Genomic DNA, 115,343 nt, shown 5'->3' on the forward strand with positions numbered 1-115,343 from the left:
CTGGTCTACGAGAGACAGTTTTTGGGCGCGGGGGCTGCCAACTGCGCGGGCGTGGGAGTTTTGGGTGTTTTAACTTTTGATCGTCGTCCCGGCTTTCGCCGGGACGACGAAGAGGTCTAACCGCCGAGCGCGCCTTGGGTGTTGACGTAGAGTGCATAGATCGACTGGCTCGCCGCCATGAACAGGCGGTTGCGCTTCAGTCCGCCGAAGCAGAGGTTGGCGCAGCGCTCCGGCAGCGCGATGCGGCCGATCATGACGCCGTCGGGTGCGAACACGACGACGCCGTCGAGCTCGGGATCGCCCATGCCCCAGCCGCACCACAGATTGCCGTCGATGTCGCAGCGCATGCCGTCGGGCGTGCCGCGGCCGGCGTCGATGAACACGCGCTTGTTCGAGATCGTCCTGCCGTCGGCTGCGACGTCATAGGCGAGGATCTTGCGGTTCGGCTCGCCGCGCGATTCCACGACGTAGAGGGTCTTCTCGTCCGGCGAGAAGCACAGCCCGTTCGGGCCGAGCACGCCCTCGGCGACGATGCTGGCCTTGCCGGTCTCGGGATCGAGCCGGTAGACGTTGGGCTCGATCTCCGGATCGGCCTTGTAGCCCTCGTAATTGCCGAGCAGGCCGAAGATCGGATCGGTGAACCAGATCGCGCCGTCGGATTTCACCACGACGTCGTTCGGCGAATTCAGCCGCTTGCCGCCGAAGGAATCGATCAGCACCGTAATCGATCCGTCATACTCGGTACGCACCACGCGGCGGCCGCCATGCTCGCAGGTGACCAGCCGGCCCTGGCGGTCGCGGGTGTTGCCGTTGGCGAAGTTCGACGGCTTGCGGAAGATGCTGACCGCGCCGGTCTCTTCCTCCCATTTGAGGATGCGTTGGTTCGGGATGTCGCTGCACAACAGGTAGCGGCCGTCGCCGAACCACACCGGACCTTCGGCCCAGCGCAGGCCGGTCGCGATGCGCTCAATGGCAGAGAGCTTCAGCCAGTATTTCTCGAAGCGCGGATCGAGCGCGTGAATCGCGGGATCGGGATAACAGGTCGCGGGACGCCAGCCGGCGGAATGAACATCGGACATTTGCTGTTCTCGTTGTTGTGTTTCGATGGTGTTTCCTTGAGCGCATGGTTTGCTATCATTGTCGGCCTGCGACCGCAATTCGGCCCAATGATTCCCGTGGGCAAACAGGAAAGACGAGGGACGGCATGCCACGCATATTGATGACCGGCGCATCGGGTGGAATCGGAACGAGCCTGCGCAAGCTGCTGCCGCCGATCTATCCGGATCTCTTGCTGAGCGACATCAAGAAGCCCTCCGATCTCGGCAGCAATGAAAAGTTCAAGGCGGCCGATCTCGCCGACCTCGCAGAGGTCGAGGCGATCTGCGAGGGCGTCGACGGCATCCTGCATTTCGGCGGCTATTCGGTCGAGGGGGCCTGGGATGCGATCCTGCAGGCCAACATCATCGGCTGCTACAATCTGTTCGAGGCGGCGCGCAAGAAGGGCGTCAAGCGCGTGATCTTCGCCTCATCCAATCACGCGGTCGGCTTCTACCCGCGCCACCACCGTATCAGCACCGATGTCACCGCGCGGCCGGACAGCCGTTATGGGGTGAGCAAGGTGTTCGGCGAGGGTGTCGGCGCGCTCTATGCCGACAAGCACGGCATCAAGGTGACCTGCATCCGGATCGGCAATTTCGGTGCGGCGCCGCTCGATCACCGCAGGCTCTCGATCTGGCTCAAGCCCGAGGATCTGGTGCAGCTTTGCCGGATCGGGCTCGAACATCCTGACATTCATTTCGAGGTGCTGTACGGCGCGTCGTACAACGAGCGCTCGTGGTGGGACAATCATCGTGCCTATGATCTCGGCTATCGTCCGACCGGCCGCGGCGAAGACTTCCGCGAGCATGCGATGGCCGAGCAGGCCAAGCTGCCGCCCGATCCGGTCGGCGACTTTTACCAGGGCGGGGCGTTCTGCAGCATGGAGTTCGACGGCGACAGGACGAGGGTGATCGACTGGAAGAAGTGATCAGTCGTCACACTGCGGGAGCTGCTTCACGGCCTCCGTGTGCTGGCGCTGCGGCTCATTCGAGCCTTGTGCGGATGCCTTGGGTGCGCTTCCGGGCCCGTCATAGGTCTTTGAAAAATGCGCGAGCGGGAAGTTGAGGCTAATCTTCTGCCCGGTCAGGTTCTTCGCTTCCACCACGATCGTTTGCGCGTGCTTCAGCCGCTCGATCAGCTCGCCATTGGCCTCCAGCGTGCCGCCGCAGCCGAGCGTGTAGCAGTGCGTCCTGGCGACCTGCATCGGTTCGTCCTGATCGATGCGGAGGCTGATCGTGCCTTCCAGCATGGTCCGCGTTCCGACATTGGCGGTGAGCAGCGCGTGCGTGCTGGTCTGTGGCGAGATGCTGATGGTGCCGCCCGACGGCGCGCACTGGCCGCGGGCCGCCGCAGCGACGAAGCAACTCGCCTCGGTCAGGCAGGTCTTGGCCCATGGCTCATAGGTCAGCTCGGTCGCACGCGGATCGGCCGCGTCGGCAATTCCGCCAAGCGCAAGCTGCACGGCGATCGATCCCATCAACAAAGCCACGTAACGCATCGCCGTCTCCTTCACGAGGAGGCCGCGTATCGTGCTATTGCGGCTTTTTGTCGTTGGAGATGCGGACGAGATAGTCCGCCTTGCTGTACTGCATGTGATCGACGCAGAGCTGCGCCAGCGCCCAGCTGTCGCGGCCTTTCAAGAGCTCGATCATCAATTCGTGCTGGCGGCGCGACAAGGCGAGGCCCTCGCTGTCGGCGAGATTCTTGGCGCGCATCGGCAGCGTCAGGTTCATGTAGTCCTGCAGTGAGCGCACCAGATAGGGGTTGCCGCAGGCGGAGAACAGCGCGAGGTGGAACGCATCGTTGGTTTCGTGGATGCCGCGCATGTCCTGCGCGTCGGCCTTGACGCAGTAATGCCGTTGCAGCTCGCTCAATTGCTCGACCAGGCTGTCCGGCGCGGGCAGCGCGATCATCAGCGCGGCCTGGCGCGTCAGCATCTCGCGCACCTCGTAGATCTGCCGCACTTCCTCCGCCGAATAGAACCGCACCGTGGCGCCGACATTCTTCTCGCGCAGCACGATGCCCTGGCGTTCGAGCTGGAACAGCGCCTGGCGGACGAAATGCCGGCTCGCGCCGTAGCGCTGCATCAGGGTATCCTCGACCAGCCGCAAACCGGGCGCGAAGCGGCCGAAGATGATGTCCTCCTCCAGCCGGCGGATCACTTCCGCCTGTTCCTCCTCGCGCGAGGGGGTTTGGAGTTCGGGCAAGGTGGGCTCGGCTGTCATGCGCTCTCGGCTTCGGGTCGATGCCGGAGGTCAGCATGACGCCATGGCTATTGTCAATAATGGGGGCGATTTTGCCGCAGACCAGCCGCGCTCCTGCGCCAGATTATCTCATATTGACAATAATTCATGTCGCTCCTTAAGTGCGGCCGAACAACCACGGGAAGAGAAGAAAATGGCCGACGGACTTCGCAAGGGACTGACCAGCTATGGTGACGCCGGCTTCTCGCTGTTCCTGCGCAAGGCCTTCATCAAGGCGATGGGCTATTCGGATGACGCGCTCAATCGCCCGATCGTCGGCATCACCAACACCTACAGCGACTACAATCCCTGCCACGGCAACGTCCCGCAGATCATCGAAGCGGTGAAGCGCGGCGTGATGCTGTCGGGCGCGATGCCGTTCGTGTTCCCGACTATCTCGATCGCCGAGAGTTTTGCGCATCCGACCTCGATGTACCTGCGCAATCTGATGGCGATGGATACCGAGGAGATGATCCGCGCCCAGCCGATGGATGCGGTGATCGTGATCGGCGGCTGCGACAAGACCCTGCCGGCACAACTCATGGCCGCCATCAGCGCCGATCTGCCGACGGTGGTGATTCCGGTCGGCCCGATGGTGGTCGGCCATCACAAGGGCGAGGTGCTCGGCGCCTGCACCGACTGTCGCCGGCTGTGGGGCAAGTATCGCGCCGGCGAGATCGATGATGTCGAGATCGAGGCGGTGAACGGCCGCCTCGCGCCGTCGGTCGGCACCTGCATGGTGATGGGCACGGCTTCCACGATGGCCTGCATCACCGAGGCGCTCGGCCTGTCGCTGCCGATGAGCGCGACGATCCCGGCGCCGCATGCCGAACGCTTCCGCTCCGCGGAGGCCAGCGGCCGTGTCGCCGCCGAAATGGCGAAGACCAAGGGACCGAAGCCGAGCGAGATCCTGACGCCGTCGTCGTTCCGCAACGCCCAGGTCGTCCTGCAGGCGATCGGCGGCTCGACCAACGGGCTCATTCATCTGACCGCCATCGCGAACCGCTCGCCGCACAAGATCGACCTCGAGGCGTTCGACAAGCTCGGCCGCGAGGTGCCCGTTCTGGTCGATCTCAAGCCGTCGGGCGAACATTACATGGAGCATTTCCATCATGCCGGCGGCGTGCCGAAGCTGATGGCGCAGCTCGGCGACCTCATCGACCTCGATGCCAGGACCATGACTGGCCAGACGTTGCGTGAGGTCGTCGCCAACGCAGAGGATGTGCCGGGACAGGACGCGATCCGCTCCAAGGCCAACCCGATCAAGGCCGAAGGCGCGATGGCGATCCTGCACGGCAATCTCGCGCCGCGCGGTGCCGTCATCAAGCAGTCGGCGGCGAGCCCAAAGCTCCTGCAGCACACCGGGCGTGCCGTGGTGTTCGAGTCGGTCGAGGACATGACCCTGCGGGTCGACGACCCCGCGCTCGACGTGACCGCCGACGACGTGCTGGTGCTGCGCAACGCCGGCCCCAAGGGCGCCCCGGGCATGCCGGAGGCGGGCTACCTGCCGATCCCGAAGAAGCTCGCGCGCACCGGCGTCAAGGACATGGTCCGCATCTCCGATGCGCGGATGAGCGGCACGGCCTTCGGCACCATCGTGCTGCACATCACGCCGGAGTCCGCCGTCGGCGGTCCGCTCGGTCTGGTGCGCAACGGCGACATGATCCGGCTCGATGTTGCCAAGCGCAGCATCGATCTCCTCGTCGACGAGGCCGAATTGCAGAAGCGTCGCGCCGCGCTGGTCCCGGCCGGCACGCCTGATTGGGCCAGGCGCGGTTACGCGCATCTTTTCAACGAGACGATCCTGCAGGCAGACGAGGGCTGCGATTTCGACTTCATGCGCGCCAAGGGGAAGTAGCGCGCGTCGTTCGGCGAAACTGCCGAATTGTCGATAATTTCTGCGATGCGGTGCACGATAGCGCCCGCGCTCGTCTAATTCCCTCTGTTTTATTGACAATCCCGCGGGACTGATGGGATGATCGCGTCAATCAAAAACAGGGGGAACGTCGCGATGGGCTATTCAGCCAGGATCGTCGGGATCGCCATGGCCGTGGCAGCGTTGCTGCTGCCGGCGCGCGCCGGCGCGCAGGAGGCCAAGCACTTCCGCTTCGCCTATGACCAGCCGCGCAACACCGGCTATTCGGTCGCCGGCGATCTGTTCGCCGAGAAGCTCAAGGAATTGAGCAAGGGCACGATGATCGTCGACCAATATCCCGGTGCGCAGCTCGGCCAGGAGCCGCAGCTGCTGCAGCTGGTGAAATCAGGCGATATCGAGTTCGCGATCGTCTCCTCCGCCAACACGGCGACGATCTCGCCGCAGGCCGGCGTGATGTCGCTGCACTTCCTGTTCCGCAACGACGCCCATGTGATCAAGGCGCTGGCGGACTCGCAGGTGTTCGACGCCATCAGGACGATGATCGACGAGACCACGCAGGGCCTGCATGTGATCGGCACCGGCTCGCAGGGCGTGCGCCACATCTACAGCAAGAAGGAAATCCACAACGTCGGCGACCTCAAGGGCGTGAAGGTCCGGGTCCAGGCGACCGCGACCGAGGACACCATGTTCCCGGCCTATGGCGCACAGACGGTGCACATGCCGTTCGGCAGCGTCTACACCTCGCTGCAGACCGGCGTGGTCGACGCCGCCGAGAACAGCATCAACGTCTATCTCGTCAACAAGCACTACGAGGTCGCGCCGGTGCTGTCGATCACCGAGCACGAGGCCAACAACGCGCTGCTGTTCGTCTCCGACAAGCTCTGGCAGAGCCTCTCCGCCGAACAGAAGCAATGGGTGCAGGCCGCCGCCAACGAGGTCAGCGCCAAGGAGCCGCAGAAGGCCTTCGAGCTGGAGCGGAATGCGCTGACCAAGCTGAAGTCGTTCGGCGTCAAGGTGGTCGAGGACGTCGACAAGAAGAGTTTTACCGCGATCGCCGATCCCTATCTTGATAAGCTCGCCAAGGAGCTCGGCCCGCACGCAGAGAAGATCAAGAACCTGATCCGCGCGATTAACTAGACGCCCGGGTCGACGCGGAGCGCGAGCCATGGCCATCGCCGACAGGCTGGTGCTGCAACGCCAGCGGCACCTGAAATGGCGGGCGCTGGATCGGCTCGAGCTGATCCTGATGATGCTGTGCGGCCTGTTGTGCTTCGGCTTCTCGCTGTCGGTCACCGCCGACATCGTCACCCGCACCATCGGTCATCCCTGGCTGTGGCTGCAGGAGGTGACCTCGACGCTGTTCATCTACGCAATCTTCATTGGCGCCGCGGTCGCGACCAGGCGCAACGATCATCTCTATCTCACCGCGCTCTCGGAGGCGATGCACGGCAGGTCGCGGCTGGTCGTCGAGATCGTCATCCGCCTGGTGGTGCTGGGCGTCGCGTTTTGCCTGGTCTGGTACGGCTATCAAAACTATCTTCGTGGCTTCGGCAGTTTCCGGCTGCCGTCCGGCACGCCGATCGCGTCGCTTTATGCGGTGATTCCGCTGTCTGGCATCTTGATAGGCTTGTTCACGGTCGAGCAGCTCGTCAATGGAATCCGCAACGGCTTTGAGCATCCGGAGCCGCCGGACGAGGATCTTGCGATTCCTGCGATCAATACCAGTGCCACCACGGGAGTGCAGCCGTGAGCGCACCGGTCGTGCTGGTGCTGATGTCGTCCTGCTTCCTGTTCTTTGGCTATCTCGGCGTGCCCGTGCCGTTCTCGCTGATGGCAGGCGTGTTCATCGGCGCGGCGCTGTCGGATGTGTCGCTCGCCGCGATCATCCAGAAGATCTTTGACGGCGTCGATTCCGAGGCGCTGCTGGCGATCCCGTTCTTCCTGCTGGTCGGCGAGCTCATGGGCTCGGCGAATGTCGTGGTCCGCATTGCCAACCTGTCGGTCTCGCTGGTCGGGCACATCAGGGGCGGGCTGTCGCAGGTCGTCGTCGTGTTCAGCATGTTCTTCTCGGAAATGTCGGGCTCGACCACCGCCGATGTCGCTGTCATGAGCCGGGCGCTCGGCGGGCCGATGCGGCGGGAGGGCTACGAGCCGGCCTTCATCGCCGCGATCATCGCCTCGGCCTCGACCATCGCGGCGTTGGTGCCGCCGAGCATTACCGCCGTGGTCTACGGCGCGGTCGGCAATGTCTCGATCGCCGGCCTGTTCATGGCGGGTGTGGTGCCCGGGCTGATGATCGGTTTCGGGCTGATGATCTATTGCTATTTCTTCGGGCCGTCAGGCCTGCGCAAGCCGCGCACGCCGCTGCGCCAGATCGCGTTCGCCGCCGGCGATGCCGCGCTGCCGCTGATGATCCCGGTGATCCTGCTCGGCGGCATCCTGACCGGCTGGTTCACCCCGACCGAGGCCGGCGTGGTCGCGGTCGCCTACATCATTATCGTCGTGATCCCCGCGCTGAACCGCGGGCACCTGAAGAAGATTCCGTATGACTTCTGCCTGGCCGGTCTGATCTTCTCGCTGCCGCTGATCACGATCGGCGCGGCGAACGCGTTCGGCTGGATGCTGGCCTATCTGCGCGGCGCCATCTACATCGCCGACTGGATCACCTCGATCGCCGGCAACGACCCGCATCTCATCATGCTGTTGATGGTGCTGCTGTTCACCGTGGTCGGTGACTTCATCGAGCCGGTGCCGACCATCATCATCTTCATGCCGCTGGTGAACGCGCTGACCCAGGCCGGCGACATCAACGGCGTGCACATGGGCGTCGTGCTGATCGCGACACTGGCCTTCGGCCTGATCACGCCGCCCTATGGGCTGGTGCTGCTGATGGCCTCGAAATTCGTCGGCATCAGCTTTGCAAAAGCGCTGCGGGCGGCGCTGCCGATCTACGTCGTGTTCCTGGTCACGATCTGCTTCACGATCTATTTTCCGAAGGTCGTGCTATGGCTGCCCAAGCAGGTGATCCCGGAATCGGTCGGCTGCTTCAAGGCGCCCGGCGGCACCGGATACATCTGCCCGAATTAGGCGTGTGCTCATCAGTCCACTACGCATGCGACAAGCGATGACCGCTCCACCCCTGAAAGCGGACATCATGGCGTCGAAGGGCGAGAGCGGCTCTGGGCCAACATGAGAAATAGTCCGCCGCGCGGTTGGATTAACGAGATATCTTTGTACCAACCGCCGGTCTGGACCAATTCGTCGTCACCTCATTCAATTCCGCATCGGTTCTCGAAAGAAAGGGTCGCGACTGATGGCGTTTACATTGCAGCGGCACCGTTTATTTGCAAACTTCCACGTTTGACGTGAGGCCGGAATTCCCAGTTCGGACCGCTTCAAGGTGACAGCCCGGTTTGACTGGCCGACACCCTCCCGACGAACTACATATCATTTGCCCTGTCGGCTGAGGTTTCGATTTCGCCTCTGCATTCGGCTTTGCACTCTGGGCATAGGCGCTTTCAACCAACCCACCCAATGCCGTTGATAGTAAAACTGCAACCAACGTAGCGCGCACACTAAAATTCGACATGCCCCGCCCTCTTTTGCTCATATGGATCAAAATATTAATTTCTCGCGCGCACCCCGGCTAATGCTGTGAGGCGCTTGCCAATACACAAATCGTAACACTGCTTGTCACTCAGTGTCACTAGCGTCAAAGTCCGCTGCGGGCCAAAAAGCGCCACTCGACTTCCTCGCAAGGTGCATGGAGCAGCAGCGGAGACTTTGCATGCGGCACGAAAATGCTGAGCCCGACAGCCTCAGGCACGCTTAAACCTTCAAACGAAGACCAGCTCTGGTCGATGGTCGCCCTTGGGCCGCAAGCGCGCATCCCGCCTTCCCGATCCTGGTCCGAAGGCGGACAGTCTGCATACACGCCTTGGGAAGGCCGTCGCGCGCCTACTTCGACTTGCTGGTGAACTTCTTCACCGCGACGCGGAAATCCTCGGTATGCATCGACGTGATGATCTTGTGTTCCTCGGCGTCGAGCTGCTGCTTGGTCGGTGTGGTGGCGGCCTGATAGACCAGTGACTTGGTCCCCGCGATCGCGGCGGGCGGATTTTTCGCCAGGCGCTCGGCGAGCTGTCGGGTGGCCGCCTTCAGCTCGGCCGCGGGGACGGTCTTGACGACCAGTCCCCATTCATAGGCCTGCTGCGCGCTGAAGCCATCCTCGGCAAGGAAGATCTGCAGCGCGCGACGGGTCCCGACGGTACCGACGATGCCGACCGTGCTGCCGCCATCGGGCGACACGCCAATCTTGGCATAGGCGGGCGTGAAGCGGGCATCCTCCGCGGCGATACACAGGTCGGTCACGAAGGCGAGGCCCATGCCGGCGCCGGCCGCCGATCCGTGCACGCTGGACAGCACGATCTTCGGCATCCGCCGAACCGTCTCGATGAAGGCGTGGTAGTGGTGCAGCATCTCGCCTACCACGGGCGCGACGTTGTTGGCTTCGGTCGCAGCACCGATGGTTTGCAGGTCGCCGCCAGCGCAGAAGGCGCGGCCTTCGCCCTCGATGACCAGCACGCGGACGTTCTTGTTAGCTTCGACCTCGATGCCGAGCTGCTCGAGCTTCTTGGCGATCGTCATGTCGATCGCATTGAACGCGGCCGGCCGGTTCAGCGTGATGGTCGCGATGGCGCCGTCGATGCGGAGCAAAGCGGGGTCGTTGGCGGAGGCGGGTGCTGGCATTTTGAAGACCTTGGGCTTGTTATTTCCGGCCATTTAAGGCCTTGGCGGGAGCCGTGGCAATCCGCCAGGGGCCAGGAGGCGGCTTGCGGGTGCCCAGATTTGCCGGAGACCCCCTTGCATCAGCGCGAGCCATGAGGCCAAATGGCGCGCGCCTTCGGTACGCAGACACGAGCGCTGTGGTGACGGGGCACGCAAGCTAACATCGACAAGAGGAAACGGCATGGGTCACTCCTGCTCGCGCGTATTTGGGTTGTTCCGATGACAGGCTCGGTCATCATCGTCGGCGCCGGACATGCCGGCTTCCAGCTCGCAGCGTCGCTGCGCCAGGCCGGTTTCGCCGAGCGCATCGCCCTACTCAATGACGAAGGCCATTTGCCGTACCAGCGGCCGCCTTTGTCGAAGGCCTATCTGAAGGGGACTGGCGGGCCCGAGACCCTGATGTTCCGGCCCGACAAGTTCTACCAGGACAATAAGATCGAGCTGATCACCGATCACGCCCATGCGGTCGACCGCAATGCGCGGAAGGTGACGCTCGCCTCCGGCACCTCGCTCGACTACGGCCATCTGGTGTTCGCGACCGGCGCGCGGAACCGGCTGCTCGATATTCCCAACGCAAAGCTCGACGCCGTCCGCTACCTGCGCATCCTCGACGAGAGCCAGGCGCTGCGCGATCTGATCGCACCCGGCATGCGCGTCGTCGTGATCGGCGCGGGCTTCATCGGGCTCGAATTCGCGGCCACCGCGCGGGCCAAGGGCCTCGAGGTCGACGTGGTCGAGCTCGCCTCGCGCGTGATGGCGCGCGCGGTGACCGCGGAGATCTCCGAGTTCTCGCAGTCGCGGCACGGCGCGGCCGGCATCCGGATCCACCTGGGAGTCCAGGTCACGGCGATCGAGGCCGATGGCGCCAAGGTCACCGGTGTCAGCCTGAGCAACGGCACCCATATCCCGGCCGATCTCGTCGTGGTCGGCGTCGGCGTGCTGCCGAATGTCGAGCTTGCGGCGGAGGCCGGGCTGCCGGTCGCATCCGGCATCATCGTCGACGAGCATCTTTCGACCGCTGATCCGAATATCTCCGCGATCGGCGATTGCGCGCTCTACACCAGCAAGCGCTTCGGCGGGTCGCTGCGGCTGGAGTCGGTGCAGAACGCGACCGACCATGCGCGCTGCGTGGCGGCACGGCTGACCGGCAAGACCGAGGTCTATGATGGCCTGCCGTGGTTCTGGAGCGACCAGGGCCCCGACAAGCTGCAGATGGCGGGTCTCACCACCGGCTATGACCGCGTCGTGGTGCGCGGCGACCGCGCGCAGGGGGCATTCTCGGCGTTCTGTTATCGCGGTGAAAGGCTGCTCGGCATCGAGTCGGTCAATCGCGCCGGCGATCACATGTTCGGTCGCCGGCTGCTCGGCGCGGGTGGTTCGATCACACCGGAGCAGGCGGCGGACACGGGGTTCGATTTGAAGAGTGCGCTGGCGCAAATGTAAGCGTCGTCCCGGCGAAGGCCGGGACCCATACTCCGCGGCCGTCATTGGTGTAGATGAACGCAGTCACTGTGCGCGTGCCTGTTTCCACGGCCGGTGGTTATGGGTCCCGGCCTTCGCCGGGACGACTCGGGGAGAGAATAGCGGCCACCTCATCCGCCGTCGGCATCGACGGCGCGGCCCCCATCCGCTGCACGCAAATCGAGGCGGCAATGTTGGCGTAGGCCAGCGCGTCACCGAGCTGCTTGCCGATGGCGAGCTGCGAGGCGAGGGCGCCGACGAAGCAATCGCCGGCGCCTGTGGTGTCGACAGCCTTGACCTCGCGTCCCGGCACGAGCAGCGGTTGGTCCTCGGCCAGCGCGAGCACGCCGCGCTTGCCGAGTGTGACGCAGACGGTCTTGCCGCGCCCCAGGGTCCGTGCCGCCTCGGCGAAGCGCGAGGGGTCATCGCTGTCGCGCAGCTCCGCTCCCGTCATCAGGCCAAGCTCGGTCTCATTGAGGATCAGGACATCGACGAGATCGAGCAGCGCCTTGTCGGCCTGTTTCGCCGGCGCCGGATTGAGGATCGTGGTGGCGCCGGCGGCGCGGGCGCGGCTGAAGAATGCGGCGATCGTCGGCAGCGGGATCTCGAACTGGCTGACCGCGACGTCACCCTTCGCAAGCTCGGGTGCTGCGACATCATCGGCATCGACCAGCCCGTTGGCGCCCGGCACGACGACGATCGTGTTGTCGGCATTGGCGAGCGTGATGATCGCCGTGCCCGAATGCGTGCCGCCGGTGTCCTTGACGAAGCTGAGATCGACGCCTTGCGCGGCAAGGAAGGTTCGCAGCTCTTTGCCGAACGCATCGGTGCCGAGCCGGCCGACCAGCGTGGTCGGCACGCCCTGCTTGGCCGATGCCACCGCCTGGTTGGCGCCCTTGCCGCCGGGAAAATACAGCACGGCCTCGCCGGCGACGGTCTCGCCGATCCGTGGATGGCGCTCGGCGGTCGCCACCACGTCCATATTGATGCTGCCGGCGACGAAGACGCGCCCCATGCCCAATCCCACTCCTTCCTGTCAGACCGCGGCGCCGAACTCCTGCTTGACCGCCGCGATGTCGGCGAGCGTCGGCAGGCCGGCTTCGTTGCCGAGCTTCTGGATCTTGAAGGTCGACGCGGCGCGCGCGAACTCGAAATGCTCATGCCAGGTTTTGCCGGGACTGGCGAGATAGGAATAGATGTAGGCGCCGTGGAAGACGTCGCCGGCGCCGTTGGTGTCGATCACGCGCTTGCGCGAAATCGGGAGCGCCGGCAGCGTTTGCACCGTGCCCGCCTCGTCATACCAGAGCAGGCCGCGCTCACCCATGGTGATGCCGCCGACCCGGCAGCCGCGGCTCTTGAGATAGTCGAGCATCTGCTCCGGCGTCTTGTCCATCTGCTCGCACAGCCGTTCGGCGACGATGGCGACGTCGATGAATGCGAGCAGCTCGTGGGTGTTGGTGCGCAGGCCACCGCCGTCGAGCGAGGTCAGGATACCGTCCTCACGGCACAGCTTCGCATAATGGATCGCGGCATCCGGCTGGTGGCCGTCGATGTGCAGCGCGCGGCAACCCTTGATGTTCAGCAGCGGAAAGGGATGGATGTGCTGGTCGTCGCGGCAGCGGACGATGGCGCGCTTGCCGTCGTTGGGCATGATGAAGGACAGCGAGGAGGAGTTCACCTTGCGGGGATGGAACGAGATGCCGTACCTGTCGGCCATGTCCCAGAACATCCGTCCCAGCCAGTCATTGGCCATGGTGGCGATCAGGTCCGGCTCGACGCCGAGCTTGGCGCAGCAGAACGCCGCGGTCACCGCGTTGCCGCCGAACGATACTGCATAGGCGTCCGCAACGTGCTTTTCGTCGCCGACAGGCATGTGATCCGTGATGAAGGTGACGTCGATATAGGTCTGTCCAATGAAGAGAGCCTGCATTCGCTTCCCGTGATCGCTTGGTGTGGTCCCGGCCGACGATCAGCCTAGCACCGCTGATCGGCCGATATCGCTGAAATTATTCGCAACCCTGCTTGGTTTACAGGTAGAGATGATGGATGTGCCGGGCCGTTCTGGTATGCGGCATAACGGCCGGTGGCAGGCCGCGGTTCCGGGATTCGTAAGGAGAAGCACAATGACGGCAGATTCGAGGAGGCCAAAGCCATGATTACCGGTCTCGATCATGTCGTCGTCCTGACCGGCGACATTGCCGCCGCCAGCGCCGCCTACGAGACGCTGTTCGCGCGGGCGCCGGCCTGGCGCAACAGCGGGGACGGCGCCGACCGCGTGCTGTTCACGCTCGACAACACGACGCTGGAATTGATGGCGCCGCATGGCGATGACGATGCCGCCCAGCGCGTCCGCAGCGCGCTCGTCACGCAAGGCGAGGGGCTTGCGAGCCTCTGCTTCCGCACCAGCGATATCGCGAGGACGCACCGCAGGCTCGATCGGCTGACGCTGAAGCCCGAGCCCGTCGCCGAGGTCGAGAGCCGCGATGAGATCAGCGGCGCCACGCTGTCGTGGAAGCGGACGCGCGCGGCGAGCGATGCGACACGGGGTGTGCGCATGTTCTTCCTGGAGCGAGACCAGGAGCGACCGCTATCGGTGCGCACCACGCCGGCATCGATCACCGCGATGGACCATGTGGTGGTCTCGACCGCCGACCCGGAGCGAGCGGCCGCACTCTATGGCGCGCGGCTCGGGCTCGACATGGCGCTCGACCGGTCGCATCCCGAGTGGGGCCGGCTGATGTTCTTCCGCTGCGGTGACCTCGTGGTCGAGGTCACGCACCGGCCAGCCAAGGAAAGCAGCAAGGCGGAGACGGATGCGCCGGACCGGCTGCGCGGCATCTGCTGGCGCGTCGCCGACATTGATGCCACCCGCGCGCGGCTGGTTGCCGCCGGTGTCGACGTCTCGGAGATTCGCACCGGCCGCAAGCCCGGCACGCGCGTGATGACGGTGCGCAACGGCACATGCGGCGTGCCGACACTTCTGGTGCAGCCCTCACAGGGAAAGCCAGACTAGGCCGCGCTCCATCCGCGCGTCGTCCCGACAGCGTGCACCCCGGGGCAAATGAGTCTTATTCGTCGTTCCGGGGCTCGCGAAGCGAGAGCCCGGAATCCATTCGTCACCGGTACATGCGGGTCGATGGATTCCGGGTTCGTGCGGAGCCCGTCATCGGGCGCGTATTCGCGCGACCCGGTGGCACGCCCTCAGGTGCGCAATTGCGCACCGGGGAATGACGAAAGCCGCAGCTGCGAGAAATATTCCCGCATGGCCGCCACGACAACATTCGTTCTCAAACGTCGCGCGTCATGCTACATTCATCAATTCAGCATCACGGGCGATCGATTTGGCGAAGGCAAAGCGGATACAGAGATGGCAGCGCGACCCCCAGGGGATGCGGCTGCGGATTCTCGAGGCGGCCAAGCAGGAATTCGCCGCCCATGGCCTCGCCGGCGCGCGGGTCGACCGCATTGCGGCCAATGCCGATGCCAACAAGCGCATGCTGTACTACCATGTCGGCAACAAGGAGGATCTCTATCTCGAGGTGCTGGAAGGCGCCTACGAGAAGATCCGCGCCGAGGAGCGCACGCTCGATCTCGAGCATCTCGACCCGCCCGAGGCGATCGGGCGCCTGATCGACTTCACCTGGAACTACTTCCTCCGCAACCCCGAATTCCTGGCGTTGCTGAACACGGAAAACCTCGCCAAGGCAAAGCACCTGAAGCGCTCGACCAAGGTCAAGTCGATGCACTCGCCCTTTGTCGAGATGATCCGCACCGTGGTGACGCGCGGGGTCGAGAGCGGCGACTTCCGCGACGCGGTCGATCCGGTGCAGCTCTATATTTCGATCGCCGGGCTGGCGTTCTTCTATCTCTCCAACAGCGCCACGCTGAGCGTGATCTTCGGTCGCGACCTGCTCAAGAAGGACGCCCGCGACGAGCGGCTCGAGCACATGACCGCGCTGGTGCTGGCGGCGCTGACCGGCAAGTCCACCGCAGCGTTTGGCAGCGCGATGCCGCCGCTGCGCGCCGCGGAACACCGGGTGGTGTGAAGGCGCGCAACTCGTTCGCGCTCATTTTGCCCAGCATCTCGGCCCGTAGCCCGGATGAAGCGAAGCGCAATCCGGGGAGCTGCATCCGCGGATAATGCGGTCCCGGATTTCGCTGCGCTTCATCCGGGCTACGGACCATCAAAAATCTCGCCTGACGAAAGTCGCGTGCCTAGGCGCGATTTTGCCGCTTGCGAGGGGCTGGACAGTATTTATCCAACGGGTTAATTTCTGCACGAACAACAGAGACTGCAAGGGAGCGTGGCGTGGCGGAGGCAAAGAGCCCTTCGGGCGTATCGAAGGTGCTGAATGCGGCGTGGGTGCGTCCGTTCCTGTTCCTGGTGGTCATCGTGGCGGCCTGGGATCTCGCGATCCGCCTGTTCCACATCCCGGCCTATCAGATCCCGTCGCCCGGCGACGTCGTCGCGGTGCTGTGGAGCGACTGGCCGGAGTTGCTGCGGCAGTCCTGGCCGACCACTTATGCGACGATCTGCGGCTTCCTGCTCTCGGCGCTGTTCGGCATTCCCACAGCGATGCTGATCGCGGGCTCGAGGACGGTCGAGAGCTACGTCTATCCGCTGCTGGTGTTCTCCCAATCAGTGCCGAAGATCGCGATCGCGCCGCTGTTCGTGGTGTGGTTCGGCTTCGGCATCATCCCGAAGGTGATTTCCGCATTCCTGCTCGGCTTCTTCCCCGTCGTGGTCTCGGCCGTGCAGGGCTTCAAGTCGGTCGATCCCGACATGGTTGACCTCGCGCGCGCGATGCAGGGCAGCCGCTTCAAGGTGTTCTGCGCGGTCAACCTGCCGCACGCGATGCCCGCGATCTTCTCCGGCCTGAAGGTCTCTGTGACGCTTGCCGTGGTCGGTGCGGTGGTCGGCGAATTCGTCGGCTCCAATTCCGGCATCGGCTACGTGATGCAGCGCTCGATCGGCACCTTCGACCTGCCGACGATGTTCGCGGCGCTGGTGATCCTGGCGCTGCTCGGCGTCATCCTGTTCTGGATCGTCGACCGCATCGAGCGGCTGGTGATCCCCTGGCACGTCAGCCAGCGCGACGACATCATCTTCGCTTCCTAGGATTTGTGCACAGAAACAACAGCAAGCGTCATTGCGAGGAGCGATAGCGACGAAGCAATCCATTTCTCCACTTGCTGCACGATGGATTGCTTCGCTTCGCTCGCAATGACGAAAAAGAACAACGGGAGGATTATCTGATGCGATTGCTCACTGCTGTGATTGCCGCACTGGCCTGGACCGCGCTTGCGGTCGCGCCGGCGTCCGCGGCCGACAAGGTCGTGCTGATGCTGAACTGGTACGTCTATGGCGAGCACGCGCCGTTCTATTACGGCAAGGCCAAGGGCATCTATGCCGCTGAGGGCATCGACCTCGAGATCCAGGAAGGCCGTGGCTCGGCCGCGACCACGCAGGCGGTGGCGGCCAAGACCGCCGATTTCGGCTATGTCGACGTGCCCACGATGATGCGCGCGGCGGTGAAGGGGGCGCCGGTGATCGCCACCGGTGTGCTGCTGCAGACCAGCCCGATGTCGGCGATGGGCCTGGTCGACAAGAACATCAGGAAGCCGGAGGACATCAAGGGCAAGACGGTCGCGATCACGCCGGCGGATTCGATGACGCAGATCTGGCCGCTGTTCCTGAAGAAGACCGGCCTCAAGGAAAGCGACTTCAATACCGTCGCCGGCGACGGCCAGACCAAGCTCAATGCCGTCATAAACGGCCAGGCCGATCTGCTGCTCGGCTACGTCATGGACCAGTCGATGAAGATCAAGGACGCCACCGGCAAGGACGTCTATCCGATCAAGTTCGCCGACTATGGCATCAACATGGTGTCGTCGGGCATCATCGCCAACTCCGACTATGTGAAGGCCAATGCCGACCTGGTCCGCCGCTTCATGTCGGCGACCACCAAGGCGGTGGAAGCCGCGGAGAAGGAGCCGAAGGCGGCCGCGCAGTCGATCCTCGACGCCAACCCGAAGGGCGGCAAGATCGATACGCTGACGCAGGGTTTTGAGCTGACGATCCCGCTCTATCGCACGCCGGAGACCAAGGCCAAGCGGCCATTCCAGGTCACCGACCAGAACATGACCGAGTCGGTCAATCTGATGGTCGAATATGGCGGCCTCGACGCCAAAGCGAAGGCCAATCCGAAGGCGTTCTACACCAACGACTATCTGCCGAAGGGTGACTCGTAAGCCATGAAATCGGCAATCAAGAGCGCTGCCGAGCAGCCCGCCGCGCATCTGCGTCTGATCTCGGACCGCGCGGCCGGCGCTGCGCCGGGCATCAAGCTGTCGGGCGTATCGAAGACCTACCGGTCGCGCGACGGCGACGTGCCGTCGCTGCGGCCGCTCGACTTCACCATCAATGATGGCGAGTTCTTTGTCGTGGTCGGGCCCTCCGGCTGCGGCAAGTCCACGCTGCTGAAGATGATCTCGGGCCTGCTGCCGCCGACGACGGGCGAGGTGCTGGTCGACGGCGAGCCGGTGACCAAGCCGCACGGCAATGTCGGCATCGTGTTCCAGAACGCGCTGCTGCTGCCGTGGCGCAACATCCTCTCCAACGTGATGCTGCCGATCGACATGAAGCAGCTGCCGCGGGACAAATATCTCGCCCGCGCCAAGGCGCTGCTGAAGCTGGTTGGGCTCGAGGGTTTCGAGAAGAAGCTGCCCTGGCAGCTGTCCGGCGGCATGCAGCAGCGCGCCTCGATCTGCCGCGCGCTGGTGCATGATCCCAAGATCATGCTGATGGACGAGCCGTTCGGCGCGCTCGATGCCATGACGCGTGAGCGGATGAATGTCGAGCTGATGCGGATCCAGCGCGAGACCGGCAAGACGGTTCTGTTGATCACGCACTCGATCCCGGAAGCCGTATTCCTCGCCGACCGCGTTCTCGTGATGACCGAGCGGCCCGGCGCGATCGCCGCGATCTACGACGTGCCGATGCCGCGGCCGCGCTCGCTCGAGACGATGTCCGATCCCGTCTTCACCGAGCTGGTGCAGCGGATTCGGAAGCATTTCTTCACGCAGGGATCGCTGGACTAACACCCGGGCCTCCAATGTCGCTTCGCCTCAAAGTCAACGATATCGCCTTCTTCGAGCGGCCGCTGGCATTCACCCGGCCGTTCCGCTTTGGCGCGGTGACGATCACCGCGTCGACGCAGCTGTTCGTGCGGGTCGAGATCGAGGTGGAGGGCAAGGGCCGCGCGACCGGCGCCAGCGCCGAAATGCTGGCGCCGAAATGGTTCGACAAGCGGCCGCATTTGACGGAGGTACAGTCGCTCGACGGCCTTCGCCGCTCGCTCGCGATTGCGCGCGAGCTCTATCTGGCGAACCGGGATTTTGAGACCGCGTTCGGCCTGCACGCTTCATGTATCGGTCCGCAGGTCGCGGCCTGCGCTGCAGAGGATATTCCACCGCTCGCCGCCAGCTTTGGCCCGGCCGAGATCGACAAGGCGATCCTCGATGGATTGCTGCGCGTGGTGGGTGTCAACTTCTTCGATGGCATGACCGGTAATATCGCTGATATCGACGCGCGGCTAACGCCGGATATCGATGACGCGGCCATCGCGCAGTTCCTGTCGACGCGCAAGCGGATCGACCGTGTGGCCGTCAGGCATACGGTCGGGATGGACGACACGGTTGAAGGAGAGGGCGGCGTCGCCGACGCAGGCGAGAATGCCGGTGCGCGCTATTTCAAGCTCAAGCTGAACGGCGATCCCGCCCATGACGCGGCGCGGCTGGCACAGATAGGCCGCGAGCTTGCAAGGCTGCCTTACGCTACCAAGGTCACGCTCGACGCCAACGAGCAGTATGCCGACCTTGCCGCACTGAACGCACTGGTCGATCGGCTCGACCACGACGCGGCGCTGCGGCCGATCGCGGCAAACCTGCTCTACATCGAGCAACCGATGCCGCGCGACATCACAAAGGCTTCGCCGCTCGGGGCACTGGCCGCGCGCAGCTTCATCATCGACGAGGCCGACGATAGCTACGATGCGTTCCCGCAGGCGCGGACGCTCGGCTATCGCGGCATTTCTTCGAAGTCGTGCAAGGGCATCTACAAATCGGTCATCAATGCCACGCGCGCGGCGGCGTGGAGTGCGGATGGCGATCGGTACTTCATCAGCGGCGAGGACCTGACCTGTCAGGCCGGGCTCGGCGTGCAGCAGGATCTCGCGCTCGGGGCGCTGATCGGCGTCACCCATGCCGAACGCAACGGCCACCATTACGTCGACGGCTTTGCCGACACCCCAGCCGATGAGGCCGACGCCTTTCTCGCCGCGCATCCCGATCTCTACACGCGCGCCGGCGGCAAGGTCCGCCTTGCGATCCATGACGGCGATCTGCTGACGGGATCGATCGCCGCCGCACCGGGCTTTGCCAGTTCGATCCATCCGGACTGGTCCACCATGCAGCCGCTGAAGCGGCCCACACCACGCGTTTCGCAGGAGCAGACAGTATGACGACCAAGCGCCTCGGCCTGATCATGAACGGCATTACGGGCCGGATGGGTCTCAACCAGCATCTGATCCGCTCGATCGTTGCGATCCGCGAGCAGGGCGGCGTGCAGCTCGCGAACGGCGACCGCATCATGCCCGATCCGATCCTGGTCGGCCGCGACGCGGAGAAGGTCGCTAGCCTGGCCAAGCGCTACGGCATCGAGCGCCACACCACCGATCTCGATCGCGCGCTGGCCGACAAGAATGACACCGTGTTCTTCGATGCCGCGACAACGCAGGCGCGGCCCTCGCTGCTGACCAAGGCGATCAATGCCGGCAAGCATGTCTATTGCGAGAAGCCGATCGCGACCAATCTCGAGGAAGCCGTTGCGGTCGTGAAGCTCGCCAATGCCAAGGGCCTCAAGCACGGCACGGTGCAGGACAAGCTGTTTCTGCCGGGCCTGAAGAAGCTCGCCTTCCTGCGCGACTCCGGCTTCTTCGGCCGCATGCTCTCGGTGCGCGGCGAATTCGGCTACTGGGTGTTCGAGGGCGGCTGGCAGGAGGCGCAGCGGCCGTCCTGGAACTACCGCGCCGAGGACGGCGGCGGCATCATTTTGGATATGGTCTGCCACTGGCGTTACGTGCTCGACAATCTGTTCGGCGAAGTCGAAAGCGTGGTCTGCATCGGGACGACCGATATCCCCGAGCGCTATGACGAAAAGGGCAAGCAGTACCAGGCGACCGCCGACGATTCCGCCTACGCCACCTTCAAGCTGAAGGGCGGCGTGATCGCACACATCAACATGAGCTGGGTGACGCGGGTCTACCGCGACGATCTCGTTACCTTCCAGGTCGACGGCACCCATGGCTCGGCGGTGGCGGGCCTGACCGACTGTGTGATCCAGGCACGCCAGGCGACACCGCGGCCGGTGTGGAATCCGGACGAGAAGCGGCTGCACGACTTCTATGCCGACTGGCAAAAGCTCCCCGAGAACGTCCTCTACGACAACGGCTTCAAGGAGCAGTGGGAGATGTTCATCCGCCACGTCTGCGAGGACGCGCCCTACAAATACACCTTGCTCGAAGGCGCCAAGGGCGTGCAGCTCGCCGAATGCGCGCTGAAGAGCTGGAAGGAGCGGCGCTGGATCGACGTCGCGCCGATATCAGTCTGAGAGAGGACTTTGTCATGAACAAGCCGATCTTGCCGATGTCATCGTTGTCGCTGAAGCTGCCGACGGCTGGCTGCGGCCTCGAGACCTATCGCCTGGCGGCGTCGCGGACTTTTCCGGCGAAACTTGAGGGCACGCTGAACCGCGTCGCGTTCTCGGCCGCCCATGTGGTGGCGGATCCGCGCGCCGACGTCGATCCGTGGCTGACGGCCGCGATCGACTGGGACAAGACGATCGCGTTCCGCGAGCACGTCTGGGACCTCGGCCTTGGCGTGGCCGAGGCGATGGACACCGCGCAGCGCGGCATGGGCCTCGACTGGGCGACCTCGCTCGAACTGATCCAGCGCTCGGTGAAGGCGGCGAAGGCCAGGGGCAACGCGCTGGTGTTCTCGGGCGCCGGCACCGATCATCTTGCGGCGGAAGACGCGAAGTCGATCGATGACGTGATCCGCGCCTATGAGGAGCAGATCGCGGCTGTGGAGAAGGCCGGCGGGCGGATCATCCTGATGGCCTCGCGCGCGCTGGCAAAGCTCGGCAGGAATGCGGACGATTACGCGAAGGTCTATGACTCCGTGTTGTCGCAGGTCCGTGAGCCCGTGATCATCCACTGGCTCGGCGACATGTTCGATCCGGCTCTGTCAGGCTACTGGGGCACGGCCGATCTCGACAAGGCGATGGACATTGCGGTTGCGATCATCAACGCCAACGCCGTCAAGGTCGATGGCGTCAAGGTCTCGCTGCTCGACAAGCAGCGCGAGATCGACATGCGGCGCCGGCTCGATCCGCGCGTGAAAATGTACACCGGCGACGACTTCAACTATGCGGAACTGATCGCCGGCGACGACAAGGGCTTCTCCCACGCGCTGCTCGGCATCTTCGACGCGATTGCCCCCGCCGCGTCCTACGCGCTGTCGCGGCTGGCCGCCGGCGACGAGGTCGGCTTCCATGACGTGCTGGGACCAACCGTGCCGCTGTCGCGCCACATCTTCAAGGCGCCCACCCGCTTCTACAAGACCGGCATCGTGTTTATGGCTTATCTCAATGGCCACCAGGATCACTTCACGATGGTCGGCGGGCAGGAGAGCGCGCGCTCGACCCTGCATCTGGCCGAACTGTTCCGGTTCGCCGACCAAGCGGGGCTGCTCGCCAATCCGGAGCTAGCTACGCGCCGAATGGCGGCGATCATGGCCACGCGAGGCGTCGACGGCTGATGCGTGATTTTTCCAACGACCACCGCTGGCTGTCGCTGAACACCGCCACCGTCCGCAAGCAGGGCGATCTCCTCGCCATCATCGAGGCCTGCGCGCGTCACGGCATCCGCGCCATCGATCCCTGGCGCGACCAGGTCGCTAGCGTCGGCCTCGACCGCGCCGTGCGTGCGGTGAAAGATGCCGGGCTCGATCTCTCGGGCTATTGCCGCGGCGGCATGTTCACGGCTGACAGCGCGCATCGCAGCGAGGCGCGCGACGACAATCGCCGCGCGGTCGACGAGGCGGCGGCGCTCGGCGCGTCCTGCATCGTGCTCGTCGCCGGCGGCCTGCCGCAATATTCGCGGCCGGGCAGCGCGGCGTCCAAGGACATCGCGGCGGCTCGGTCGCAGGTGCATGACGGCATCGCCGAGATGCTGGACTATGCAAGACAGGCCAAATTGCCACTCGCGATCGAGCCGCTGCATCCGGCCTATGCCGCCGACCGTGCCTGCGTGAACACCACAAAACATGCGCTCGACATCTGCGACGCGCTCGATCCCGGCCGCACCGGCGCGATCGGCGTCGCGCTCGACGTCTATCACATCTGGTGGGATCCCGAACTCGAGAGCCAGATTGCGCGCGCCGGCAAGGACCGGCTGCTCGCGTTCCACGTCTGCGACTGGCTGGTGCCGACCAGGGATATCCTCAATGATCGCGGCATGATGGGCGACGGCGTCATCGACATCAAATCGGTGCGCGCGATGGTCGAGGCGCAGGGCTTTGCCGGTTATTCGGAGATCGAGATCTTCTCGAATGACTGGTGGAGCCGGCCGTTGGACGAGGTGTTGCGGACTTGCATCGAACGGCATCGGACGGTGGTCTGACCCAACGACCGGTTCGGTGGACAAGGCGAAGCGTGCCCGTTATTCCGAATGCTGTGGGTGTGAACGGCACTTGGGGCCGTTGATCTCCGCGGTCCGGACCTTCGGAGCACGACATGCGTTTGAGCGATTGCCACAATTTCCATGACTTCCGCGAGCTGGCGAAGCGACGGCTTCCGGGGCCGATCTTCGACTATATCGACGGCGGGGCGGACGATGAGGCGACGCTTCGGCAGAACACCGCGAGCTTCGAGCGTTGCGATCTGGTGCCCAATGTCCTGCGCGGCGTGGAGAACGTGGATCTCTCGGTCACCGTGATGGGCCAGAAGCTGGCGACGCCGTTCTATTGTTCGCCGACCGCGCTGCAGCGCCTGTTTCACCATCAGGGCGAACGGGCCGTCGCCGCCGCCGCGGCGAAATACGGGACGATGTTCGGCGTGTCCTCGCTCGGGACCGTGAGCCTTGAGGAATTGCGCAAGGCCTACGCTACGCCGCAGGTCTATCAGTTCTATTTCCACCGGGATCGCGGCCTGAACACAGCGATGATGCAGCGCGCCAAGCAGGCTGGCGTCAACGTGATGATGTTGACTGTCGACAGCATCACCGGCGGCAACCGCGAGCGCGACCTGCGGACCGGGTTTTCTATTCCGTTCAGGCTTACCCTCGGCGGCATGCTGCAATTCGCCATCAAGCCTGCGTGGGCCATCAACTACGTCACCCATGAGAGCTTCAAGCTGCCCCAACTCGACGAGCATGTCGATATGAGCGGCGGCGCGATGTCGATCGGGCGCTATTTCACGGAGATGCTCGATCCCGCCATGACATGGGACGACGTCGCGCAAATGGTCCGGCAGTGGAATGGCCAGTTTTGCCTGAAGGGCGTCATGTCGGTCGATGATGCCAAGCGTGCGGTTGAGATCGGCTGCACCGGCATCATCCTGTCCAATCATGGCGGCCGGCAGCTCGACGGCTCGCGGGCGGCGTTCGATCAGCTGGCCGAGATCGTCGATGCCGTGGGCGACCGGATCGATGTGATGATGGACGGCGGCATCAAGCGCGGCAGCCATGTCCTGAAGGCGCTGTCGCTGGGCGCCAAGGCCGTCGGCCTCGGACGCTTCTATCTCTATCCGCTGGCGTCGGCTGGCCAGGCCGGAGTCGAGCGGGCGCTTGGTCTGCTGCAGGCGGAGCTAGTCCGGGACATGCGGCTGATGGGGTGCTCCTCGATCAGCCAGCTCTCCCGCGCAAACTTGCGGTTCAGATAGCCGCGCGGCCGACCAGCTGAACTATCCCGCCGTCACGAAAGGTCCTGTGTCAGCGCGGTGCCGATCTGTTCCAGCGCCCAATCGACCTGATCGGGCGTAATCACCAGCGGCGGGGCGATCCGGATGGTGTGGTCGTGGGTGTCCTTGGCAAGGATGCCTTTCTCCCGCAGCAGCTCGCAATAGCGGCGGGCGGGACCGGCCTCGGGGTGAAGCTCGACCGCGAGCATCAGCCCGCGTCCACGGACCTCGCGAACGGTGTTGGCGCGAATGCTGCGCAAGCCGCCGAGCAAGCGTGCGCCTTCGATGGCCGCGTTCTCGATCATGCCTTCGTCGACCAGCGCGCGCAGCGCCGCGCGTGCCACCGCGCAGGCGAGCGGATTGCCGCCGAAGGTGGAGCCGTGCTGACCAGGCTTTAGCGTGCCGAGGACCTCGTTGTTGGAAAGCACCGCCGAGACCGGATAGAAGCCGCCGGACAGCGCCTTGCCGAGCAGCGTCACGTCGGCCTCGATGCCCTCGTGCTGCTCCGCCAGCAGCTTGCCGGTGCGGCCGAGCCCGGTCTGGATCTCGTCGAGGACCAGCATGATGTTGTTACGGGTGCAGAGCGCGCGGACTTCAGCGAAATAGCCTGCAGGTGGAATGATGACCCCGGCCTCGCCCTGGATCGGCTCGACCAGGAAGGCAACGGTGTTGGGCGTGATCGCGTCCTGCAGCGCCCTGGCGTCGCCGAACGGAATGATCCTGAAGCCTGGCGCGAACGGCCCGAAATGCGCCCTTGTGTCCGGGTCGGTGCTGAAGCCGACGATCGCTAGCGTGCGCCCGTGGAAATTGTCGGCGCAGACGATGATCTCGGCCTCGCCGTCCGGCACGCCCTTGACCTCGTAGCCCCATTTGCGCACCGACTTGATTGCGCTCTCCACCGCCTCCGCGCCGCTGTTCATCGGCAGCACCTTGTGCGAGCCGGTCAGCTCGGCGAGTTCCTCGTAGAACGGGGCGAGCTGATCGTTGTGGAAGGCCCGCGAGGTCAGCGTCAGCCGGCCGGCCTGCTCCACCATGGCGGCGAGGATTTTTGGATGGCAATGGCCCTGATTGACCGCGGAATAGGCGGACAGGCAATCGAGGTAGCGATTGCCATCGGTATCCCAAACCCAGACGCCTTCGCCGCGTGACAGCACCACGCCAAGCGGCGCGTAGTTCTGGGCGCCAAACTGCGCTTCCCTTGCAATGAAATCGGTGACTGGCGGACGCATGTCTCGTCACTCCAGCTGCGCGGCGGCACCAACGGTGCCTTCCTGCACATTATCACTGATTTGGGTATCGGCCCGCGCGGCTTAAAGGATTGCTGTGGACCAAATTTGGTCCATTCTGGTGGCGCTGCGCTACGAATCCTGATCGCGGTGCGCGATCTCGAGGGTGACGAGCCTGGCGAGCAGTGTCGCCGGATAGAGCTGGCCGAAGACCGCCTCGACATTGCAGAGGCTGCGCGCAATCGGATGCAGCGGCGCGACGTCGCCATAGCCCGTCGTCGTGAGCGTGGCGAAGGAGAAATAGATCAGCTGGCTTGCCAGCGACGGACGGTCCTCGACCTTCATGCCGGCAAACGCATCCGGCACCAGCGTGCCGATGAAGGTGTAGAGCGCCGCGAAGATCACCGCCACCGTGAGATAGAGCAGGACCGCACCGATCACCCGGTGATAGGTGACGCGTCCCGGCGCGAAGGTCGCGCGCGCCACCGTTACCGCCATCGTGATGCCGACCAAGAGCCAGGAGCCGGCGAACAGATTGAGGTCGAGGATCGAGGGCGAGCGTAGCCGCAGGATCGCGCCGGTCACGATCATCGCGAGCGCGACCAGCATGGTGACGACGGCGATTGCGCTGCCCGACATTACGAACACGCCGCCGACCAGGAAGACGGCGAGCAACAGCTCGAACACCTGGAACTCGAACAGGCCGAGTGCCTGCAACGGCGCCACCACGAACATCATGATCACGAGCAGCACGGTCAGCACCGTCAGCAGCGAATCGCCCCAGCGCTCGCGCAGTTGCTCCGTCGTCATCGGATCACGCGCCGCGCCGGCATGGCACGCTGAGGAATCCGCGGAAGCGCACCCGGCCGCCGCGCACCGGCTCGCCGTCGAGCACATAGTTCGGGAAGCGCGCCAGGAATCGCGAAATCGCGATGGCGCCTTCGAGGCGCGCCAGCGCCATGCCGGCGCATTGATGCGCGCCGGTCCCGAAGGCGAGGTGGCGGTTCGGCGTGCGTGCGACGTCGAAGCCTTCGGGGTTGGGGAACTGCGCGGGATCGCGGTTGGCGGCGCCGATGCACAGCGTGACCAGCGTGCCGGGGGGCATCTTGATGCCGCCGAGCTCGGTCTCCTCCACGATCATCCGGTTGCCGAGCTGGTTCGAGCTCTCGTAGCGCAGCATCTCCTCGACCGCGGTCTTGATCAGGTCGGGCTGTGCGAGCAGCCGCTGCTTCTCGTCGGGATATTGGCTGAGCGTCACCAGCCCGTTGCCGATCAGGTTGGTCGTGGTCTCGTGGCCGGCGTTGAGCAGGAAGATGCAGTTGTGCAGCAATTCCTTCGCGGTCAGCCGCTCGCCATTGTCCTCACCCTGGATCAATCGCGTCAGCACATCGCGCTCGGGATTGCCCGGCTTGGCGCGGCGGCGTTCGACCAGGGTTTCGAGATAGGCGAGGAAGTCCTTCACTGCGTCGTTGCCGCGGTCGAATGCGTCCTGGGCGATCACCGGCTCCAGCGCACCCAAAATCGCCAGCGACCAGTCGCGCAGCGGCTCGCGCTCGTCGTGCGGCACGTCGAGCAAATTGCCGATCACCTCGACGGGGATTGCAGACGCGAAGTCGCCGATCAGCTCGAAGCGGTCTTTCGTGGCGATGCGGTCGAGCAGGCTATCGACCAGCGCGATCAGGTACGGCTCCATGCCGGCGATCGCCCGCGGCGACAATGCGCCCATGATCAATCGCCGCACGCGGGTATGCGCCGGCGGATCGTTGAAGACGAGGCTGGTCGTATGGTGCTCGTAGAGCAGCGAGTTGCCGTATTTCGGCAAGAACTCCTTCTTCTTGTCGGAGGAGAACGTCTTGGTGTTCTTGTAGGCGGCGATGAGGTCGTCGTAGCGGGTGAGAAAATAGCAGCCGTTCGGCAGCCGCTTGACCGGCGCGTGCTCGCGCAGCGCGCGATAGGTCGGGTAGGGGTTCGCGTAGAAGTCAGCCGTCAGCTTTTCCAGGTCGAAGCCGTCAGCCAGCTCTCGCGCGTGCCCGTTCATGGCGGATATCCAACCCACATTAGTTTCATTTGCAACTATCGTATGCCGCGGGCGACGGCCGCGCAACAGAATTTGCGTACCGGAAATAGCGCCACGCACGGCGCGCGATGCGAGTAAATCGCAGAGCCATATGCGGTTTTGCGCTTTGATGAAGCGCGCGCGCCCCTCTACAGTCGCGGCCAAACAACAGAGACCGGAAACGCCGATGCATGCCCGAGCCGACACCGCGGCCTCCTGGCCCGAGGAGATCTTTTCGATTCTGCAGCGCTTCGAGGTGCGTCAGGTGCCCTACGTGCCGGACGCCGGGCATTCAGAGCTGATCGAGCGCGTGCTGGGATCGTCCTCGATGCGCGGCATTGCGCTGACCACCGAGGAGGAAGGCGTGGCGCTGCTCGCAGGCGCCTGGGCCGGCGGCCAGCGCGGCGTGCTGCTGATGCAATCGAGCGGGGTCGGCAACTGCATCAACATGCTGTCTCTCGTGCAGATCTTCCGCTTGCCGTTCCTCACGCTGGTGACGATGCGCGGCGAATGGGGCGAGTTCAATCCCTGGCAGGTGCCGATGGGCTCGAACACGCAAGGGATTCTCGAATTGTCGGGGATCAAGGTGCTGCGTGCCTCGCGTCCCGACGAGGTGCGCGAAGTCGTCGAGGCCGGCGCGGCGCAGGCCTACAACGCCTGCACGCCAACCGCCGTCCTGCTGTCGCAGCGCCTGATCGGGGCAAAGGTCTTCACCAAATGAGCAAAGCCAATCTCCTCGACCGCCGCGCCGTCGTTTCCGAACTGCTGAGGGATCGCAAGGGCGCCTTCGCGATCGGCGGCCTCGGCGCTTCCACCTATGACATCTCCGCCGCCGGCGACCACGACCGCAACTTCTATCTCTGGGGCGGCATGGGCGGCGCGGTGATGATCGGGCTCGGCCTCGCGTTGGCCCAGCCGACGCTGCCGGTTGTCGTGATCACCGGCGATGGCGAGATGCTGATGGGCATGGGCAGCCTCGCGACAGTCGCGCTACAGCAGCCGAAAAACCTCTCGATCATCGTGCTCGACAACGAGGCCTATGGCGAGACCGGTGGCCAGACCAGCCATACCGGCGGGTCCGCCGACCTCGTAGGTGTTGCCAAGGCCTGCGGAATCGGAGATAGCCGCTCGATTAGCACGATGGCTGAGGTCGAAGCTTTTGCTTCGTCTTTGCAAGACGTTACGGCGGGGCCACGGTTCGCCAGCGCGAAGATCGACGGGGCCAATCTGGAACGCGTGCTGTCAAGCCGCGACGGCACCTACATCGTCAACCGCATCAGAGGGTCGATCGGACACACTCCGATATAAAGTGACTTTCGCGGTGCAATAGAACCTTGACTTTTGGTAAAGTGAGTGATTACTCACGACCCAAATGTCTACCTTACGCATGACGAGTGACTTGCGGCGTCAGTTGATCCTGAGCGCCGCCAAGCGGTGTTTCGCCCGCAACGGCTTTGCCGGCACCACGACAAAGAGCGTGGCGGCCGCGGCTGCCATTTCGGAAGGGCTGCTGTTCAAGCACTTCCCGTCGAAGGCGGCGCTGTACGCCGAAATCCTTGCCGAAGAGTGCGAGGCGGATCCCGATCTCGCGCATCTGCTCGGCCAGGAGCCCTCCACCGCGACGCTGGTCGAACTGGTGCAGGGCATGGTCGGCCACTTCATGCAGCTGCGCGACGCGCCGGACCAGGAAGAGGCGCAACGGATGCGGCTGATGGTGACGAGCCATCTCGACGACGGCGAGTTTGCGCGCCTGCTCTACGACAAGGTCGGCAAGCTGATCGGCCCGACCTTCGCTGCCTCGCTCGAGAGCGCGATCGCCGCCGGCGAGGCGACGCGGATCGGCAACGAGCCGCTCAACCTGTTCTGGTTTGCGCACCATACCGTGCTTATGGGCGCGCTGACGCAGCTGCCTGCGACACCTTGTCTCCCCTATGGGGATGCCGCCGCGGCCGAGCAACAGCTTTGCCAGTTCATTCTTCGCGGCATCGGACTTACCGAAGCCGCAATTTCAACTCATTTGGGCCGCCAGCCGTCGCCGAGCGCAGGACCGTCGGTAACTGCAGAAAGTGCATGACATGAATATTCAGACCGAAAGCCACATCTCGGGGCAACCGCTCAAGGAAAAGCAAGTCAAGCGCCCCGTCCGTCTGGTGCGCTGGTTCATCATCGTGGGACTGTTGCTGGCGCTGCTGGTCGGCGCGCTGGTCGGCTTCAACGCCTTCCGCAGCCACATGATCGCGCAGTTCTTCGCCAACAATAAGCCACCGCCGTCGAACGTCTCGATCGCCGAAGCGAAGACCGAGGTGATTCCGAACCTGCTGACCGCCGTCGGCGATCTCGTCGCCGTGCACCAGGTCAATGTCACGACCGACGTGCCGGGCCGCATCACCGAGATCCATTTCACCGCCGGTAGCCATGTGAAGGCGGGCACGCCGCTGGTGCAGCTATTCGACGCGCCGGAGCAGGGCGACCTCGCCAGCTTCAAGGCGCAGGCGACCGTGGGCGAGCAGCAGCTCGACCGCGCCAAGCAGCTCGCGTCGCGCCAGTTCGGGCCGCAGTCGACCGTCGATACGGCGCAGGCGACCTACGACCAGGCCAAGGCGGGCATCGCCAAGACCGAAGCGCTGATCTCGCAGAAGCTGGTCCGCGCGCCGTTCGAAGGTGATCTCGGCGTTCGCCAGGTCGAAGTCGGCCAGTATCTGACGGCCGGCACGCAGATCGTGTCGCTGACTGATCTCTCCGTGCTGTACGCCAACCTGACCGTGACCGAGAAGCAGAGCTCGCAGATCAAGGTCGGCCAGGCCGTGCGGGTCGCGGTCGATGCCTATCCGGGCCGCACCTTCGAGGGCAAGATCACCACCATCGAGCCGCAGATCGCAACCGAGACCCGCAACATCCGGGTGCAGGCGACGATCCAGAATCCGGAAAGCATCCTCAAGCCCGGCATGTTCGCGACCACCACGATCGTGCTGCCCGAGAAGCCGCCGGTCGTGACCATTCCCGAAACCGCGGTCGACTACACGCTGTACGGCGACTCCGTGTTCCTGATTACCGAGAAGAAGGGTGAGGACGGCAAGACCAGCCTGACCGCGGACCGCACCTTCGTGAAGACGGGCAACCGCGTCGAAGGCCGCGTCCAAATCCTCAAGGGCCTGAAGGCCGGGGACAGGGTCGTGGCCGTCGGCCAGATCAAGCTGCAATCGGGCATGGCTGTTGCGATCTCGAACGATCCGCAGCCGCCGGTTCCGGCCGAGCCGCCGCGCTACTAATCCCGACCATAAAACCCGGAGGGCCGGTTGGCCCTCCGCCACATGTTGCCGCAACCGGCAGACAACACGAATCGAGTTGGCGATGGCCTTCACTGATATTTTCATCAAGCGCCCGGTGCTGTCGGTCGTCGTCAGCCTGCTGATCCTCTTGATCGGCTTGCGCGCGGCGATGGTGCTGCCGATCCGGCAATATCCGAACCTGTCGAATACCGTCGTGACGATCACGACGTCGTATCCCGGCGCGTCGCCCGAGCTGATCAACGGCTTCATCACCACGCCGATCGAGCAGGCCGTCGCGTCGGCTGAAGGCGTCGACTACATGACGTCGAACTCGGTGCTCGGCACCTCGACGATCCAGGTCTACGTCAAGCTCAATCACGATCCGAACCAGGCGCTGACCGAAGTGCTCGCCAAGGTCAATTCGGTCAAATATCTGATCCCGAAGGAAGCCTTCGATCCGGTCGTGAGCAAGGCGACCGGCGACACCATCGCCGTGATGTATCTCGGCTTCTCCAGCGAAGAGCTGACCGGATCGGCGATCTCGGACTATCTGACCCGCGTCGTGCAGCCGGTGCTCTCGACCGTCGACGGCGTCGCGTCGGCCGACATTCTGGGCGGCCAGACCTTTGCGATGCGGGTCTGGCTCGATCCGAACCGGATGGCCGGACGCGGCGTGTCACCCAACGACGTTGCAGCTGCGATCGCCGCCAACAACTTCCAGGCGGCCGCCGGCCAGACCAAGGGCTTCTTCATCGTCTCCAACGTCTCGGCCAATACCGACCTTCAGAACATCGATCAGTTCAAGCGAATGATCGTGAAGGCAAAGGATGGCGGCTTCGTGCGCATCGAGGACATCGCCACGGTCGAGCTCGCGGCGCAGTCGACCGACGCCAGCGTCGCCTTCAACGGCGAGCATGCGATCTTCATCGGCATCAAGGCGACGCCGCAGGGCAACCCGCTCACCCTGGTGAAGGGTGTGCGCGCGCTGTTCCCGGACCTCGAGCGCAACCTGCCGCCGTCGATGAAGATGAAAGTGGCCTACGACTCCACCAAGTTCATCCAATCGTCGATCGACGAGGTCGAGAAGACGCTGACTGAAGCGGTCCTGATCGTCGTCGTCGTCATCTTCCTGTTCCTGGCCTCGCTGCGCTCGGTGATCATCCCCGTCGTCACCATTCCGCTGTCGCTGATCGGCGTTTGCATCCTGATGCTGGCCGCGGGCTTCAGCTTCAATCTGCTGACGCTGCTGGCGATGGTGCTGGCGATCGGTCTCGTGGTCGACGACGCCATCGTGGTGGTGGAGAACATCCATCGACATCTCGAGGAGGGCCTGCCACCAGTGCAGGCATCGCTGAAAGGTGCGCGCGAGATCGTCGGCCCGGTCGTCTCGATGACGATCACGCTCGCGGCGGTGTATGCGCCAATCGGCTTCCTCGGCGGCGTCACCGGCACGCTGTTTCGCGAATTCGCCTTCACGCTGGCCGGCTCGGTGATCGTGTCGGGCGTGATCGCGCTGACGCTGTCGCCGATGATGTGCTCGGTGTTCCTCAAGAGCGCGGAAGAGGGGCGCTTCGCCAAGCTGGTCAATCGCGTGTTCGGCGCGCTGACGCGCGCTTATGGCCGCCAGCTCGATCGTTCGCTCGACTACCGCCCGATCACGGCGCTGTTCGCCGTGACCATCCTCGGCCTGGTCGGCTTCCTCTATATGCACATCCAGAAGGAGCTGGCGCCGCAGGAAGACCAGGGCATCGTGTTCGCGGTGACCAAGGCGCCGAAATACGCCAACATCGACTACATCGATTTCTACGGCGACAAGATGGACAAGGAGTTCCAGAAGTTTCCCGAGACCGACCTGCGGTTCATCCTGAACGGCATCACCGGTCCGCAGGGCGGCTTCGCCGGCATGCTGCTCAAGCCGTGGGATGAGCGCAAGCGCTCGGCCCAGACGCTGCAGCCGCTGGTGCAGGCCGAGCTGTCGAAGATCGAAGGCGTCAGCGCGTTCGCGTTCAGCCTGCCGCCGTTGCCCGGCGGACCCGGCGGTCTGCCGGTGCAGATGGTGATCTCTTCGACGGCCGGATTCCAGCAGGTGTTCGACCAGATGAGCAAGCTGAAGGATGCGGCGCGCAAGAGCGGCCTGTTCATCGTCACCGACAGCGACCTCGACTTCAACCAGCCGGTGGTCCGCGTGAAGGTCGATCGCTCCAAGGCGAGCGACCTCGGCATCACCATGCAGTCGATCGGCGGCGCGCTGGCGACGCTGCTCGGCGGCAATTACGTCAACCGCTTCAACCTGGAAGGACGCTCCTATCAGGTGATCCCACAGGTGCCGCGCGCCAGCCGGCTCGCGCCGGAATCGTTCGACAACTACTACGTCCCGACCGCGACCGGGCAGCTGGTGCGGCTGTCGACCGTGGTGACGGTCGAGACCGGCGTCGATCCGAACGCGCTGACCCACTACAACCAGCTCAACTCGTCGACCTTCCAGGCGGTGCCGATGCCCGGCGTCTCGATGGGGCAGGCGGTGGAGTTCCTGCAGGGTGAAGCCAAGAAGCTGCCGTCCGGCTTCAGCTACGACTTCCTGGCCGACTCCCGGCAATACGTCCATGAAGGCAACCAGCTGCTGGTGACCTTCGCGTTCGCCATCATCATCATCTTCCTGGTGCTGGCGGCGCAGTTCGAGAGCCTGCGCGATCCGTTCGTGATCATGATCTCCGTGCCGATGGCGATCGTCGGCGCCTTGATCCCGCTGTTCTTCGGCGTCGCCACCATGAACATCTACACCCAGGTGGGCCTGCTGACGCTGGTCGGACTGATCACAAAGCACGGCATCCTGATGGTGGAGTTCGCCAACGAACTGCAGCTCAAGGAGGGACTGGACCGTCGCTCGGCGATCGAAATGGCGGCCCGGATTCGTCTGCGTCCGATCCTGATGACGACGGCGGCCATGGTCACCGGCCTGCTGCCGCTGCTCACCGCCTCGGGCGCCGGCGCCGCCAGCCGCTTCTCGATCGGGCTCGTCGTCGTCACCGGCATGACGATAGGCACGCTGTTCACGCTGTTCGTGCTGCCGATGGTCTACACGGTGATTGCGACCGACCACCAGGCCGCGGCTCGGTCCGACCGCGCCAAGCAGATCGCCGACTACGAGCTTGAAGGCGGTGGCGGCGCACTGAAACCGACCTGAGCCCTCCAAGCTCATGCTCGCGGAGAAGGCGGCACTGGCGAAAGCCACTGCCGCCTTTTCTTTGTCCCGTGATAGCCTCGTTGACGGCAGCGCTAACCGCGACGGCGCTGCGCTCCCTCTCCCGCTTGCGGGGGAGGGGTGGGGTGGGGGCTCTCTCCACGAGTCGCATCGTGGAGAGAGCCCCCGCCCGCCACGCTGCGCATGGCGGCCTCCCCCGCAAGCGGGAGAGGTGAAGCGGACAAGATCTGGAGGAAACAGGCATGGCGAGCGAATTTGCGGCGGGCAATTACCGGTTCATTCCGGCCGTGTTCCAATATTCAAGCGGTGCGCAGGCGAACGCCGGCTATGAGATCGAGCGGGTGCGCTTCGATCGCCTGGTGCCGCTGGCGGAAGGTTTTGCGCGCATTGCGGCCTACATCAAGGACGCCGGCCGGCCGCTGACCGCGTTCTGCGCCTGCGAACTGCGGTCGCCGGCCGCTTTCACCGAAGACGGCTTCCGCGCTTTCAACCAGCATTACGTCAAGACGCTCGCCGAATGGGGCCTGTTCGACGGCACCATCAATCCGGTGGCGCGCAGCAATGTCTGTCCCGAGATCGATCCGCCGGCCGAGCCGTCGTTCTACGCCTTCTCGTTCACGCGGCCGAGCACGACCACGTCGCCATCCTTCATGATCGCGGGCGGCGCCGAGGCGCGCAGTGGTACTGCCAGCTATCCCGACCGCATCGTTTGCTACCGCGATCTCAGCCCCGGCGCGTGGCGGGAGAAGGTCCGCTTCACCGCCGGCGAGATGGAGCGCCGTCTCGCGGAGTTCAGCTTCGGCTGGCAGGAGACGACCGCGGTGCAGGCCTACACCGTGCACGACATCCATCCCGTGGTCGTCGACGAGCTGGTCCGCCGCGGCGCCACGCGCTCGGGCCTGACCTGGCACTTCTGCCGCCCGCCGGTGGTCGATCTCGAATACGAGATGGATTGCCGAAGGGTGCTGAGGGAAGTGGTGATTTAGCTTCCGCCGTCATTGCGAGGAGTGCACGCGACGCGAGAATGCAAAGCTGTATCCCATCCACAGCCGTCATCGCCCGGCTCGACCGGGCGATCCAGTACGCCGCGGCCCATCGGTTCAATCACCGCCGTCTCTGGAATACTGGATCACCCGCATGCGCGGGTGATGACACCGAGCTAGCTGTTTGACAGTTGAATCGGACGACCAATACTTACCGCGCCTTCGGATCGAGCGCGTCGCGCAGGCCGTCGCCGACCAGGTTGAACGACAGCACGACCAGGAAGATCGCAAGCCCCGGCCAGATCGCCATCCATGGCGCGCTGGTCAGGAAGCGTTGCGCGGCGTTGAGCATACTGCCCCAGGACGGCGCCGGCGGCTGCTGGCCGAGGCCGAGGAAAGAGAGTGCGGCCTCGGCGATGATCGCGGCGGCGATCGAGAGCGTCGCCTGCACCAGCAGCGCCGGCAGGATGTTGGGCAGGATGTGGACCAGCGCGATGCGCCAGCGCGGATTGCCCATGGCGCGCGCCGCCTCGACATAATCCTCGACCTTGACGCTCATCACCTGGCCGCGGGTCAGGCGGATGAAGATCGGGGTCGCCGAGACGCCGATCGCGATCATCGCGTTGCCGAGGCTCGGCCCGAGAAAGGCCGCGAGCGCGATCGCCAGGATCAGGAACGGGCAGGCCAGCATCGCGTCGGTGATGCGGCTGATCAGCGCGTCGATGAAGCCGCCGCGATAGCCGGCGAGCAGCCCGAGCGGCACGCCGATCGCAAGCGCGATGCCGACCGAGATCACGCCGGCAAGCAGTGAGGCGCGGGCGCCGTACACGACGCGGGCGAGCACGTCGCGGCCGAGTTCATCGGTGCCGAACCAGTGCTGCATCGACGGCGCCTTGCGCACCAGCGACCAGCTCGTCGCGATCGGGTCATACGGCACGATCAGCGGTGCGAAGACGGCGAGCAGAACAAAGAGCGCGATCACGACGAGGCCGAGCACGGCACCCTTGCGCCGGATCAGCCGCCGCCAGGCGCGCCGTGCCGGGCTTTCCAGCGTCTCGGCGGCGGCAAGCGAAGCTGATGTGCTGAGTGCAGCGTCGGTCATCCGATCAGCCTCTGAGCCGCGGGTTGACCAGGATGTAGGCGATGTCGGCGATCAGGTTGAGCATGATGTAGATCGTCGCCGTCGTCAGCACCACGCCCTGCACGACGGCATAGTCGCGGTTGAACACGGCATCGACGATCAGCTTGCCAAAGCCCGGGATCGAGAAAATCTGCTCGGTGAGAACCGCACCCGACAGCAGCGTGCCGAGCTCGAGCGCCCCGAGCGTGATGATCGGCGTCAGCGCGTTGCGCATCGCATGCTTGAGGATCACCGTGCGCTCGGACAGGCCCTTGGCGCGCGCGGTGCGGACATAGTCGCTCTCGAGCACCTGCAGCATGGCGCTTCTTGTGTGCCGCATCAGGATCGCCGCGATCGCGTTGCCGAGCACGAAGGCCGGCATGATGGTGGCGGCAAGGCTGGCCCGCCAGTTCTCGGTCAGCGGCACATAGCCGGAGGCCGGCAGCCAGCCGAGTTCAATGGAGAACAGGAAGATCAGCATGATGCCGAGCCAGAAGTTCGGCGTCGAGATGCCCCATAGCGCGAACAAATTGGCGCCGTAATCCCAGGCGGTGCCCTTCTTCACCGCCGAGACGATGCCGGCGGGAATCCCGATCAGGAAGGCGATCACGATCGCCATCGCCGCAAGCTGCAGCGTCACCGGCAGCTTCTGCGCGATCAGCTCCAGCACCGGCATCTTGTTGCGCAGGGACTCGCCGAAATCGCCCGACAGCACGCCCTTGATCCAGTAGACATATTGCACCGGGATCGGTTGATCGAGATGGTATTGCGCGCGGATCTGCGCGATCACCGCCGGGTCGCGCTCCTCGCCGGCCATCACCAGCGCCGGATCGCCCGGAAGCAAATGCTGCAGCGAGAAGATCAGCACGGAGACGAAGAACAGCGTCGGGACGATCTGGACCAGCCGCTTGGCGAGGAAGTTCAGCATGGCGGTGCTCGTGTCCCGGACGTCGGCGCGGTCATTTCAGCTTCAGCCCGACCACGCGCACCAGGCCATCGGGCATCTGCTTGTAGCCGTCGAGCTTGGTGGTGTGCGCGATGATGATGCGGCGATGATAGATATAGAGGATGGCCTCGTCCTCGAGCTCGAGCTTTGTCAGTTTGGCGTAAATCGCCTTGCGCTGCGCCATGTCGGTGGCGAGGCGGGCATCGTCGAGCGCCTTGTCGGCCTCGGGATTGGCCCAGGCGCTGTAGTTTTGCGGCGCGTCCTTGTGCAGGAAGACATAGGAGTTACCGTCCGGATCGATGCGGCCGCTCCAGGCCAGCATATAAGCCTGGTATTCGCCTGACTCGGCCTGCTTCAGCGAGGTCGCGAATTCGGTGACCCGGATCTTCATGTCGAAGCCGGCTTCCGCGGCCATCGATTGGACGACCTGCGCGGTGGCCTCGGTCTCCGGGCCCTTCGGCACCATGAAATCGACGCTGACCGGCGGCGTGACGCCGGCCTCCTTCAACAGCGCCTTGGCCTTCGCGACATCGCGCGGACGGATCGGAAAGTCCTTCTGGTAGTACGGATGGTCCGGGCTCAGCCACTGGTTTCCGGGCTTGAACTCGCCGTTGAATACGACCTGGTTGATCGCCTCGCGGTCGATCGCAAGATCCAGCGCCTGCCGGACCTTGGCGGATTGGCTCAAGGGGCCCTTGGCCTTGTCCTTGCCGATGTTGAGCGTGATGCCCTGATAGCCGAGCTCGATCGCGCTCGACACCTTCAGGCGCGAATCCGCGCGCACGTCCTTGAGGTCGGTCGCCAGCACGCGCTCGATCAGGTCGAGCCCGCCCGATTTCAGATTGGCGAGCCGCACGGTGGAATCGACGATCGGCAGGTAGACGATGCGATCGATGAAGACGTTGTCCTTGTTCCAGTAGTCGGCGAATTTCTCCAGCACGATGCGGTCCTGCTGCACGCGCTCGACGAATTTAAAGGGGCCGGCGCAGACCGGATGCAGGCCGAACTTGTCGCCGGCAGCCTTGGCGGCCTTGGGCGACACCATCATGCCGGCGCGGTCGGTGAGCTGCGCGATCAGGGGCGAGAACGGTGTCTTGAGCACCAGCTTGATGGTCAGGGGATCGACGACGTCGATGTGATCGATGCTGGCAAGCTCCGGCTTGCGGAACGAGCCGGGTAGGGTCAGATGCCGCTCCAGCGAGAATTTGGCAGCCTCGGCATCGAGCGGCTCGCCGTCCTGGAACTTGACGCCGGGCCGGAGCTTGATCGTGACCTCCTTGCCGTCGGCGGAGGTCTCCTGCGACAGCGCGAGCTGCGGCACGATGTTGAGTTTCTCGTCGATGTCGAACAGCTTGTCGCAGAGCGCGGCGAACACGATGCGGCCGACATAGGTCCGCGCCATGGTCGGATCGAGCACGTCGGGGTCCTCGGCAAGCCCGATCCGCAGCGTGGTCTGGGCCTCGGCCTGGATTTGGGCGCTTGCCGCCAGCGACAGCAGCAGGGTGGCGGCAGCGGCCGCCAAACGAAACATCCTCATCGCGCAACTCCCCATGTCATGCCTGCGGCGCCGTCCCGAAATGACCAACCCCGCTGCGCCCGGTCCCTTCCGTGCCGCCGCTGAAGGCCGCGACCAGTTTTTCGAGTACCGGCGAGAAGCCGCCATCGGAGGGAACGATGTTCGCTGCAGCCGGCAGTTCTGCCGTGCGGTGACAGGCCGTGGCGTGGCCCGTGCCGTCCGCCAGCAATTGTGGACTCTCGCTGCGGCAGCGCGCGATCACATAGGGACAGCGGGTATGGAAACGGCAGCCGGAGGGTAGATTGAGCGCGCTCGGCAGCTCGCCCTCCAGCACGATGCGGCTGCGCCTGGCGCGCGGCTTCGGCACCGGGATCGCCGACAGCAATGCGCGGCTGTAGGGATGGCGCGGAGCGGCGAACAGTGCCTGCGCCTCCGCCGTCTCGACGATGGTGCCGAGATTCATCACGGCGACACGGTCGGCGATGTGTTTGACGACGGCGAGATCGTGCGAGACGAAGATGTAGGCGAGCTTCAGGCGATCCTGCAGGTCGCGCAGCAAATTCAGGATCTGGGAGCGGATCGAGACATCGAGCGCCGACACCGGCTCGTCGCAGATGATCAGCTTCGGCTCGACCGCGAGCGCGCGGGCAATCGCGATGCGCTGGCGCTGGCCGCCGGAGAACTCATGGGGATAGCGGCGCGCGAAGCGCGGCTCGAGCCCGACCAGGCGCAACAGCTCCTCGACCCGCGCGCGGCGGTCCGCGGCCGGGACGAGATTGTGCAGCGCCAGCGGCTCGGTCAGGATCTGGCTCACCGTCATGCGCGGGTTGAGCGAAGCGTAGGGGTCCTGGAAGATCAGCTGCGCGTCGCGGCGGAACGCGCGCAATTGCTCGGCATTGAGCGCGCCGAGGTCGCGGCCCTCGAAATGAATACGTCCGGCGTCCGGCTCGATCAGCCGCAGCACCAGGCGGCTAACGGTTGATTTGCCGCAGCCGGATTCGCCGACCAGCGCCAGCGTCTTGCCGGCCTCGACCGTGAAGCTGACGCCGTCGACCGCCTTCACATAGGCGGTCGGCCGGCCGAACACCGAGCGCTCGGCGACGAAATGCTTCACCAGCCCTTCGACCTCGAGCAGCGCAGTCATTGGCGTGGCATCCGGCTGTCGTGTCCCGGGCGCAGTGCAACGCGAAGTGTTGCACTGCTGAACCGGGACCCATGTCGGCCATCGGATGCAGCGGGCCCCGGTTCAGCGGTGGACCACTGCGCTGCGCTTGTGCTGCACCGCGCCCGGGGCACGAGAAGGGTGAGTGTGGCGACGGTCATGACACGAGCCGCTCCAGGGGCGCGCGGATGCAGCGCGAGGCGTGGGTTGCGCTCAGCAGCGCGAGCGGCGGCGGCGACCGGGTGCAGGCATCTTCCACGAACGGACAGCGCGCGGCAAAGCGGCAGCCCGCAGGCGGGTTCGCCATGTTCGGCACCATGCCCTCGATGGTGGCGAGATGGCTGGTGCGGCGGTCGAGCCGCGGGATCGAGCCGAGCAGGCCGACCGTGTAGGGATGCTGCGGATTGGCAAACAGCTCGTCGACCGGTGCGCGCTCGACGATCTCGCCGGCATACATCACCGCGACCTCGTCGCAGACCTCGGCGACGACGCCGAGATCGTGGGTGATCAGGATGATAGCCGCTCCGCTCGCGGCCTTCAGCTCACGCATCAAATCCAGGATCTGCGCCTGCAGCGTGACGTCGAGCGCGGTGGTCGGCTCGTCGGCGATCAAAAGCTGCGGATCGCAGGCCAGCGCCATCGCGATCATCACGCGCTGGCGCATGCCGCCGGAGAGCTTGTGCGGATATTCGTCGATGCGTTTCTCGGGCGAGGGAATATGCACGCGGCGCAGCAGCTCGATGGTCCGCTCGCGTGCCGCGCGCCGGGAGCCGCCGCGGTGGCGCAAGATCGTCTCGGTGATCTGGTCGCCGATCGTGAAGCTCGGGTTGAGCGAGGTCATCGGCTCCTGAAAGATCATCGCGAGGCGATTGCCGCGCAGGTCGCGCAGGGTCGCGTCCGGCACGTCGAGCAGGTCGAAGCCGTCGAAGCGGATCGCGCCGGAAACCGCAGCGGACTGCTTCGGCAACAGCCCCATGATCGCGAGCGAGGTGACGCTCTTGCCGCAGCCGGATTCGCCGACCAGGCCGAGCGTGGCGCCGTTGGCAACCGAAAGGTCGACGCTGTCGACGGCATGCGTCGTGCGGCCGTCGTCGCCGTGGAAGGTGACGCGCAGGCCCTCGATCTCGATCAGCGGGCCGGCGGTCATTCGCGGCTCTTGGCTGCCGCTGCGATGCCGGCCTCGATCATGGCGCGGTCGCTGGTTCCGGCCGGATTGTCGCGGGTCGGCATGAAGGTCCGGAACGGCACCCAGTGCTCGCGGCTGACCGCTTCCAGCCGTTCCAGCTCGCGCAAGGGATCGGCGTGGTCGTCGACCCGCAGGTCGAGCAACGGCCATTGCTCGGTGCCGTGGATCAGGAGGGCCGCCGATTGCTTGCCGCGCTTGTCGCCGCCGGCCGCCTCGCCGGCGAACATCGCCTTGATCAGCCGCTCCGCGAACGGCAGCTTCTCGTTCGCGGCATAGACGCGCGCGGTCTCGTCGAGCACGGCAGGCCCGGCCAGCATGTTGCCGGCAATCGAGAAGCCGTCGCCGGCGATATGGCCGAACCAGTCGATGCAATCCTTGCCGGAATGCGCGGCGATGCGGCCCCTGGCGTCCATGACATGGACCTGCCGGCTCTCGCGGCCGCCGTCGGGCGCGAGCAGCGCTGCGATCGTCTCATGCGGGCTGTTGCCGTCGCGCAGCAGCGCGAGGCCATCGATGCCGTAATAGGGATTGACCAGCGCCTGCGTCGCAATGGCGCCGATGTCAGGTGCAATGTGCGGCACAAGGGCGCCGACCGCGAAGAACCGCGTCGCGACGGCGATGCCGAGCTGGCCGGTGGCGCTGTCGCGGGCGATGATCGACCAGGTCATCCCAAACCTCTAGCGGCCCGCGGCGTAACCCTGCATGCCGCGCGGGTTGGCGGCGGCGCGGCGGCGGGGGCCGACCTTCGAGGCCGCGGTGAGGCGGCCTTCCGACCAATCCGGGCCAATCTCCACCACATGGCCGCGGCGTTTCAATTCGTCGATGGTCGATTTCGGCACCCGATTTTCCAGCACCAGCACGCCGGGACGCGAGGTGCGCGGCCAGAACGAGATCGGGAAATGCTCAGAGTGCCAGGCCGGCGCGTCGATCGCTTCCTGCAAATTCAGGTTGGCGTGGACGTGGCGCAGGAAGAATTGCGTGATCCACTGATCCTGCTGGTCGCCGCCCGGCGAGCCCCAGGAGAGATACGGCTCGCCGTCGCGCAGCGCCATGGTCGGCGACAGCGTGGTGCGCGGCCGCTTGCCCGGCGCCAGCGAGGCAGGGTGGTTCTCCTCCAGCCAGAACATCTGGGCGCGGCTGCCGAGGCAGAAGCCGATCTCGGGAATCACCGGCGAGGATTGCAGCCAGCCGCCGGACGGCGTCGCCGAGATCATGTTGCCGGCCTTGTCGATGATGTCGAAATGCACGGTGTCGCCGCGCACCTCGCCGAACCGGCCGACCGTCGGTTCGCCCGCGCCCATGGCGCCGACCGCTTCGCGGTGCCCTTCGGCGTGGCGCAGCTTCACGACGCCGCCGAAACCTGCGACCGAGCCGGGACGGAAATCGAGCGAAGCCTTGTCTTTCGAGATCAGCTTGCGCCGTTCGTTGTTGTAGGCATCGGACAGCAGCGTCTCGATCGGGATGTCGGTGAACTTGGGATCGCCGTAGAACGTCTCGCGATCGGCATAGGCAAGCTTGGCGGCCTCGATCTGCAAATGGATGAAGTCGGGGCCTGCGGGATCGAGCCCGTCGAGCTCAAAACCCTTCAGCAGCGCGAGCTGCTGCAGCATCACCGGACCCTGGCTCCAGACGCCGCACTTCTGCACGGTGTAGCGGCCGTAATCGTAGGTCAGCGGCGCCTCGATGGTCGGCTGCCAGCGCGCCATATCGTCGGCCGAGAGCACGCCGCGATGCGGCGAGCCGGAGACGTCCATTACCTCCTGGGTGCGGCAGAATCTGTCGATCGCCTCGGCGACGAAGCCCTTCGACCAGGCCTGCCGCGCGCGCTCGATCTGCGCGACGCGGTCGCCGCCTGCGCTCTCCGCCTCGGTCAGAATGCGTGCGTAAGTCTCGGCGAGCTTCTTGTTGGTGAACATGGTGCCGGGTTTCGGCACCTCGCCATCAGGCAGATAGACCTCGGCCGACGTGGTCCAGTATTTCCGGAACAGCTGCTCGACGGTCTTGATGGTGGCGGAGGCGCGCTCGACCAGCGGATGGCCGTTGCGGGCATAGGCGATCGCGGGCTCCAGCACGTCGCGCAGCCTCAATGTGCCGTAGTCGCGCAGCAGCAGCATCCAGGTTTCGAACGTGCCGGGTACGCAGGCCGCGAGCAGGCCGGTGCCGGGCACCATTTCGAGGCCCTCGCTGCGGTAATGCGCGATCGTCGCCTTGGCCGGCGCCGGTCCCTGGCCGCAGATCACTTCGGTCTTGCCGCGCTTGACGTCGTGCACGATGAGCGGGACGTCGCCGCCGGGGCCGTTCAGATGCGGCTCGACCACCTGCAACGTGAACGCCGCCGCAACGCCGGCGTCGAAGGCGTTGCCGCCTTTCTCCAACGCCGCCATGCCGACCGCGGTCGCGATCCAGTGGGTCGAGGTGACGACACCGAAGGTGCCTTCGATCTCGGGCCTTGTGGTGAACGGATCGGGGTTGACGTTGCTCATGGGGCTGCGCTTCCGGCTAGGTCTCTCAACTGGTCTCTTGGCGCGCGCACTTGATCACAGGCCGGCTGGCATGCCAACCGCTTGGTGGACATGGCCGCTCTCATCCGCGTGATCATGCCGGAACGGCGGCGGCAGGGCTGTTGACGGCGTGGCAGGCGACGCCGTCGATCAGTTCCGGCGCCTTCTCGCGGCAGAGATCGAAGGCGAGGGGACAGCGCGGGTTGAACGCGCAGCCGCGCGGCGGATCGATCGGGTTGGGAATTTCGCCCTTGACCGGGATGCGCTGGCGGCCGGACATCGCAAGGTCCGGAACCGCGCCGAGCAGCATCTTGGTGTAGGGCATCCGCGGATTCTCGAACAGCTTCCGGCCCTCGGCGATCTCGACGATGCGGCCGAGATACATCACGCCGATCCGGCTCGCCATGTGGCGGACAACCGCGAGATTGTGGCCGATGAAGAGATAGGTCAGGCCGAACTTGTCCTGCAGATCGCGCATCAGATTGAGGATCTGCGCCTGGACCGAGACGTCGAGCGCCGAGGTCGGCTCGTCGCAGACGATGAACTCGGCTTCGGACGCCAGTGCGCGGGCGATCGCGATGCGCTGGCGCTGCCCGCCGGAAAATTCGTGCGGGAACTTTTGGCCGTCGTCGGGGTGCAGGCCGACCAGCGAGAGCAATTCACCGACCCGGGCCTTGATGTCGCGTTCGCCCTGGATCAGGTCGAAGGCGCGGATCGGCTCGGCCACGATGGCAGCGACCCGGTAGCGCGGATTGAGGCTGGCATAGGGGTCCTGGAAAATCATCTGGATGCGCCGGCGTAGCCGGCGGCGCGCCTGGCCCTGCCGCGGATCGGTCATCGAGACGCCGTCGATGACGACTTCGCCCGAACTCGGCGGCAGCAGGCCCACGACCATGCGCGCAACCGTGGTCTTGCCGGAGCCGGATTCGCCGACCAGCGCAAACGTCTCGCCGCGCTTGATGTCGAAGCTGACGCCGTCGACGGCTTTCAGGTATTCGAGATGGCCGCCCTCGATCACGCGATTGAGCCACGGTTTCGAGACGTCGAAGACGCGGCGCAGGTTCCTGACCTCGATCAATGTCCCGCTCATGCCGCCGTCTCCTTCGCCGGCTCGAACAGATGGCAGGCGACGGATTGGCTGCCCTGCCGGATCGGCTCGGGGCGTTCGACGCGGCAGCGATCGAAGACAAATGCGCAGCGCGGATTGAACGGGCAGCCTTGCGGGATCGCCGACAGCCGCGGCATCGAGCCCGGGATCTGCACCAGGCGCTTGTCCTCGCCGGCGAGCGTCGGGATGGCGCCCATCAACCCCCTGGCGTAGGGATGCAGCGGATTGCGTACCACTTCCTGCACCGGGCCGATCTCGGCGATGCGGCCGGAATACATCACCGCGACGCGGTCGCAGGTCTCGGCGATCACGCCCATGTCATGGGTCACCAGCATCACGGCGGTGCCGTGGTCGCGGCCGAGCCGCTTGATCAGCGCGATGATCTGCGCCTGCACCGAGACGTCGAGCGCGGTGGTCGGCTCGTCGGCGATGATCAGCTCGGGCTCGGCGCAGATCGCAAGCGCAATGACGACGCGCTGGCGCATGCCGCCGGAGAATTCATGCGGGTAGCCGTCGATGCGCTTCTCCGGCGCGGGGATGCCGACCTCGGCCAGAAGATCGATGGCGCGCCGGCGCGCGGCGCTTTCGCTCAGATTGGTGTGGGTACGAATGGTCTCGATGATCTGGTCGCCGATCCGGTAGAGCGGATTGAGGCTGGTCAGCGGATCCTGGAAGATCATGCCGATCCGCTTGCCCCTGACGCGGCGGATTTCTTCGGGCGGAAGATGGTCGATCCGGGTGCCCGACAGCTCGATCTCACCGCCACAGATGCGGCCGGGCGGATCAATCAGCCCGATTACTGCGAGGCCGGTGACCGATTTGCCGGCGCCGGACTCGCCGACCACGCCGAGCACCTCGCCCTTGGCGATGTCGAACGACACGCCGTTGATGGCGCGCAACGTCGCGCGGCGGGTGACGAATTCCACCTCGAGATTACGCACGGAAAGAACAGGCTGGGTCATCGGAGCTTTGGGTTGAGCGCGTCGCGCAGCCAGTCGCCGAGCAGGTTGATGGAGAGGATCAGGCCGGCAAGGGCAATGCCCGGGAAGGCGACGATCCACCATTCGCCGGCGAACAGATAGTTGTTGCCGATCCGGATCAGGGTGCCCAGCGAGGGCATGGTGTCGGGCATGCCGGCGCCGAGGAACGACAGCGTCGCCTCGGTAATGATCGCGAGCGCGAGGTTGATGGTGGCGATGACGAGGATCGGGCCCATCGTGTTCGGCAGCACGTGCCGCAGCATGATCGTCGGTGCCGGCAGGCCGATCAACTGCGCCGCCGCCACATAATCCTTGTTCTTCTCGACCATCACCGAGCCGCGCACGGTGCGGGCATATTGCACCCAGAAACTGAGGCCGATCGCGATGATCAGCACGCCGAGCGTGCTCATCTCGTCGAGCCGGTTGCCGAGCAGTGATTTGGCGACGCCGTTGACCAGGAGCGCGATCAGGATCGCCGGGAAGGTGAGCTGGACGTCGGCGATCCGCATGATCACGCTGTCGACCACGCCGCCGAAATAACCGGCAACCAGCCCGAGGGCGATCCCGAGCGCGCCGGCGAACACCACGCCGGCAACGCCGACCGCAAGCGAGATGCGCAGGCCGTAGAGGATCGCCGAGAGCACGTCGCGGCCCTGCTCGTCGGTGCCGAGCAGGAACGGGCTCTGGCCGTCGGCGGTCCACAGCGGCGCGATCCGCGAGTTGATCAGCTGCAGCTGCGCCGGATCGAACGGGTTCTGCACCGCAAGCCATGACGCAGAATCGCCAGCGCAAAGAACAACAGCGTGATCACGGCAGCGACCATCGTCAGCCTGGAACGGCGGAACGAATAGAGGATGTCGCTGTCGAGCGCGCGCCTGAACCAGCCGGCCGGTGCCTGCGGGTGATTGTCGGAGCGATGGGGGACGACGGCGTCGGACATCGGTCAGCCCCTCACGCCGCGCGGCCGACGGTCGACCGCAAGCGCGGATCGACCACGGTGTAGAGGATGTCGACCACGAGATTGATGGTGACGAAGATCAGCGAGACCATCAACAGATACGCGGCCATGATCGGGATATCGACGTTTTGCACGGCCTGCACGAACAGAAGTCCCATGCCCGGCCATTGGAACACGGTTTCGGTGATGATCGAGAAGGCAATAACCGAGCCAAACTGCAGGCCGGCGACGGTGATCACCGGAACCAGGGTGTTCTTCAGCGCATGGCCGAAATGGATCGCGCGCGTGGTCAGCCCGCGGGCGCGGGCGAAGCGGATATAGTCGGTCCGCAACACCTCCAGCATTTCGGCGCGCACCAGCCGCATGATCAGGGTCATCTGGAACAGTCCGAGCGTGATCGCCGGCATGATCAGCGCCTTCAGGCCGGAGACGGTGAGCAGCCCGGTGCTCCACCAGCCGAGCTTGACCACCTCGCCGCGGCCGAAGGAGGGCAGCCAGCCCAAGGTCACCGCGAACAGATAGATCAGGAGGATGCCGATCAGGAAGGTCGGCAGCGAAATGCCGATCAGCGATACCGCCTGGAATAACTTGGCGAGCACGGTGTCGCGGCGCAGCGCCGAATAGACCCCCATCAGGATGCCGGCGATCATGGCGAACAGCGTGGCGCAGATCGCAAGCTCCAGCGTCGCCGGCAGCCGTTCCGCCAGCAGCGAAGAGACCGGCAGGCGGAACTGGTAGGACACGCCGAACTTGAACTGCAGCGCATTGATGAAGTAGCGGCCGAACTGCACCAGCACGGGATCGTCAAGGCCGAGCGACTGCCGGATTTCCGCGCGTTGCGCGGCCGAGGTGTCGATCGAGACGATCTGGTTGACCGGATCGCCGGCGAAGCGGAACATCGCGAACGCGATGATGCCCACGGCGAGCATCACGCCGATCGCCTGCAGGAAGCGGCGAAGAGTGAAAGCGAGCATCTCTACCTTTCACTGCTTTTGACATCCGGCGCGCGCGGCTTTGCGCGGCCGAAAACCGAGAGGTCCCGGAAGCCTGCGCTTCCGGGACCCAATTCGCTGCAACCACTATTCACCTTGCTTGGTCGCCCAGTAGAGCAGCACCTGGTTGTCCGCGCGCTGGGTCAGTTTGACCTTCTTCGACACGCCCCACACCAGCGGTTGCTGATGCAGCGGAATGTAGCCGTAATCCTTGATGACGATCTCGTAGGCTTGCTTGATCAACTGGTCGCGCTTGGCCGTGTCGCTCTCGACCAGGACCTTGTCGGTGAGCGCGTCGACTTCCTTGTTGCAATAGCCGCCGAGATTGGCCTCGCCCCGGGTCGAATCCTTCGGGTCGTCGCGGCAGCCGAGGATGTCGTGCAGCACGTTGTGCGAGTCGGAAGTCGCGGGCGTCCAGCCGAGCATGAAGAACGAGGTCTGGTAACCGCCGGGCTTTAGCACCTTGCCGAAATACTGCGCCTTCGGTTGCGCCAGCAGGTTCACCTTGACGCCGATGCGGGCCAGCATGCCGACCACGGCCTGGCAGATTGCGGCGTCGTTGACGTAGCGGTCGTTCGGGCAATCCATCGTGACTTCGAAGCCGTTCGGATAGCCGGCCTCGGCCAGCAGCTTCCTGGCGCCATCGGGATCGAGCTTCGGCCGGGTGAACTCCTTCGACAGCGGATAGAGCTCGGGCGCGATCATCAGGGTCGAGGGCGTCGACATGCCGCGCATGACGCGGGTCTTGATCAGGTCGACGTCGATCGTCTTGTAGAAGGCTTCGCGGACCTTGATGTCCTTGAACGGATTCTTGCCCTTGACGTTGGAATACAGCAGCTCGTCGCGCGCCATATCCATGCCGATGAAGATGGTGCGGATCTCCGGCGCGGTCATGACGGTGGCGACGCCGCTGGAATTGACGCGCTGGATGTCCTGCAGCGGAACCGGTTCGATGACATCGACCTCGCCCGAGAGCAGCGCGGCAACACGGGTGGCGTCGGAGCCGATCGGGGTAAAGATGATCTCCTTGAGATTATGCTCGGGCTTGCGCCAATAGCCCGGAAACGCCTTGAACACGGTCTTCACGCCGGGCTGATGGCTCTCGATCGTGAAGGGGCCGGTGCCGTTCTCGTGCAGCGCCGCGTAGCTCGGCGTGGTCGCGGAGGCCGGCGTCGGTGCAACCGAGTTGTTCTCCTCGCACCACTTCTTGTCCATGATGTACCAGCTATCCCATTGCGAGGTCAGGATGGGATTGGGCGAGTCCAGCGTCACGTCGACCGTGTAATCGTCGACCTTGGTGAATTTGGCGTCGGCCGGGACGTTGCTGAGGAAGTTGGAGCCCTTGGCGCGGACGCGATCGGCGGAGAACAGCACGTCGTCGGCGGTGAAGGGGTCGCCGTTGTGGAATTTCACGCCCTTTCGCAGATGGAAGCGCCATTTGGTCGGGCTCACGGTCTCCCAGCTTTCCGCCAGTGCCGGGATGATCTTGAGGTCCTTGTCGCGCGCGGTGAGGCCTTCGTAGACGTGCGCGTGGTGCGCGATCGTCGTGGTTTCCTTCAGGGTGTACGGATCCAGCGACTTCAGCTCGCCCTGATTGGCATATTTCAGCGTCTGGGCCGATGCCGGCAAGGCAAAGGCAACCAGCGCGACGGCAGTCGCCGCAAACAAACTCCAACGTACCGACATGTGATCCCGCGTCCCCGTTTTTGTCCGCCGGCTGCTTTGTCCGGCTGGTATTATTGATGCATGTTGCCAGAGTTTACCGGCCGCGCAAGCGCGATTTCCCAAAGGGTTAATCGGTTCGCGCGGGTGCAGCGCAATGAATGCGATATGAGAGTAGGGGCCTGGTGCGGGCGCGTGACATTCGACTTTCGGAGTGCCGCTTGCCGGTCGCCGGAATGATCGCCGCCGAGCCCGGCTGATGCCGGCCGCTCCAAACGGTTTGGAGCCGTCGTTCCAAACGGTTTGGTTGACCATAACGGATGATTGAGGCCGACTGTACATCGGGGCAGGTACGGCTCGCTTGCGTGACCGACCCCGTCCCGGCGATACTGAGGCGGGCCAGGCGCATTTGAGGAGGCGGATATGAAGGTCAACGTCGAGATAGATTGTACGCCCCTTGAAGCGCGGCAGTTCTTCGGCCTGCCGGACGTGGCACCGATGCAGAACGCGGTGATGGACAGGCTGCAGCAGCAGATGCTGTCGAACATCGAGAAGGTTTCGCCGGAAGCGTTGATGCAAAGCTGGTTCACCTTCGATCCCAAGCTCGCCGAGCGCTTCCAGGACATGTTCGTGACGATGGCCGGCCTCGGCGGCATGGGCAAGAAGGACAAGAAATAGTGGCGGCCGCGAAAGGGAGCGTTGATGCGACCGAACGCCGATTGCGCCCACCCAGCCTGTTTCTGATGCTGGCCGAAGCGCGGGGCGTGCTCGAGCTGAATTCGAGCCTGCTGCTGTCGCCGCTGCTGATGCAGGCGCCGAAGGGCGACGGCCATCCGGTGCTGGCGCTGCCCGGCTTCCTCGCCAGCGACCTGTCGATGGCGCCGATGCGGCGCTATCTGAAGGAGCTGGGCTATGACGCCTACGCCTGGAACATGGGCCGAAATTTCGGCGGGATCTCCAGCAGGCGGGCTGCGCTGCGCGACCTGCTGAAGCGGGTCCATGAGGCGTCGGGACGCAAGGTCTCGATCATCGGCTGGAGCCTCGGCGGCGTCTATGCGCGCGACCTGGCGTCGCAGATGCCGGAGCTGGTGCGCTCCATCATCACGCTGGGCAGCCCGTTCGCCGACGACATCCGCGCCACCAACGCGACCCGGCTGTACGAGCTGCTGTCCGGCGAGGGGGTGGACGATATCCCCGAGATTCGCGCGGCGATCGCCGGCGACATGCCGGTGCCGGCAACCTCGATCTATTCCCGCACCGACGGCATCGTGAACTGGCGGACCTCGCGGGTGCGGCCGTCGGCGACCGCCGAGAACATCGAGGTGCATTTCGCCAGCCATCTCGGCCTCGGCGTCAACCCCGCGGCGCTGTGGGCGATCGCGGACCGGCTGGCGCAGCCCGAAGGGGAGTTCCGGCATTTTGACCGCTCGGGCCCCTTTGCCATTGCCTATGGACCGGCAGAACAGGCACTATCCTAACCGAACGACGAGAAGCGCCGCCAAGGCGCCCGCGTGAATTTGCTCTCGGGAGGAGATCATGAGCGACGCCAAAAAGCTGTCCTCGCTGGACGCATCGTTTCTGTATCTGGAAACGCCGGAAATGCCGATGCATGTCGGCAGCATGGCGATCTTCCGGCTGCCCGACGGCTACAAGGGTGACTTCTTCGAGGAGTTCAAGGCGATGATCGCCTCGCGGCTGCACGTCGCGCCGATCCTCAAGGCGCGGCTGCAGAAGGCGCCGCTCGACATCGATCACCCGTCCTGGGTCGAGGACGATCAGTTCGACATCGACCGCCACATCTTCCGCGCCAGCCTGCCCGCACCGCACGATCGCGCCACGCTGGAGCGTATCGTCGGCTGGATGCATGCCAAGCTGTTGAACCGCGCCCGTCCGCTCTGGGAGTTCTACGTCTTCGAGGGCATGAAGGACAACGAGATCGGGCTCTATTCCAAGATGCACCACGCCTGCATCGACGGCGGCGCCGGCGCGGCGCTGACCAGCATGATCTACGACCTGACGCCGGTGCCGCGGCAGATCGATCCGCCGGGCGCCAAGAAGGTCGCGCAGGAGCCGCGTGACATCGCGGCCAATTTGATCGACGCCTATCAGCAGCTCTGGACCCAGCCGTTCGAAGCGGCGGCGGCCGCGCAAAAGAGCCTGGAGCTGCCGCGCTCCGGCAAGAGCGACCTCGGCTCGATCCTGTTCGACAATGCCATGTTCCAGATCGAGAGCGCGGTGAAGTTCGCCGGCTCGATGCCGACCGTGCTCAAGAGCCTGTCCGACGTCGTCGCCAAGGTCGCCGATCCGAGGTCGCGCGAGAGTCTGCAGGCGATGTCCTCGCCGCCGACCATCCTCAACAAGGCGATCTCGTCGGAGCGCAGCTTTGCCGGCACCTCGATCTCGCTGTCGCGCGCCAAGGCGCTGGCGAAAGCATCGGGCGGCAAGCTCAACGACGTCGTGCTGGCGCTCGCCTCGGGCGTGGTGCGGCGCTATCTGATCAGCCAGGGCGCGCTGCCGAACAAGTCGCTGACGGCCGGCGTGCCGATCTCGCTGCGCGAGGAAGGCAACGCCGAATCCAACAACCAGGTGTTCGGCATGATCTGCTCGATCGCGACCGACGTCGAGGATCCGAAGAAGCGGCTGGAAACCATCATCGCGCAGTCCACCAAGTCCAAGGAGATGTCGCATCCGCTGCGCGCCCTGGTGCCGCAGGTTTCCAACATCTCGCTGCTCGGTGCGCCGATCCTGGTGCAGATCATGGCGCTGCTCTACAGCCGATCTGATCTGTCCAATGTGCTGCCGCCGGCGACCAACATCACGGTGTCGAACGTGCCGGGCCCGCGGCAGACGCTGTACGCGGCCGGCGCGGAGCTGTTGCACATCTTCCCGGTCTCGATCTCGACCCACGGGATCGCGCTCAACATCACCGTGCAGAGCTATCGCGATCAGCTTGATTTCGGCTTCATCGTCGGCGCCAACATCATCCCCCATGTGCAGGTGATGTGCGGCATGCTGCCGCTCGAATTCGATGCACTCGAGGCGGCGTTCGCGCCCCCGCCTGCCGACATCAAAGGCGCGGCCGAATAGGAATCCTGTCAATGATCGATATGCCTCCGCTGCAGTTCGCCGAGACGAACGGCATTCGCATGGGGTTTTACGAAGCAGGCCCCAACACCGACACGCCGCCCGTGGTGCTGTGCCACGGCTGGCCTGAACTGGCGTTCTCCTGGCGCCACCAGATCAAGGCGCTGGGCGAGGCCGGCATCCGGGTGATTGCACCGGATCAGCGCGGCTATGGCGCGACCGACCGGCCGGAGCCGGTCGAGGCCTATGACATGGAGCACCTGACCGGCGACCTGGTAGGCCTGCTCGACCATCTCAAGATCGACCAGGCGATCTTCGTCGGTCACGACTGGGGCGGCTTTGTCGTCTGGCAGATGCCGCTCAGGCATCATCAGCGGGTCGCCGGCGTCGTCGGCGTCAACACGCCGCATTTGAACCGCGCGCCGATGGACCCGATCGCGCTGTTCCGCCAGCGCTTCGGCGACCAGATGTACATCGTCCAGTTCCAGGATCCGGCGCGTGAGCCCGATCGGATCTTCGGCAGCCGCGTGGAGCAGACCTTCGATGCCTTCATGCGCAAGCCGGCGGCCCGCCCGCCGGGCGCACCGGAGGAGCAGCCGATCGCCGGCGTCGGCGCCTCGGCGCGGCTCAACCTGGCGTTCCCACAGATGATTGCGAACTACGACGCCAAGCACGATCCGCGGACGCCGATCCTGTCGGCCGAGGAGAAGAAGGTGTTCGTCGACACCTTCACCAAAACCGGCTTCACCGGCGGCATCAACTGGTACCGCAACTTCACCCGCAACTGGGAACGCTCGGCGGGGCTCGACCATCACGTGCGCGTGCCGTCGCTGATGATCATGGCGGAAAACGATGCGGTGCTGCCGCCCTCGGCCGCCGACGGCATGGAGAGACTGGTGCCGGACCTCGAAAAGCATCTGGTCCGCGACAGCGGCCATTGGACGCAGCAGGAAAAGCCTGACGAAGTCAGCGCCAAGCTGATCGAATGGCGCAGAAAGCGGTTTGGGTGAGGACGAGAGACTAACGCCGTCATTGCGAGCGAAGCGAAGCAATCCATTGGTCCGCATGCGAGGACGGATGGATTGCTTCGTCGCTCCAGCGCAAAATTGCTTTGCAATTTTATCGCGAGCTCCTCGCAATGACGAATAGAGGACAGGGGGCAATCTCGACATGGCATCCGGCAACAGACTGAGTCCGATCCCGCATCCGCCGACGAAGCCGGTGGTCGGCAACATGCTGTCGCTGGATTCGAACGCGCCGGTGCAGCATCTGGTCAAGCTCTCCAAGGAGCTCGGGCCGATCTTCTGGCTCGACATGATGGGCGCGCCGATCGTGATCGTCTCCGGTCACGATCTGGTCGACGAGCTCTCCGACGAGAAGCGCTTCGACAAGGCGGTGCGCGGCTCGCTGCGCCGGGTGCGCGCGGTCGGCGGCGACGGGCTGTTCACCGCCGACACCAAGGAGCCGAACTGGAGCAAGGCGCACAACATCCTGATGCAGCCGTTCGGCAACCGCGCCATGCAGTCGTATCACCCGAGCATGGTCGATATCGCCGAGCAGCTGGTCAAGAAATGGGAGCGCCTCAACGCCGATGAGGAGATCGAGGTCGTCCACGACATGACGGCGCTGACCCTCGACACCATCGGGCTGTGCGGCTTCGACTACCGCTTCAATTCGTTCTACCGCCGCGATTACCACCCCTTCGTGGAATCGCTGGTGCGCTCACTCGAGACCATCATGATGACCCGCGGCCTGCCGCTCGAGGGTCTGTGGATGCAGAAGCGGCGCAAAACGCTGACCGACGACGTCGCCTTCATGAACAAGATGGTCGACGAGATCATCGCCGAGCGGCGCGGCAACACCGGCGTAACCGACGACAAGAAGGACATGCTGGCGGCGATGATGACCGGCGTCGACCGCGCCACCGGCGAGCAGCTCGACGACGTCAACATCCGCTACCAGATCAACACCTTCCTGATCGCCGGCCACGAGACCACCAGCGGCCTGCTGTCGTGCACGATCTATGCGCTGCTGAAGCATCCCGAGGTGTTGAAGAAGGCCTATGAGGAGGTCGATCGCGTCCTCGGTCCCGATGTTGATGCGAAGCCGACCTATCAGCAGGTAACGCAGCTCACCTACATCACCCAATGCCTGAAGGAGGCGCTGCGGCTGTGGCCGCCGGCGCCCGCCTATGGCATCGCGCCGCTCAACGATGAAATGATCGGCGGCAAGTACAAGCTGAAGAAGAACACTTTCATCACCATCTTGGTGATGGCGCTGCATCGCGATCCCTCGGTCTGGGGCCCGAACCCCGATGCGTTCGATCCGGAGAATTTCAGCCGCGAGGCGGAGGCCAAGCGCCCGATCAACGCCTGGAAGCCGTTCGGCAACGGCCAGCGCGCCTGCATCGGCCGCGGCTTTGCCATGCATGAGGCGGCGCTCGCGATCGGCATGATCCTGCAACGCTTCAAGCTGCTCGACGTGCATCGATACCAGATGCACCTGAAGGAGACGCTGACGGTCAAGCCTGACGGTTTCAGGATCAAGGTGCGGCCGCGCGACGACAGGGATCGCGGCGCGTTCGCCGGCAGCACGGGCGCGGTTGCGGCCGCGCCGAAGGCACCGCGCGCACCGACCACGCGCCCCGGTCACAACACGCCGATGCTGGTGCTCTACGGCTCCAACCTCGGCTCGGCCGAGGAACTGGCGACCCGGATGGCCGATCTGTCGGAGATCAATGGTTTCGCGGTGCGGCTCGGGCCGCTGGACGATTATGTCGGCAAGCTGCCGGAGGAGGGCGGCGTCCTGATCATCTGCGCCTCCTACAACGGCGCGGCGCCCGACAACGCGACGCAATTCGTCAAATGGCTCGAAGGCGACCTGCCGAAGGACGCTTTCGCCAAGGTGCGTTACGCGGTGTTCGGCTGCGGCAACAGCGATTGGGCGGCGACCTACCAGTCGGTGCCGCGCTTCATCGACGAGCAGCTGACCAAGCACGGCGCCCGCGCCGTCTATCCGCGCGGCGAGGGCGATGCGCGCAGCGATCTCGACGGCCAGTTCCAGAAATGGTTCCCGGAGGCCGCGAAGGTCGCGACCAAGGAATTCGGCATCGACTGGAATTTCACCCGCACCGCCGAGGACGAGCCGCTCTACGCGATCGAGCCGGTGGCGCAGGGCGCGGTCAACACCATCGTGACGCAGGGCGGCGCGGTGCCGATGAAGGTGCTCACCAACAACGAGCTGCAGAACAAGGAAGGTGCCCATCCGTCGGAGCGCTCGACCCGGCATATCGAGGTCGAGTTGCCGGCCAATCTCAGATATCGCGTCGGCGATCATCTCAGCGTGGTGCCGCGCAACGATCCGACCCTGGTCGATTCCGTCGCGCGCCGGTTCGGCTTCCTGCCGGCCGACCAGATCCGGCTGCAGGTCTCGGAAGGCCGCCGGGCGCAACTGCCGGTCGGCAACGCCGTGTCGGTCGGGCGGCTGCTCACCGAGTTCGTCGAGCTGCAGCAGGTCGCGACCCGTAAGCAGATCCAGATCATGGCCGAGCACACCCGGTGCCCGGTGACCAAGCCGAAGCTGATGGCCTATGTCGGCGACGACGAGGCCTCCGCCGGGCGCTACCGCACCGAGGTGCTCGCCAGGCGCAAATCGGTGTTCGATCTGCTCGAGGAATATCCGGCCTGCGAGCTGCCGTTCCATCTCTACCTCGAAATGCTGTCGCTGCTGGCGCCGCGCTATTACTCGATCTCGTCGTCCCCGGCGGGCGAAGCGCAGCGCTGCAGCGTGACCGTCGGCGTCGTGGAGGCGCCTGCGAGCTCGGGACGCGGCATTTATAAGGGGATCTGCTCGAACTATCTGGCGCGTCGCCGCGCCGGCGACACCGTTCACGCCACGATCAAGGAGACCAAGGCCGGCTTCCGCCTGCCTGACGACAACGCCGTGCCGATCATCATGATCGGGCCGGGCACCGGGCTCGCGCCGTTCCGCGGCTTCCTGCAGGAGCGCGCCGCGCGCAAGGCGCAGGGCGCAACGCTGGGCCCGGCGATGCTGTTCTTCGGCTGCCGTCATCCGGAGCAGGACTTCATCTATGCGGACGAGCTGAAGGCGTTCGCCGCCGATGGCGTCAGTGAACTCTACACCGCCTTCTCGCGTGCCGACGGGCCGAAGACCTATGTGCAGCACCTCCTCGCTGCGCAGAAGGATCGGATCTGGGACCTGATCGAGAAGGGTGCAATCGTCTATGTCTGCGGCGATGGCGGCAAGATGGAGCCCGACGTCAAGGCGACGTTGATGTCGATCTATCGCGAGCGCAGCGGAGCCGACACTGACGCCGCCGCGCGCTGGATCGAGGAGATGGGCACCAGGAACCGCTACGTCCTCGACGTCTGGGCCGGTGGTTAGCCTCGCGCCCTTGTAGCCTGAATGGAGCGAAGCGAAATCCGAGGTCAGTCGACCCGCGTGTGACACCGTCCCGGATTGCGCGGAGCCTGTCATCGGGCGCGCGTTCGCGCGACCCGTTGGCTCCATCCGGGCTACGCAAAGGTGCGGGCCATGCTACAAGCCGCCGCATGATTCCCTGGGAAAAGATCGATACCGCGCGGATTCCCGGCACCGAAGGCGAATTGCGCTTGATGCGGCGCGGCCGCGAGTTTTCGATCATGCTCGGCACCAACGAGCTGATGAACAGCCGCCTGTCGGGCTCGGAAGCCGCGCTAGCGACGCTTGCCGCGAAGAAGATCGAGAACGTCGCAAAGTCGCGTTTTCTGATCGGCGGCCTCGGCATGGGCTTTACGCTGCGGGCCGCGCTCGCCGTGCTTGGACCGGATGCACAAATCGTGGTGGCCGAGCTGGTGCCGGCAGTCGTCGCATGGGCGAGGGGCCCGATGGCGGAGATCTTCGGCGACAGCCTGAACGATCCGCGCGTCAGCGTTCAGGAGGTGGACGTCGCCGATGTGATCGAGCGGAATCCGCGCACCTACGATGCCATTCTCCTCGATGTCGATAACGGCCCCGAAGGCCTGACCCGCAAGGCCAACGACGCGCTGTATGACATCTCCGGACTGAAGATCGCTCACACTGCGTTGCGGCGCGGCGGCGTGCTTGCGGTCTGGTCGTCCGGTCCGAATGCCAAGTTCCCGAAATCGCTGTCCCGCGCCGGGTTCGCCGTCAACGAGGTTGCCGTCCGCGCCACCGGCCGCGGCCGCGGCGTGCGCCACGTGATCTGGATCGCGGTCAAGGAGTAGCAGGCGACGTCGCTATTGCGATGCAGCAAGGCTGCCGGGAGCGCCATTCGGTTCGATTGTGTTGAAAAGCGAGGGCCTTTGGGTTTCACTCGACGGCACCGAAGCTTCGAGCCCTTGGTCTGTCGGATGCAGGCGACGTCGAATTTTGGGGTGCAGGAGACGCACGGGATCCTGGACCGCTTCCAGGCCGAATTCCGCGGCTCGAGCGAAGGGCTCGGCTGGTCGTCCGCGTATGCGTCGGTCCAGCGCGAGCGGCCGTTTGACGGACACTTCCACGCGCTGTCGGACAATCTGATGGTGCTGCACCGGGGTGGCCCGGTCGAGATCACCTATGTGATGGACGGCAAGTCGGTTGCCCGGCAGATTCCGCGCGGCGGGGTGTTCTTCCTGCCGGCCGGGCACACCTGCAACGTGGTGCTGCGTGAGGCGCTGGAATCCACTCACATCTATCTGCGCTCCGATCTGTTCGCGGGCCGGGACGGGGCGGCGAGCCTGATCGGCGGGCTCGCGCCGATGCTCGGCGATCAGGATGCCGTGCTGGAGCATCTCGCCGCGGCGATCGGCGACACCATCACCGGCGGCCTGCCGGCCTCGTCGCTGTTCGTCGATCCGATCGCGCAGGCGATCGCCAACCGCTTCGTCGCAATCAATTTCCACAAGCCGAGCGTCGAGGCCGGCAAGCATCCGAACCTGCTGAGCAACCGGCAGATGGCGCGGATCCGCGAATTCGTCGACACCAACCTCGATACCGACATCCGGCTCGACCAGCTGGCGGAGCTATGCGGCCGCAGCACCGAATATTTCGTGCGCCTGTTCAAGGCGACCAGCGGCGTCTCGCCCTACCAATACGTGCTCAATCTGCGCATCGAGCGCGCCCGGGCGCTGCTCGCCGACGAGACGCAGAGCCTTGCCGACATCGCGCTGGCCTGCGGCTTCTCCCATCAAGAGCATTTTACGCGCATGTTCCGCCGCTTCACCGGCGTGACGCCGGGGCGATACCGCCGCAGCCACTAGCCCCCGACGGCGTCAGCCCGAGCCCGCGGATGATTTTTCCGGTTTCGTGCAGATTTTCTCCGGTTTCGTGCAGGCGCGCCGCGGCCGCCCGCCGCTAGCTTTCTCCCAACAAGACGAAGTTGCCGGTTCGCCGGCTTGGGAGAAATGCCATGAGTGTCGCGATGCCGGATGCCGGAAGGGCATCCATTGCGTCCGTTGCGGCAGCCGGTGATGCCGGCCAGGGCGCCTTTGCCTATTGCTCGCAGCAATATCGCGTGGTGTTCGGCGCCGGCACCTCGGCGCGGCTTGGCGAGGAGAGCGAGCGCCTTGGCATCAAGCGGGCGCTGGTGCTGACCACAAGCGAGCAGCAGGACCTCGGACGCCGGCTCGGCGCAGGCCTCGGCGGCCGGCTCGCGGGGCTGTTTGCCGGCGCACGCATGCATACGCCGGTCGAGGTCACCAACGAGGCGCTTCGCATCGTCGAGTCCCGCGACATCGACGGGCTGGTCGCGATCGGCGGCGGTTCGACCGTCGGGCTCGGCAAGGCGCTGTCGTTGCGCACCGGGCTGCCGCATATCGCGATGCCGACCACTTATGCCGGCTCGGAGATGACGCCGATCCTTGGCGAGACCAGCAACGGCATCAAGACCACGCAGCATTCCCAGGATCTGGTGCCGGACACCGTCATCTACGACGTCGATCTCACCGTCAGCCTGCCACCGCACATCTCCGCCGCCAGCGGCCTGAATGCGATCGCTCACGCCGTCGAGGCACTCTATGCGCCTGACGCCAATCCGCTGACCTCGCTGATGGCGGAGGAGGGCATCGCCGCGCTCGCCCGCGCGCTGCCGCGCATCATGACGGCGCCGGCCGATCCCGGCGCCCGCCGTGACGCGCTCTACGGCGCCTGGCTGTGCGGCGTCTGTCTCGGCGCGGTCGGGATGTCGCTGCATCACAAGCTCTGCCACGTGCTGGGCGGCATGTTCAACCTGCCGCACGCGGAAACCCACGCGATCGTGCTGCCCCACGCGGCCGCCTACAACGCCGCCGCGGCGCCGGAGGCGATGACTCGCGTGGCGCGCGCACTGCACAGCGCCGATGCACCGCAGGGCCTGTTTGATCTTGCCCGGCAGCTCGCGCTGCCGCGCGCGCTCTCCGACATCGGAATGCCCGAGGACGGCATCGCGCGCGCTGCCGAGATGGCGGTGCGCAACCCCTATGCCAACCCCAGACCGATCGACCGCGCCCCGATCGAGCAATTGATCGCGGCAGCCTGGCGTGGCGATGCGCCCGTGCAGCACTGACATCTCAAGATCAAAGGACAACACGATGGCCAATTTCAACGAGCATGACCTCACGGACGAGGTGATCAGCAGTTTCGCCAACACGCCGAACCAGCGGCTGAAGTTCCTCATCGAGGAGACGGTCAAGTCGCTGCACGATCTGGTGCGACGCACCGAGCTCACTTTCGAGGAATGGAATCAGGCGATCGAATTCCTGACCCGCACCGGCCAGACCTGCACGCCGCTGCGCCAGGAGTTCATCCTGCTCTCCGACGTGCTCGGCGTCTCGATGCTGGTCGACGCAGTCAATCACCGCGAGCGCGAGGGCGCCACCGAGACCACGGTGCTCGGCCCGTTCTATGTCGGCGAGCACCGCGTCACGCCGCACGGCGCCAACATCTCGGAAGGCATCGATGGTGAAGTGATGTTCGTGCAGAGCCGCGTCACTGATCTCGCCGGTCAACCGCTCGCCGGTGCCGAGATCGATGTCTGGCACGCCGATGACGATGGCTTCTACGACTCGCAGAAGGCGGACTATGCGACGCATGGCCCATCGCTGCGCGCACGTTTCGTCACCGATGCCGACGGCCGCTTCTCCTTCCGCACCATCCTGCCGTGCAGCTATCCGATCCCGACCGATGGCCCGGTCGGCGATCTCATCACCGCCACGAAGCGTCATCCGATGCGGCCGGCGCATGTGCACTTCCTGGTCAAGGCCGAGGGTTACGAGCCACTGATCACCCACGTCTTCCTCGATGGCGACGAATATCTGCGCAGCGACGTGGTGTTCGGCGTCAAGGACGAGCTCATCGCACGCGTCGAGCCGCGCAGCGAGCCGGTGCTGCCCAACGGCGAGCGCGTCTCCGGCCCATGGCACCTGATGTCCTACGACTTCCAGATGCGGCCAGGCGCCGGCCTGGTGCCGCAGCCGATGATGGCCGCGGAATGACGATCGCAACCAACAAGACGACGGAGGAGAGGACCATGACCAGCAAACCGATTGAGACCGACGTCCTTGTCGTCGGCAGTGGCCCGGCCGGCGCGACCGCGGCGGCGCTGCTCGGCATGTACGGCATCAAGCACATCCTGGTGACGAAATATGGCTGGCTGGCCGACACGCCGCGCGCCCATATCACCAACCAGCGCGCGATGGAGGTGCTGCGCGACCTCGGCCTCGAGGACAAGGCCGTCGCGCAGGCCGTGCCGCAGCATCTGATGGCCAACAACGTGTTCTGCGAGAGCCTCGCCGGCGAGGAGTTCGGCCGGCTCTATTCCTGGGGCAACCATCCCTCGCGCAAGGCGGATTACGATCTCGCCAGTCCAGCGCGCATCTGCGACCTGCCGCAGAATTTCCTCGAGCCGATCCTGATCGAGGCCGCCGGCCAGCGCGGCACGTCCTTATGCTTCAACACCGAGTTCGTCGACCTGGTGCAGGATGCCGACGGTGTCACCGCGACGGTCAAGGACCGTCTGTCCGGCGAGACCTATCAGATCCGCGCCAAATACCTGATCGGCGCCGATGGCGGCCGCAGCCGGGTCGCCGAAGTGATCGGGCTGCCGATGGAGGGCCAGATGGGCCGCGCCGGCAGCATGAACATCATCGTGCAGGCGGACCTGAGCAAGTATGTCGCGCACCGGCCGAGCGTGCTGTACTGGGTGCTGCAACCCGGAGCCGAGATCGGCGGCATCGGTGCCGGCCTGATCCGCATGGTGCGGCCGTGGAACGAATGGCTGATCATCTGGGGCTATGACATCGAGCAGGGCGAGCGCAAGCTCAGCAATGACGAGGCGATCTCGATCGTGCGCAATCTCGTCGGCGACGAGACGCTCGAGGTCAAGGTACGCTCCACCTCGACCTGGACCGTGAACGAGATGTATGCCGGCCACTATTCGTCGGGCCGCGTGTTCTGCGTCGGCGACGCCGTGCATCGCCATCCGCCGACCAACGGCCTCGGCTCCAACACCTCGATCCAGGATTCCTTCAATCTGTGCTGGAAGCTCAAGCTGGTGCTCGAGGGTCACGCGGCGCCGTCGCTGCTCGAGACCTATTCGGCCGAGCGCCAGCCGGTGGGCAAGCAGATCGTGACCCGCGCCAACAAGAGCATCGGCGACTTCCCGCCGATCTTCGAGGCGGTGGGCCTCGTCGCCTCGACCGATCCGGCTGAGGCACGCAAGGCGATCGCCGCGCGCAAGGCGCCGAGCGCCGAGGGCAAGGCGCGCCGCAAGAAGCTCTACGAGGCCATCGCCAACAAGAGCTACGAGTTCAACTGCCACGGCGTCGAGATGAACCAGCGCTACGGGTCGACCGCCGTGGTCTCCGATGGCACGCCGATGCCGGCGTTCACCCGAGATCACGAGCTCTATTATCAGGCCACCACCTGGCCCGGCGCGCACCTGCCGCATGTCTGGGTCGAGCATCAGGGCGAGCGGAAGTCGACGCTCGATCTCACCGGCAAGGGCCGCTTCACGCTGCTCACCGGGATCGGCGGCGACGGCTGGAAGGCGGCTGCCGCTGCGGTCGAGAAGGCCTACGGCCTGCCGGTCGATGTCGTGACCATCGGCCCGCAAGGCTGCGACGCGCTCGACATCTATGCCGACTGGTATCGCCAGAGCGAGGTCGACGAGGACGGCTGCGTGCTGGTGCGGCCCGATATGTACGTCGCCTGGCGCGCCAAAGAGGCGGCGGCTGACGCCTCCGATGTGCTGCTCGAGGTGTTCGGCCAGATCCTCGGCCGCAGCGCGAAGCCGCAGACGAAGTCCGTCGCCGCCGCGTGATGGGGCGCGACGCAGGCAATTCTTTTTCAGAACGAAATGAACGGCAGCCGGCATGCAACCGGCTCGCCGCAAGGAGGGGAAAATGACCAAGGACCATTTGAACGTCATGTCTTTCGATCGCCGCCGCGTGCTGCAAGGCATCGCCGGTGGGTTCGCCGCCGCAGGCACGACCACGTTGTTCGCGCCGGCCGTGCAGGCCGCCAACAAGCCGATCAAGATCGGTTATGTCTCGCCGAAGAGTGGCCCGCTCGCTGCCTTCGCCGAAGCCGACGATTTCGTGCTCGGCGAATTCCGCAAGTTCATCAAGGATGGCGTCAAGGTCGGATCGCAGACCTATCCGGTCGAGGTGGTGACCAAGGACAGCCAGTCGAATCCGAACCGCGCCGCCGAAGTCGCCAAGGAGCTGATCACCCGCGACAATGTCAGCCTGATCGTGGTCGGCGCCACGCCCGAGACCAATAACCCGGTGGCGACGCAGTGCGAGCTCGAGCAGGTGCCGTGCATCTCGACCGTCGCGCCGTGGCAGACCAATTTCATCGGCCGCCAGGCCAATCCCGGCGACCCCAAGAGCTGGAAGCCGTTCGACTACACCTTCCATTATTTCTGGGGGCTCGAGGACGTGATCGGCGTCTTCACCAGCATGTGGAGCCAGGTCGCGACCAACAAGTCGGTCGGTGCGCTGTTTCCGAACGATGCCGATGGCAACGCCTGGGGCGACACCACGATCGGCTTCCCGCCGGTCATGGCCAAGCAGGGTTTCAAACTCACCGATCCCGGCCGCTTCCAGAATCTCACCGACGATTTCAGCTCGCAGATCGCCGCATTTCGTGGCGCCGATTCCGAGATCATCACCGGCGTGATCATCCCGCCCGACTTCACCACGTTCTGGAATCAGGCGCGGCAGAAGGGGCTGAAGCCGAAGGTCGTGTCGGTCGCCAAGGCGTTGCTGTTCCCGGCATCGGTGCAGGCGCTCGGCAAGGGCGGCAACAACATCTCCACCGAGGTGTGGTGGACGCCGACGCATCCCTACAAATCGAGCCTCAGCGGCGTCAGCGCCGCCGATCTCGCCAAGGGATATGAGCAGGCCTCCAGCAAGCAATGGACCCAGCCGATCGGCTTCGTGCATTCGCTGTTCGAGGTCGCGATCGACGCCATCAAGCGCTCGGGCGACCCGGCGGATGGTGCAGCGCTGGCGAAAGCGATCGGAGCGACCAAGCTTGACACCATCGTGGGCCAGGTTGCATTCGGCTCCAGCGCGGTGCCGCCGTTCGCTGCGAAGAACATCGCCAAGACGCCGCTGGTCGGCGGCCAATGGCGGCTCAACGGCGACAGGTACGACATGGTGATCACGGACAACAAGCTGGCGCCGCAGATCCCGCTCGGCGGCGACATGCAGGCGCTGAGCTAGCAAGCGCGTTCCGGACGAATTGTTCATCGGAGATGCGCGGGCCACCCGCGCATCTCCTCGAAGCAAATGGATGCGGTGAGCGACCATGCTCGAACTCCATGCCGTCTCGAAGCGGTTCGGCGCCATCGTGGTCGCCGACGCCATCGATCTGACGCTGTCCTCCGGCGAAGCGCTGGGCGTGATTGGGCCGAACGGCGCCGGCAAATCGACGCTGTTCAACCTGATCACCGGGCTGCTGCGGCCGGATGTCGGCCGCGTCGTCCTCGATGGCGTCGATATCACGGCTCTCTCGCCCGAGGCACGCTGCCGCGCCGGCATCGGGCGCTCGTTCCAGATCCCGCAGCCGTTCGATCACCTCTCGGTGTTCGAGAACCTTGCGGTTGCCGCCCAATTCGGCGGCGGCCTCTCGGAGGCGGATGCGGTCCAGCATTGCGGCCGCATGCTTGATCTGACCGGCCTCGAAGCCAAGGCCAATCGGCTCGCCGGGAGCCTGCCGCTGCTCGATCGCAAGCGGCTCGAACTGGCGCGGGCGCTCGCCACCAAGCCTCGCACGCTGCTGCTCGACGAGATCGCAGGCGGCCTCACTGATGCTGAATGTCACGAACTGGTCGAGACCATCCGCACCATCCATGCCGAAGGTGTCGGCATCATCTGGATCGAGCATGTGGTGCACGCGCTGCTCGCGGTAGTGCAGCGGCTGGTCGTGCTGAACTTCGGCAAGATCGTCGCGCAAGGCGTACCGGCCGAGGTGATGCGCTCGCGCGAGGTCGAGACCATCTACATGGGAGTCCCGGCATGACCGCGCTGCTCAATGTCACGGCGCTCGATGCGTTCTATGGCGACTTCCAGGCGCTGTTCGGCATCGATTTCGAATTGACGGAGGGCGAGGCGGTCGCGGTGATCGGCGCCAACGGCGCCGGCAAATCGACCATGCTGAAGTCGCTGGCCGGGCTCGTGAAGAACCGTCCCGACGCCATCCGCCTCGGCGGGCGGGCGATCGGCAATGCATCCGCCGCCAGCATCGTGCGGCTCGGCCTTGCGCTGGTCCCCGAGGGCCGTCAGCTGTTTCCCTCGCTCAGCGTCGAGGAGAACCTGCTGATCGGCGCCTATGGCGGCGAACGCAGCGCGCCCTGGGATCTCGCCGCCGTCTACCGCATGTTTCCGGTGCTGAAGGAGCGGCGGCGCGGTGCCGTCACGGCGCTGTCGGGCGGCCAGCAGCAGATGGTCGCCATCGGCCGCGCGCTGATGTCCAACCCACAGGTCCTGCTGTGCGACGAGATCAGCCTCGGGCTCGCGCCGATTGTGGTGGAGGACATCTACCGCATGCTGCCGCAGATCCGTTCGGGCGGCACCGCGGTCGTGCTGGTCGAGCAGGACATCGCCCGCGCACTGCGCGCCGCCGATCGCTTCTATTGCCTGCAGGAGGGACGGGTGACGTTGAGCGGGCGGCCCAAGGATGTGGATCAGGACACGATCCGCGCGGCCTATTTCGGAGCATGAGGGAGCCATGAGCGGGTTCGATACCATCATCGAGGGCGTGCTGCTCGGCGGCGTCTATGCGCTGTTCGCGCTCGGCCTGTCGCTGATCTTCGGCATCATGCGCCTCGTCAATCTGGCGCATGGCGATCTGATCCTGCTCGCGGCCTATCTGGTGCTCAGCGCCACCACGGCGCTCGGCCTGCCGCTTGCGGCCGCGGCCCTGCTGATTGTCGTGACGATGTTCGTGCTCGGCTTCGTGCTGCAGCGGCTGGTGCTGGAGCGCGTGCTCGGCGACGACATCCTGCCGCCGCTGCTCGTCACCTTCGGCCTGTCGATCGTGATCCAGAACGGGTTGCTGCTCGGCTACGGCGCGGATAGCCGCCGGCTCCAGGCAGGCGCCTTCGAATCCTCGTCGGTGATGCTGGCTCCTGGCCTGAGCGTCGGGCTGGCGCCGCTGACCGCGCTGGTGACGGCGATCGCCGCCGTCGCGCTGCTTCAGCTGATTTTCTATCGCACCTCGCTCGGCCGCGCCTTCCGCGCCACCGCCGACAATCCCGCGATCGCGCAATTGATGGGCGTCAATGAGCGCAATGTCTATGCGATTGCGGTCGGGCTCTCGCTCGCGGTGTCGGTGATTGCGGCTATCGTGTTCGGCATCCGCGCCAGCTTCGATCCGTCGATCGGCCCGGCGCGGCTGCTCTATGCATTCGAGGCCGTGATCATTGGCGGCCTCGGCAGCCTGTGGGGGACATTGGCGGGCGGCATCGTGCTCGGGCTCGCGCAGGCGATCGGGGGGCGGATCAACCCGGAGTGGCAGATCCTGGCCGGCCATCTCACCTTCCTGGCCGTGCTGATGGTGCGGCCGCGCGGCCTCTTTCCGGCGAGGCGGGCATGAGCGTTGAAACCATTCGTATCCCGGCAAGCCGGGAGGAGCGCGCGGTGGAAGCGCCGGTGTGGCAAGTTCGGGTCGGCACGCGCTTGTCGCGCGGTGCGGCCGTCGCCGGCATCGCGCTGGTCGTGGTGCTCGCCGTGCTGCCGGCGATCGCATCGCGTAACCTGATCCAGGATCTCATCTTCGTCTTCACCATGCTGACGCTGGCGCAGCTCTGGAACGTGCTGGCCGGGTGGGGTGGGCTGGTGTCGGTCGGGCAGCAGGCCTTTGTCGGGCTCGGCGCCTATGCGCTGTTCGCCGGCATCGTGATGGCCGGGCTCGATCCCGTGGCAGCGATCCCGCTGGCCGGGCTGTTCGCGGCGCTGATCGCGGCGGTGCTCGGACCGCTGCTGTTCCGGCTGGAAGGGCCATATTTCGCGATCGGCAGCTGGGTTGCCGCCGAAGCGTTGCGGCTGATCTGCGCCCAGTTCAAGTCGCTCGGCGGCGGCACCGGGATGTCGATCTCGCCGAGCGAACTGTCGCAGATGTTCGGGCTGAAGGCGGTGCAGGCGCTGCTCGGATTGCGTCCGGCGGCCGCGCGCGACGTGCTGGTCTACTGGCTGGCGCTGCTGCTCGCCGTGCTGGTCACGCTCGGCATCTACGCCTTTATCCGCTCGCGCCATGGCCTCGCGCTGGCGGCCAGCCGCGACAACGCGGCGGCGGCGCGCAGCGTCGGCGTGCGCACCGCGCGGATTCGCCATATGCTGTGGATCGCGGTCGCGTTCGCCACCGGCATGGTCGGCGCGGTGGTCTATCTACAGAAGGCACGCATCTCACCGGACGCCGCCTTCAGCGTCACCGACTGGACCGCCTATGTGATCTTCATCGTCGTGATCGGCGGGGTGCGCACCATCGAAGGCCCGATGGTGGGCGTGCTGCTGCTGTGGGGGCTCGTCACCTGGCTCGCCCAATATGGCAGCCTGTACCTGGTCGTGCTCGGCACGCTCGCCATCCTGATCATGCTGTTCATGCCGAGGGGCGTGTGGGGCGCGGCGGCGCGCCGCTGGCAGGTACAGCTGTTTCCGACCCAGCGCTGGCTTGGTCGCAGTCGGTAGCTCCGGCTGCGCGATCCCACGCCCTCACACCGTCATCCTGAGAGAGTGTGAACGTATGACTCTCGATGACGCAACATACTCGATGTCGTCCCTGCGAAAGCAGGGACCCATACTCCGCGGCGGGTGTTATGAAAGGGACTCGTCGTCCCAGTGGTGCGAAACTATAAGCTTCGGTGGTTATGGGTCCCTGCTTTCGCAGGGACGACACTGAATCTGTTGTCCAGTCACTGAGCACTATCGCCTGCGGTCGGCGCGCCTCAGAACATCGTGTTGTTGTTCGCCGGATTTTCCGGAACGGGCTGCACCACGTCCCAATGCTCGACGATCTTGCCATCCTCGAGCTTGAAGATGTCGACGATCGCGTTGCCGCGGGTGCCGGGTTCGCGCACCGCATGGACGTGCAGGATCACATAGTCGCCGTCGACGAACGAGCGCTTGATCTCGCTATGCGAGTTCGGAAACTTCTCGCGCAGGAAGCCGATGAACTTGCGGAAGCCTTCGGGGCCGTCGGCCGCGCCGGGATTGTGCTGCACGTAGCGGTTGCCGACATAGGCGAGTGCCGCGTCGGCGTCCTTCTGGTTCAGCCCCTTCTCGTAGAAGGCCAGCACCGCCTTGCGGTTGGCTTCCTGTTGCGCTTCGCTGGTGGCGGCCATCGCGGCGGAAGATGCGAGCGCGAGGAAGAGGGCGGCGACGGCTGTCCGCGGCCGGAGGATGGTCTTCATCTGGTGACTCCCGAGGCTGATGGCGCGCGACCCGCGCGGTGGATAGCGCTCTCTACAGCCTCCGTGCGTCACCCGAAAGAACGCACTCCAGGTTCACATGGTCACCGGAAGATACCGGAGCCCCGTTCCGATTGGACCGGAACGGGGCTCTGGATTCTTGTTTTGACGCGTTTTCTTGACGCGAACCGGTATCCACTTCGCTGGAAAACGCTCTGGCCTCACGCCGCCTTCACCGCAGCCCCATGCGCGTGCTTGTCGATGGCGTCGATGATCTGCGGCCACATCGGGATCGGCAATGCGTGGCCCATGCCCTCGACCATCAGGAGCTTTGCGCCGGGGATCGAGACCGCGGTGTCCTTGCCGCCTTCGGGATGCACCAACGGATCGACGGTGCCGTGGATCACCAAGGTCGGTGCCTTGACGCTGCGCAGGCGCTCCTTGCGGCTGCCGGAGGCAAGGATGGCGCGGAGCTGGCGGCCGACGCCCTCCGGATTGAGGCCGCGCTCAAAGGTGCGCCGCGCGCGTTCCGGGTCCAGCGCCTCATCCTCGGGGAACGAGCCGTTGCGCAGCACCTTCCAGGTCTGGCCGAAGCGGACGAAATACTCCTCCTTGCTCTTCGGCGGCGGCGCCATCAGCACCGCCGTCGCCTCGCGGGTCGGACCCGGTATCTTCGGATTGCCCGTGGTCGACATGATCGAGGTCAGCGAGCGCACGCGCTCGGGAAAGGTGATCGCAACCTCCTGCGCGATCATGCCGCCCATCGAGGCGCCGACCAGATGCGCTTTGCGGATGCCGAGCGCATCCATCAATCCGATCGTGTCGCGCGCCATGTCAGCCAGCCGGTAGGGCGCTGCGACCGGAATCTTCAGGAAGCGCAGCTTGAGCAGCTCGAGCGCGGTCAGCCGCTTGCCGCCGCTCATGCGGGAAGACTTGCCGATGTCCCTGTTGTCGAACCGGATCACGCGAAAACCGCGCGCGGCAAGCCGGCGACAGAATTCGTCGTCCCAATGGATCATCTGGGCGCCGAGGCCCATGATCAAAAGCAGCGGCTCCGCATTCGCATCGCCAAAAATCTCGTAGCAGATGTCTATGCCGTTCGCGCGGGTTAGTTGCGGCAACTGATGGGCATGCGTGGTCACGGGCGTCCTCTCCTGGATTCGCGGTCAGGAAGGGGCATGCTGCCACGGTTTGACGCAGCGCAGAAGAGCTTCGACGTCGCTGGGCGCGCCGCGCAGTTGACCGATCAACGGCAACAGTGTCGTATGGCACAAACAAACGGAAGCGCGACAAGCGCTCGAGATTGGTGTGGAGGAGGGCCGCATGGCCGACAAGGGCAACGACCCTGCCGTGATCTGGCAGACGATGATTGGCGAGATGGAGAAGGGGTTCAACTCCTTCGGCAACCAGTTGATGAGCTCGCCTGAATTCTCGAAGGTGATGAATCAGGCCGGCAGCGCCGCGGCGGGCGCGCAGAAGCAGCTCGGCGAGCTGATGGAGAAATATCTGCTGGCGATGAACCTGCCGAGCCGCGCGCAGCTCGTCGGCATGGCCGAGCGTCTGCAGTCGATGGAGAACCAGCTCAACGAGATCAAGACGCTGCTGCAGCAGGTGCATCACAATTCACTGGCGCCGGACGACGGTCACGGCGCAACGCCACGGCCGCCGCGCACCAGACGCCCGCCATCGGAGGGAGACAGCAAATGAATGCTCCCACCGGGTTTGATTTCGCCTCGATCTCCGAACGGGTACAGTCCGAGGTGCAGCGCGCGATCCAGCGCAGCATCAAGGGCGTCGAGTATTTCTCGAGCTCGGGCCCCGAGCTCGGCTCGACGCCGAAGGACGTGCTGTATTCGCGCGGCACCATGAACCTCTATCACTACCGGCCTCAGGCCGACGAAGTCTATCGCGTGCCGGTCCTGATCGTGATGGCGACCACCAACCGCGGCTACATCCTCGACCTGGTGCCGGGGCAAAGCTTCATCGAATTCCTGCTCAAGCGCGGCTTCGACGTCTACATGCTGGACTGGACCGCGCCGAAGCCCGAGGAAAAATCGCTGCGCATGGAGGACTACGTCCTCGACTTCATTCCGGAATCGGTCCGCCGCGTGCAGCAGGATTCCGGCGAGAAGGACGTCTCCGTGATCGGCTACTGCTTCGGCGGCGTGTTGTCGCTGCTCTATGGCTCGATCTTCAGCGACGGGCCGATGAAGAACCTGATCTGCTTCACCACGCCGATCGATTTCCGCGAGATGAAGCTGTTCTCGAATTTCGCCGATCGCCGCTACTTCGACGTCGACCGCCTGATCGACAGCACCGGCAACATGCCGCCCGAACTGATCCTGCAATCGTTCGACATGCTGCGGCCGGCCGCGCGCGTGGTCGGCCAGATCCAGCTCTGGGACAACATCTGGAACGACGAGTTCGTCAAGTCGTACCGGATGTTCGACCGCTGGGCGACCGACACGCTGCCGCTGGCCGGCGAGTATTTCCGCGCCATCACCAAGGACCTGATGTGGGACAACAAGCTCTACAACGACACCATGACGGTCGGCGGCCGCGCGGCCAAGCTCGCCGACATCAAGGTGCCGATCCTGCATGCGGTCGCCGAGCACGACCACATCGTGCCCTATGACGCGGCAAAGCACCTCATCACCAAGATCGGTTCCGAGGACAAGGAGGAGGTGATGCTGAAAGGCGGTCACGTCTCGCTGGTCGCCGGCGCCAATGCAATCAAGCGGCTGTGGCCGAAACTGGACTCCTGGTTGGGCAAGAGATCGACCTAAGAAGGGTCGACTTGAGAGAGATCGACATGACCGAACAACGTTCCTATCCGCGCCACGTCAAGACCGAGGCCGGCGACATCGAGTTCCGGCTGATGAAGCGGGCCGACGAGGCCGCGGTGCTGGCCTTCGCGCAGCAGCTGCCGACGCATGATCTGCTGTTCCTGCCGCGCAACATCAGCCAGCCGAAGGTGCTGTCGGCCTGGATCAACGAGATCGAGCGCGGCGACATCACGAGCCTGCTCGCGGTCAAGGACGGCAAGGTGGTCGGCTGCGGCACCCTGGTGCGCGATCCGCACTCCTGGTCGCCGCATGTCGGCGAGATCCGGATGGTGGTGTCGCTCGACGTGCGCGGGCAGGGCGTCGGCCGGGCGCTGTCGCAGGAGACGTTCGCTATTGCCCTTGGCGCCGGGCTGGAGAAGTTCTCCGTACAGATGACAGTCGACCAGCGGGCGGCGATCGCACTGTTCGAAAGCCTCGGCTTCAAGGCGGAGGCCCTGCTGCGCGACCATGTCCGCGACGTCGAGGGCAAGACCCACGATATCGTCGTGCTCGGCCACAACGTGGCGCAAGTCCGGGCGCAGATGGAGGCGTACGGGGTGTCCGAGGCGGTTGGCGGTAATTAGAAACCGTAATCCGCCGGTTCGTTAGGCAGTCTGCCGGATATTCATCCTGTTCACACGTTCGTGATATCGCGCTGCAACATTGATGTTGCGGCGCACCATGAATTGTGACACAACAGCCATGCCCCGGGCCAAACCGGACGGGGTGAGCCCATAGCTCAAACCTGAGGATGGAGAGACCCCAATGACCACCGAAACCAATTCCGTGCTGAACAGCGTCAAGGAAGCCTTCGCGCCCGTCACCGAGGCGTTCACCAAGCTCCAGAACCTGGAAGTTCCGGAAGCCGCCCGTGAGTTCGTGAAGAAGCAGGCCGAGGCCGCCAAGACCCGCGCCGCCGATGCGTATGCCGGCTCCGAGAAGGTGACCAACGTGATCGAGACCGCAGTTGCCGGTTCGGTGACCGAAGCCGCCAAGATCAGCCGCAACATCCAGCAGGCGATCTACCAGGACGCCGAGGCGTTCTTCGCCGGCATCGACAAGCTCGCTTCCGCCAAGTCGCTGAGCGAAGCTGCCCAGATCCAGTCGGACCTGGTCCGTGCGCGCGGCGAACTGTTCGTCTCGCGGGCGAAGGCCACCACCGAGTATCTCGGCAAGCTCGTCGCTGACGGTGCGAAGACCGCGCAGGACAACTTCTCGAAGGTCTACAGCAAGACCGCCTGATCGCGCTTGCGCTGACCAACTGCCCTTTTCGAAGGCCCGCCAGTTTGCGGGCCTTCTTTTTTGGGCGCACTCCCATACATCACCACATGGTGAGGAGGCGCTCTTGCGCCGTCTCGAACCATGAGGCCACCATGCGGGCCCCATCCTTCGAGATGCGCTTCGCGCTCCCTGAGGATGAGGGTCGTTCGTTCAATCGAAGGTCCCCCATGACCCTTCCCGCCGCCCTCATCGCAACGCCCGTCGATGCCGAACGCGCGGCCGAGCTGCGGCGCGTGAAGTGGCTGGCGACCGGCGTGCTGGCGGCAACCCTCGTCATCTTCATCGCATCGAAGGCGCTGCTGCCGGTGCATCCCGTGTTCGGCTTCATCGCGGCATTTGCCGAGGCCGCGACCATCGGCGGGCTCGCCGACTGGTATGCCGTCGTCGCCCTGTTCAAGCGGCCGCTGGGGCTGCCGATTCCGCACACCGCGATCATCCAGAGCAACCAGGAGCGCATCGCCGAGAAGCTCGGCGAATTCATCGAGAACAATTTCCTGGAAGCCGGGCCGGTCGAGGCTAAGCTGCGCGAGATCGATTTCGGCAGCTTCATCGCCGACTGGCTGCGCGACCGCAAGCGTTCCGAAGATCTCGCCCGCTTCGTGCTGCGGATGCTGCCCGAAGCATTTGCCGCGACCGAGAGCTCGGGCCTGATGCAGTTCATCAGCCGCCGCGTCACGACGCAGGTACTTTCGATCGATCTCGCGCCGCTTGCGGCCGGCGCGCTGCGCGGCTTCGTGCAGGAGGGCAAGCATGGCGGCCTGCTCGACGACATCCTGCGCGTGCTGCACCAGACGCTGACGCAGCAGGAGACCATGGCCGTGATCCGCGACAAGGTCCGCGCGGAGATGCCGACGCTCTTGAGGCTCTATCGCGCCGACAAGTTCGTGGTGAACCGGATCATCGCCTCGGCGACGAAATTCTTCGAGGAAGTGCGCAACGATCCGCAGCATCCGTTCCGCGGCGAGTTCGACCGCATGCTGCTGTCGTTCGTCGACCGGCTCGGCAGCGACAAGGCATTCGCCGATCGCATCGACGGTCTCAAGCGCGATCTGATGGCGCGGCCGGAGCTCGCCAATCTCGGGCGCACCATCTGGGCCAACGTCAAGGATTTCATCGAACGCAGCGCCTCGGGCGAGTCGCAGGTGCTGCAGCATCAGCTGGCGAGAATGTTCGTCGAGGCCGGCGACGCGCTCGACGGCGACGCCGAGCTGCGCGCCGAAATCAATCAGGGCCTGGTCGCGATCCTGCGCTCGGTCGTTGCCGAACAGAAGAGCGGTGTCTCGACCTTCATCGCCGACCAGATGAAGAGCTGGGACATGGAGCAATTGATCTCGCTAATCGAGGTCAATGTCGGCAAGGATCTGCAATACATCCGCTTCAACGGCTCGCTGATCGGCGGGCTTGCCGGCTTGGCGCTCTACACGCTGGAATATGTGCTGCGGCTGCTGTGACCGATTGGGCACGGAGGTCACTTTAGTTGTGGCAAGTGTGACCTGGGCCGCTTGCACCAAAGTGACCGGTTCCCTAGCTTTTCAAGGTTGATTGTTGCGTTGCGGAACGATTCCGCCGGGTTTGCGTCAATCCTGTTGACCCATCCTGTTGATCCCATTGCCGGCCGCCGAAACGTCGTGCCGGAAGAGGAGTTGAAATGTCCGTTGCTGCGCAGACGCTTCGCCCGCCGTCCAGGACGCTGATGTTCCTGGAAGGCCGCGCCATTCACGAGCTCGGTGCCTTTCTTGGCGCATTGCCGCTGCTGAGCCTCGCGCCGCGCGGCGATGGGCATCCAGTGCTGGTGCTGCCCGGGCTGATTGCCTCCGATATGTCCACGCGCCCGCTGCGCGACTTCCTCAAGAGCAAGGGCTACGCCGTCAGCGGCTGGCGCCAGGGCCGCAACCTCGGGCTTCGCGCCGGCGTGCAGGACGGGATGGTCGATCTGCTGCAGGAGATGAATGAGACCAGCGGCCGCAAGGTCTCGGTGGTCGGCTGGAGCCTCGGCGGCCTCTATGCGCGCCAGCTCGCCAAGATGATGCCTGACCGCGTGCGCCAGGTGATCACCCTCGGCAGCCCGTTTGCCGCGGGCCCGAAGTCGACCAACGCCTGGCGGGTCTACGAGATGGCCAGCGGGCGCCGTGCCGACGAAGAGGATTCCCGTTTCGGTGGCGCGCTCGCCAGCGCGCCGCCGGTGCCGACCACCGCGATCTTCAGCCGCACTGATGGCGTCTGCGCCTGGCAGGGCTGCCGCGAGCAGGCCTCGTCGATGACCGACAGCATCGAGGTCGAGAGCAGCCATTGCGGCATGGGCCATCATCCGGCCGTGGTCTACGCGGTCGCCGATCGCCTCGCGCAGAAGGACGGCGAGTGGGCGCCGTTCGATCGCAGCGGCTGGCGCAGCCTCGTCTATCCGGATCCCAACCGCTGACGCTTCTTTCTTGCCTCTTCCCGCTTGTGGGGCGAGGCAGAAGCTGGCGCGGCTGCATTGTCGTGAATCGACAAAACGCGCTATGCGTTGAGCATGCCACAGCCGCTTGCCCGCATCGTCGATCAGCTGAAGCGCGAGCCGTCACGCACGGGCTCGATCATCATCACCGTGTTCGGCGATTCCATCGTGCCGCGCGGCGGCTCGGTGTGGCTCGGCACGCTGCTCGAATTCTTCAAGTCGCTCGACATCGACGGCAATGTGGTGCGCACCGCGATGTCGCGGCTTGCCGCCGACGGCTGGCTCGAGCGCAGCAAGGTCGGCCGCAACAGTTTTTATCGCTTGAATGCGAAGGGGCGGCAGACCTTCGACACCGCAACCAGGCACATCTACGATCCGCCGCCGTCGGACTGGACCGGCCGCTTCGAGCTGCTGCTGATCGGCAATGCCGAGGACCGCGATGCCGCGCGCGAGGCGTTGAAGAATGCCGGCTTCGGCAGCCCGCTGCCCGGCGTGTGGGTCGCGCCGTCGGGCGCGCCGATCCCCGATGAAGCGTCGCGTGCGATCCGGCTCGAGGTCTCGGCGGAGGATGACAGCGGGCGCCGGCTGCTCAGCGAGAGCTGGCCGCTCGACCGCACCGCGGACGCCTATCTGAAATTCATGAAGACGTTCGAGCCGCTCCACGGCTGGATCGTCAGAGGCGAGAAGCTGAGCGATGCCGACGCCTTCACCGCCCGCATCCTGCTGATCCATCACTACCGCCGGGTCGTGCTGCGCGATCCGCTGCTGCCGTATCAGCTGCTGCCGAAGGATTGGCCGGGCAGGGCGGCGCGGAAACTCTGCGGCGAGATCTATCGCGGGCTGCTTCCGCCGTCGGAACAATGGCTTGACGACCATGCAACCAATGAGGACGGGCCGCTGCCGAAGCCCAACGGGGCCGTGGCGCGCCGTTTCGACGGCGTCTGAACATATTACAAAAACTTCTTGCATTCTGAGATTTGTGTTATATATTTCTTCCAACAACACATTGGGAGGTCGGCCATGTACACGCAGGCGCTCAACTCATCCGACGGCGACGATCGCGGCGTCGAGGATGTCGCCCGTGCCAGTCAGTTCCAGGCCCGCATCGATGCCGATGAGCGCATCGAGCCGAACGACTGGATGCCGGCGGCCTACCGCAAGACGCTGACCCGGCAGATTTCCCAGCACGCCCATTCCGAAATCGTCGGCATGCTCCCCGAGGGCAACTGGATCACCCGAGCGCCGTCGCTGCGCCGCAAGGCCGCACTGCTCGCCAAGGTGCAGGATGAATGCGGCCACGGGCTCTATCTCTATGCCGCCGCCGAGACGCTCGGCACCTCGCGCGAGGAGCTGGTCGACGGCATGCTCTCCGGCAAGGCGAAATACTCCTCGATCTTCAACTACCCGACCCTGACCTGGGCCGACATCGGCACCATCGGCTGGCTGGTCGACGGTGCGGCGATCATGAACCAGATCCCGCTGTGCCGCTGCTCCTACGGCCCCTATGCGCGCGCGATGATCCGCGTCTGCAAGGAAGAGTCGTTCCACCAGCGTCAGGGTTTCGAGATCATGGTGACGCTGTGCCGTGGCACCGCGGAGCAGAAGGCGATGGCGCAGAACGCGCTCGATCGCTGGTGGTGGCCGGTGCTGATGATGTTCGGCCCGCCGGACCAGGTCAGCCAGCACAGCGACACCTCGACCAAGTGGAAGATCAAGCGCTTCTCCAACGACGAGCTGCGCCAGAAATTCATCGACGCCACCGTGCCGCAGGCCGAGTTCCTCGGGCTGACGATTCCGGATCCCGGCATGAAGCAGAACGAGAACGGCAATTGGGTGCACAGCCCGATCGACTGGGACGAGTTCAAGCAGGTGCTTGCCGGCAACGGCCCCTGCAACCGCGATCGCCTCGCCGCGCGCCGCAAGGCGCATGAGGAAGGCGCCTGGGTGCGCGAGGCCGCGATGGCCTATGCCGAGAAGCGCAAGAGCCGCCAGCTCGCGCAAGCCGCAGAATAAGGGAGCGCTAGAGATGGCCACGCCGAACGTTCCGCTCTGGGAAGTCTTCATCCGCAGCCGCAACGGCCTTGCGCACAAGCATGTCGGCTCGCTGCATGCGGCGGACTCGACGCTCGCCCTGCAGGCCGCGCGCGACATCTACACCCGCCGCGGCGAAGGGCTGTCGATCTGGGTGGTGCCCTCGAATGCGATCACCGCGTCCGATCCGTCCGAGAAGGGCATGATGTTCGAGCCGGCGGAATCGAAGATCTACCGCCACCCGACCTTCTACGACGTCCCCGACGAAGTCGGGCATATGTGAATTTCACCCGTCATGGCGAGGAGGCGTGTAGCGCTCTCTCGGACCATGACGCCCCGATCGTAACCGCGGCCATCCTTCGAGACGCCTGCTGTGCAGGCTCCTCAGGATGACGTCGAGCAAGTGGATGCAGGTGGAATAGAGAACATGGCAACCGCCAACATCGAAGTTTCCGAAACGCCGCTGGTGCTCTACGCACTGCGCCGCGCCGACGATGCGCTGATCCTCGGCCATCGGCTGTCCGAATGGTGCGGCCATGCGCCGGCGATGGAAGAGGACATGGCGCTCGCCAATATGGGTCTCGACCTGCTCGGCCAGGCCCGCGAGCTCTACAGCTACGCGGCCAAGGTCGAGGGCCGCGGCAACGACGAAGACAAGCTCGCCTATCTGCGCGACGTCAGGCAGTACCGTAATCTGCTGCTGGTCGAGCAGCCGAACGGCGATTTCGCCCGCACCATGGTGCGGCAGTTCTTCTACGCGGTGTTCGCCGATCTCTACTGGCGCGCGATGATGGCATCCACCGATCCGACGTTTGCTGCGATCGCGGCGAAGTCGGAGAAGGAGAGCGCCTATCATGTCAGGCATTCGTCGGAATGGATCGTCCGGCTCGGCGACGGCACCGAGGAGAGCCACCGCCGCGCGCAGGACGCGATCGACGATCTCTGGGCCTTTACCGGCGAGATGTTTGCGGTCGACGACGGCGAGCGCGGCCTGATCGATGCCGGCATCGCGATCGATCCTGCGACGCTGAAGCCGCGCTGGCTGAAGACGGTCACCGGCATCGTCAACGAGGCGACGCTGGCATTGCCGAAGAGCGATTGGATGCAGCAGGGCGGCCGCACCGGCAGCCATAGCGAGCATCTCGGCCATCTCCTCAGCGAATTGCAGTCGCTGCAGCGGACCTTTCCGGGGGCAACATGGTGACGGTTGCACTCAGCGATGCCGATCTGCGTCGGCGCGCCTGGAGCGCCGCCGCGCAGGTGGTCGATCCCGAAATCCCGGTGCTGACCATCGCCGACCTCGGCGTGCTGCGCGATGTCGCGGTCCACGACGGCCATGTCGAGGTCGCGATCACGCCGACCTATTCCGGCTGTCCCGCGATGAACATGATCGCGCTCGAGATCGAGCTGGCGCTGGAGCGCGAGGGCATTCACCGGCCCAAGGTCCGCACCGTGCTGTCGCCGGCCTGGACCACGGACTGGATGAGCGAGGACGGCCGCCGCAAGCTCAAAGAGTACGGTATCGCGCCGCCGCTGCCGGGCTCCTCGCGCCGCGCGCTGTTCGGCGAGCAACAGGTCGCGTGCCCGCAATGCGGATCAGGCGACACCGAACTGCTGTCCGAATTCGGCTCGACCTCCTGCAAGGCGCTGTGGCGTTGCAAGAGCTGCCGTGAACCCTTCGACTACTTCAAGTGTCATTGACCATGTCGACCCCACGATTCCACCGTCTGTCCGTCAGCGATCTGCGCCGCGAGGCGTCGGACGCCATCTCCATGACCTTTGCGATCCCCGACGATCTGCAAGACGACTATCGTTTCACGCCCGGCCAGTATCTGACGCTGCGCACCACGATGGATGGCGAAGAGGTCCGCCGCTCCTATTCGATCTGCTCCGGCCCCGACGATGGCGAATTGCGCATCGCGGTGAAGAAGGTCGATGGCGGCGCCTTCTCGAACTGGGCCGCCGACGAGCTGAAGGCCGGCGACGAGCTCGACGTGATGACGCCGACCGGCCGTTTTGGCGTGGCGCATGCGCCCGGCGAGGCGCGGACCTATGTCGGCTTCGCCGCCGGCAGCGGCATCACGCCGATCCTCTCGATCATCAAGGGCGTGCTGGCGCGCGAGCCGGGCAGCCGCTTCTTCCTGTTCTACGGCAACCGCTCGACCGAAGGCGTCATGTTCCGCGAGGCGCTGGAGGAGCTGAAGGACCGCTTCATGCAGCGGCTGTCGGTGTTCCACGTCATCTCGGGCGAGGAGCAGGACATCCCGATCCTGCACGGCCGGCTCGATGGCGAGAAGGTGCGGGTGCTGCTGCGCTCACTGGTGCCGGCCGCGACGGTCGATCACGTCTTCGTCTGCGGCCCTGCCGCAATGAGCGAGACCATCGAGGCGACCTGCCGCGAAATCGGCATCGCCGAGGAGCGCATTCATGTCGAACGCTTCGTGTCGGAGTTCGGCGGCAAGCCGCGAGCAAAGATCGTCGTTCCCGCCGGCGCGCCGCCGAAGGCAGTCGCCGGACTGATCATCGATGGCAAGCGCCGCGAGGTGCCGGTGGCCGATGGCGAGTCGATCCTCGACGCCGCGCTGCGCGCCGGCATGGACCTGCCGTTCGCCTGCAAGGGCGGCATGTGCTCGACCTGCCGCGCCAAGCTGGTCGAAGGCGAGGCACCGATGGATCTGAACTATTCGCTGGAGCCGTGGGAGCTGAAGGCGGGGTTCATTCTCACCTGCCAGGCCAAGCCGTGCTCCGGCAAGGTCGTGGTCGATTACGACCACGTCTAATTCTTTCTGCGCGTTGACACCCCCGGTGTCGCGCCCAACACTAACCTAACGCCAAGAGGCCCGCTGCAAACGGGCCCACGCACAGGGAGTTCGATGTGAACATCAAGGCCACGCTATCGCCCGAGGATGTCGCCCGCGCCTGCGCGGATGCGATGTGGAAGGAAGACGACGCCAGCAAGGGTCTCGGCATGGAGCTGGTCGAGATCAAGCCGGGGCAGGCGGTGATGGCGATGACGGTGCAGCCGCACATGGTCAATGGCCAGCGCATCTGCCATGGCGGTTACATCTTCACGCTCGCGGACTCTGCTTTCGCCTTTGCCTGCAACAGCCGCAACGATCGCGCGGTGGCGGCGCAGGGCAACGTGACGTTCATCCGGCCCGGTAAGCTCGGCGATCGTCTGGTCGCGACCGCGCGCGAGATCTCGCGCAGCGGACGCTCGGGAATTTACGACGTGCGCGTTACTGCCGTCGACAGCGTGATCGCCGAATTCCGCGGGCACTCGCGGGTGATACCGGGCACCTGGCTGCCCGACACGGACATCAAGGCACCATGATTTCGAGGGACATGTGATGGCAAAGCTCAACGTCAAGGATAGCGGCTATCACGCCGAGCTCGATGCGGCCGAACGCGCCTCGCGCGACGAGATCATGGCGCTGCAGACCAAGCGGCTCGCCTGGTCTCTCAGGCGCGCCTATGACAATGTGGCGCATTACAAGAAGAGCTTCGACGCGGCGGGCGTGCACCCGTCCGACTTCAAGCAGCTTTCCGATCTCGCCAAGTTTCCGTTCACGGTGAAGACCGATCTGCGCGACAACTATCCCTTCTACATGTTCGCAGTGCCGCGCGAGCAATTGGTGCGCGTTCATGCTTCCTCCGGCACGACGGGTAAGCCGATCGTGGTCGGCTACACCAGGGCCGATATCGATACCTGGGCGGATGTGATGGCGCGCTCGATCCGCGCCGCCGGCGGCCGCACCGGCATGCTGATGCACAATGCCTATGGCTACGGCCTGTTCACCGGCGGCCTCGGCGCGCATTACGGCGCCGAGCGGCTCGGCTGCACGGTGATCCCGATCTCCGGCGGCATGACCGAGCGGCAGGTGCAGCTCATCAACGACTTCCGGCCTGACATCATCACGGTGACGCCGAGCTACATGCTGGCGATCCTCGACGAGTTCAAGCGGCAAGGGCTCGACCCGCGCAAATCGTCGCTGAAGTTCGGCATCTTCGGCGCCGAGCCCTGGACCAACGCGATGCGGGTCGAGATCGAGCAGGCCTTCGATATGGATGCCACCGACATCTATGGCCTGTCGGAGGTGATCGGCCCTGGCGTCGCGCAGGAATGCGTGGAGACCAAGGACGGCCTGCACATCTGGGAGGATCACTTCTACCCGGAGGTGATCGATCCCCTGACGGGCAAGGTGCTCGGCGACGGCGAGAAGGGCGAGCTGGTGTTCACCTCGCTGACCAAGGAAGGTTTTCCGATCATCCGCTACCGCACCCGCGACCTGACGCGGCTGTTGCCCGGCACGGCGCGGCCCGGCATGCGGCGGATGGAGAAGGTGACCGGCCGCTCCGACGACATGATCATCCTGCGCGGCGTCAACGTATTCCCGACCCAGATCGAGGAGGCGCTGCTGGCGACCGACTGGTGCGGCGGCCATTTCGTCATCGAGCTGACCCGCGAGGGCCGCATGGACGAGATGACGGTACTCGCCGAAGCCCGGCCCGAGAGCTGGGACGGCGAAGGACTGACCGCGCACGCCGAAAAGGTCTCCGCGTTCATCAAGAACACGATCGGCATCTCCACCCGCGTCCGCGTCGTCGCGCCCGAGACGCTGGAGCGTTCGCTCGGCAAGGCGAAACGTGTTTACGACAAGCGCCCGAAAGAATAGCCTCTCGCCCGCAATGCAAGAGGGCGCGGGTTTCCATGGCCGATACCAATGAAGCAACCGCCGCGGAGATCGTGGCTGATATCCGCGACGGGAAGCTGACGGCGGTCAGCGTCGTCGAGGCGGCACTCGATCGTGCGGAGCGGCTCAAGCACCTCAACGCCTTCATCGTGCTGAACCGCGACGGCGCGCTGGCGGCGGCGCGCGAGGTCGATACCGGGAAACGCACCGGCGTGCTGGCGGGGCTTCCCATCGTCGTAAAGGACAACATCAACACATCAGATCTGCCGACATCCGGCGGCACGCCGGCGCTGCAACACGCGCGGCCCGCGCGCAATGCGCCGTCGCTGCAAAAGCTGCTCGATGCGGGTGCCGTTGTCATCGGCAAGACCAATCTGCACGAGCTCGCCTTCGGCATCACCAGCACCAATCTGGCGCCGTTCGCGGGACCGGTGCGGAATCCATACGACACGACCCGGATCCCGGGCGGGTCGTCCGGCGGAACGTCGGCGGCGATCGCAGCACGGATCGCCACCTGCGGCCTTGGATCGGACACCGGCGGCTCGACCCGCGTGCCCGCGGCGCTGACCGGGACCGTGGGGCTCAGGCCTTCGGTCGGCAATGGCGGCGCCGAGCGGCGCTATCACGACGACAACCAGGTGGTTCCGATCAGCCATACCCGCGACACCGTCGGCCCGATGGGACGCACGGTCGCCGATGTCGCGCTGCTCGATGCCGTGATCACCGGCACGCCGCCGGCCGCAGCCGTTCCACTACGCGGCGTGCGTCTCGGCGTTCCCGCCTGTTTCTGGAGCGGCCTCGACCGCGATGTCGAGACGGTTGCTCGCGCGGCCCGCGCACGGCTCACGGCGGCTGGCGCGGTGCTGGTCGATGTCGATATGCCTGACCTGTTCGAGCAGAACGACAAGGTGTCGTTCGTGCTCGCGTTGCATGAACCGATCGCCGACATCCCGGCCTGGCTCGCCGCCTCCGGGATTGAAGGGATCACGCTGTCCGACATCGCAGCCGCCGTCGCCAGTCCCGACGTGGTCGGCGCGTTCGGTGCCATCACCGCGGACGCCTTCGGTGCCGCCTATGACGATGCGATCAAGGTGCAGCGGCCGGCGCTGCAGGCGATCTATGCCGCCTATCTCAGGGACAACAAACTGGATGCCATCCTGTTTCCGACCACGATCGCGCCTGCGCCTGTGATCAACGAGAAGACCGGGTCCAGCGAGATGTCGGTCAATGGCGGCGAGCCGGTGTCGACCTTCGGCACCATGATCCGCAACACCGATCCCGGCAGCAATGCCGGCCTTCCCGGGCTGTCGCTCTATGCCGGCATGACGCCTGATGGCCTGCCGGTTGGGCTCGAGCTCGATGGCCTGGTCGGCGGCGATGCCAGGTTGCTTGGGCTCGGCCTGTCGATCGAAGCGATCCTGGGCACGGCACCACCGCCGAAGCTCTGACCAGAGCGTTTTCGAGCGAAGTGGCTACCGGTTCGCGTGAAGAAAACGCGTCGAAACACGAATCTAGAGCCCCGTTCCGATTCGATCGGAACGGGGCTCTAGGTCTCCCGCAACAAGCCCCTTGAATTGATCGGTCAGTCGATTAGTCATGGCATGAGGCCGCCCAGCGGCCGCGATCCGCGCGCCTTGCGGCGCGCTTCATGACCAAGACTGGACTGCCCATGCCGCCGGCCCCGCCAGCAAATCGTCAACCTGTCGATGCCCGTTGCGTCCGCCTGCGGACGAAGGCGGAGAATGCGGCGGCGGTCGCGCCTGTTGTCGAGACGCATGCGCTGTTGCGGGGGGATAACGACGTCCTGATCGAGGTGAAGGCGGCGGCGGTCAATCCGTCTGACGTCAAGGCCGCGACCGGGCTGATGCCTTATGCCGTCTTCCCGCGCACCTCGGGCCGCGACTACGCCGGCGTCGTGATCGACGGTCCATCGGGCTTGGTCGGACGCGAGGTGTTCGGCTCGTCCGGCGACCTCGGCATCCGCCGCGACGGCACCCATGCCACCCATCTGGTGGTCGAGGCCGATGCCGTGGTGGACAAGCCTGCCAGCGTCTCCTGGCAAGAAGCCGCCGGGATCGGCGTGCCCTTTGTCACCGCGATGGAAGGCCTGCGCCGGGCCGGCGTGCCGAAGGCGGGCGAGACCGTGCTGGTGATGGGCGTCAACGGTAAGGTCGGCCAGGCCGCCGTGCAGATCGCAAGCTGGCACGGCGCGCGCGTGATCGGCGTGGTGCGCAAGAGCGAGCCCTATGAGGGCCACAGCAATTCGCCGGTCGAGGTGATCGATGCCTCCACAACCGATGTCGCCGCGCGGGTGCGCGAGCTGACCGGCGGCAAGGGCGCCGACATCGTCTACAACACGGTCGGCGATCCGTATTTTCAGGCCGCGCACAAATCACTGGCGCTGCGCGGCCGGCAGATCCTGATCGCGGCGGTCGACCGCATCGTGCAGTTCAACATCCTCGAATTCTATCGCGGCCAGCACACCTATGTCGGCATCGACACGCTCGCGCTGTCGTCGGTTGCGACCGGCGAGGTGCTGCGCGAGCTCGCGCCGGGCTTTGCCAGCGGACATCTGAAGCCGTTTCCGATCAGGCAGAGCGCGATCTATCCGCTGGAACAGGCCAAGGCGGCGTTTGTTGCCGTGGCCGGCTCGTCGCGCGACCGCGTGATTTTGCGACCGTAATCCACCGTCATTGCGAGGAGCAAAGCGACGAAGCAATCCATTCTCTGTCGTGTGATAGTATGGATTGCTTCGCTTCGCTCGCAATGACGAAGGCAATTGAAGGATTGTTATGGACACCGCCACGATCGTCATCCTCGCCGCCCTGATCATCGGCCTGATCTATGGCTCGGTCGGGCTCGTCAGCGGCTTTTGCATGATGAGCGGCCTGCGCGGCTGGTGGGCGGACGGCGACGGCCGGCTGGTGCGCACCTACGCGCTGGCGATGGGGGTTGCGATCGCAGCCTCGCAGCTCCTGGCCTCTGCGGGCCTCGTCGATCTCGGCAAGTCGATCTATCTGCAACCGTCGTTCTCGGCACCGGTGATGTTCCTCGGGGGGCTGTTGTTCGGTTACGGCATGGTGCTGTCGAACGGCTGCGGCTCGCGGGCGCTGGTGCTGCTCGGGCGCGGCAATCTGCGTTCCTTCGTGGTCGTGATCGTGCTCGGCATCTTTGCCGAGATGACGCTGAAGGGCCTGATCGCGCCGCTGCGGATCGCGATGGTGCAGGCGTCGCAGGCCACGGTGTCAGCCAATTCGGTGCCGGCGCTGCTGGCAGAGATCGGCCTCGGCGCGGTGTCGGCGCGGATGGTGGCGGCTTCGGTGCTATCAGCCGTCCTGATCATTTTCGCCTTTGCCCATGCGCCATTCCGAAAATCGCCTGGCCAGATTGTGGCCGGCCTGATCGTCGGCCTGCTGGTGGCGGGCGGCTGGTACGCGACCGGCTATCTCGGCGCCGATGATTTCAACCCGGTGCCGGTGACATCGCTCACCTTCATCGCGCCGATCGCCGACGCGTTGCAGTATGTGATGCTGTCGACCGGCTCGACGCTCAATTTCGGTATCGTCACCGTGTTCGGCGTGTTCGCCGGCAGCCTGGTCACCGCGATTGCCACCGGGCGCTTCCAGCTCGAAGGCTATCGGTCGCCGCAGCACATGCTGCGCTCGGCAAGCGGCGCCGCGCTCATGGGCGCCGGCGGCGTGATGGCGTTCGGCTGTTCGGTCGGGCAGGGGCTCACCGGCTTGTCGACGCTGTCGCTGTCGTCCTTCATTGCGATTGCCGGAATCATGCTCGGCGCCGGCGCCGGCCTGCGCGGGAGCTTGCGGGTCAGGCCGCTCGCGACGGCCTAGGGCGTGTACTCATAACCGTCGGCTTCCAGTAACATTCCGGGGGAGAAGGTGGTGTCTGAAAGACTTCAAATCGCCATCATCGGCGGTGGAATCGGGGGCCTGACGGCTGCGCTGGCCTTACGGGCGCGCGGATTGAGCGTCACGGTCTTTGAACAGGCTAGCGAGCTGCGCGAGATGGGCGCGGGGGTTTCCATCCTTCCCAACGCCACGTGTCTGCTCCAACGGATCGGCCTGACAGGAGGGATCGAGAAAATAGGTTCTCCAATAACCGGTCTGGTGATGCGGACATCCGTTGGTGAGGTTATCTATACGTCGACGACCCCCTCGACAGGTATCCAGAGTTATAATGTTCATCGGGCAGAATTTCTGAAACTGCTCGCCGACACCCAACCGGAAGGCACACTCCACTTGGGTCATCGCCTGTCGGAAGCCAGAGAAACAAATGATCGCGTGCGCTTGACGTTTTCGAATGGCGCAATTGTCAATTCCGACGTCGTGATCGGAGCCGACGGCATCCACTCTGCCGTGCAACGCGAGATCGGACTGAAAACCTATCCATCGAGCGAAGGGGTAATGGCTTACAGAGGCCTGATCCCGACCGAGAAGCTTTCATGGGCGAAAGACATCGGAGGCCGAGTATCGAGGTGGAACGGGAAAGGCCGCAGTTTCATATGTTATCCGGTGTCGAGTGGCCGATTGATGAACATGGTCGCTTTTGTCCCCACCAATTTGGATTCGGAGGAATCGTGGACGGCCCCGGGTGACCTGAAGGCGTTAAGCGCCGAATATGCGGGTTGGGACGATCCCGTGCTGGAAACAATAGGCGCTCTCGACGCGACATTTCGCTGGGGCATTTATGATCGAGTGCCCCTGCCACATTGGTCTGCTGGTCGGATGACGCTGCTTGGTGACGCGGCCCACCCGATGGTGCCACATCTCGGCCAGGGCGCCGCGCAAGCGATCGAAGACGGCTTCACGCTTGCAGTATTTCTGGAAGGCGCCAAACAACAAGATGTCCCGAGGCGGTTGAAGGCCTACGAACAAATCAGGATTGAGCGGACGAGCCTAATCCAAAAACTCGCGCGGGATGCTGGCAAATTCTATCGTGCCGAGTATGAGACCGCGGCGGAACGAGACCACCTCATGGCGCAGTGGACGCAATGGAGGGCATCGACGGAATGGATCCGCGGACACGATGCGGAGAAAGCCGCGAAAGGAGCATTTGTACTAGCTAAGGATGCCGGATCTATCTAAGCCGCGACGTCCGTTGGCCCCTTTGAGACATGCCGACCGGCTCTGAGAATGTCCGTTCTCCGGGGAGGATCGGAAGTGATCGGCCGCCGGCCAAAACGAAGCGAATGGCCCTGAGCGGACATGAGGTGTCAGCAAGATCACGTCTTTAATTGTCACGCTTCTCCGTCAGCGCTGATCTCGGCTGGCAGGCTCGGATCAGCGCTCCACTCTGCCCACGACCCATCGTAAAGCCGGACATCGCCGTGCCCCAGCAGTTTCAGAGCCAGCATGCCACACGCGGCCGCGTACCCTGTGCCGCAATAAGTAATCACCCGCCTGTCATTTGATATCCCTGCAGCTGCATACATGCCTGCGAGTTTCTCCGGCGCGGAGAACATGAAATCGCGTCGCTCCACTAGAATACGTGCGCGCTCAGCCGAGGTCGCTTCCGCCAAAGCCGGATCAACATTGGCAAGATAGGGAACGTTGACGGCGCCCGGAATGTGACCGGGACGTTGCCCCCACAGGTGACGGTCGCCGCGGCCTTGGTATAGCTCGGGGGTCAGACAGTCGACGAGCACCGTGCCGCGCTGTCCGAGCGCATCGCGAACATCCTGCTTTGTTGCAAGCCAGCCAGAGATGGGCGACGCAGCAAAGGTCGTGGCCTGAACATGCGGTAATTCTGTAGTCAGGGGACGCCCTTCGTTCACCCATTGCCGAAGTCCCCCATCGAGAACGCGCACTTTGTCGTGACCATAATAGTTCAAGGCCCACCACAGTCGCGCTGAGCCAAGCGGGAAGCCCATGTTGTCATAGGTAACGACGAGAGTTTCGCGATCGACGCCGAGCCGGCTCATGGCGGCGGCAAAGCGCTCCGGCGGCGCCAGCATTTCAGGAACCGGATGCTCCGGATCGGAAAGCTCCGCGATCATGCCTGCGAACACCGCGCCGGGAATATGACCCGCACGGTAGCCATCATGATCGTCGAAACTTATGCCGCGACCATTCTCATAGCGGGACTCCCGGCGCACATCGATGATCCGCACCATCGGGTCGTCCAGATGGGCGGCAAGCCACGTCGTGCTTGCGAGCGGAGAGCCATCAACCGAGGACATGACGACACCTGCAAGTGGCGAGCGTTCATACTGGCTGCGTCGAAGTCCAACCGCAAGGCTCTATTTCTGCTTCTGGCCCATCGCGACCGTTCGCGCGGCACGAGGAAACGTCCGAAGTCAAGGTAAGACCGGAAGTCACCCGCTAACGTTCAAACCGACGCGAAGACCCGATCCGGAAGTTGGCATCAGGGAAACGACAGGCCCGGTCGCCTCCAATTCCAACCATCCACCGTTATCAGATCGTGGGGTCATCCTGCGGATTGGACGCCTCGTGGATCGACATCTCGGTTCGCGGCGATGTAGTCGATCTTGCCGCGCGAGATACCGATATCGTGGAGCGCCATATCGCTCAGGTCGGACAGCCTGGCCCGAAGCTGTCGGCGTTCGTGCCATTCGCGAAGGGCGGCGCGGTAATTGGCGAGCAGGCTCAGCCCAAGTCGAACCGGCGCGAAGGTCTGTCTCGACGCGGACACATCGAAAGTTGTAGCCATCTGAAATCTCCCCGGTATCTGCCTCCGACAAAGCAAGGATGTCAGGACGCCGCAGGATGCGCTTGATACCCGGCTTACATTTTCCTTGCCGGCGGCTTATTGTTTGCGTTCCAAGCGGTGCTGGAGCCTCCATGATCGGAGACCGCCTAAAGGGACTGGCAGCTTGCGCTATCTCTTCGAGGAGTACGCTTTAGACACTGACCGGCGCGAGCTGCATCGCGGAGCGGACGTCGTCTCCGTGGCGCCACAGGTATTCGACTTGCTCCATTACCTGATCCGCAACAGGGAGCGCGTTGTCGGCAAAGACGACCTCATCAGTGCCATTTGGAATGGGCGCATCGTATCCGATGCGGCGCTGACGACCCGTCTGAACGTCGCCCGAAGTGCGATCGGCGATTCCGGTGAAGAACAACGCCTCATCAAAACATTGCCGCGAAAGGGCTTTCGTTTCGTCGGCGTAGTGCACGAAACGAGTCGGCCGACTGGTGCGGCGATCCTCTCGGACAGCGACTTGGACTCTTCAGAAGTCGCGCTCGCCCTCCCGGACAAGCCCTCGATCGCAGTATTACCGTTTCAGAACATGAGCGGCGATCCTGAGCAGGAGTATTTTGCGGACGGGATGGTTGAGGAGATCACGACGGCGCTTTCGCGGTTCAAATGGTTGTTCGTGATCGATCGTAATTCGAGTTTCACCTTCAAGGACAGAACGATCGATATCAAGGAAGTCGGACGCAGGCTTGGCGTGCGTTATGTCCTTGAGGGGTCTGTGCGCAGGGCGTCGGGGAAGGTTCGCATTGCAGGGCGGTTGATTGATGCAGTGACGGGCGCGCACATCTGGGCGGACAGGTTCGAGGGTGACGTGACCGAGGTTTTCGTCCTCCAGGACGAAGTAACGGCCGCCGTCGTCTCAGCCATTCAGCCAAAACTGCTGCAAACAGAAATAGCGATGTCCGCGCGGCGGCGACCAGAGACCCTCACCGCTTATGACTTTTATCTCCGAGCCGTGCAGGCTTACCATTCCATGACCCACGAAGGGTTGACCGAGGCGATAAGGCTGGCTCATCGTGCTTTGGAGCTGGACCCTCGGTTCGGATTTGTCGCTGCTCTGGCAGGTGTCTGTCACTTGCGAAACGTCCTTTTGGGCTCTGCTCTCGATCCTGAATCTGATCGCAAGGAAGCAGTTCGGCTTCTTCGCCTGGCATTGAGCGTCGACGATGGTGATCCAGACACGTTAGCAATGGCTTGCCTAGTCTCAGCATTCATGGTCGGCGATTGTGAAAGTGAGATCGAAATGGCGGACCGGGCGGTCGCGCTAAACCCAAATTCATCTCTCGCATGGACCAACAGAGGCTGGGTCTATAAAATTGCGGCGCTGCCGGAGGAAGCAGTCCGCAGCTTTGAACGTGCCATTCGCATGAGCCCAGTAGACCCACGGCAACACCTAACGTTTGGTGGGATGGGGATGGCCTTTATTGAGCTTGGTCGCTTTGACGAGGCCATCGTCGCAGGGAAGAAGGCCCAACGTCAGAATCCCTCCTATTCGGGAGCTTACCGTTGTCTTGCGTCCGCTTTCGCCCATCTCGAACGTGACGCTGAGGCGCGTGAGGCGGCGGTGCGTCTGCTTGAGGTCGACCCCGACTTTACAGTATCAGCATGGATTGCTCGGGGTGGGCAATCAAACTCGAAGCTGCTGATTGAAGGACTCCGGAAAGCGGGCTTGCCCGAATGAGCGCGCGTATGTCGGCGCCGATGTGGTGACCGAAGCCTCCTTTGCGGCGCACGAGTCCGGAAATGGCCCTATCCGGACCTGACAGGCTTGGCTGGCGATGTCCGTTATTGAGGGCAAAGCCGACCCTCTCCGTCGAGCATCCGGACTTCTGAGTTTGACCCTAGCCCCGTGCGAGTTGAGACCAAAGGTCCTACAATAGATTTCGCGGCACATGGCAGATGCGAGTCATCAGGAGGTCCTCCATGCCAGAGATCAACACCAGGTTTCTGTTCACGATCACCCTAGAGATTCAAGTATCCGTTCTTGGCGACACTCCCTATGGCCGCCGCCGGATTTTTCATTTTGACGGCGGTAGCTTCGACGGACCGAAGCTCAAGGGCAAGGTGTTGCCGGGTGGCGGCGGATGGTCTCTGATCCGCCGCGACGACGTGATGGAGGTGGACGTGCGGTTGGCTCTCGAGACCGACGACAACCATCAGATCTACACAGCCTGGAAGGGCCTTCGTCATGGTCCGAAAGAAGTCATGGATCGCCTTTATCGAGGCGAAATCGTCGACCCGGGAGCCTACTATTTCCGCACCACGCCTTACTTCGAGACGAGTTCGGAAAAATACGACTGGCTGAACCGCATCTGCTCGATCGCCAGCGGTTCGCTTTCGCCGAACGCACGAACGCTAGATGTTTTTCAGGTGTTGTAGTCAATGCGTCAAACGTCTGCTGTTGGCCCAAGGCCGACATGCAGCGACGTCGGTTTCGACGTCAGCTTCCGAGACCGAAGCGGACGTGACGAATCTATGAGTACAGGCCCTAATTACGCACGCGCCGGCGCGTCCGCGAGCGAGCTCAGCGCGATCCCGCCGACGATCAGCGCCGCGGCGATCGCCAGCGAAAGATCGATCGGTTCGCCGAGCAGCAGCGCCGCGGTCACGATGCCGACGATCGGCGTCGCGGTCGTGCCGAGTGAGGTCGTCAGTGCCGGCAGGCTCTTGTTGACAACAGACATCGCCCAATACGCCAGCGCCGTGCCGATGAAGCCGGAATAGAGGAACAGCAGCACAAGGTGCGGCGACCATGTCACCGTGGGCACGCCCTCGGTGACCAGCGCCGCCATGGTCAGCACCACGGTCGCGACCAGCACCTGCCAGAGCAAGAGCTGCAGCGGCGTCGCGATCCAGCGGTGCGAACGGATATAGATGATGTTGGCGGCCCAGCAGATTGCGGCAATGATGATCATGCCGGCGCCGGCAATGACGTGCAGATTGCTCCAGTCCAGTGACGCCGGGTTGAGGATCACGCAGAGGCCGGCGAGCCCCAACGCGACCCCGACGAGCTTGAGCGCGCCGAGCCGTTCGGTTCGCGCCGCGCCGGCGGCCAGCGCGACCCAGAGCGGCGTGGTGTAGCCGAGCACGACGCCCTTGCTGGCCGGCAGATAGCGCAGGCCGGCGGCGACCAGGGTCGAGAAGAACGTCATGTGCAAGAGCGCGACGCTGAGCACGACAGGGACATCGGCGATCCGCGGAATGATCAGATTGCCGCTGGCGCGCAGGATCACCAAGAGGGCGACCAGGGCGACCCAGCTGCGGATCGATGCGGTCCACAGCGGCGGCACCGCCTCGACCAGCGATTTCGTCACCGACCAGTTGGTGCCCCAGGCCAGCACCACGACGATGAACAAGGCGGCGGCTTTGGCGGGGGATAGGGATTGGTTCACGGGCGGCATCCTTGCAGGCGATACCGCTTGTCAATAGGATCGCACTGGCTCTATCGAAAGAGCCAGATTTGACAGATCAAAGGAGCCAGATTGATCCTCGCCGAATTGCTCGCGCTGAAGCGTGCGGATGATGCCGGGCTGACCGCGCAGCTGACGCAGCAGCTGCGTGCGCTGATGGCGAGCGGCCGGATCAGGAGCGGGGCCGTGCTGCCGTCGAGCCGCACCCTTGCGGCCGAGCTCGACGTGTCGCGCAACACGGTCACACATACCTATGAGCAGCTCGCGGCCGAGGGGTATCTGCGCGTCGCTGCGCGGCGGCGGCCGGTGGTCACCGACGATATCGAGGCACGCTTCGCCAAGCCTGCGCCCGCGCCAAGGCGCGAGGCGGCCCGCAAGCCGTTGCTGTCGCCCTGGGCCCTGCAGCTCTCCGACACCGATTGGCCGCTGTCCTACCAGGCCGACTTCCGGCCGCTGCGTCCCGGGCTTGCGGATGCGCGCGAATTTCCGCACGAGATTTGGGCGCGCTGTCTGCGCCGCAGTGCGCTGCGCCGCCGCTTCAATGATCAGACCGTGATCAACCGGCCAAGCCTGCGCGAGGCCTTGCGCGACTATCTCGAAGTCAGCCGCGGCGTGCGCGCCGAGGCCGATCAGGTTCTGATCCTGCCGACGGCGCAGGCGGCGCTGACGCTGATAGCCGCGACCACCATCGTGGCCGGCGATGCGGTGTGGACCGAGGATCCCGGCTATCCCGGCGCCGCGGCGGCGTTTCGCGCGGCCGGCGCCGCCGTCGTCGGCGTCAGGCTCGATCAATGGGGCATGATGCGGACGCGCGAGGCGCGCGCGCCGAAGCTCATCTTCACGACACCGTCGCATCAGCACCCGACCGGGCGGGTGATGCCGGTTGCGCGCCGCACCGAGCTGTTGGCGGCGGCCGAGCCCGGCAAGACCTGGATCGTCGAGGACGATTACGACGGCGAGTTTCACTATGACAGCCGCCCGATGCCGGCCCTGCAAGGGCTCGATCGCGAGGGACGCGTGCTCTATCTCGGCACCTTCGCCAAGGCGATGACCGCCGACATCCGCATCGGCTATCTGGTGGTGCCGCCATCACTGGCACGGACGATGGAGATCGCGCAGCGTCACCTCGGGCTGATCGCCTCCGTGCACGTCCAGGAGGCGCTGGTCGGCTTCATGGCCGACGGGCATTTCCTGGCGCATGTCAGGCGGATGCGGCGGATCTACCGCGCGCGCCGCGACCACCTCGCCTCCGCGCTGACGCGGCAGCTCGAGCCGGTGCTCACGGCCGAAGTCCCACCCGGCGGCATGCAGCTGATCGCACGGTTCAAGGATGGCGCCGCGGACCAGAGCGCGGTGACGCGGCTGGTCGCCGCCGGGGTCGAGGTGCGCGCGCTGTCGAGCCTTGCGCTGGAGCGGCCGCACGACCACGGCTTGTTGCTCGGCTTCGCCGCCTGGCGCGAGAACGAGATCGGTGCCGCGGTCCGCATCATGGCGAACTGCCTGACGGGGAAGCGCTCCGCGCGCGGGTAGAAGGGGCGCACGCACGATTTCGGAATATTGGAAAAATATCGCTGAGTTGCCCGACGTGTCAAGCAGCCTTGTCGAACGCCGGCAGCCGCCGGCTACTTTGCATGGGGTTGTTTTCGATATTTCAAGCGGAGAGAGTGTACAGCGGACATGCTGCTTCGGCGCGGGCCCACCTCGCTGCGTCGCAGGCTCACTCCGCAGCCCTGGTGACGATCCGCACCTCCGATGTCAGCGTCTTGTGCACCGGGCACTTGTCGGCGATCTCCATCAGCCGCTTGCGCTGGTCGGCGTCGAGCTCGCCCTCGATCCTGATGACGCGGTCGATCTGGTCGAGCATGCCCTCGCGCGTCTCGCACTCCTCGCAATCCTTCGCATAAATCTTGTTGTGCTGGAGCGTTACGGTGATGCGATCGACCGGCAGCGACTTGCGGTCGGCATACATCCGCATCGTCATCGAAGTGCAGGCGCCGAGACCAGTGAGAAGGAAATCGTAAGGCCCGGGGCCGGAATCCTGGCCGCCGACGGCGACCGGCTCGTCGGCCAGCATGCGATGCGGACCCGTGGTGACGGTCTGCTGGAATTTGCTGGCGCGGGTCTCCTGTACGACGACGTTGCGCGGCGCGCTGCCGGTGTCGGCCACCGGCCGCGGCGCAAGGTCGACGTAGCGCTCGGCCCAGGCGCCGATCACGTCGGCGACATAGGCGGCATCCTGCTTGCCGCTCAAAAGATGATCCGCGCCTGCAAGCGAGACGAAGCTCTTCGGGTGCTTGGCCGAGGTGAAGATATGCGTGGCGTTGTCGATGCCGACGGTGTCGTCGGTCGGCGAGTGCATGACCAGCAGCGCCTTGTGCAGCTTGGTCACCTGCGCCATCAGGTTCTGCTCGGCGACGTCGTCGAGGAATTCGCGCTTGATGCGGAAGGGGCGGCCGGCGAGCGAGACCTCGCCTTCACCCTGCGCGCGGATGTCCTCGATCCGGTCCTTGAAGAAATGCGTGACATGGACGGGATCGGACGGTGCGGCGATGGTCGCAACCGCCTTCGCCTCGGGGATCTGGCCTGCGGCCGCGAGGATCGCGGCGCCGCCGAGGCTGTGGCCGATCAGGATCGCAGGCGCCTTGCGGGTCTCGCGCAGATGGTCGGTGGCGCGGACGAGATCGGCGACGTTCGATGTGAACGTCGAATTGGCGAAATCGCCCTCGCTGGAGCCGAGGCCGGTGAAGTCGAAACGCAGCGTGGCAATACCCTTCGCAGCAAGGGCAACCGCGATGCGCTTGGCCGCCAGCACGTCCTTGCCGCAGGTGAAGCAGTGCGCGAACAGCGCATAGGCCTTGATCGGCCCGTCCGGCGTATCAAGCGCGGCGGCAAGCTGATGGCCGCCCACACCGGTGAATTGAAAGCGTTCGTGCGGCACGGGCAGGCTCCTTGTGTTGATCGGTCAGTCGCCAGAATAGCGCTGTTCGGCCCAGGGATCACCGCGATTGTGATAGCCGCGCACCTCCCAGAAGCCCGGCGCATCCGCAGGTAAAAATTCGATGCGCTGTAGCCATTTGGCGCTCTTCCAGAAATACAGATGCGGCACCACCAGCCGCACCGGGCCGCCATGCTCCTGCTCCAGCGGCTTGCCCGACCAGCTATGGGCCAGCAGCGCGTCCTCGGCGGCGAAATCCTCGAGCGACAGGTTCGTCGTATAACCGTCATAGCAATGCAGCGCGACGAAGCGCGCGTCCTCGCGCGGTCGGCAGGCGGCGAGCAGGTCGCGGGTGGCGAGGCCTTCCCACTGATTGTCGTAGCGCGACCAGGTGGTGACGCAGTGAATGTCGGAGACGAACCTGGTCTGCGGCTGCGCCGCGAATTGCGGCCAGTTCCAGTAGATCGTCTGCTCAACCGCGCCGTAGACGTCGAGCCGCCAGCGCTCTTGCGTCACGTTCGGCATCAATCCAAGATCGAGCACCGGCCAGTCCGCCGTCAGATGCTGTCCCGGCGGCAGGCGCTGCTCGTCCGGCCGGGTGATCTTGCCGGTGAGGAATTTGCCCTCGCGCGCCCAGCGCTGCTTGCTGCGCGTCAGCTTGCTCTCGGGTGGCTCGGTGTCGTCGGTCATCGGCGTTGCGCCATCATTCGTGGCGATGCATCGCGGAGTCGTGCTTGGTGTCGCGCATGGTCGAGTAGATCAAGAGCGACAGGAAGATCATGCCGCTGAGATAATAGTAGAACCAGTCCTCATGCCCGATGCTCTTGAAATAGAGCGCGACCGCGGGCGCGGTGCCGCCGAAGATCGACACCGTGATGGCGTAGGGCAGGCCAACGCCGAGCGCACGGACATTGGTCGGGAACAGCTCGGCCTTCACGATCGCATTGATCGAGGTGTAACCGGCGACGAAGATCCAGGCGCCGCAGATCAGGAGGAAGGCGATGAAGGGCGACTTGGTCTCCTTCAGGGCGGTCAGGATCGGGATCGTTGCCAGCGTGCCGACGACGCCGAAGAAGATCAGCAGCGGCTTGCGGCCGATACGGTCCGATAGCGCGCCATAGATCGGCTGCAGGAAGGTCGCGAAGATCAGCGAGCCGAAGATCACGAAGGTGGTCTGGTCCTCGGTGAGGCCGACCGACAGTTTCACGAAGGTCTGCATGTAGGTGGTGAAGGTATAGAACGCCGCGGTGCCGCCGGCGGTGAGGCCGACCACCAGCAGCAATTCGCGCGGATAGTTCAGGAGGCCGACGATCGAGCCGGTCGGCTTGGAGACCTTCTTGGCCTCCTCGAACGCCTCGGTCTCGTGCAGGCCGCGCCGCATCACCGCCGCGAAGATCGCGAGCATGGCGCCGATCACGAACGGAATCCGCCAGCCCCAGGCTTTCAGCTCGTCCGGCGTCAGGAACACCTTCTGCAGCAACAGCAGCACGATGATCGCGGTGAGCTGGCCGCCGATCAGCGTGACGTACTGGAAGCTCGAATAGAAGCCGCGATGCTTGGCGTCGGCGACCTCGCTGAGATAGGTGGCACTGGCGCCATACTCGCCGCCGAGGCTCAGGCCCTCGATGATGCGGGCGAGCGCCAGGATCGCCGGTGCGGCAATGCCGATGGTGGCATAGGTCGGCGTCACCGCGATGATCAGCGAGCCGAAGCACATGCAGACGACGGACAGCGTCAGCGACAGCCGCCGGCCATAGCGGTCGGCGATGTAGCCGAACAGCCAGCCGCCGAGCGGGCGCATCAGGAAGGTCGCGGCAAACAGCACGGCGGCATTGAGCTGCTGCACCACCGGATCGCTGTGCGGGAAGAACGCCGGCGCGAAATACAGCGCGAACGCGGTGTAGGCGTAGAAATCGTACCATTCGACGAGATTGCCGACCGAGCCGATGAAGATCGCCTTGACCCGCCGCTCGACGTCATGGATGTCGAGATGGTCGCTCGCGGATTGAGCGGTTTGTTCGGACATTGGCAGGCCTCCCCGGATTCTCTGGCTCGATTCCGGGGCAACCTATCTCATTTGCGTGGTGCGGTGTAACTGCTGTCCTGTTCTTCAGGCGTTCTTGCCGAACAGAACGGGCAGTTGACGCGGGCCGCGCACCGTGCCTTCGGACCAGGTGACCTTGCCGGCCGGGTCGAGGCGGTAATCCGGAATCCGCTTCAGCCATTCCTCGATCGCCACCTGCATCTCCATCCGCGCCAGGTTGGAACCGACGCAGCGGTGGATGCCGAGGCCGAAGGCGGCGTGGCGGTTCTCCTTGCGGTCGATCACCACCTTGTCCGCATCGGGGAACATGGCGGGGTCGCGGTTGGCCGCGGGGAACGACAGCAGCACCATGTTGCCGGCCTTGACCGGGCAGCCGGAGATCGTCGTTTCCTTCATCACCTCACGGGCCATCGTCACCGGCGAATAGGCGCGCAGGAATTCCTCGATCGCGGTCGGGATCAGCGCCGGCTCCGCGACCAGGCGCTCGCGATCGGCGGGCGTCCTGGCGAGGTGCCAGAGCGAGGAGCCGAGCGCGCTCCAGGTGGTGTCGATGCCGGCGATCAGGAGCAGCCGCAGCGAGCCGAGCACGTGCTCGTCGGTCAGCGGCTGACCGCCCGGGCCCTTGGCCCGCAACAGCTGCGAGATCAGATCGTCGCCCGGCTCAAGCTTGCGCTGCTCGAGATGGGCCATGAAGTAGCCGGTCATCTCGCGCACGCCGCTCATCATCTCGTTCTCGTCCTTGATGCCGAGCTCGAGGATCTGGTGGATCCACTTGATGAAGAGGTCGCCGTCCTTCTCAGGAATGCCGAGCATGTGGGCAATGGCGCGCACCGGGATGTGCTTGGTGTAGCGCGCCGCGGCGTCGCAATGGCCATCGGCGATGAATGCGTCGATCAGCTCGTTGCAGATCGCGCGCACCCGCGGCTCCAGCCGCTTCATCGCGTCCGGTGTGAAGGGCGGCAGCAGCACCTGCTTGGCGGGCTTGTGCTCCGGCGGATCGGAGGTGATCGGCGGCGCACGGGCCGTGATCTCGGGGCGGACGTCGCGCACGATGACGCGGCGCGAGGAGAAGTGCTCGGTGTCGTAGGCGATCTCTTTCACCGCCTGATAGGTGGTCGGCATGTAGCAGCCGAGGAAGCGCTCGGTATGCACGACCGGCGAGGCCGCGCGCAGCGTCTCCCAGATCGGGAACGGGTCGTCGGTCCAGACCGGATCAGTATGGTCGAAATCATGGACCCAGTCGGTGACCGGGGGATGTTCGGGCAGATAGCTTGCGGACGGGGAATCGGACATCAGCTCGTTTCCTTCTCGTTCGATCAAAACGCTGGTCGGCTCAACGGGACGCCACGCGGCCGTTGCTGTTGGCCGCTATTCCTCGGTGACTTCGATCGCGATTTCCGGGCAGTTGGTCTGTGCGAGCCAGGCCTTGTCCTCAAGCCCGGCCGGCACGGTCCCGTCGCCGACTTCATGGGCGTTGCCGTATTCGTCGAGCTCGAACAGTTCGGGCGCGAGCGATTTGCAGCGGGCGTGACCCTGGCACTTGTCCTGGTCGACGCGGATTTTGAGCTTGGACATGCAAGCACTCTCCCTCGGCTTTGGCGCACAGGTGGGGGGCGCGCCGGGTTCCTCATTTTGGTTTATGCAAGTTCCAGCTTGCTTGGGCGACCTCTTAACCGGCCGCCAAGTTATAGCATATTACATTATTGTCGCGGTTGTCCGTCAAGCGAAAATTCAGCGGGCGGCAGTCCCGCCGCAGGTTACGAAAACCTTCGCAACCACTGATTTTTGGGTGCCTGGAGGCTGATGCCTGGGTCCCCGCCGGTCCCGGCGAGGGAAGCGGTGTCCGCGATCGGGCGTGTTGTCTTCTCAAGGTGAGACCGGTGGCGCGGCAGCCGACAAGACGCCATCGACGTCTGTGGCCATGACCTTGCGCCACGTTCCGCTGGGGATCTCTCGCGATCGACCGGCACAATGCTCGCACCCCCTGCCGCGAGGCGGCGCTCAGTCGCCGCGCGCGGCAGCAGGTCGTCGGCGGCTATGCCGGTACCAGTGGCGGTGATGCGATTGCGCCATTCAAGGCGATCGTCGGCGCGGATGCCGCGTCTGAATCAGCCGTCGAGACCGCGTAATTGTCCCATCGGCCCAGATCAAATGTGCTCGCGGTGAGAATTCGGAAGTAAAGCGCACTGTTATTGCGTAATGCCGCCCAAGCATAGGGTGGCAGATTATATGTGGCGCCGGTGAAGCGCGACTTGACCTGCGGGTCGTTCCACGAGGCGTAGAAATTGTCGGCGGTTCGTTGTGCCGGATAGCCAAAACAGTTCGGATCGCTCGTGATCTCAAATGCATAATACGCGTTGGCGCCGGGCGATACGGTGAAGGCGGGACCGTTGCTTTTCGAACGATCGTAAGTGCTGGGGCCGGTGACCACAGGACCCTGCTGGGTGGTGGGCGGCTTTGCCGGTTGGCCCGTCGCCGAGGTGCGTTGATCGACCACGATCGTCAGTGGCTTCGAGTTGGTGAAGACGTCGTCGTTGACCCCGACCGTAAAGTAGTTCGGTGTCTGTTCGGCTGGCATCAGCGCCAGGATCGCTTGATGGAATTGCGGCAGCGAGCCGGTGAAATTGCCGCTGTTCCAGACTGACAGGAGTTTTTCGGTAAAGAGCCCGTTGCTCTGGCCGTCCTGCGATTCCTGATTGTCTTGACAGCCGGAGATCAGGATCACCGAAGCGGTAATCGCGCCACGCTTGCGGGTCCATTGCGCGGCTTCGTACATCGGCATGTCGCGCTCGAAGACATCGAGTGCGACGGAGGGAGGAATCGACCGCTTTTGTGTCGCTGCAACGTCAGGAGCGGGGCCGCGCGCACGCGTATTTGCGGCAGGCGCGTAAACCGACTTGAGGTTCTGTAGTCCGCGGCCCTGCGGGAAGATTGGAATTGCTTTGCGTTTCGACTGCGGCCATCGGATGCCGCTCGGGATGAACAACTCTCGAATGACGGTGCCGCTGTGGCAACTGTCCGAATAGACCTCGATGCGCACGTTGGCCGCAAACTGGCCCCACAGATTGTAGAGCTCGTGTCCGAGGACCATGCGGTCGTAAGCCACCCAGGTGTCGTCAAGACCATTGGGCGAGTCGCCGGTCGTGTCCGGGACCTGGCCGCCGTGACCGGAATAGGAGATGACGCAGGTATCTCCGGACTGCAAATTGTACGCAGCCTGGCCGATGGCTCCGAGAATGGCGTCGGCGGTCGCCTCACCATCAAGAAGCTTCTGCGTCGTGAAACCCTGCGACTGACAAATCGTCTCCATCGCATTGGCATCGTTGATGCAGCCGGCCAGCGTGCCCGCCCAGCCGTTGTACTTCGATGCATCGACGCCGTTCAAACCAATATGTAGCGAAAAGCCCTGACTCATAACATTCTCCTCCTACAGAAGATCAGCGGTAATTCCGATAACGCTGCCCTTGTTAAGGTCCCAATTGCGCCAGGCGGTCGTGAGCGTGCCGCTTGCGCGGGTCTCGACCAGCGCGAACTGCAGTGTCTGATGTGCCAGATAGTCGTTGATCGGCAGCGTAAACGAAGCGTCGGCCGTGCTGGCTTCAGCCAGACTGATGGTCTCGATGTGGCTGTTTCCCTCGAGGCGTGCCTGGACGGCAAGTGCAGTCAACTGATGGTTGGAAAAGTTGAGCTGATTGATGAACGTCACGGTGCTGGTGACGTCTTCGACGAACACGTCAAGCTCCTCGATCGACGTCGCAGCGACCGCGGTGGCGTTGGCAAACGCTCGCGTGGTCGCCGGATCAACTTTCGCGGTAACGGTTGTCCCTGGCGCGAGCGTGGTGTTTACGGCCACAACCTGGCTTGTCGCGCTTGCCGTCGACGTGACCAGGTCCGTGACGTTCATGGCCTGCTGTGTGCGATTGGTGAGTGTCGCGGTGTCGCCTTGCAGTGCCACCGTCACCGGGCCGGATTCGGGAGGTCCAACCACATTGCTGTCGACGATCAGCGCGGCGTTGACGCTGCTGCCGTCTGGCAGCGTGAAGGTAACGCCGCCCTGAATGCCGCTGCGATCGAGCACGGCGGTAAGGAGCGCGGCATTGGCCAGCGGCAGGCTGAGGGTAATGGTGATGGCGTCGAGTACGGTGACTGCTTGCGGCGTGCCCAATTCGGCGGGTAACGCCCACGAATAGCCGACCGTGGCCGCGACGAACGGATCCGTCGGATAGACGATCGCCGGCGTGCTGCCCGACGGCGTCAGGGCGACAAGCTTCGCGCCGAGCTGCAGCAACGCCCCGGGAGAGACGTCCGGAATCAGTGTCGTGGTCAAGGCGTACCGATTGTTCGCAGGATCGACATCGAGCAGGCCATACAGCATGATCATCGGTCGGAAGGCCTTGCTGCCGCTTCCGTCGCCGAAACGCCCGACCCGGTACGCCGTCGGCGCGACCATGAAGCGTCCTGGCTGTTGCAGCGAGCGAAACACGCGGAACGCCGGATCACGCAACGTGGTGACTTCATCGAATGCCTTCAGCGCGGTTTCGCCGAGCTTCAGGGAATCCTGGCAGCCGATCGCTGTTGCAACCCCGGCATCATTGCGCTGGAGATAGAAGTTCCCGTAGCTGCCGCACGGCAGCGAAGCGTCGGTGGTCTCCTCGCGTACCACCGAACGCGTCACCAGCGTCCGGTGCGGAGTGATTATTGCCGGGATAAGATGCGGCTGAATGTCCGCAGGCGGTATTGGCGTGACCGCAAGGTGCGAGACGGCCGGTGTCGCCGGTGCCCGTCCGGCAATCGAAGGGCTCTCGCGGTCGAACTGCACCGAACCAGACGCACTGACGATTTTCAGGTCCTGCCTGACCAGCGTTGGTCCGCGCACCTGCGCCGGCAGATCGTTGACGGTGGCCACCTTGGCAATCTGGTGGACGAGGCCGCCTCCGATCACGTGGAACGTCTGGGGGCTGTCAAAGATGTACTGGTAGGAGGTGAAAGCGTAGGAGACGACGACGCGCGGCGGCTCACCGGTTCCGGGAAATGCCAGTGACGCATAGGTCAGCCGCACCCAGTCGTCGAGCAACGCGACGGTGATCGTGATCTGGTCGCCGGTCTGGGACACTGTTCCGGGAAATCGCTGGGATTGAATCTCGCTGGTGCCCGCACGGCGATACGGAATCTGCAGCGCGCATGACAGATTTTGCAACGGAACCGCTTGCAGCCTGCGATCCGGATTGGCCGCGGCGACGGCGGCCGTCTCTGGCGTCATCGCGGCCTTGACGGTGAGCCGCACGGTTGCTGTCAATCCGGTTCTTGCGGTGCCGTCCGAGCCAAGCACCGAGCCGGTTTTTGCCAGCACAAAGGAGAACGCCGCGTTCGCGGCATTGTCGCTGGCCGCCGGCTTCACCAATGTGAAGGTCGGTGCATACCAGCCGGCCTTCGGGTCGAGCGCATCGGGCCACCAATGCGCGGCGACATCGGACACCACCGGGTAGTTCTGGGTGGGAGACTGGGTATCATCGAGGTGCAGCGGCAGCACGTACATATCGTTGCCGATGAACGTATGTGCGTGCGCATTGAGAGCGATGCCCTGGCTCGTGGCGCCGCCCGAGATCAGCGCGGCCGCCGAAGGCTGCGCGATGTGGCTTGCTGTCATCGCGAACGGCAGGGAGGTGAGCCGGTTGTTCATTGCAACAAGCGGCACCGCCGCCGGCGCCGCCCGCAATGCCGTTTCACCGCCCGACAGGTTCTTCCGTAGCGGCGGCACACGGTTCGCGGTGCCGTCGGCATTCACGACCAGCAGAGACAAATAAAGGTTGCGATCCAGGCCATCGAGAATCCCGCCAAGCACGAGGTCGAGCGACAAATCGTCAATCGGTGGACCGTCGACGATCTCGGTCACAAGTCGAAGCCGCGATGCCCGTCGGTCGAACGCGTAGAGCACGTCGAGCGCGGCTTCCGGCGGCAGGGACGTGCCGATGGTGCCCTCGACCCGCGTTCCGAACAGGTCGGTGCCGGCATAGAACGCGCGACTGTCACGCAGCGAGCACCGGCCGGCACGGACGAACAGCTTCCGGCATGGTGCGTCCAGCCGCGAGGCGAGGGCCGCGATGTCCTGTTCGGGGGTCTCGAACGCAATCACCAGCGACAGCGAACCGCATGTCACCAGCGGTGCGATGGAGGCGTCGTCGAGCGTCGGCATACGCGACAGCACCAGTGTCAACGCCACCCGCGGGCGGCCGGCGATGTCGCGCGCCACCCGCGGCTTGCCCGAGAGATGGTCGTAACCATCTCTCGTACGCCGCACCTGGACCGATGCTGGACCCGGCAGATCAAGCCTGCTCCAGCCGGATGTCGTGCTCGTCGCGATGTGTGGTCCAAGGGCAGACATGGCTGCTCCGCCCGACTAGGCTGGTTCGAAGCTCGAGAACACAACCTCGTCCTTTGGAGCCGGTGCACCCCTCGATGCGCCGCCATCTCCGGGGGACGCCGCCCAGCCGTCGACTTCGCCATAGCCGCCGGAACCGGGCGCGCCCTTGCCGGTCGGCGGAGGCGCCGTTGGTTTCAACGTACTGGGCGGAGGTACGACGTGACCGGTCGAGGGCGGCGGCGTTGCCGGCGCACCTTGTCCAGTTGTCGTTGAGGCGATCGCAGACAACGGGACATCCTTCTTCGTGACGTTGGGATCATCCGGCGTCGGTACCGTCACCATCAGCCCGCCGCTGCCGCCCGTCGAGATCGGAGTGGTCGTCGACCATTCCTGTCCGTGGGTGAACAGCGTGCCTTTGACCACGACGCGAACCGAATATTGAAACTTCGGCACGAAATTCTTCTGCCCGGTGTAAACCAGCCAGTAGCGCGGCGTGTTTTGATCCGCGAACTTGAAGGTGAACTTGACCGGATCCCGGTCATTGCCGTCGTCGCGCTTGCCCAGCGCCTGCATCGTCACTTCGACGTATTGGGTGTCGTCGGTCAGATTGGCGCCAAGCAGGATCGGCCCGACCGAGAGCGTGCCGGCTTCCTCGACGCGGACTTCAACCGCGATTGTGTTGTCGGGCGTTCCGAGCGGGCTTGGATCGAGATCGACGATGTCCTTCTCGACCTGCACGCGTGCATATGGATTCTCGAATTCGCTCGGCGGCTCGGTAAAGTGAATCTGCCGCTTCAGGAACATCTTGTCCGGCTCCCAGCCCGCCGGCGGATGGGCAACGTCGCTCTTCTGCTTCATGAACGTCGCGGTATCGAAATGGGCGTCCGGTCCATCGGACGGACTGAATACGTGTCCATCCCATTGCAGGGCGCCGTCGGCGTTGGGATAGCCAACCTGACAGGACAGGAATGCCACGGGTTCACCGACCCACTTCTGCGTCGGATCCGGCCAGTTCACCACCGGCTTGAAGACGCGCGCGACCTTGCGGTCCCAGTCGCCGATATCGACCGTAAGGAAGTAGACCTTGTCCTTGGCGGGATTGGCCCGGATTTCATCCGCCACGCCGTCGAGCGTGCCGCCGACCTGATAGTTCTGCAGGTAGGCGATTTCCTTGGTCTCGTGATACTCCAGATCGAGGTTGGTGCGCTGCTCGCGCAGTTTGAACGCGGCGCCGCCACCGAAGCCGAGGAAGCCGCCACTGGCCTGTGCCGGTTGCTCGTTGAATGGTGCCGGGTCGAAGATCACCTGCTTCGCCAGGTCCATGAACTTCTGGAAGATCAAGTCGCTCCGCTTGTCCATATATTCTTGCAGCTTGTCTGCCCCAGGCAGCGACTGGTCGACGAATGTATGGACCTCGATGTCGCCGGATTCGCGGAGGCTGTCGTATTGGGCTTGAATGTCGGCGCTCCAGAACAGACCGCCGGCGTGTGCGGCACCAGAGAAGTGATCCTGGATTCTCGACCAATGACCGGTGATGTCGATCGTCATCAGGGGACTGACCACCCGGACCATCATGTTCTGCGTCACGTTCATCACGCCGGTGCCGAGATTATGAAAGCCGCTATAGGCAACCGCCGCCGGGATGCTGCCGAGCAGCGCGCTGTAAGCCTTCTCCGCGCCTGGATCGATGGTGCCGGGGCCTTGCCCTGACAGCTTCACGAACATCGGGTCGATGTTGGTGCCGCGATAGCTCTGCGGCACCGTGCGGGGCATGACTCCCGCCGGCAGATAGGAGCGGTTGAGCCCGATCGTCGGTGGCGCTCCTGCGATTGGGCTCTTGCTCGACATCACGGCCGGAATGCCACGGCTGTCGCCCGGCAAGGTGTTGGAGAGCACGCACTGATTGCTGACGATGGGAATGAAAGTGAACCATGGCTTCTGATTCGAGGTGTATCGCCACAGCGGATTGTCATGTGTGCGAACCTGATCGATCAGCGCCGCATGGGCATCGGCCAGCACGTTGTCCGGCGGCGCCGCAGTCGTCGCGAAATTGATCAGCCCGCCCGCCACTTCGTTGTCGGAACTGGTTTCGCCGACGGTGGTGCCGCTCGATCGCACACCGGCGAAGTGGATCATGCTGAACTTGTAGTCGCCGTTGGGCTTCCGCGCGAGATTGACCTGCTCGGGCAGCCAGTAATACACCGGCGCTTGCCCGGCTGCCTGCAATTGCTGGTTGTGCGCATCGACCCAGTAGCTGATACGCCACCCAGATTTCGTCACGACCTGATTGCCGACTGCGAAAAGCGGTCCAACTGGCGTCACCATAATGATACTCCGCTTGGGTTGCGGCGATCGACGGCGCTCAGAGAATTTGTGAAACCGCCTCGCCGTATGAAAGTTGCGCGGGATCTCTCCAGATGGAGGGATACCGAAAAATCGAGCTCAGCCATTTGTGGCTGCTCATCCGTCAATTCGCGGTCACGCGATACTTCCATTCGAAGGCGCGGGTCGCACGATGAGCAAGTTTGGGAAGTTCCCAGGATTGATAATTGCGGTCGCAGTTTGCGCCGGCATCAAGATGCATTGGAAAAACTAGAAATATTGATCGAACCGTTTGTCTTGCATGCCTTCCTCCTTGCCCAATACTGGCTTCGGAACGGATGCGACTTGTGCAGTGGTATTCTCGATCCTTGCAACCAGCATGCTAGACCCGTTGCGGTCGTTCCTTAGTGAGATCGTTCACAGCCTCAGAGGTGATTTGCGGGAGTGGTAAACATTTTGCGGCCCTATTCGGTTTACTTCGCTAAGTATGCAGCCAACAGTTGAGCTTCATCTTGCGCAAATCGAGCTCGGTTCGGCTTCCTGCCGCCGCAGGCGCGGCAAGAAGAAGTGAAGCGGTGCCTGTACATGTGGGCGCGGCAGGCCGGCTTCAGTTGCAGCTCACGGATGGTGGTGGGCGCGGAGGTCAATCATCCAGTCGATCAGGAAAGCGGGGGGACCGACCGGCCGTGTCCGGCCTTGAAGATTGCCCGGGCGAACGAGGCAAGCTTCGCGGATATGGCCGGAGGATCCGGCAGGTCGCCGCCACCGGCATTGCGGATGTCGCATCCCCCATTCGAAGGGGTGACGTAAGCCTTTGATTTCGCTATCCTGTCCTCTCGATGGGCATCGCACTCGAGCAATCATTGCGGCAATGGGACAAATCATTCGTAAGCCGTTCAAAACCTACCACCATGGCGACCTCCGCGAAGCCCTGATTCAGGTGGCGTTACGCGAGGTCGAGCTCGGTGGCCCCGAAGCGATCAGCATCAAGGCGCTGGCCAAGCAACTCGGCGTCTCGCAGCCGGCGCCGTACCGGCATTTCGCCGACCGCGAGGCGTTGCTGGAGGCGGTGACCGCGGAAGCGTTCCGGCAGTTCAACGTGATCATGCGCGAGGCGATCGAGCAGCCCGGCAAGGGCTCGAAACTGTCGCGCTTTGCCCAGGCTGCGCTCGCCTTCGGGCTCGAGCGCCACGGTATCTACCGCTTGATGTTCGCGTCCCGAACCATGGCCTGCGCGCCTGTCGGCAGCGAGCTGCACGTCGCGGCAATGGAAACGCTGGCGCTGCTGATCGAGTCGTTCGAGGCGCCGGCCGTCGGGCTGTTGCGCGAACGGCAGGCGCTGAAGATCTGGGCCGGGCTGCACGGCATCGTGATGCTTGCCGAGCAGGGCCTGCTCACCGGCGAAGTCGGCCAGATCAGCCGCGAGGAACTGATGGACGAGATCGTCGAGCAGACCAAGCTCGCGCTCACCGTCGCGCTGCATGCGACGGAAGAGAAGGCGTAGGGCAGATCGTCTGCAGCCGATCCCTTCGTCCTAGATAGCCACGCCATTGCGAGGAGCGAAGCGACGAAGCAATCCATTGCTCTGCGCGCTCGGTGACGATGGATTGCTTCGCTTCGCTCGCAATGACAAAGTGGAGGGTGTCGCCCACGCTCTCCACCATGAGGGTTAGGAACGCGGCGCGCGCGGATCGATCGGGGTGGTGCCGCGCACGCCCAGAATGTCCTCGAGCACTTTCGCGCCGGCCAGAAGCTGCGCCTCGGCGCGGGGCTTGGCCACCATCTGCAGACCGACCGGCAGGCCCGACGCGGTGAAGCCGCACGGCAGCGACAACGCCGGGCAGCAGGCCAGCGTGATCGCATAGACGATGCCGAGCCATTCGATGTAATTGTCGAACTTCTTGCCGTCGCATTCGGCGACATAGCGGTTCTCGACCGGGAACGGCGGCACGATGGTCGCGGGCGCCAGCAGCAGGTCGTATCGCTCGAAGAATTCAAGCGCACGCGCGGTGATCGCGACACGCTGCGCCTCGGCGCGCTCGAGCTTCTCGACGGTGAGCTTCAGCCCTTCCTCGATGTTCCAGATCACTTCGGGCTTGAGCAGGTCGCGCTTGGTGCGCAGCAATTCGGCCTTGCTGATCGCGAAGTCGAATGCGCGCAGCACATGGAAGCATTCATGGGCCTCGCGGAAGTCGGGATGCGCCTCCTCGACGATCGCGCCGGCTTCCGCGAACCGCTCCGCGGCCTTGCGGGTCACCGCCTTGACCTCGGGATCGACCGGCGTGATGCCGAGATCGGACGAGTAGGCGATGCGCTTCGGCTTCTGGTTCGAGCGCGCCGCGGACAGGAACGATGTCGGCAGCACCGGCAGCGACAGCGGATCGGCAGCATGCTCGCCGCTCATTGCGTCGAGCAGCAGCGCGAGGTCCTCGACATTGCGCGCCATCGGTCCCTGCTGGCCGAGCGTGCGGTCGACGCCGAATTTCGGCGTCTGCGCGACGCGGCCGATTGACGGCCGGAGGCCTACGACGCCGCAGAAGCTCGCCGGGTTGCGCAAGCTGCCGCCCATGTCGGAGCCGTGGGCGAGCCACGCGGTGCCGCTGGCAAGTGCCGCCGCGGCGCCGCCGGAGGAGCCGGCGGCCGAGCGCGATGTGTCCCAGGGATTGCGGGTCGGACCGAACACCTCGTTGAAGGTGTTGGCGCCGGCGCCGAATTCCGACGTGTTCGACTTGGCGTAGATCACGCCGCCATTCTGTTCGAGGCGTTCGACCAGGATGTCCGACTTCGCGGGGATGTTGTCCTTGAAAATCGGCGAGCCCAGCGTGGTCAGCACGCCGGAGACGGCGGTGAGGTCCTTGATCGGGACCGGAAGGCCCGCAAGCAGGCCGCGCTCGCTGGCCGGCTTCTGCATCAGGGCCTTGGCATGAGTACGTGCACGGTCGAAGCAGAGCGTCGGCAGTGCGTTGACCTTGCCGTCGACCTCGGCGATGCGCTTTTCCAGCACATCGAGCAGGTCGAGCGGCGTGACGTCGCCGGCTTTCAGTTTCTCGACGACGGCACACGCCGTTTCCTTCACCAAGCCCTGATCAGCCATGCACCGTTGCTCCTATGTCTTCCGTTTGCTTGTGCTGTAGAACATTTCCTGCCGTCGTGGCAATGCGACGAGAACCGAAGAGGCATGGATGGCAGCGTTGTTTTCCGCGCTGGACTGGCGCGCGATGAGCCAGCAGGAGCGGGACCTCGGCTTGAACAATGGCGTTGCCGTCAAGGGCAGCGCCGAAATCGCCGCCCGCTGGGAGCAGCGCTCCGCGGCGATGCGGCAGAAGCGTCCCGACCGTCTCGACCTCCGATATGGCGCGCGTGAGCGCAACCGGATCGATTTCCTTAAAGCCCGCGACGGCGCGCCGACGCTGTTGTTCATCCACGGCGGCTATTGGCAGACCCGCGCCAAGGAGGTCTTCACGGTCTTTGCCGAGGGGCCGATGGCGCACGGCATCAATGTGGCGCTGATCGGCTACACGCTGGCGCCGGATGCGACGCTCGATGACATCGTCGCCGAGATTCACGCAGGCATCGATTTTCTTGCCGGGCAGTTGCCCGCGCTCGGTGCCGCTGTGGAAGGCATCGTCGTGTCGGGCTGGTCGGCCGGCGGACATCTGACCTCGATGGCGCTGTCGAACGCCCATGTCCGGGCCGGCATGGCGATCTCGGGCATCTATGACCTCGAGCCGATCAGGCATTCCTATCTCAACGAGAAGCTGAGGCTCGACGAAGCCTCCTCACGGCGCAATTCGCCCATGATGCAGCAAGGCGGCACGGCGAAACCGCTGTCGCTGGTGGTCGGCAGCGCCGAACTGCCGCTGCTGCGCAAGCAGACCGCCGATTTCGCCGGCCATCGCGCCCACTACGATTTGCCGGTGACCTATGAGGAGATCGCGGGAGCCGACCATTTCTCGATCATGAACCAGATGCTGGCGCCGCAGGGGCGTGTCACGACGCTGATCCGACAGTTGTTCGAACGGACGGCCGACTAGGCCGTCATTGCGAGGCGCGAAGCGACGAAGCAATCCATCGCTCCGCATATGCCGATGCATGGATTGCTTCGCTTCGCTCGCAATGACGGGGAGAGGGATCAACCCCACCCCGACGTCAGCCCGCCATCCACCGTGTAGATCACGCCCGACGTATAGCCTGCGCGATCGGAGGCCAGGAACGCCATCAGGTCGCCGATCTCGCGCGCATGCGCGGGGCGGCCGAGCGGCAGGCCCTTCTGGAACTCCTTGTAGCGGTTCTCGTCGCCGAACTGGTTCTTGGCACGGGTCTTGAGCAGCGTGACGTGGCGGTCGGTGCCGACCGGGCCGGGGTTGATGCCGACGACGCGGATGTTGTCGGCGAGGCTCTTGCCGCCGAGCGCGCGGGTGAACGACATCAGCGCCGCATTGCCGGCGCTGCCGCAGATGTAATTGGCGTCGAACTTCTCGCCGGCCGCGCCGATATCGTTGACGATCACACCGCCGCCGCGCGCCTTCATCTGGGCATAGATCGCGCGCGTCAGGTTGACATAGCCGAACACCTTGAGCTCCCAGGCATGCCGCCAGGTCGCCTCGTCGATCTTGTCGATCGAGCCGCCCGGGATGTCGCCGGCATTGTTGACGAGGATGTCGATATCGGCAGCCTCTTTTGCCAATCGCGCCAGATCCTCGGATTTGCGCAGGTCGACGATGCTGATCGCGGCATCGATCTGGTGCGCCGAACGAAGGCGCTCGGCCAGCGCCTTCAACTGCTCGCCGTTGCGGGCGGCGAGCAGCAAATTGGCGCCTTCCTCGGCAAAGGCTTCGGCGGCGGCCGCGCCAATGCCCTTGGAGGCGCCGGTAATCAGGACACGCTTGCCGCGCAGATGCAGATCCATGGGATGTCTCGCTTTGGTATGAGGAACGAACGTCGGCGAAATTGGTGGGGCAGGGTCGCGCCGCGGTCAACACTGCACTGCAGCGTTGCGCTCGCGCGAAGTTTGGTCCATTGCAGGACCATCAGGATAGGCGGCATTGCCGGCCGGGCAAATCACAAGGGTGTTCTCGATGAGCAGCAAAAAGCAGTATCGGATTGCGGTCATTCCCGGCGACGGCATCGGCAAGGAAGTGATGCCGGAGGGCCTGCGCGTCATCGAGGCGGCGGCGAAGAAGCACGGCGTCGACGTGAAGTTCGATCATTTCGACTTCGCCTCCTACGACTATTACGAGAAGCACGGCGAGATGATGCCGGCCGACTGGAAGGACCAGATCGGCAAGCATGATGCGATCTATTTCGGTGCGGTGGGCTGGCCGGCCAAGATCCCGGATCACATCTCGCTGTGGGGGTCGCTCATAAAATTCCGCCGCGAGTTCGACCAGTATGTCAACCTGCGCCCGGTTCGGCTGATGCCCGGCGTGCCGTCGCCGCTGGCAAACCGCAAGCCCGGCGATATCGACTTCTGGGTGGTGCGCGAGAACACCGAGGGCGAGTACTCCTCCGTCGGCGGCCGCATGTTTCCGGATACCGACCGCGAATTCGTCACCCAGCAGACCGTGATGACCCGCATTGGCGTCGACCGCATCCTGAAATTCGCGTTCGATCTCGCGCAGTCGCGGCCGAAGAAGCATCTGACCTCGGCGACCAAGTCGAACGGCATCTCCATCACGATGCCCTATTGGGACGAGCGCGTGGAGGCGATGGCCAAGAAGTATCCGGGGGTGAAGTGGGACAAGTACCACATCGACATTCTCACCGCGAACTTCGTGCTGCATCCGGACTGGTTCGACGTCGTGGTCGGCTCCAATCTGTTCGGGGATATCCTCTCCGACCTCGGTCCGGCCTGCACCGGCACGATCGGCATCGCGCCGTCGGGCAACATCAATCCGGAAGGCGATTTCCCGTCGGTGTTCGAGCCCGTCCATGGCTCGGCGCCTGACATTGCCGGGCAGGGCATCGCCAACCCGATCGGCATGATCTGGTCGGGCGCGATGATGCTGGAGCACCTCGGCGAGAAGCAGGCAGCAGCCGCCATCGTCGGCGCGATCGAGCGCACGCTCGGCGAACGCACGCTGCGCACCCGCGACCTCGGCGGCAATGCCGACACCACGGCGTGCGGCAAGGCCGTCGCGGAGATGGTGGATTAAGCTGCGCTGTCAATCACGGGGTCGTCCTGGCGAAGGCCAGGCGTAACCCACCATCTTCGCGGCAACAAAGTCGGCGGGTTACGCTTCGTTAACCCGCCCTACGGTCTACCCCTTCACGATCCGTCGGCAATGCTCCCATGCCGCGTGGATCAGGTTCTCGCTCGCCTCGGGTGTGCGGAAGGCGGAGTGCGCCGACAGCGTCACGTTCGGGATCTTCGTCAGCGGGTGATCCTTCGGCAGCGGCTCGATGTTGTAGACATCGAGGCCGGCGTGGCGGATGTGGCCGGAGTTGAGCGCGTCGATCATCGCCTGCTCGTCGACGATCGCGCCGCGCGCGGTGTTGATCAGCACCACGCCCTTTTTCATCTTGGCGATCTTCGCGCACGTGATCAGGCCGCGGGTCTCGTCGTTCAAGAGCAGATGGATCGAGACAACGTCGCTGTTTGCCAGCACCGTGTCGAGCTCGGTGAATTCGACGCCCGGATGGCTCTTCGGCGACCGGTTCCAGGCGATCACCTTCATGCCGCTGCCGAGCGCGATGCGGGCGACCTCGGCGGCGATGCCGCCGAAGCCGACCAGGCCGAGCGTCTTGCCGGTGAGCTGCATGCCGTCCTCGCGCAGCCAGTTGCCGGCGCGCATCTCGCGGTCCATCTGCGCGATCACCCGCGCCGACGACCACATCAGCGCGATCGCGGATTCCGCGACCGCGGTGTCGCCATAGCCCTTGATCAGATGCACGGAGATGCCGAGCTCGGCGAGCTCTTCCGGGTTCATGTAGCTGCGCGCGCCGGTGCCGAGGAACACGACATGCTTCAGGCCGGCGCATTTCTTCGCAATGTCGGTCGGCAGTGCGGTGTGATCGACCACCGCGATCTCGGCGCCGTCGAGCACCGCCGGATAGTCCTCGGACTTGATGTCCGGATTGCGGTTGATCCGCATCTTGGGATCGCCTGACTTCTCCAGTCGCTCCGTGATGACAGCGAGCGATTCATTGGCGTCGACAAACACTGCGCGCACGAAAGCCTCCATCGAAGGAAGAAAGGATGATCAGGACGCGACGCCGGCGAGTGCCAGCACCGTATGCATCAGGACGTTGGCGCCGGCGGCGCAATCGGTCTGCGTGGCGTCTTCCAGCTCGTTGTGGCTGATGCCGTCCTTGCAGGGCACGAACACCATCGCCGCCGGCATTACCGTGTTGAGGTTACAGGCGTCGTGGCCGGCGCCGGAGGTGATGCGGCGGTGCGAATAGCCGAGCTGCTGGGCCGCGTTCTCCACGGCGTCGACCAGCTTCGGGTCGAAATGCGTCGGCGCCTTGCGCCAGACGAGATCAAGCTGAACCTCGACCTTCCGCTTTGCTGCGATCTCGGCGACCGCAGCACGGAGATCGCGATCGAGCGCGTCCATGATCGCGGCGTCGGCGCTGCGGCAATCCACCGTGAAGGCGATCTCGCCGGGGATGACGTTGCGCGAGGGGCTCGCGATCACCGCCTCGCCGATAGTGCCGACCGCCTTCGGGCCATGTTTCTTCGCAATGCTTTCCATCGCCAGCACGATCTCCGACAGCGTCGCCAGCGCATCACGGCGCAGCGGCATCGGGGTCGAGCCGGCGTGGCTCTCAAAGCCTGTGATCTTGCCGTCGTACCACAACACGCCCTGGCCAGAATCGACCACGCCGATGGTCTTGCCCTCGGCCTCCAGGATCGGGCCCTGCTCGATATGCAGTTCGACAAAGCTGGTGAATTTCTGGCGGCCGACCGGGGCATCGCCGCGATAGCCAATCGAGTCCAGCGCCTGCGCCACCGTGACGCCCTCGGCGTCCTTGCGCGACAAAATGTCGTCGGTGGTGAAATCGCCGACATAAGCGGCCGAGGCCATCATCGCCGGTGCGAAGCGCGAGCCTTCCTCGTTGGTCCAGTTGCAAATGCAGATCGGCAGCTCGGTCTCGATCCCGGCATCGTTGAGCGTGCGCACCATCTCGAGCGCGGCCAGCGTGCCGAGGATGCCGTCATATTTGCCGCCGGTCGGCTGGGTATCGAGATGCGAGCCGACGCCGATCGGCGGCTTCGACATATCCTGCCCTTTCCTCAACCCGAACATCGAGCCGAGCGCATCGACCTGCACCTCGAGACCGGCGTTCTCGCAGGCCTTGCGGAACCAGTCGCGCACCTGCTTGTCTTCGGCGCTGAGGGTCAGCCGCCGCACGCCGCCCTTTGGCGTTGCACCGAACTGCGCGGTTTCATGGATGGTGCCCCAGAGGCGGGCGGAATCGATCTGCAGGTTGGTGGCGGCTCGGCTCATTGCGGCTCTTCCCTTTACGCGACCGTTTTTTCATGACGCGCCGCTCTCGCGCCGTCAACCGCCACGCTCGCCTGCGCGATCTGCCTGGCGAGATTGGCGACGCGTTCGATGGCGACCGCATCGGGGGAGGCGAGCCAGCTCGCGGTGAAGGTGAGGGGCGGCAGCTTGAGGTCGGTATCGAGCAATTGCAAGCGGCCGTCGGCGAGCTCGTTCTCGACGATCGCCGATGGAATCACCGCAATGCCAAGGCCTTCATTGGCCATGTGGATCACGGTTGCGAGCGAGGTCGAGGCGTGCAGGCGGATCGGCGGCAGATCGGGGGCGTTGAACAATGCGCGCACGGTCTCGTAAGGCTGCGTCTTGCGCGGAAATGTGATGATCGGAAACCGCGCCAGATCCCGCCGCGCCACCGGGCCGGGGCCGAGGCCAAGCGACGGGCTGGCCAGGAAGCCGATCGGGTAATCGCACAGCACATGATTGTGCGCGCCGGACGCCGAGACCGGTCCGAGCACGAAGGCGAGCTCGATCTCCTGCGCCAGCAGTCGCGGGGTCAGGTTCGGCGTGATGTCGACCTCGATTTCCAGCGACAGGTTCGGGTAGATCTCGTTGACGCTCTTGACCAGCCGCGGCAGCCAGGTGTGGACAATGGTCTCCGCGACACCGAGCCGCAGCGCGCCGCGCATCGCCGACCGGTCGCCGACCTCCGCCATCATCTCCGAACGCAGGCCGATCAGCTTCTCGGCGTAGGTCATCATCAGCCGTCCGCTCGGCGTCGGCGAGGCCACCCGGTGGTCCCGGTTGAGCAGCTTGACGCCCATCTCGCGCTCGAGCTGGGCGATGCGCTGCGAGATCGCCGGCTGGGTGGTGTTGAGCCGCTGGGCGGCGCCGCGGAAGCTGCCGAGCTTGACGACCCAAAGGAACGTTTCGATCGAGCGGAAGTCCGTCATTGGAAGCATATCCCCGATCGATAAATCCTATTTATCGATTTTGATTAGAAAGGACGATTAGACATTATATCACGCTTGGTGTTGGTTTGTCCTTGTCGAGATTATGGGCAGGAGAATCCCATGACTGTTTTTGCGGCAGTGCAGCGATCTCAGGGGGAGCTGGTACTGGCGAGCGTCGAAGCGCGCCGCGCCTGTCGTGACGGCGTGGCCTCGGCCACCACGGCCGGTCTCGCCAACGGTTTCGTCCAGGGCAATCTGGCGATCCTGCCGGAGAAACTCGCCGGCGCCTTCCACCGGTTCTGCCAGCTCAATCCGAAACCGTGCCCGATCATCGGCATGTCCGATGTCGGCGACCCGCGGATCCCCGCGCTCGGCCTCGACCTCGACATCCGCACCGACGTGCCGCGCTACCGGGTCTGGCGCGACGGCGAGGTGGCCGACGAGCCGACCGACATCACCAAATACTGGCGCGACGATCTCGTCACCTTCGTGCTCGGCTGCTCCTATTCGTTCGAGGAGGCGCTGCTGGAGGACGGGCTGCCGA

Annotated in this window: 100 protein-coding genes and 1 pseudogene (1 of these 101 running past the window's edge); 62 read left to right on the plus strand and 39 right to left on the minus strand. The window is 64.6% G+C overall.

Annotated features, from left to right (window positions below; genetic code table 11):
- Nucleotides 1-116: 116 nt before the first annotated feature.
- Entirely contained in the window at nt 117-1,079 is a 963-nt protein-coding gene (locus tag Q0030_RS17780; RefSeq protein WP_298369577.1) for an SMP-30/gluconolactonase/LRE family protein, read from the minus strand.
- 125 nt (nt 1,080-1,204) lie between these two features.
- On the opposite strand from Q0030_RS17780, the gene Q0030_RS17785 reads away from it, so the two are divergent.
- Complete coding sequence (locus Q0030_RS17785; RefSeq protein WP_298369579.1) at nt 1,205-2,026, plus strand: NAD(P)-dependent oxidoreductase; 822 nt, start codon at nt 1,205-1,207, stop codon at nt 2,024-2,026.
- Here the strand turns inward: Q0030_RS17785 and Q0030_RS17790 are convergent, their stop codons facing one another.
- Both Q0030_RS17790 and Q0030_RS17795 read right to left on the minus strand, forming a co-directional pair.
- A complete protein-coding gene (locus tag Q0030_RS17790; RefSeq protein ID WP_298369581.1) occupies nt 2,027-2,596 on the minus strand; it encodes an invasion associated locus B family protein in 570 nt (189 codons plus the stop codon).
- A 34-nt stretch (nt 2,597-2,630) separates the two neighbouring features.
- Nucleotides 2,631-3,323, minus strand: coding sequence for a GntR family transcriptional regulator (locus Q0030_RS17795; RefSeq protein WP_298369583.1), 693 nt, complete (start codon nt 3,321-3,323; stop codon nt 2,631-2,633).
- 172 nt (nt 3,324-3,495) lie between these two features.
- On the opposite strand from Q0030_RS17795, the gene Q0030_RS17800 reads away from it, so the two are divergent.
- The 4 genes from Q0030_RS17800 (at nt 3,496) to Q0030_RS17815 (ending at nt 8,304) form a co-directional block, all read left to right on the plus strand.
- The gene (locus Q0030_RS17800; RefSeq protein ID WP_298369585.1) at nt 3,496-5,199 is read left to right on the plus strand and encodes an IlvD/Edd family dehydratase; all 1,704 of its coding nucleotides are present in this window, start codon (nt 3,496-3,498) and stop codon (nt 5,197-5,199) included.
- Between the two features lie 186 nt (nt 5,200-5,385).
- Nucleotides 5,386-6,354, plus strand: a complete 969-nt coding sequence (locus Q0030_RS17805; protein WP_298370114.1) for a TRAP transporter substrate-binding protein — start codon at nt 5,386-5,388, stop codon at nt 6,352-6,354.
- 28 nt (nt 6,355-6,382) lie between these two features.
- Nucleotides 6,383-6,967 (plus strand): TRAP transporter small permease, encoded by a 585-nt coding sequence (locus Q0030_RS17810; RefSeq protein WP_298369587.1) that lies wholly within the window; start codon nt 6,383-6,385, stop codon nt 6,965-6,967.
- Nucleotides 6,964-8,304, plus strand: a complete 1,341-nt coding sequence (locus Q0030_RS17815) for a TRAP transporter large permease (protein ID WP_298369589.1) — start codon at nt 6,964-6,966, stop codon at nt 8,302-8,304. Before Q0030_RS17810 ends, Q0030_RS17815 begins: the two co-directional genes overlap by 4 nt.
- A gap of 870 nt (nt 8,305-9,174) precedes the next feature.
- On the opposite strand, the gene Q0030_RS17820 is transcribed toward Q0030_RS17815, so the two are convergent.
- Nucleotides 9,175-9,966, minus strand: a complete 792-nt coding sequence (locus Q0030_RS17820; protein WP_298369591.1) for an enoyl-CoA hydratase-related protein — start codon at nt 9,964-9,966, stop codon at nt 9,175-9,177.
- A 258-nt stretch (nt 9,967-10,224) separates the two neighbouring features.
- On the opposite strand from Q0030_RS17820, the gene Q0030_RS17825 reads away from it, so the two are divergent.
- Nucleotides 10,225-11,448, plus strand: a complete 1,224-nt coding sequence (locus Q0030_RS17825) for an FAD-dependent oxidoreductase (RefSeq protein WP_298369595.1) — start codon at nt 10,225-10,227, stop codon at nt 11,446-11,448.
- A 97-nt stretch (nt 11,449-11,545) separates the two neighbouring features.
- Here the strand turns inward: Q0030_RS17825 and rbsK are convergent, their stop codons facing one another.
- Entirely contained in the window at nt 11,546-12,481 is a 936-nt protein-coding gene (gene rbsK, locus Q0030_RS17830) for a ribokinase (RefSeq protein ID WP_298369597.1), read from the minus strand.
- 21 nt (nt 12,482-12,502) lie between these two features.
- Complete coding sequence (locus Q0030_RS17835) at nt 12,503-13,396, minus strand: sugar kinase (RefSeq protein WP_298369599.1); 894 nt, start codon at nt 13,394-13,396, stop codon at nt 12,503-12,505.
- Nucleotides 13,397-13,618: 222 nt separating this feature from the next.
- Here Q0030_RS17835 and Q0030_RS17840 point away from each other — a divergent pair, with 222 nt between their 5' ends.
- From Q0030_RS17840 to Q0030_RS17885, 10 genes are all read left to right on the plus strand, one after another.
- Nucleotides 13,619-14,479, plus strand: a complete 861-nt coding sequence (locus tag Q0030_RS17840) for a VOC family protein (protein ID WP_298369601.1) — start codon at nt 13,619-13,621, stop codon at nt 14,477-14,479.
- A 376-nt stretch (nt 14,480-14,855) separates the two neighbouring features.
- A complete protein-coding gene (locus tag Q0030_RS17845) occupies nt 14,856-15,512 on the plus strand; it encodes a TetR/AcrR family transcriptional regulator (RefSeq protein WP_298369603.1) in 657 nt (218 codons plus the stop codon).
- Between the two features lie 263 nt (nt 15,513-15,775).
- Nucleotides 15,776-16,585 carry an ABC transporter permease gene (locus Q0030_RS17850; protein WP_298369605.1) on the plus strand — a complete coding sequence of 270 codons (810 nt, stop codon included), beginning with the start codon at nt 15,776-15,778 and terminating at the stop codon, nt 16,583-16,585.
- Nucleotides 16,586-16,722: 137 nt separating this feature from the next.
- Nucleotides 16,723-17,718 (plus strand): ABC transporter substrate-binding protein, encoded by a 996-nt coding sequence (locus tag Q0030_RS17855; RefSeq protein WP_298369607.1) that lies wholly within the window; start codon nt 16,723-16,725, stop codon nt 17,716-17,718.
- A 3-nt stretch (nt 17,719-17,721) separates the two neighbouring features.
- Nucleotides 17,722-18,567 carry an ABC transporter ATP-binding protein gene (locus Q0030_RS17860; protein ID WP_298369609.1) on the plus strand — a complete coding sequence of 282 codons (846 nt, stop codon included), beginning with the start codon at nt 17,722-17,724 and terminating at the stop codon, nt 18,565-18,567.
- Between the two features lie 14 nt (nt 18,568-18,581).
- Complete coding sequence (locus Q0030_RS17865) at nt 18,582-19,988, plus strand: hypothetical protein (protein WP_298369611.1); 1,407 nt, start codon at nt 18,582-18,584, stop codon at nt 19,986-19,988.
- Entirely contained in the window at nt 19,985-21,136 is a 1,152-nt protein-coding gene (locus tag Q0030_RS17870; protein WP_298369613.1) for a Gfo/Idh/MocA family oxidoreductase, read from the plus strand. Before Q0030_RS17865 ends, Q0030_RS17870 begins: the two co-directional genes overlap by 4 nt.
- Before the next feature lie 14 nt (nt 21,137-21,150).
- Nucleotides 21,151-22,344, plus strand: a complete 1,194-nt coding sequence (locus Q0030_RS17875) for a dihydrodipicolinate synthase family protein (protein WP_298369616.1) — start codon at nt 21,151-21,153, stop codon at nt 22,342-22,344.
- Nucleotides 22,344-23,207 carry a sugar phosphate isomerase/epimerase family protein gene (locus Q0030_RS17880; RefSeq protein WP_298369618.1) on the plus strand — a complete coding sequence of 288 codons (864 nt, stop codon included), beginning with the start codon at nt 22,344-22,346 and terminating at the stop codon, nt 23,205-23,207. Before Q0030_RS17875 ends, Q0030_RS17880 begins: the two co-directional genes overlap by 1 nt.
- Before the next feature lie 113 nt (nt 23,208-23,320).
- Nucleotides 23,321-24,466: an alpha-hydroxy acid oxidase gene (locus Q0030_RS17885; RefSeq protein WP_298369619.1), complete on the plus strand. Its 1,146-nt coding sequence runs from the start codon at nt 23,321-23,323 to the stop codon at nt 24,464-24,466.
- Between the two features lie 32 nt (nt 24,467-24,498).
- Here Q0030_RS17885 and rocD read toward each other — a convergent pair whose 3' ends face one another.
- The 3 genes from rocD to Q0030_RS17900 form a co-directional block, all read right to left on the minus strand.
- Nucleotides 24,499-25,713 carry an ornithine--oxo-acid transaminase gene (rocD, locus tag Q0030_RS17890; protein ID WP_298369621.1) on the minus strand — a complete coding sequence of 405 codons (1,215 nt, stop codon included), beginning with the start codon at nt 25,711-25,713 and terminating at the stop codon, nt 24,499-24,501.
- 129 nt (nt 25,714-25,842) lie between these two features.
- Nucleotides 25,843-26,520, minus strand: a complete 678-nt coding sequence (locus Q0030_RS17895; protein WP_298369624.1) for a potassium channel family protein — start codon at nt 26,518-26,520, stop codon at nt 25,843-25,845.
- A 4-nt stretch (nt 26,521-26,524) separates the two neighbouring features.
- Nucleotides 26,525-27,748: a cytochrome P450 gene (locus Q0030_RS17900; protein ID WP_298369626.1), complete on the minus strand. Its 1,224-nt coding sequence runs from the start codon at nt 27,746-27,748 to the stop codon at nt 26,525-26,527.
- Between the two features lie 205 nt (nt 27,749-27,953).
- Here Q0030_RS17900 and Q0030_RS17905 point away from each other — a divergent pair, with 205 nt between their 5' ends.
- The 6 genes from Q0030_RS17905 (at nt 27,954) to Q0030_RS17930 (ending at nt 35,223) form a co-directional block, all read left to right on the plus strand.
- A complete protein-coding gene (locus Q0030_RS17905; protein ID WP_146985094.1) occupies nt 27,954-28,487 on the plus strand; it encodes a thiamine pyrophosphate-binding protein in 534 nt (177 codons plus the stop codon).
- Nucleotides 28,484-29,074 carry a thiamine pyrophosphate-dependent enzyme gene (locus tag Q0030_RS17910; RefSeq protein WP_298369631.1) on the plus strand — a complete coding sequence of 197 codons (591 nt, stop codon included), beginning with the start codon at nt 28,484-28,486 and terminating at the stop codon, nt 29,072-29,074. The genes Q0030_RS17905 and Q0030_RS17910 overlap by 4 nt, the downstream gene beginning before the upstream one ends.
- A 64-nt stretch (nt 29,075-29,138) precedes the next feature.
- Nucleotides 29,139-29,840 carry a TetR/AcrR family transcriptional regulator gene (locus Q0030_RS17915; RefSeq protein ID WP_298369633.1) on the plus strand — a complete coding sequence of 234 codons (702 nt, stop codon included), beginning with the start codon at nt 29,139-29,141 and terminating at the stop codon, nt 29,838-29,840.
- Between the two features lies 1 nt (nt 29,841).
- The gene (locus Q0030_RS17920; protein WP_298369635.1) at nt 29,842-31,035 is read left to right on the plus strand and encodes an efflux RND transporter periplasmic adaptor subunit; all 1,194 of its coding nucleotides are present in this window, start codon (nt 29,842-29,844) and stop codon (nt 31,033-31,035) included.
- Nucleotides 31,036-31,117: 82 nt separating this feature from the next.
- Nucleotides 31,118-34,219 (plus strand): multidrug efflux RND transporter permease subunit, encoded by a 3,102-nt coding sequence (locus Q0030_RS17925; protein ID WP_298369637.1) that lies wholly within the window; start codon nt 31,118-31,120, stop codon nt 34,217-34,219.
- A gap of 260 nt (nt 34,220-34,479) precedes the next feature.
- Nucleotides 34,480-35,223: a hypothetical protein gene (locus tag Q0030_RS17930; protein ID WP_298369638.1), complete on the plus strand. Its 744-nt coding sequence runs from the start codon at nt 34,480-34,482 to the stop codon at nt 35,221-35,223.
- Nucleotides 35,224-35,431: 208 nt separating this feature from the next.
- Here Q0030_RS17930 and Q0030_RS17935 read toward each other — a convergent pair whose 3' ends face one another.
- The 12 genes and pseudogenes from Q0030_RS17935 to Q0030_RS17990 all read right to left on the minus strand — a co-directional run bounded on the left by Q0030_RS17935 (nt 35,432) and on the right by Q0030_RS17990 (nt 49,375).
- Nucleotides 35,432-36,322 (minus strand): ABC transporter permease, encoded by an 891-nt coding sequence (locus Q0030_RS17935; RefSeq protein ID WP_298369641.1) that lies wholly within the window; start codon nt 36,320-36,322, stop codon nt 35,432-35,434.
- 4 nt (nt 36,323-36,326) lie between these two features.
- Nucleotides 36,327-37,268, minus strand: a complete 942-nt coding sequence (locus Q0030_RS17940) for an ABC transporter permease (RefSeq protein ID WP_298369643.1) — start codon at nt 37,266-37,268, stop codon at nt 36,327-36,329.
- 31 nt (nt 37,269-37,299) lie between these two features.
- On the minus strand, nt 37,300-38,823 hold the full coding sequence (locus tag Q0030_RS17945; RefSeq protein ID WP_298369645.1) for an ABC transporter substrate-binding protein: 1,524 nt from the start codon (nt 38,821-38,823) through the stop codon (nt 37,300-37,302).
- A gap of 16 nt (nt 38,824-38,839) precedes the next feature.
- Entirely contained in the window at nt 38,840-39,946 is a 1,107-nt protein-coding gene (locus Q0030_RS17950) for a dipeptide ABC transporter ATP-binding protein (RefSeq protein ID WP_298369647.1), read from the minus strand.
- A 175-nt stretch (nt 39,947-40,121) separates the two neighbouring features.
- Nucleotides 40,122-41,111 (minus strand): ABC transporter ATP-binding protein, encoded by a 990-nt coding sequence (locus Q0030_RS17955; RefSeq protein WP_298369649.1) that lies wholly within the window; start codon nt 41,109-41,111, stop codon nt 40,122-40,124.
- Complete coding sequence (locus Q0030_RS17960; RefSeq protein WP_298369650.1) at nt 41,108-41,818, minus strand: DUF1028 domain-containing protein; 711 nt, start codon at nt 41,816-41,818, stop codon at nt 41,108-41,110. The genes Q0030_RS17955 and Q0030_RS17960 overlap by 4 nt, the downstream gene beginning before the upstream one ends.
- Nucleotides 41,819-41,827: 9 nt before the next feature.
- Nucleotides 41,828-43,633 (minus strand): gamma-glutamyltransferase family protein, encoded by a 1,806-nt coding sequence (locus tag Q0030_RS17965; protein WP_298369652.1) that lies wholly within the window; start codon nt 43,631-43,633, stop codon nt 41,828-41,830.
- A 112-nt stretch (nt 43,634-43,745) separates the two neighbouring features.
- Entirely contained in the window at nt 43,746-44,741 is a 996-nt protein-coding gene (locus Q0030_RS17970; RefSeq protein ID WP_298369654.1) for an ABC transporter ATP-binding protein, read from the minus strand.
- The gene (locus tag Q0030_RS17975) at nt 44,738-45,721 is read right to left on the minus strand and encodes an ABC transporter ATP-binding protein (RefSeq protein ID WP_298369656.1); all 984 of its coding nucleotides are present in this window, start codon (nt 45,719-45,721) and stop codon (nt 44,738-44,740) included. Before Q0030_RS17975 ends, Q0030_RS17970 begins: the two co-directional genes overlap by 4 nt.
- Nucleotides 45,718-46,679, minus strand: a pseudogene (locus tag Q0030_RS17980) (ABC transporter permease). The gene Q0030_RS17975 and the pseudogene Q0030_RS17980 overlap by 4 nt, the downstream one beginning before the upstream one ends.
- Nucleotides 46,680-46,690: 11 nt before the next feature.
- Nucleotides 46,691-47,671 carry an ABC transporter permease gene (locus Q0030_RS17985; RefSeq protein ID WP_298369658.1) on the minus strand — a complete coding sequence of 327 codons (981 nt, stop codon included), beginning with the start codon at nt 47,669-47,671 and terminating at the stop codon, nt 46,691-46,693.
- Nucleotides 47,672-47,776: 105 nt separating this feature from the next.
- Nucleotides 47,777-49,375: an ABC transporter substrate-binding protein gene (locus Q0030_RS17990; protein ID WP_298369660.1), complete on the minus strand. Its 1,599-nt coding sequence runs from the start codon at nt 49,373-49,375 to the stop codon at nt 47,777-47,779.
- 399 nt (nt 49,376-49,774) lie between these two features.
- On the opposite strand from Q0030_RS17990, the gene Q0030_RS17995 reads away from it, so the two are divergent.
- The 15 genes from Q0030_RS17995 (at nt 49,775) to Q0030_RS18065 (ending at nt 67,605) form a co-directional block, all read left to right on the plus strand.
- Nucleotides 49,775-50,029: a DUF6489 family protein gene (locus Q0030_RS17995; RefSeq protein ID WP_050404552.1), complete on the plus strand. Its 255-nt coding sequence runs from the start codon at nt 49,775-49,777 to the stop codon at nt 50,027-50,029.
- A 65-nt stretch (nt 50,030-50,094) separates the two neighbouring features.
- The gene (locus Q0030_RS18000; protein ID WP_298370116.1) at nt 50,095-50,829 is read left to right on the plus strand and encodes an alpha/beta fold hydrolase; all 735 of its coding nucleotides are present in this window, start codon (nt 50,095-50,097) and stop codon (nt 50,827-50,829) included.
- Nucleotides 50,830-50,887: 58 nt separating this feature from the next.
- Complete coding sequence (locus Q0030_RS18005; protein WP_298369665.1) at nt 50,888-52,438, plus strand: wax ester/triacylglycerol synthase family O-acyltransferase; 1,551 nt, start codon at nt 50,888-50,890, stop codon at nt 52,436-52,438.
- An 11-nt stretch (nt 52,439-52,449) separates the two neighbouring features.
- Entirely contained in the window at nt 52,450-53,445 is a 996-nt protein-coding gene (locus Q0030_RS18010) for an alpha/beta hydrolase (protein ID WP_298369667.1), read from the plus strand.
- Between the two features lie 160 nt (nt 53,446-53,605).
- The gene (locus tag Q0030_RS18015; protein WP_298369669.1) at nt 53,606-56,839 is read left to right on the plus strand and encodes a cytochrome P450; all 3,234 of its coding nucleotides are present in this window, start codon (nt 53,606-53,608) and stop codon (nt 56,837-56,839) included.
- Between the two features lie 167 nt (nt 56,840-57,006).
- Complete coding sequence (locus tag Q0030_RS18020; protein ID WP_298369671.1) at nt 57,007-57,681, plus strand: spermidine synthase; 675 nt, start codon at nt 57,007-57,009, stop codon at nt 57,679-57,681.
- Nucleotides 57,682-57,831: 150 nt separating this feature from the next.
- A complete protein-coding gene (locus tag Q0030_RS18025) occupies nt 57,832-58,695 on the plus strand; it encodes an AraC family transcriptional regulator (RefSeq protein ID WP_298369673.1) in 864 nt (287 codons plus the stop codon).
- Nucleotides 58,696-58,856: 161 nt separating this feature from the next.
- Nucleotides 58,857-59,978, plus strand: coding sequence for a maleylacetate reductase (locus Q0030_RS18030; RefSeq protein ID WP_298370118.1), 1,122 nt, complete (start codon nt 58,857-58,859; stop codon nt 59,976-59,978).
- A gap of 25 nt (nt 59,979-60,003) precedes the next feature.
- Complete coding sequence (locus tag Q0030_RS18035; protein ID WP_298369675.1) at nt 60,004-60,906, plus strand: intradiol ring-cleavage dioxygenase; 903 nt, start codon at nt 60,004-60,006, stop codon at nt 60,904-60,906.
- Nucleotides 60,907-60,941: 35 nt separating this feature from the next.
- On the plus strand, nt 60,942-62,732 hold the full coding sequence (locus Q0030_RS18040; protein ID WP_298369677.1) for an FAD-dependent monooxygenase: 1,791 nt from the start codon (nt 60,942-60,944) through the stop codon (nt 62,730-62,732).
- A 106-nt stretch (nt 62,733-62,838) separates the two neighbouring features.
- Nucleotides 62,839-64,140: an ABC transporter substrate-binding protein gene (locus tag Q0030_RS18045; protein WP_298370120.1), complete on the plus strand. Its 1,302-nt coding sequence runs from the start codon at nt 62,839-62,841 to the stop codon at nt 64,138-64,140.
- 85 nt (nt 64,141-64,225) lie between these two features.
- On the plus strand, nt 64,226-64,939 hold the full coding sequence (locus tag Q0030_RS18050) for an ABC transporter ATP-binding protein (protein ID WP_298369679.1): 714 nt from the start codon (nt 64,226-64,228) through the stop codon (nt 64,937-64,939).
- Nucleotides 64,936-65,640: an ABC transporter ATP-binding protein gene (locus Q0030_RS18055; RefSeq protein WP_298369681.1), complete on the plus strand. Its 705-nt coding sequence runs from the start codon at nt 64,936-64,938 to the stop codon at nt 65,638-65,640. Before Q0030_RS18050 ends, Q0030_RS18055 begins: the two co-directional genes overlap by 4 nt.
- Nucleotides 65,641-65,647: 7 nt before the next feature.
- The gene (locus Q0030_RS18060) at nt 65,648-66,514 is read left to right on the plus strand and encodes a branched-chain amino acid ABC transporter permease (RefSeq protein ID WP_298369683.1); all 867 of its coding nucleotides are present in this window, start codon (nt 65,648-65,650) and stop codon (nt 66,512-66,514) included.
- A complete protein-coding gene (locus tag Q0030_RS18065) occupies nt 66,511-67,605 on the plus strand; it encodes a branched-chain amino acid ABC transporter permease (RefSeq protein ID WP_298369685.1) in 1,095 nt (364 codons plus the stop codon). Before Q0030_RS18060 ends, Q0030_RS18065 begins: the two co-directional genes overlap by 4 nt.
- A 257-nt stretch (nt 67,606-67,862) precedes the next feature.
- On the opposite strand, the gene Q0030_RS18070 is transcribed toward Q0030_RS18065, so the two are convergent.
- Together Q0030_RS18070 and Q0030_RS18075 are read right to left on the minus strand one after the other, a co-directional pair.
- Complete coding sequence (locus Q0030_RS18070; protein WP_298369687.1) at nt 67,863-68,327, minus strand: nuclear transport factor 2 family protein; 465 nt, start codon at nt 68,325-68,327, stop codon at nt 67,863-67,865.
- Between the two features lie 218 nt (nt 68,328-68,545).
- Nucleotides 68,546-69,466 (minus strand): alpha/beta hydrolase, encoded by a 921-nt coding sequence (locus tag Q0030_RS18075; RefSeq protein WP_298369689.1) that lies wholly within the window; start codon nt 69,464-69,466, stop codon nt 68,546-68,548.
- Nucleotides 69,467-69,647: 181 nt separating this feature from the next.
- On the opposite strand from Q0030_RS18075, the gene Q0030_RS18080 reads away from it, so the two are divergent.
- The 18 genes from Q0030_RS18080 to Q0030_RS18165 all read left to right on the plus strand — a co-directional run bounded on the left by Q0030_RS18080 (nt 69,648) and on the right by Q0030_RS18165 (nt 86,694).
- Nucleotides 69,648-70,031, plus strand: a complete 384-nt coding sequence (locus Q0030_RS18080; protein ID WP_298369692.1) for a hypothetical protein — start codon at nt 69,648-69,650, stop codon at nt 70,029-70,031.
- A complete protein-coding gene (locus Q0030_RS18085; RefSeq protein WP_298369694.1) occupies nt 70,028-71,110 on the plus strand; it encodes an alpha/beta fold hydrolase in 1,083 nt (360 codons plus the stop codon). Before Q0030_RS18080 ends, Q0030_RS18085 begins: the two co-directional genes overlap by 4 nt.
- 26 nt (nt 71,111-71,136) lie before the next feature.
- Complete coding sequence (locus Q0030_RS18090) at nt 71,137-71,733, plus strand: GNAT family N-acetyltransferase (protein WP_298369697.1); 597 nt, start codon at nt 71,137-71,139, stop codon at nt 71,731-71,733.
- A gap of 181 nt (nt 71,734-71,914) precedes the next feature.
- Nucleotides 71,915-72,391: a phasin gene (locus Q0030_RS18095; RefSeq protein ID WP_298369700.1), complete on the plus strand. Its 477-nt coding sequence runs from the start codon at nt 71,915-71,917 to the stop codon at nt 72,389-72,391.
- A 206-nt stretch (nt 72,392-72,597) separates the two neighbouring features.
- The gene (locus Q0030_RS18100; RefSeq protein WP_298369703.1) at nt 72,598-73,881 is read left to right on the plus strand and encodes a DUF445 family protein; all 1,284 of its coding nucleotides are present in this window, start codon (nt 72,598-72,600) and stop codon (nt 73,879-73,881) included.
- Between the two features lie 197 nt (nt 73,882-74,078).
- A complete protein-coding gene (locus tag Q0030_RS18105; RefSeq protein WP_298369706.1) occupies nt 74,079-74,849 on the plus strand; it encodes an alpha/beta hydrolase in 771 nt (256 codons plus the stop codon).
- A gap of 93 nt (nt 74,850-74,942) precedes the next feature.
- Complete coding sequence (paaX, locus tag Q0030_RS18110) at nt 74,943-75,812, plus strand: phenylacetic acid degradation operon negative regulatory protein PaaX (protein WP_298369709.1); 870 nt, start codon at nt 74,943-74,945, stop codon at nt 75,810-75,812.
- Between the two features lie 75 nt (nt 75,813-75,887).
- On the plus strand, nt 75,888-76,880 hold the full coding sequence (paaA, locus tag Q0030_RS18115; RefSeq protein WP_097670476.1) for a 1,2-phenylacetyl-CoA epoxidase subunit PaaA: 993 nt from the start codon (nt 75,888-75,890) through the stop codon (nt 76,878-76,880).
- A gap of 13 nt (nt 76,881-76,893) precedes the next feature.
- Nucleotides 76,894-77,181 (plus strand): 1,2-phenylacetyl-CoA epoxidase subunit PaaB, encoded by a 288-nt coding sequence (gene paaB, locus Q0030_RS18120; protein ID WP_024579339.1) that lies wholly within the window; start codon nt 76,894-76,896, stop codon nt 77,179-77,181.
- A 144-nt stretch (nt 77,182-77,325) separates the two neighbouring features.
- On the plus strand, nt 77,326-78,102 hold the full coding sequence (paaC, locus tag Q0030_RS18125; RefSeq protein WP_298369715.1) for a 1,2-phenylacetyl-CoA epoxidase subunit PaaC: 777 nt from the start codon (nt 77,326-77,328) through the stop codon (nt 78,100-78,102).
- Nucleotides 78,096-78,599 (plus strand): 1,2-phenylacetyl-CoA epoxidase subunit PaaD, encoded by a 504-nt coding sequence (gene paaD, locus Q0030_RS18130; RefSeq protein ID WP_298369718.1) that lies wholly within the window; start codon nt 78,096-78,098, stop codon nt 78,597-78,599. The genes paaC and paaD overlap by 7 nt, the downstream gene beginning before the upstream one ends.
- A 2-nt stretch (nt 78,600-78,601) precedes the next feature.
- Complete coding sequence (gene paaE / locus Q0030_RS18135; RefSeq protein ID WP_298369720.1) at nt 78,602-79,678, plus strand: 1,2-phenylacetyl-CoA epoxidase subunit PaaE; 1,077 nt, start codon at nt 78,602-78,604, stop codon at nt 79,676-79,678.
- Nucleotides 79,679-79,773: 95 nt separating this feature from the next.
- Nucleotides 79,774-80,232, plus strand: a complete 459-nt coding sequence (gene paaI, locus Q0030_RS18140; protein WP_298369722.1) for a hydroxyphenylacetyl-CoA thioesterase PaaI — start codon at nt 79,774-79,776, stop codon at nt 80,230-80,232.
- Nucleotides 80,233-80,248: 16 nt separating this feature from the next.
- On the plus strand, nt 80,249-81,574 hold the full coding sequence (paaK, locus tag Q0030_RS18145; protein WP_298369724.1) for a phenylacetate--CoA ligase PaaK: 1,326 nt from the start codon (nt 80,249-80,251) through the stop codon (nt 81,572-81,574).
- Nucleotides 81,575-81,609: 35 nt separating this feature from the next.
- Nucleotides 81,610-83,040 carry an indoleacetamide hydrolase gene (gene iaaH, locus Q0030_RS18150; RefSeq protein ID WP_298369726.1) on the plus strand — a complete coding sequence of 477 codons (1,431 nt, stop codon included), beginning with the start codon at nt 81,610-81,612 and terminating at the stop codon, nt 83,038-83,040.
- Nucleotides 83,041-83,240: 200 nt separating this feature from the next.
- Entirely contained in the window at nt 83,241-84,275 is a 1,035-nt protein-coding gene (locus Q0030_RS18155; protein ID WP_298369729.1) for a zinc-binding alcohol dehydrogenase family protein, read from the plus strand.
- A gap of 109 nt (nt 84,276-84,384) precedes the next feature.
- Nucleotides 84,385-85,440, plus strand: coding sequence for a YeeE/YedE family protein (locus Q0030_RS18160; protein ID WP_298369731.1), 1,056 nt, complete (start codon nt 84,385-84,387; stop codon nt 85,438-85,440).
- A 51-nt stretch (nt 85,441-85,491) separates the two neighbouring features.
- Nucleotides 85,492-86,694: an FAD-dependent oxidoreductase gene (locus Q0030_RS18165; RefSeq protein ID WP_298369734.1), complete on the plus strand. Its 1,203-nt coding sequence runs from the start codon at nt 85,492-85,494 to the stop codon at nt 86,692-86,694.
- Between the two features lie 152 nt (nt 86,695-86,846).
- Here the strand turns inward: Q0030_RS18165 and Q0030_RS18170 are convergent, their stop codons facing one another.
- Both Q0030_RS18170 and Q0030_RS18175 read right to left on the minus strand, forming a co-directional pair.
- Nucleotides 86,847-87,788 carry a sulfurtransferase gene (locus Q0030_RS18170; protein WP_298369736.1) on the minus strand — a complete coding sequence of 314 codons (942 nt, stop codon included), beginning with the start codon at nt 87,786-87,788 and terminating at the stop codon, nt 86,847-86,849.
- A 248-nt stretch (nt 87,789-88,036) separates the two neighbouring features.
- The gene (locus Q0030_RS18175) at nt 88,037-88,279 is read right to left on the minus strand and encodes a DUF1127 domain-containing protein (protein WP_298369739.1); all 243 of its coding nucleotides are present in this window, start codon (nt 88,277-88,279) and stop codon (nt 88,037-88,039) included.
- Nucleotides 88,280-88,442: 163 nt separating this feature from the next.
- On the opposite strand from Q0030_RS18175, the gene Q0030_RS18180 reads away from it, so the two are divergent.
- Together Q0030_RS18180 and Q0030_RS18185 are read left to right on the plus strand one after the other, a co-directional pair.
- The gene (locus Q0030_RS18180) at nt 88,443-90,008 is read left to right on the plus strand and encodes a winged helix-turn-helix domain-containing tetratricopeptide repeat protein (protein ID WP_298369742.1); all 1,566 of its coding nucleotides are present in this window, start codon (nt 88,443-88,445) and stop codon (nt 90,006-90,008) included.
- Nucleotides 90,009-90,250: 242 nt separating this feature from the next.
- Nucleotides 90,251-90,706 (plus strand): DUF3237 domain-containing protein, encoded by a 456-nt coding sequence (locus Q0030_RS18185; protein ID WP_298369745.1) that lies wholly within the window; start codon nt 90,251-90,253, stop codon nt 90,704-90,706.
- Between the two features lie 113 nt (nt 90,707-90,819).
- Here the strand turns inward: Q0030_RS18185 and Q0030_RS18190 are convergent, their stop codons facing one another.
- Nucleotides 90,820-91,728: a DMT family transporter gene (locus Q0030_RS18190; RefSeq protein ID WP_298369747.1), complete on the minus strand. Its 909-nt coding sequence runs from the start codon at nt 91,726-91,728 to the stop codon at nt 90,820-90,822.
- Nucleotides 91,729-91,809: 81 nt separating this feature from the next.
- Between Q0030_RS18190 and Q0030_RS18195 the strand changes: the two genes are divergently transcribed.
- Nucleotides 91,810-93,267, plus strand: coding sequence for a PLP-dependent aminotransferase family protein (locus Q0030_RS18195; RefSeq protein ID WP_298369750.1), 1,458 nt, complete (start codon nt 91,810-91,812; stop codon nt 93,265-93,267).
- Nucleotides 93,268-93,454: 187 nt separating this feature from the next.
- Here the strand turns inward: Q0030_RS18195 and Q0030_RS18200 are convergent, their stop codons facing one another.
- The 8 genes from Q0030_RS18200 to Q0030_RS18235 all read right to left on the minus strand — a co-directional run bounded on the left by Q0030_RS18200 (nt 93,455) and on the right by Q0030_RS18235 (nt 105,357).
- A complete protein-coding gene (locus tag Q0030_RS18200) occupies nt 93,455-94,675 on the minus strand; it encodes a bifunctional alpha/beta hydrolase/OsmC family protein (RefSeq protein WP_298369752.1) in 1,221 nt (406 codons plus the stop codon).
- A 24-nt stretch (nt 94,676-94,699) separates the two neighbouring features.
- Nucleotides 94,700-95,362, minus strand: a complete 663-nt coding sequence (locus tag Q0030_RS18205) for a sulfite oxidase-like oxidoreductase (RefSeq protein WP_298369755.1) — start codon at nt 95,360-95,362, stop codon at nt 94,700-94,702.
- 13 nt (nt 95,363-95,375) lie between these two features.
- The gene (locus Q0030_RS18210) at nt 95,376-96,698 is read right to left on the minus strand and encodes an MFS transporter (RefSeq protein ID WP_298369758.1); all 1,323 of its coding nucleotides are present in this window, start codon (nt 96,696-96,698) and stop codon (nt 95,376-95,378) included.
- A gap of 84 nt (nt 96,699-96,782) precedes the next feature.
- On the minus strand, nt 96,783-98,009 hold the full coding sequence (locus tag Q0030_RS18215) for a cytochrome P450 (protein WP_298369760.1): 1,227 nt from the start codon (nt 98,007-98,009) through the stop codon (nt 96,783-96,785).
- Between the two features lie 75 nt (nt 98,010-98,084).
- Nucleotides 98,085-98,291, minus strand: coding sequence for a ferredoxin (locus Q0030_RS18220; protein ID WP_038387982.1), 207 nt, complete (start codon nt 98,289-98,291; stop codon nt 98,085-98,087).
- 460 nt (nt 98,292-98,751) lie between these two features.
- Nucleotides 98,752-100,131 (minus strand): caspase family protein, encoded by a 1,380-nt coding sequence (locus Q0030_RS18225; protein ID WP_298369775.1) that lies wholly within the window; start codon nt 100,129-100,131, stop codon nt 98,752-98,754.
- Between the two features lie 12 nt (nt 100,132-100,143).
- Nucleotides 100,144-103,098: a hypothetical protein gene (locus tag Q0030_RS18230; protein ID WP_298369778.1), complete on the minus strand. Its 2,955-nt coding sequence runs from the start codon at nt 103,096-103,098 to the stop codon at nt 100,144-100,146.
- Between the two features lie 15 nt (nt 103,099-103,113).
- Entirely contained in the window at nt 103,114-105,357 is a 2,244-nt protein-coding gene (locus Q0030_RS18235; protein ID WP_298369780.1) for a hypothetical protein, read from the minus strand.
- 913 nt (nt 105,358-106,270) lie between these two features.
- Between Q0030_RS18235 and Q0030_RS18240 the strand changes: the two genes are divergently transcribed.
- Nucleotides 106,271-106,903: a TetR/AcrR family transcriptional regulator gene (locus tag Q0030_RS18240; RefSeq protein ID WP_298369783.1), complete on the plus strand. Its 633-nt coding sequence runs from the start codon at nt 106,271-106,273 to the stop codon at nt 106,901-106,903.
- A 165-nt stretch (nt 106,904-107,068) separates the two neighbouring features.
- Here Q0030_RS18240 and Q0030_RS18245 read toward each other — a convergent pair whose 3' ends face one another.
- Entirely contained in the window at nt 107,069-108,493 is a 1,425-nt protein-coding gene (locus Q0030_RS18245; RefSeq protein WP_298369785.1) for an amidase family protein, read from the minus strand.
- 88 nt (nt 108,494-108,581) lie between these two features.
- Between Q0030_RS18245 and Q0030_RS18250 the strand changes: the two genes are divergently transcribed.
- Complete coding sequence (locus tag Q0030_RS18250; protein WP_298369788.1) at nt 108,582-109,433, plus strand: alpha/beta hydrolase; 852 nt, start codon at nt 108,582-108,584, stop codon at nt 109,431-109,433.
- A 98-nt stretch (nt 109,434-109,531) separates the two neighbouring features.
- On the opposite strand, the gene Q0030_RS18255 is transcribed toward Q0030_RS18250, so the two are convergent.
- On the minus strand, nt 109,532-110,308 hold the full coding sequence (locus Q0030_RS18255; protein WP_298369790.1) for an SDR family oxidoreductase: 777 nt from the start codon (nt 110,306-110,308) through the stop codon (nt 109,532-109,534).
- A gap of 169 nt (nt 110,309-110,477) precedes the next feature.
- On the opposite strand from Q0030_RS18255, the gene Q0030_RS18260 reads away from it, so the two are divergent.
- Nucleotides 110,478-111,554, plus strand: a complete 1,077-nt coding sequence (locus Q0030_RS18260; RefSeq protein WP_298369794.1) for a tartrate dehydrogenase — start codon at nt 110,478-110,480, stop codon at nt 111,552-111,554.
- Between the two features lie 105 nt (nt 111,555-111,659).
- On the opposite strand, the gene Q0030_RS18265 is transcribed toward Q0030_RS18260, so the two are convergent.
- The 3 genes from Q0030_RS18265 to Q0030_RS18275 are packed head-to-tail and all read right to left on the minus strand — an operon-like array spanning nt 111,660 to nt 114,799.
- Nucleotides 111,660-112,571 carry an NAD(P)-dependent oxidoreductase gene (locus tag Q0030_RS18265; protein ID WP_298369797.1) on the minus strand — a complete coding sequence of 304 codons (912 nt, stop codon included), beginning with the start codon at nt 112,569-112,571 and terminating at the stop codon, nt 111,660-111,662.
- A 30-nt stretch (nt 112,572-112,601) separates the two neighbouring features.
- Nucleotides 112,602-113,852 carry a Zn-dependent hydrolase gene (locus tag Q0030_RS18270; protein WP_298369799.1) on the minus strand — a complete coding sequence of 417 codons (1,251 nt, stop codon included), beginning with the start codon at nt 113,850-113,852 and terminating at the stop codon, nt 112,602-112,604.
- A gap of 14 nt (nt 113,853-113,866) precedes the next feature.
- Nucleotides 113,867-114,799 (minus strand): LysR family transcriptional regulator, encoded by a 933-nt coding sequence (locus tag Q0030_RS18275; protein ID WP_298369801.1) that lies wholly within the window; start codon nt 114,797-114,799, stop codon nt 113,867-113,869.
- A gap of 120 nt (nt 114,800-114,919) precedes the next feature.
- On the opposite strand from Q0030_RS18275, the gene Q0030_RS18280 reads away from it, so the two are divergent.
- Nucleotides 114,920-115,343, plus strand: the 5' portion of a protein-coding gene (locus tag Q0030_RS18280; RefSeq protein WP_298369803.1) for a putative hydro-lyase. Its footprint extends 395 nt past the window's final position; the window shows 424 of its 819 coding nt (coding positions 1-424); its start codon is at nt 114,920-114,922; its stop codon lies beyond the right edge, outside the window.

Origin of the sequence: uncultured Bradyrhizobium sp., assembly GCF_947648125.1 — a bacterium.
Lineage (GTDB): Bacteria > Pseudomonadota > Alphaproteobacteria > Rhizobiales > Xanthobacteraceae > Bradyrhizobium.

Coding starts and splice junctions, on each gene's coding strand:
- Q0030_RS17860 (WP_298369609.1), top strand. CDS start 17,722: ATGAAATCGGCAATCAAGAGCGCTGCCGAGCAGCCCGCCGCGCATCTG.
- Q0030_RS17985 (WP_298369658.1), bottom strand. CDS start 47,671: ATGCTCGCTTTCACTCTTCGCCGCTTCCTGCAGGCGATCGGCGTGATG.
- Q0030_RS17975 (WP_298369656.1), bottom strand. CDS start 45,721: ATGACCCAGCCTGTTCTTTCCGTGCGTAATCTCGAGGTGGAATTCGTC.
- Q0030_RS17925 (WP_298369637.1), top strand. CDS start 31,118: ATGGCCTTCACTGATATTTTCATCAAGCGCCCGGTGCTGTCGGTCGTC.
- Q0030_RS17930 (WP_298369638.1), top strand. CDS start 34,480: ATGGCGAGCGAATTTGCGGCGGGCAATTACCGGTTCATTCCGGCCGTG.
- Q0030_RS17970 (WP_298369654.1), bottom strand. CDS start 44,741: ATGAGCGGGACATTGATCGAGGTCAGGAACCTGCGCCGCGTCTTCGAC.
- paaD (WP_298369718.1), top strand. CDS start 78,096: ATGGTGACGGTTGCACTCAGCGATGCCGATCTGCGTCGGCGCGCCTGG.
- Q0030_RS18070 (WP_298369687.1), bottom strand. CDS start 68,327: ATGAAGACCATCCTCCGGCCGCGGACAGCCGTCGCCGCCCTCTTCCTC.
- Q0030_RS17950 (WP_298369647.1), bottom strand. CDS start 39,946: ATGACTGCGCTGCTCGAGGTCGAAGGGCTGGTGAAGCATTTCGTCGCC.
- Q0030_RS17845 (WP_298369603.1), top strand. CDS start 14,856: ATGCGGCTGCGGATTCTCGAGGCGGCCAAGCAGGAATTCGCCGCCCAT.
- Q0030_RS18245 (WP_298369785.1), bottom strand. CDS start 108,493: ATGGCTGATCAGGGCTTGGTGAAGGAAACGGCGTGTGCCGTCGTCGAG.
- Q0030_RS17965 (WP_298369652.1), bottom strand. CDS start 43,633: ATGAGCAACGTCAACCCCGATCCGTTCACCACAAGGCCCGAGATCGAA.
- Q0030_RS18170 (WP_298369736.1), bottom strand. CDS start 87,788: ATGTCCTCGGTTGATGGCTCTCCGCTCGCAAGCACGACGTGGCTTGCC.
- Q0030_RS18050 (WP_298369679.1), top strand. CDS start 64,226: ATGCTCGAACTCCATGCCGTCTCGAAGCGGTTCGGCGCCATCGTGGTC.
- Q0030_RS18060 (WP_298369683.1), top strand. CDS start 65,648: ATGAGCGGGTTCGATACCATCATCGAGGGCGTGCTGCTCGGCGGCGTC.
- Q0030_RS18035 (WP_298369675.1), top strand. CDS start 60,004: ATGGCCAATTTCAACGAGCATGACCTCACGGACGAGGTGATCAGCAGT.
- Q0030_RS17900 (WP_298369626.1), bottom strand. CDS start 27,748: ATGAACGGGCACGCGCGAGAGCTGGCTGACGGCTTCGACCTGGAAAAG.
- Q0030_RS18090 (WP_298369697.1), top strand. CDS start 71,137: ATGACCGAACAACGTTCCTATCCGCGCCACGTCAAGACCGAGGCCGGC.
- Q0030_RS17780 (WP_298369577.1), bottom strand. CDS start 1,079: ATGTCCGATGTTCATTCCGCCGGCTGGCGTCCCGCGACCTGTTATCCC.
- Q0030_RS18220 (WP_038387982.1), bottom strand. CDS start 98,291: ATGTCCAAGCTCAAAATCCGCGTCGACCAGGACAAGTGCCAGGGTCAC.
- Q0030_RS18105 (WP_298369706.1), top strand. CDS start 74,079: ATGTCCGTTGCTGCGCAGACGCTTCGCCCGCCGTCCAGGACGCTGATG.
- Q0030_RS18210 (WP_298369758.1), bottom strand. CDS start 96,698: ATGTCCGAACAAACCGCTCAATCCGCGAGCGACCATCTCGACATCCAT.
- Q0030_RS18030 (WP_298370118.1), top strand. CDS start 58,857: ATGCCGGATGCCGGAAGGGCATCCATTGCGTCCGTTGCGGCAGCCGGT.
- Q0030_RS18015 (WP_298369669.1), top strand. CDS start 53,606: ATGGCATCCGGCAACAGACTGAGTCCGATCCCGCATCCGCCGACGAAG.
- Q0030_RS17810 (WP_298369587.1), top strand. CDS start 6,383: ATGGCCATCGCCGACAGGCTGGTGCTGCAACGCCAGCGGCACCTGAAA.
- Q0030_RS18160 (WP_298369731.1), top strand. CDS start 84,385: ATGGACACCGCCACGATCGTCATCCTCGCCGCCCTGATCATCGGCCTG.
- Q0030_RS18000 (WP_298370116.1), top strand. CDS start 50,095: ATGCTGGCCGAAGCGCGGGGCGTGCTCGAGCTGAATTCGAGCCTGCTG.
- Q0030_RS18225 (WP_298369775.1), bottom strand. CDS start 100,131: ATGAGTCAGGGCTTTTCGCTACATATTGGTTTGAACGGCGTCGATGCA.
- paaE (WP_298369720.1), top strand. CDS start 78,602: ATGTCGACCCCACGATTCCACCGTCTGTCCGTCAGCGATCTGCGCCGC.
- Q0030_RS17885 (WP_298369619.1), top strand. CDS start 23,321: ATGCGTTTGAGCGATTGCCACAATTTCCATGACTTCCGCGAGCTGGCG.
- Q0030_RS17835 (WP_298369599.1), bottom strand. CDS start 13,396: ATGCAGGCTCTCTTCATTGGACAGACCTATATCGACGTCACCTTCATC.
- Q0030_RS17855 (WP_298369607.1), top strand. CDS start 16,723: ATGCGATTGCTCACTGCTGTGATTGCCGCACTGGCCTGGACCGCGCTT.
- Q0030_RS18085 (WP_298369694.1), top strand. CDS start 70,028: ATGAATGCTCCCACCGGGTTTGATTTCGCCTCGATCTCCGAACGGGTA.
- Q0030_RS17990 (WP_298369660.1), bottom strand. CDS start 49,375: ATGTCGGTACGTTGGAGTTTGTTTGCGGCGACTGCCGTCGCGCTGGTT.
- Q0030_RS17825 (WP_298369595.1), top strand. CDS start 10,225: ATGACAGGCTCGGTCATCATCGTCGGCGCCGGACATGCCGGCTTCCAG.
- Q0030_RS17840 (WP_298369601.1), top strand. CDS start 13,619: ATGATTACCGGTCTCGATCATGTCGTCGTCCTGACCGGCGACATTGCC.
- rbsK (WP_298369597.1), bottom strand. CDS start 12,481: ATGGGGCGCGTCTTCGTCGCCGGCAGCATCAATATGGACGTGGTGGCG.
- Q0030_RS17935 (WP_298369641.1), bottom strand. CDS start 36,322: ATGACCGACGCTGCACTCAGCACATCAGCTTCGCTTGCCGCCGCCGAG.
- Q0030_RS18020 (WP_298369671.1), top strand. CDS start 57,007: ATGATTCCCTGGGAAAAGATCGATACCGCGCGGATTCCCGGCACCGAA.
- Q0030_RS18005 (WP_298369665.1), top strand. CDS start 50,888: ATGAGCGACGCCAAAAAGCTGTCCTCGCTGGACGCATCGTTTCTGTAT.
- Q0030_RS18095 (WP_298369700.1), top strand. CDS start 71,915: ATGACCACCGAAACCAATTCCGTGCTGAACAGCGTCAAGGAAGCCTTC.
- paaX (WP_298369709.1), top strand. CDS start 74,943: ATGCCACAGCCGCTTGCCCGCATCGTCGATCAGCTGAAGCGCGAGCCG.
- Q0030_RS17805 (WP_298370114.1), top strand. CDS start 5,386: ATGGCCGTGGCAGCGTTGCTGCTGCCGGCGCGCGCCGGCGCGCAGGAG.
- Q0030_RS17955 (WP_298369649.1), bottom strand. CDS start 41,111: ATGACCGCCGGCCCGCTGATCGAGATCGAGGGCCTGCGCGTCACCTTC.
- paaK (WP_298369724.1), top strand. CDS start 80,249: ATGGCAAAGCTCAACGTCAAGGATAGCGGCTATCACGCCGAGCTCGAT.
- Q0030_RS18080 (WP_298369692.1), top strand. CDS start 69,648: ATGGCCGACAAGGGCAACGACCCTGCCGTGATCTGGCAGACGATGATT.
- Q0030_RS18205 (WP_298369755.1), bottom strand. CDS start 95,362: ATGACCGACGACACCGAGCCACCCGAGAGCAAGCTGACGCGCAGCAAG.
- Q0030_RS17800 (WP_298369585.1), top strand. CDS start 3,496: ATGGCCGACGGACTTCGCAAGGGACTGACCAGCTATGGTGACGCCGGC.
- Q0030_RS18010 (WP_298369667.1), top strand. CDS start 52,450: ATGATCGATATGCCTCCGCTGCAGTTCGCCGAGACGAACGGCATTCGC.
- Q0030_RS17785 (WP_298369579.1), top strand. CDS start 1,205: ATGCCACGCATATTGATGACCGGCGCATCGGGTGGAATCGGAACGAGC.
- Q0030_RS17905 (WP_146985094.1), top strand. CDS start 27,954: ATGCATGCCCGAGCCGACACCGCGGCCTCCTGGCCCGAGGAGATCTTT.
- Q0030_RS17795 (WP_298369583.1), bottom strand. CDS start 3,323: ATGACAGCCGAGCCCACCTTGCCCGAACTCCAAACCCCCTCGCGCGAG.
- paaC (WP_298369715.1), top strand. CDS start 77,326: ATGGCAACCGCCAACATCGAAGTTTCCGAAACGCCGCTGGTGCTCTAC.
- rocD (WP_298369621.1), bottom strand. CDS start 25,713: ATGCGTCCGCCAGTCACCGATTTCATTGCAAGGGAAGCGCAGTTTGGC.
- Q0030_RS18250 (WP_298369788.1), top strand. CDS start 108,582: ATGGCAGCGTTGTTTTCCGCGCTGGACTGGCGCGCGATGAGCCAGCAG.
- Q0030_RS18230 (WP_298369778.1), bottom strand. CDS start 103,098: ATGTCTGCCCTTGGACCACACATCGCGACGAGCACGACATCCGGCTGG.
- paaA (WP_097670476.1), top strand. CDS start 75,888: ATGTACACGCAGGCGCTCAACTCATCCGACGGCGACGATCGCGGCGTC.
- Q0030_RS17790 (WP_298369581.1), bottom strand. CDS start 2,596: ATGCGTTACGTGGCTTTGTTGATGGGATCGATCGCCGTGCAGCTTGCG.
- Q0030_RS18190 (WP_298369747.1), bottom strand. CDS start 91,728: ATGCCGCCCGTGAACCAATCCCTATCCCCCGCCAAAGCCGCCGCCTTG.
- Q0030_RS17865 (WP_298369611.1), top strand. CDS start 18,582: ATGTCGCTTCGCCTCAAAGTCAACGATATCGCCTTCTTCGAGCGGCCG.
- Q0030_RS17945 (WP_298369645.1), bottom strand. CDS start 38,823: ATGAGGATGTTTCGTTTGGCGGCCGCTGCCGCCACCCTGCTGCTGTCG.
- Q0030_RS18040 (WP_298369677.1), top strand. CDS start 60,942: ATGACCAGCAAACCGATTGAGACCGACGTCCTTGTCGTCGGCAGTGGC.
- Q0030_RS17920 (WP_298369635.1), top strand. CDS start 29,842: ATGAATATTCAGACCGAAAGCCACATCTCGGGGCAACCGCTCAAGGAA.
- Q0030_RS18055 (WP_298369681.1), top strand. CDS start 64,936: ATGACCGCGCTGCTCAATGTCACGGCGCTCGATGCGTTCTATGGCGAC.
- Q0030_RS17995 (WP_050404552.1), top strand. CDS start 49,775: ATGAAGGTCAACGTCGAGATAGATTGTACGCCCCTTGAAGCGCGGCAG.
- Q0030_RS18065 (WP_298369685.1), top strand. CDS start 66,511: ATGAGCGTTGAAACCATTCGTATCCCGGCAAGCCGGGAGGAGCGCGCG.
- Q0030_RS18175 (WP_298369739.1), bottom strand. CDS start 88,279: ATGGCTACAACTTTCGATGTGTCCGCGTCGAGACAGACCTTCGCGCCG.
- Q0030_RS18045 (WP_298370120.1), top strand. CDS start 62,839: ATGTCTTTCGATCGCCGCCGCGTGCTGCAAGGCATCGCCGGTGGGTTC.
- Q0030_RS17875 (WP_298369616.1), top strand. CDS start 21,151: ATGAACAAGCCGATCTTGCCGATGTCATCGTTGTCGCTGAAGCTGCCG.
- Q0030_RS18260 (WP_298369794.1), top strand. CDS start 110,478: ATGAGCAGCAAAAAGCAGTATCGGATTGCGGTCATTCCCGGCGACGGC.
- Q0030_RS17895 (WP_298369624.1), bottom strand. CDS start 26,520: ATGACGACGGAGCAACTGCGCGAGCGCTGGGGCGATTCGCTGCTGACG.
- Q0030_RS18255 (WP_298369790.1), bottom strand. CDS start 110,308: ATGGATCTGCATCTGCGCGGCAAGCGTGTCCTGATTACCGGCGCCTCC.
- Q0030_RS17820 (WP_298369591.1), bottom strand. CDS start 9,966: ATGCCAGCACCCGCCTCCGCCAACGACCCCGCTTTGCTCCGCATCGAC.
- Q0030_RS17880 (WP_298369618.1), top strand. CDS start 22,344: ATGCGTGATTTTTCCAACGACCACCGCTGGCTGTCGCTGAACACCGCC.
- Q0030_RS18240 (WP_298369783.1), top strand. CDS start 106,271: ATGGGACAAATCATTCGTAAGCCGTTCAAAACCTACCACCATGGCGAC.
- Q0030_RS17915 (WP_298369633.1), top strand. CDS start 29,139: ATGTCTACCTTACGCATGACGAGTGACTTGCGGCGTCAGTTGATCCTG.
- Q0030_RS18215 (WP_298369760.1), bottom strand. CDS start 98,009: ATGTCCGATTCCCCGTCCGCAAGCTATCTGCCCGAACATCCCCCGGTC.
- paaB (WP_024579339.1), top strand. CDS start 76,894: ATGGCCACGCCGAACGTTCCGCTCTGGGAAGTCTTCATCCGCAGCCGC.
- Q0030_RS17960 (WP_298369650.1), bottom strand. CDS start 41,818: ATGACCTGGTCGATCATCGCCCGCGACAGCGCCACCGGCCAGCTCGGC.
- iaaH (WP_298369726.1), top strand. CDS start 81,610: ATGGCCGATACCAATGAAGCAACCGCCGCGGAGATCGTGGCTGATATC.
- Q0030_RS18270 (WP_298369799.1), bottom strand. CDS start 113,852: ATGAGCCGAGCCGCCACCAACCTGCAGATCGATTCCGCCCGCCTCTGG.
- Q0030_RS18185 (WP_298369745.1), top strand. CDS start 90,251: ATGCCAGAGATCAACACCAGGTTTCTGTTCACGATCACCCTAGAGATT.
- Q0030_RS17910 (WP_298369631.1), top strand. CDS start 28,484: ATGAGCAAAGCCAATCTCCTCGACCGCCGCGCCGTCGTTTCCGAACTG.
- Q0030_RS17870 (WP_298369613.1), top strand. CDS start 19,985: ATGACGACCAAGCGCCTCGGCCTGATCATGAACGGCATTACGGGCCGG.
- Q0030_RS18155 (WP_298369729.1), top strand. CDS start 83,241: ATGACCAAGACTGGACTGCCCATGCCGCCGGCCCCGCCAGCAAATCGT.
- Q0030_RS18100 (WP_298369703.1), top strand. CDS start 72,598: ATGACCCTTCCCGCCGCCCTCATCGCAACGCCCGTCGATGCCGAACGC.
- Q0030_RS18275 (WP_298369801.1), bottom strand. CDS start 114,799: ATGACGGACTTCCGCTCGATCGAAACGTTCCTTTGGGTCGTCAAGCTC.
- Q0030_RS17940 (WP_298369643.1), bottom strand. CDS start 37,268: ATGCTGAACTTCCTCGCCAAGCGGCTGGTCCAGATCGTCCCGACGCTG.